General features: G+C 59.2%; 100 protein-coding genes, 3 tRNA genes, 1 other RNA gene, 4 pseudogenes and 1 riboswitch (1 of these 109 running past the window's edge). Of the genes and pseudogenes, 40 read left to right on the forward strand and 68 right to left on the reverse strand.

Annotated features, from left to right (window positions below; all coding sequences use genetic code 11):
* The 5 genes from IWX87_RS20050 to IWX87_RS11430 all read left to right on the forward strand — a co-directional run.
* The coding region (locus tag IWX87_RS20050; RefSeq protein WP_370583876.1) for an IS3 family transposase at nucleotides 1-98 on the forward strand (98 nt) is incomplete at its 5' end.
* Nucleotides 99-587: 489 nt separating this feature from the next.
* Nucleotides 588-1,598 carry a zinc-binding alcohol dehydrogenase family protein gene (locus IWX87_RS11415; protein ID WP_196863649.1) on the forward strand — a complete coding sequence of 337 codons (1,011 nt, stop codon included), beginning with the start codon at nucleotides 588-590 and terminating at the stop codon, nucleotides 1,596-1,598.
* Between the two features lie 452 nt (nucleotides 1,599-2,050).
* Entirely contained in the window at nucleotides 2,051-2,740 is a 690-nt protein-coding gene (locus tag IWX87_RS11420; RefSeq protein ID WP_196863650.1) for a dihydrofolate reductase family protein, read from the forward strand.
* 143 nt (nucleotides 2,741-2,883) lie between these two features.
* Nucleotides 2,884-3,393 (forward strand): transposase, encoded by a 510-nt coding sequence (locus IWX87_RS11425; RefSeq protein WP_196863651.1) that lies wholly within the window; start codon nucleotides 2,884-2,886, stop codon nucleotides 3,391-3,393.
* Between the two features lie 218 nt (nucleotides 3,394-3,611).
* On the forward strand, nucleotides 3,612-4,262 hold the full coding sequence (locus tag IWX87_RS11430; protein WP_231374761.1) for a DUF3293 domain-containing protein: 651 nt from the start codon (nucleotides 3,612-3,614) through the stop codon (nucleotides 4,260-4,262).
* A 427-nt stretch (nucleotides 4,263-4,689) separates the two neighbouring features.
* Here the strand turns inward: IWX87_RS11430 and IWX87_RS11435 are convergent, their stop codons facing one another.
* The 18 genes from IWX87_RS11435 to uvrB all read right to left on the reverse strand — a co-directional run bounded on the left by IWX87_RS11435 (nucleotide 4,690) and on the right by uvrB (nucleotide 20,586).
* Nucleotides 4,690-5,427, reverse strand: a complete 738-nt coding sequence (locus IWX87_RS11435; RefSeq protein ID WP_348535233.1) for an ADP-ribosylglycohydrolase family protein — start codon at nucleotides 5,425-5,427, stop codon at nucleotides 4,690-4,692.
* A 163-nt stretch (nucleotides 5,428-5,590) separates the two neighbouring features.
* Nucleotides 5,591-6,745 carry a S1C family serine protease gene (locus tag IWX87_RS19950; RefSeq protein WP_196863653.1) on the reverse strand — a complete coding sequence of 385 codons (1,155 nt, stop codon included), beginning with the start codon at nucleotides 6,743-6,745 and terminating at the stop codon, nucleotides 5,591-5,593.
* Nucleotides 6,746-6,754: 9 nt separating this feature from the next.
* Complete coding sequence (locus IWX87_RS11445) at nucleotides 6,755-7,945, reverse strand: lipopolysaccharide assembly protein LapB (RefSeq protein WP_196863654.1); 1,191 nt, start codon at nucleotides 7,943-7,945, stop codon at nucleotides 6,755-6,757.
* A 161-nt stretch (nucleotides 7,946-8,106) separates the two neighbouring features.
* Entirely contained in the window at nucleotides 8,107-8,364 is a 258-nt protein-coding gene (locus IWX87_RS19700) for a hypothetical protein (RefSeq protein WP_231376542.1), read from the reverse strand.
* A gap of 8 nt (nucleotides 8,365-8,372) precedes the next feature.
* A complete protein-coding gene (locus IWX87_RS11450; RefSeq protein ID WP_196863655.1) occupies nucleotides 8,373-8,723 on the reverse strand; it encodes a hypothetical protein in 351 nt (116 codons plus the stop codon).
* A gap of 28 nt (nucleotides 8,724-8,751) precedes the next feature.
* Complete coding sequence (locus IWX87_RS11455; RefSeq protein WP_196863656.1) at nucleotides 8,752-9,378, reverse strand: hypothetical protein; 627 nt, start codon at nucleotides 9,376-9,378, stop codon at nucleotides 8,752-8,754.
* The gene (locus IWX87_RS11460) at nucleotides 9,341-10,153 is read right to left on the reverse strand and encodes a hypothetical protein (protein ID WP_196863657.1); all 813 of its coding nucleotides are present in this window, start codon (nucleotides 10,151-10,153) and stop codon (nucleotides 9,341-9,343) included. The genes IWX87_RS11455 and IWX87_RS11460 overlap by 38 nt, the downstream gene beginning before the upstream one ends.
* Nucleotides 10,154-10,480: 327 nt before the next feature.
* Nucleotides 10,481-10,585, reverse strand: a riboswitch (SAM-I-IV-variant riboswitch).
* 386 nt (nucleotides 10,586-10,971) lie between these two features.
* Nucleotides 10,972-11,259 (reverse strand): hypothetical protein, encoded by a 288-nt coding sequence (locus tag IWX87_RS11465; RefSeq protein WP_196863658.1) that lies wholly within the window; start codon nucleotides 11,257-11,259, stop codon nucleotides 10,972-10,974.
* A 581-nt stretch (nucleotides 11,260-11,840) separates the two neighbouring features.
* Nucleotides 11,841-11,915 (reverse strand) — tRNA-Val (locus IWX87_RS11470).
* A 38-nt stretch (nucleotides 11,916-11,953) separates the two neighbouring features.
* The gene (gene dnaQ / locus IWX87_RS11475; protein ID WP_196863659.1) at nucleotides 11,954-12,661 is read right to left on the reverse strand and encodes a DNA polymerase III subunit epsilon; all 708 of its coding nucleotides are present in this window, start codon (nucleotides 12,659-12,661) and stop codon (nucleotides 11,954-11,956) included.
* A gap of 26 nt (nucleotides 12,662-12,687) precedes the next feature.
* Nucleotides 12,688-13,026 carry an ISC system 2Fe-2S type ferredoxin gene (gene fdx / locus IWX87_RS11480; protein WP_196863660.1) on the reverse strand — a complete coding sequence of 113 codons (339 nt, stop codon included), beginning with the start codon at nucleotides 13,024-13,026 and terminating at the stop codon, nucleotides 12,688-12,690.
* 38 nt (nucleotides 13,027-13,064) lie between these two features.
* Nucleotides 13,065-14,924, reverse strand: a complete 1,860-nt coding sequence (gene hscA / locus IWX87_RS11485) for a Fe-S protein assembly chaperone HscA (protein WP_196863661.1) — start codon at nucleotides 14,922-14,924, stop codon at nucleotides 13,065-13,067.
* A gap of 11 nt (nucleotides 14,925-14,935) precedes the next feature.
* The gene (gene hscB, locus IWX87_RS11490; protein ID WP_196863662.1) at nucleotides 14,936-15,475 is read right to left on the reverse strand and encodes a Fe-S protein assembly co-chaperone HscB; all 540 of its coding nucleotides are present in this window, start codon (nucleotides 15,473-15,475) and stop codon (nucleotides 14,936-14,938) included.
* 94 nt (nucleotides 15,476-15,569) lie between these two features.
* Entirely contained in the window at nucleotides 15,570-15,893 is a 324-nt protein-coding gene (gene iscA / locus IWX87_RS11495) for an iron-sulfur cluster assembly protein IscA (RefSeq protein WP_036811265.1), read from the reverse strand.
* Nucleotides 15,894-15,923: 30 nt separating this feature from the next.
* A complete protein-coding gene (gene iscU / locus IWX87_RS11500; protein WP_196863663.1) occupies nucleotides 15,924-16,328 on the reverse strand; it encodes a Fe-S cluster assembly scaffold IscU in 405 nt (134 codons plus the stop codon).
* A gap of 69 nt (nucleotides 16,329-16,397) precedes the next feature.
* A complete protein-coding gene (locus tag IWX87_RS11505; RefSeq protein WP_196863664.1) occupies nucleotides 16,398-17,615 on the reverse strand; it encodes an IscS subfamily cysteine desulfurase in 1,218 nt (405 codons plus the stop codon).
* A 76-nt stretch (nucleotides 17,616-17,691) separates the two neighbouring features.
* Nucleotides 17,692-18,228, reverse strand: coding sequence for a Fe-S cluster assembly transcriptional regulator IscR (gene iscR, locus IWX87_RS11510; RefSeq protein WP_196863665.1), 537 nt, complete (start codon nucleotides 18,226-18,228; stop codon nucleotides 17,692-17,694).
* A 249-nt stretch (nucleotides 18,229-18,477) separates the two neighbouring features.
* Nucleotides 18,478-20,586 (reverse strand): excinuclease ABC subunit UvrB, encoded by a 2,109-nt coding sequence (gene uvrB, locus IWX87_RS11515; protein WP_231374760.1) that lies wholly within the window; start codon nucleotides 20,584-20,586, stop codon nucleotides 18,478-18,480.
* Nucleotides 20,587-20,757: 171 nt separating this feature from the next.
* Between uvrB and IWX87_RS11520 the strand changes: the two genes are divergently transcribed.
* Nucleotides 20,758-21,954: an amino acid aminotransferase gene (locus IWX87_RS11520; RefSeq protein ID WP_196863666.1), complete on the forward strand. Its 1,197-nt coding sequence runs from the start codon at nucleotides 20,758-20,760 to the stop codon at nucleotides 21,952-21,954.
* Nucleotides 21,955-22,117: 163 nt separating this feature from the next.
* Here IWX87_RS11520 and IWX87_RS11525 read toward each other — a convergent pair whose 3' ends face one another.
* From IWX87_RS11525 to IWX87_RS11555, 7 genes are all read right to left on the reverse strand, one after another.
* Nucleotides 22,118-22,624: a disulfide bond formation protein B gene (locus IWX87_RS11525; protein ID WP_196863667.1), complete on the reverse strand. Its 507-nt coding sequence runs from the start codon at nucleotides 22,622-22,624 to the stop codon at nucleotides 22,118-22,120.
* 276 nt (nucleotides 22,625-22,900) lie between these two features.
* Complete coding sequence (locus tag IWX87_RS11530; protein WP_196863668.1) at nucleotides 22,901-23,989, reverse strand: sulfate/molybdate ABC transporter ATP-binding protein; 1,089 nt, start codon at nucleotides 23,987-23,989, stop codon at nucleotides 22,901-22,903.
* A 22-nt stretch (nucleotides 23,990-24,011) separates the two neighbouring features.
* Complete coding sequence (cysW, locus tag IWX87_RS11535; RefSeq protein WP_370583870.1) at nucleotides 24,012-25,004, reverse strand: sulfate ABC transporter permease subunit CysW; 993 nt, start codon at nucleotides 25,002-25,004, stop codon at nucleotides 24,012-24,014.
* Nucleotides 25,001-25,894, reverse strand: a complete 894-nt coding sequence (cysT, locus tag IWX87_RS11540) for a sulfate ABC transporter permease subunit CysT (protein WP_196863669.1) — start codon at nucleotides 25,892-25,894, stop codon at nucleotides 25,001-25,003. Before cysT ends, cysW begins: the two co-directional genes overlap by 4 nt.
* A 2-nt stretch (nucleotides 25,895-25,896) precedes the next feature.
* Nucleotides 25,897-26,889 (reverse strand): sulfate ABC transporter substrate-binding protein, encoded by a 993-nt coding sequence (locus IWX87_RS11545; protein WP_196863670.1) that lies wholly within the window; start codon nucleotides 26,887-26,889, stop codon nucleotides 25,897-25,899.
* Nucleotides 26,890-26,942: 53 nt separating this feature from the next.
* Nucleotides 26,943-27,584, reverse strand: coding sequence for a peroxiredoxin (locus tag IWX87_RS11550; protein WP_196863671.1), 642 nt, complete (start codon nucleotides 27,582-27,584; stop codon nucleotides 26,943-26,945).
* A 215-nt stretch (nucleotides 27,585-27,799) separates the two neighbouring features.
* Nucleotides 27,800-28,729 carry a LysR substrate-binding domain-containing protein gene (locus tag IWX87_RS11555; RefSeq protein WP_196863672.1) on the reverse strand — a complete coding sequence of 310 codons (930 nt, stop codon included), beginning with the start codon at nucleotides 28,727-28,729 and terminating at the stop codon, nucleotides 27,800-27,802.
* Nucleotides 28,730-28,883: 154 nt separating this feature from the next.
* On the opposite strand from IWX87_RS11555, the gene IWX87_RS11560 reads away from it, so the two are divergent.
* Complete coding sequence (locus IWX87_RS11560; RefSeq protein ID WP_196863673.1) at nucleotides 28,884-29,537, forward strand: FMN-dependent NADH-azoreductase; 654 nt, start codon at nucleotides 28,884-28,886, stop codon at nucleotides 29,535-29,537.
* An 84-nt stretch (nucleotides 29,538-29,621) separates the two neighbouring features.
* On the opposite strand, the gene IWX87_RS11565 is transcribed toward IWX87_RS11560, so the two are convergent.
* A complete protein-coding gene (locus IWX87_RS11565; protein ID WP_196863674.1) occupies nucleotides 29,622-30,170 on the reverse strand; it encodes an NADPH-dependent FMN reductase in 549 nt (182 codons plus the stop codon).
* Between the two features lie 308 nt (nucleotides 30,171-30,478).
* Here IWX87_RS11565 and IWX87_RS11570 point away from each other — a divergent pair, with 308 nt between their 5' ends.
* From IWX87_RS11570 to IWX87_RS11580, 3 genes are read left to right on the forward strand one after another with little or no spacing between them, the layout of a single operon-like run.
* Nucleotides 30,479-31,723, forward strand: coding sequence for a nitronate monooxygenase (locus IWX87_RS11570; protein ID WP_196863675.1), 1,245 nt, complete (start codon nucleotides 30,479-30,481; stop codon nucleotides 31,721-31,723).
* 54 nt (nucleotides 31,724-31,777) lie between these two features.
* Complete coding sequence (locus tag IWX87_RS11575) at nucleotides 31,778-33,256, forward strand: DUF2868 domain-containing protein (RefSeq protein WP_196863676.1); 1,479 nt, start codon at nucleotides 31,778-31,780, stop codon at nucleotides 33,254-33,256.
* Nucleotides 33,253-34,728, forward strand: a complete 1,476-nt coding sequence (locus tag IWX87_RS11580) for a DUF3482 domain-containing protein (RefSeq protein ID WP_196863677.1) — start codon at nucleotides 33,253-33,255, stop codon at nucleotides 34,726-34,728. The genes IWX87_RS11575 and IWX87_RS11580 overlap by 4 nt, the downstream gene beginning before the upstream one ends.
* A 141-nt stretch (nucleotides 34,729-34,869) precedes the next feature.
* Here the strand turns inward: IWX87_RS11580 and IWX87_RS11585 are convergent, their stop codons facing one another.
* From IWX87_RS11585 to IWX87_RS11615, 7 genes are all read right to left on the reverse strand, one after another.
* A complete protein-coding gene (locus IWX87_RS11585; RefSeq protein ID WP_196863678.1) occupies nucleotides 34,870-35,571 on the reverse strand; it encodes a VIT family protein in 702 nt (233 codons plus the stop codon).
* 266 nt (nucleotides 35,572-35,837) lie between these two features.
* Nucleotides 35,838-36,311 (reverse strand): histidine phosphatase family protein, encoded by a 474-nt coding sequence (locus IWX87_RS11590; RefSeq protein ID WP_196863679.1) that lies wholly within the window; start codon nucleotides 36,309-36,311, stop codon nucleotides 35,838-35,840.
* Nucleotides 36,312-36,317: 6 nt separating this feature from the next.
* Nucleotides 36,318-38,378, reverse strand: a complete 2,061-nt coding sequence (ppk1, locus tag IWX87_RS11595) for a polyphosphate kinase 1 (protein ID WP_370583871.1) — start codon at nucleotides 38,376-38,378, stop codon at nucleotides 36,318-36,320.
* Nucleotides 38,379-38,609: 231 nt separating this feature from the next.
* Complete coding sequence (locus IWX87_RS11600; RefSeq protein ID WP_196863681.1) at nucleotides 38,610-40,304, reverse strand: thiamine pyrophosphate-binding protein; 1,695 nt, start codon at nucleotides 40,302-40,304, stop codon at nucleotides 38,610-38,612.
* A 71-nt stretch (nucleotides 40,305-40,375) separates the two neighbouring features.
* Nucleotides 40,376-40,678, reverse strand: coding sequence for a hypothetical protein (locus IWX87_RS11605; protein ID WP_196863682.1), 303 nt, complete (start codon nucleotides 40,676-40,678; stop codon nucleotides 40,376-40,378).
* Nucleotides 40,679-40,775: 97 nt separating this feature from the next.
* Complete coding sequence (locus IWX87_RS11610; protein ID WP_196863683.1) at nucleotides 40,776-43,250, reverse strand: DUF3772 domain-containing protein; 2,475 nt, start codon at nucleotides 43,248-43,250, stop codon at nucleotides 40,776-40,778.
* 91 nt (nucleotides 43,251-43,341) lie between these two features.
* Nucleotides 43,342-44,577 (reverse strand): MFS transporter, encoded by a 1,236-nt coding sequence (locus IWX87_RS11615; protein ID WP_196863684.1) that lies wholly within the window; start codon nucleotides 44,575-44,577, stop codon nucleotides 43,342-43,344.
* 162 nt (nucleotides 44,578-44,739) lie between these two features.
* Between IWX87_RS11615 and IWX87_RS11620 the strand changes: the two are divergent.
* Together IWX87_RS11620 and IWX87_RS11625 are read left to right on the forward strand one after the other, a co-directional pair.
* Nucleotides 44,740-45,015, forward strand: a pseudogene (locus IWX87_RS11620) (helix-turn-helix domain-containing protein); the annotation flags it as partial.
* A gap of 189 nt (nucleotides 45,016-45,204) precedes the next feature.
* Nucleotides 45,205-45,363, forward strand: a complete 159-nt coding sequence (locus IWX87_RS11625) for a hypothetical protein (protein ID WP_196863685.1) — start codon at nucleotides 45,205-45,207, stop codon at nucleotides 45,361-45,363.
* Nucleotides 45,364-45,472: 109 nt separating this feature from the next.
* On the opposite strand, the gene IWX87_RS11630 is transcribed toward IWX87_RS11625, so the two are convergent.
* Nucleotides 45,473-45,622 carry a hypothetical protein gene (locus tag IWX87_RS11630; RefSeq protein ID WP_196863686.1) on the reverse strand — a complete coding sequence of 50 codons (150 nt, stop codon included), beginning with the start codon at nucleotides 45,620-45,622 and terminating at the stop codon, nucleotides 45,473-45,475.
* A gap of 548 nt (nucleotides 45,623-46,170) precedes the next feature.
* Here IWX87_RS11630 and IWX87_RS11635 point away from each other — a divergent pair.
* The 10 genes from IWX87_RS11635 (at nucleotide 46,171) to IWX87_RS11685 (ending at nucleotide 58,332) form a co-directional block, all read left to right on the forward strand.
* The gene (locus IWX87_RS11635; protein WP_231374758.1) at nucleotides 46,171-46,860 is read left to right on the forward strand and encodes a response regulator transcription factor; all 690 of its coding nucleotides are present in this window, start codon (nucleotides 46,171-46,173) and stop codon (nucleotides 46,858-46,860) included.
* A gap of 1,800 nt (nucleotides 46,861-48,660) precedes the next feature.
* Entirely contained in the window at nucleotides 48,661-51,039 is a 2,379-nt protein-coding gene (locus IWX87_RS11645) for a response regulator (protein WP_196863689.1), read from the forward strand.
* Between the two features lie 199 nt (nucleotides 51,040-51,238).
* Entirely contained in the window at nucleotides 51,239-51,787 is a 549-nt protein-coding gene (locus IWX87_RS11650; RefSeq protein ID WP_231374757.1) for a CreA family protein, read from the forward strand.
* Nucleotides 51,788-51,903: 116 nt separating this feature from the next.
* Nucleotides 51,904-52,896, forward strand: a complete 993-nt coding sequence (locus tag IWX87_RS11655) for a DnaJ C-terminal domain-containing protein (protein WP_196863690.1) — start codon at nucleotides 51,904-51,906, stop codon at nucleotides 52,894-52,896.
* A complete protein-coding gene (locus IWX87_RS11660) occupies nucleotides 52,893-53,219 on the forward strand; it encodes a chaperone modulator CbpM (protein WP_196863691.1) in 327 nt (108 codons plus the stop codon). Before IWX87_RS11655 ends, IWX87_RS11660 begins: the two co-directional genes overlap by 4 nt.
* A 262-nt stretch (nucleotides 53,220-53,481) precedes the next feature.
* Nucleotides 53,482-54,558, forward strand: coding sequence for a CAP domain-containing protein (locus IWX87_RS11665; RefSeq protein WP_196863692.1), 1,077 nt, complete (start codon nucleotides 53,482-53,484; stop codon nucleotides 54,556-54,558).
* A gap of 660 nt (nucleotides 54,559-55,218) precedes the next feature.
* Nucleotides 55,219-55,905, forward strand: a complete 687-nt coding sequence (locus IWX87_RS11670) for a glycosyltransferase family 2 protein (RefSeq protein ID WP_196863792.1) — start codon at nucleotides 55,219-55,221, stop codon at nucleotides 55,903-55,905.
* On the forward strand, nucleotides 55,896-56,966 hold the full coding sequence (locus tag IWX87_RS11675; RefSeq protein WP_196863693.1) for an acyl-CoA dehydrogenase family protein: 1,071 nt from the start codon (nucleotides 55,896-55,898) through the stop codon (nucleotides 56,964-56,966). Before IWX87_RS11670 ends, IWX87_RS11675 begins: the two co-directional genes overlap by 10 nt.
* Nucleotides 56,954-57,730 (forward strand): PIG-L deacetylase family protein, encoded by a 777-nt coding sequence (locus IWX87_RS11680; protein ID WP_196863694.1) that lies wholly within the window; start codon nucleotides 56,954-56,956, stop codon nucleotides 57,728-57,730. Before IWX87_RS11675 ends, IWX87_RS11680 begins: the two co-directional genes overlap by 13 nt.
* Nucleotides 57,727-58,332, forward strand: a complete 606-nt coding sequence (locus IWX87_RS11685) for a class I SAM-dependent methyltransferase (protein WP_196863695.1) — start codon at nucleotides 57,727-57,729, stop codon at nucleotides 58,330-58,332. The genes IWX87_RS11680 and IWX87_RS11685 overlap by 4 nt, the downstream gene beginning before the upstream one ends.
* 10 nt (nucleotides 58,333-58,342) lie before the next feature.
* Here the strand turns inward: IWX87_RS11685 and IWX87_RS11690 are convergent, their stop codons facing one another.
* Entirely contained in the window at nucleotides 58,343-58,513 is a 171-nt protein-coding gene (locus IWX87_RS11690; protein ID WP_196863696.1) for a hypothetical protein, read from the reverse strand.
* On the opposite strand from IWX87_RS11690, the gene maiA reads away from it, so the two are divergent.
* Nucleotides 58,499-59,140 carry a maleylacetoacetate isomerase gene (maiA, locus tag IWX87_RS11695; protein WP_196863697.1) on the forward strand — a complete coding sequence of 214 codons (642 nt, stop codon included), beginning with the start codon at nucleotides 58,499-58,501 and terminating at the stop codon, nucleotides 59,138-59,140. The genes IWX87_RS11690 and maiA overlap by 15 nt on opposite strands.
* Nucleotides 59,141-59,251: 111 nt before the next feature.
* Here maiA and clpB read toward each other — a convergent pair whose 3' ends face one another.
* The 8 genes from clpB to IWX87_RS11735 all read right to left on the reverse strand — a co-directional run bounded on the left by clpB (nucleotide 59,252) and on the right by IWX87_RS11735 (nucleotide 68,742).
* Nucleotides 59,252-61,855: an ATP-dependent chaperone ClpB gene (clpB, locus tag IWX87_RS11700; RefSeq protein WP_196863698.1), complete on the reverse strand. Its 2,604-nt coding sequence runs from the start codon at nucleotides 61,853-61,855 to the stop codon at nucleotides 59,252-59,254.
* A gap of 138 nt (nucleotides 61,856-61,993) precedes the next feature.
* Nucleotides 61,994-62,467, reverse strand: a complete 474-nt coding sequence (gene moaE / locus IWX87_RS11705) for a molybdopterin synthase catalytic subunit MoaE (protein WP_196863699.1) — start codon at nucleotides 62,465-62,467, stop codon at nucleotides 61,994-61,996.
* A 5-nt stretch (nucleotides 62,468-62,472) separates the two neighbouring features.
* Entirely contained in the window at nucleotides 62,473-62,724 is a 252-nt protein-coding gene (locus IWX87_RS11710) for a MoaD/ThiS family protein (RefSeq protein ID WP_196863700.1), read from the reverse strand.
* A 14-nt stretch (nucleotides 62,725-62,738) separates the two neighbouring features.
* Nucleotides 62,739-63,998 (reverse strand): gephyrin-like molybdotransferase Glp, encoded by a 1,260-nt coding sequence (glp, locus tag IWX87_RS11715; protein ID WP_196863701.1) that lies wholly within the window; start codon nucleotides 63,996-63,998, stop codon nucleotides 62,739-62,741.
* A 49-nt stretch (nucleotides 63,999-64,047) separates the two neighbouring features.
* Nucleotides 64,048-64,584: a molybdopterin-guanine dinucleotide biosynthesis protein B gene (gene mobB, locus IWX87_RS11720; RefSeq protein WP_196863702.1), complete on the reverse strand. Its 537-nt coding sequence runs from the start codon at nucleotides 64,582-64,584 to the stop codon at nucleotides 64,048-64,050.
* Nucleotides 64,585-64,662: 78 nt separating this feature from the next.
* Nucleotides 64,663-66,090: a threonine synthase gene (thrC, locus tag IWX87_RS11725; RefSeq protein ID WP_196863703.1), complete on the reverse strand. Its 1,428-nt coding sequence runs from the start codon at nucleotides 66,088-66,090 to the stop codon at nucleotides 64,663-64,665.
* Nucleotides 66,090-67,412, reverse strand: a complete 1,323-nt coding sequence (locus IWX87_RS11730; protein WP_196863793.1) for a homoserine dehydrogenase — start codon at nucleotides 67,410-67,412, stop codon at nucleotides 66,090-66,092. Before IWX87_RS11730 ends, thrC begins: the two co-directional genes overlap by 1 nt.
* Before the next feature lie 106 nt (nucleotides 67,413-67,518).
* Entirely contained in the window at nucleotides 67,519-68,742 is a 1,224-nt protein-coding gene (locus IWX87_RS11735; protein WP_196863704.1) for a pyridoxal phosphate-dependent aminotransferase, read from the reverse strand.
* A 198-nt stretch (nucleotides 68,743-68,940) separates the two neighbouring features.
* On the opposite strand from IWX87_RS11735, the gene IWX87_RS11740 reads away from it, so the two are divergent.
* From IWX87_RS11740 to IWX87_RS20055, 4 genes and pseudogenes are all read left to right on the forward strand, one after another.
* Nucleotides 68,941-69,333 (forward strand): Mth938-like domain-containing protein, encoded by a 393-nt coding sequence (locus IWX87_RS11740; RefSeq protein WP_196863705.1) that lies wholly within the window; start codon nucleotides 68,941-68,943, stop codon nucleotides 69,331-69,333.
* Between the two features lie 129 nt (nucleotides 69,334-69,462).
* The gene (locus IWX87_RS11745) at nucleotides 69,463-69,939 is read left to right on the forward strand and encodes a peroxiredoxin (protein WP_196863706.1); all 477 of its coding nucleotides are present in this window, start codon (nucleotides 69,463-69,465) and stop codon (nucleotides 69,937-69,939) included.
* Between the two features lie 153 nt (nucleotides 69,940-70,092).
* Nucleotides 70,093-71,778 (forward strand): PhoH family protein, encoded by a 1,686-nt coding sequence (locus tag IWX87_RS11750; protein ID WP_196863707.1) that lies wholly within the window; start codon nucleotides 70,093-70,095, stop codon nucleotides 71,776-71,778.
* A 297-nt stretch (nucleotides 71,779-72,075) separates the two neighbouring features.
* Nucleotides 72,076-72,407 (forward strand): annotated as a pseudogene (locus tag IWX87_RS20055) (IS3 family transposase); the annotation flags it as partial.
* Nucleotides 72,408-72,524: 117 nt separating this feature from the next.
* Here IWX87_RS20055 and IWX87_RS11760 read toward each other — a convergent pair.
* From IWX87_RS11760 to ppa, 3 genes are all read right to left on the reverse strand, one after another.
* Complete coding sequence (locus IWX87_RS11760; RefSeq protein WP_196863708.1) at nucleotides 72,525-73,295, reverse strand: hypothetical protein; 771 nt, start codon at nucleotides 73,293-73,295, stop codon at nucleotides 72,525-72,527.
* A 197-nt stretch (nucleotides 73,296-73,492) separates the two neighbouring features.
* Nucleotides 73,493-77,611 carry a chemotaxis protein CheB gene (locus IWX87_RS11765; protein WP_196863709.1) on the reverse strand — a complete coding sequence of 1,373 codons (4,119 nt, stop codon included), beginning with the start codon at nucleotides 77,609-77,611 and terminating at the stop codon, nucleotides 73,493-73,495.
* A 423-nt stretch (nucleotides 77,612-78,034) separates the two neighbouring features.
* Complete coding sequence (gene ppa, locus IWX87_RS11770; RefSeq protein WP_196863710.1) at nucleotides 78,035-78,577, reverse strand: inorganic diphosphatase; 543 nt, start codon at nucleotides 78,575-78,577, stop codon at nucleotides 78,035-78,037.
* Between the two features lie 295 nt (nucleotides 78,578-78,872).
* On the opposite strand from ppa, the gene IWX87_RS11775 reads away from it, so the two are divergent.
* Nucleotides 78,873-81,059 (forward strand): sodium-translocating pyrophosphatase, encoded by a 2,187-nt coding sequence (locus IWX87_RS11775; RefSeq protein WP_196863711.1) that lies wholly within the window; start codon nucleotides 78,873-78,875, stop codon nucleotides 81,057-81,059.
* Nucleotides 81,060-81,213: 154 nt separating this feature from the next.
* On the opposite strand, the gene IWX87_RS11780 is transcribed toward IWX87_RS11775, so the two are convergent.
* On the reverse strand, nucleotides 81,214-81,918 hold the full coding sequence (locus tag IWX87_RS11780; protein ID WP_196863712.1) for a GntR family transcriptional regulator: 705 nt from the start codon (nucleotides 81,916-81,918) through the stop codon (nucleotides 81,214-81,216).
* 108 nt (nucleotides 81,919-82,026) lie between these two features.
* Here IWX87_RS11780 and araD point away from each other — a divergent pair, with 108 nt between their 5' ends.
* The 8 genes from araD (at nucleotide 82,027) to glp (IWX87_RS11820) (ending at nucleotide 91,545) form a co-directional block, all read left to right on the forward strand.
* Nucleotides 82,027-83,766 carry an L-arabinonate dehydratase gene (gene araD / locus IWX87_RS11785; protein ID WP_196863713.1) on the forward strand — a complete coding sequence of 580 codons (1,740 nt, stop codon included), beginning with the start codon at nucleotides 82,027-82,029 and terminating at the stop codon, nucleotides 83,764-83,766.
* Between the two features lie 17 nt (nucleotides 83,767-83,783).
* Nucleotides 83,784-84,500, forward strand: a complete 717-nt coding sequence (locus IWX87_RS11790; protein ID WP_196863714.1) for a ribonuclease activity regulator RraA — start codon at nucleotides 83,784-83,786, stop codon at nucleotides 84,498-84,500.
* Nucleotides 84,501-84,564: 64 nt separating this feature from the next.
* The gene (locus tag IWX87_RS11795) at nucleotides 84,565-85,548 is read left to right on the forward strand and encodes a tripartite tricarboxylate transporter substrate binding protein (RefSeq protein ID WP_196863715.1); all 984 of its coding nucleotides are present in this window, start codon (nucleotides 84,565-84,567) and stop codon (nucleotides 85,546-85,548) included.
* Nucleotides 85,549-85,698: 150 nt separating this feature from the next.
* The gene (locus IWX87_RS11800) at nucleotides 85,699-87,132 is read left to right on the forward strand and encodes an aldehyde dehydrogenase family protein (RefSeq protein WP_196863716.1); all 1,434 of its coding nucleotides are present in this window, start codon (nucleotides 85,699-85,701) and stop codon (nucleotides 87,130-87,132) included.
* 258 nt (nucleotides 87,133-87,390) lie between these two features.
* Nucleotides 87,391-88,152, forward strand: a complete 762-nt coding sequence (locus IWX87_RS11805) for an SDR family oxidoreductase (RefSeq protein ID WP_196863717.1) — start codon at nucleotides 87,391-87,393, stop codon at nucleotides 88,150-88,152.
* Nucleotides 88,153-88,274: 122 nt separating this feature from the next.
* A complete protein-coding gene (moaA, locus tag IWX87_RS11810) occupies nucleotides 88,275-89,405 on the forward strand; it encodes a GTP 3',8-cyclase MoaA (RefSeq protein ID WP_196863718.1) in 1,131 nt (376 codons plus the stop codon).
* A 158-nt stretch (nucleotides 89,406-89,563) separates the two neighbouring features.
* Complete coding sequence (gene mobA / locus IWX87_RS11815; protein WP_196863719.1) at nucleotides 89,564-90,208, forward strand: molybdenum cofactor guanylyltransferase MobA; 645 nt, start codon at nucleotides 89,564-89,566, stop codon at nucleotides 90,206-90,208.
* Nucleotides 90,205-91,545, forward strand: a complete 1,341-nt coding sequence (gene glp / locus IWX87_RS11820; protein ID WP_196863720.1) for a gephyrin-like molybdotransferase Glp — start codon at nucleotides 90,205-90,207, stop codon at nucleotides 91,543-91,545. Before mobA ends, glp (IWX87_RS11820) begins: the two co-directional genes overlap by 4 nt.
* A 20-nt stretch (nucleotides 91,546-91,565) precedes the next feature.
* On the opposite strand, the gene IWX87_RS11825 is transcribed toward glp (IWX87_RS11820), so the two are convergent.
* From IWX87_RS11825 to IWX87_RS11840, 4 genes are all read right to left on the reverse strand, one after another.
* Entirely contained in the window at nucleotides 91,566-94,736 is a 3,171-nt protein-coding gene (locus tag IWX87_RS11825; protein WP_196863721.1) for an efflux RND transporter permease subunit, read from the reverse strand.
* Nucleotides 94,733-96,355 (reverse strand): efflux RND transporter periplasmic adaptor subunit, encoded by a 1,623-nt coding sequence (locus IWX87_RS11830; protein ID WP_196863722.1) that lies wholly within the window; start codon nucleotides 96,353-96,355, stop codon nucleotides 94,733-94,735. Before IWX87_RS11830 ends, IWX87_RS11825 begins: the two co-directional genes overlap by 4 nt.
* 22 nt (nucleotides 96,356-96,377) lie before the next feature.
* Nucleotides 96,378-97,649: a TolC family protein gene (locus tag IWX87_RS11835; protein ID WP_231374756.1), complete on the reverse strand. Its 1,272-nt coding sequence runs from the start codon at nucleotides 97,647-97,649 to the stop codon at nucleotides 96,378-96,380.
* Nucleotides 97,650-97,739: 90 nt separating this feature from the next.
* On the reverse strand, nucleotides 97,740-98,147 hold the full coding sequence (locus IWX87_RS11840) for a hypothetical protein (protein WP_196863724.1): 408 nt from the start codon (nucleotides 98,145-98,147) through the stop codon (nucleotides 97,740-97,742).
* Between the two features lie 232 nt (nucleotides 98,148-98,379).
* Here IWX87_RS11840 and IWX87_RS11845 point away from each other — a divergent pair, with 232 nt between their 5' ends.
* A complete protein-coding gene (locus tag IWX87_RS11845; RefSeq protein WP_196863725.1) occupies nucleotides 98,380-98,595 on the forward strand; it encodes a hypothetical protein in 216 nt (71 codons plus the stop codon).
* Here the strand turns inward: IWX87_RS11845 and IWX87_RS11850 are convergent.
* The 4 genes and pseudogenes from IWX87_RS11850 to IWX87_RS11865 form a co-directional block, all read right to left on the reverse strand.
* On the reverse strand, nucleotides 98,556-98,933 hold the full coding sequence (locus IWX87_RS11850; protein WP_196863726.1) for a hypothetical protein: 378 nt from the start codon (nucleotides 98,931-98,933) through the stop codon (nucleotides 98,556-98,558). The two genes, IWX87_RS11845 and IWX87_RS11850, sit on opposite strands and share 40 nt — an antisense overlap.
* Before the next feature lie 251 nt (nucleotides 98,934-99,184).
* A pseudogene (locus IWX87_RS11855) lies at nucleotides 99,185-101,334 on the reverse strand (efflux RND transporter permease subunit).
* A gap of 364 nt (nucleotides 101,335-101,698) precedes the next feature.
* Complete coding sequence (gene rnhA, locus IWX87_RS11860; RefSeq protein WP_196863727.1) at nucleotides 101,699-102,181, reverse strand: ribonuclease HI; 483 nt, start codon at nucleotides 102,179-102,181, stop codon at nucleotides 101,699-101,701.
* Nucleotides 102,182-102,233: 52 nt separating this feature from the next.
* Nucleotides 102,234-103,070, reverse strand: coding sequence for a class I SAM-dependent methyltransferase (locus IWX87_RS11865; RefSeq protein ID WP_196863728.1), 837 nt, complete (start codon nucleotides 103,068-103,070; stop codon nucleotides 102,234-102,236).
* Between the two features lie 161 nt (nucleotides 103,071-103,231).
* Here IWX87_RS11865 and IWX87_RS19705 point away from each other — a divergent pair.
* Nucleotides 103,232-103,487, forward strand: a pseudogene (locus IWX87_RS19705) (hydroxyacylglutathione hydrolase C-terminal domain-containing protein).
* Between the two features lie 89 nt (nucleotides 103,488-103,576).
* The gene (locus tag IWX87_RS11880) at nucleotides 103,577-105,061 is read left to right on the forward strand and encodes a transglycosylase SLT domain-containing protein (RefSeq protein ID WP_196863731.1); all 1,485 of its coding nucleotides are present in this window, start codon (nucleotides 103,577-103,579) and stop codon (nucleotides 105,059-105,061) included.
* A 36-nt stretch (nucleotides 105,062-105,097) separates the two neighbouring features.
* On the opposite strand, the gene IWX87_RS11885 is transcribed toward IWX87_RS11880, so the two are convergent.
* From IWX87_RS11885 to IWX87_RS11915, 7 genes are all read right to left on the reverse strand, one after another.
* Nucleotides 105,098-105,250, reverse strand: a complete 153-nt coding sequence (locus tag IWX87_RS11885) for a DUF3096 domain-containing protein (RefSeq protein WP_196863732.1) — start codon at nucleotides 105,248-105,250, stop codon at nucleotides 105,098-105,100.
* Nucleotides 105,251-105,431: 181 nt separating this feature from the next.
* A complete protein-coding gene (locus tag IWX87_RS11890; protein ID WP_196863733.1) occupies nucleotides 105,432-106,481 on the reverse strand; it encodes an ABC transporter substrate-binding protein in 1,050 nt (349 codons plus the stop codon).
* A 138-nt stretch (nucleotides 106,482-106,619) separates the two neighbouring features.
* Nucleotides 106,620-107,033: an MAPEG family protein gene (locus tag IWX87_RS11895; RefSeq protein WP_196863734.1), complete on the reverse strand. Its 414-nt coding sequence runs from the start codon at nucleotides 107,031-107,033 to the stop codon at nucleotides 106,620-106,622.
* A 49-nt stretch (nucleotides 107,034-107,082) separates the two neighbouring features.
* Entirely contained in the window at nucleotides 107,083-107,706 is a 624-nt protein-coding gene (gene recR, locus IWX87_RS11900) for a recombination mediator RecR (RefSeq protein ID WP_196863735.1), read from the reverse strand.
* Between the two features lie 87 nt (nucleotides 107,707-107,793).
* Nucleotides 107,794-108,126 (reverse strand): YbaB/EbfC family nucleoid-associated protein, encoded by a 333-nt coding sequence (locus tag IWX87_RS11905; RefSeq protein WP_196863736.1) that lies wholly within the window; start codon nucleotides 108,124-108,126, stop codon nucleotides 107,794-107,796.
* Nucleotides 108,127-108,200: 74 nt separating this feature from the next.
* Nucleotides 108,201-110,048, reverse strand: coding sequence for a DNA polymerase III subunit gamma/tau (gene dnaX, locus IWX87_RS11910; RefSeq protein WP_196863737.1), 1,848 nt, complete (start codon nucleotides 110,046-110,048; stop codon nucleotides 108,201-108,203).
* A gap of 93 nt (nucleotides 110,049-110,141) precedes the next feature.
* Entirely contained in the window at nucleotides 110,142-110,909 is a 768-nt protein-coding gene (locus IWX87_RS11915; protein WP_196863738.1) for a ParA family protein, read from the reverse strand.
* 238 nt (nucleotides 110,910-111,147) lie between these two features.
* Between IWX87_RS11915 and ffs the strand changes: the two genes are divergently transcribed.
* Nucleotides 111,148-111,244, forward strand: an RNA gene (ffs, locus tag IWX87_RS11920) — signal recognition particle sRNA small type.
* Between the two features lie 77 nt (nucleotides 111,245-111,321).
* Here the strand turns inward: ffs and IWX87_RS11925 are convergent.
* The 6 genes from IWX87_RS11925 to IWX87_RS11950 all read right to left on the reverse strand — a co-directional run.
* Entirely contained in the window at nucleotides 111,322-111,603 is a 282-nt protein-coding gene (locus tag IWX87_RS11925; protein ID WP_196863739.1) for a hypothetical protein, read from the reverse strand.
* A 750-nt stretch (nucleotides 111,604-112,353) separates the two neighbouring features.
* A tRNA-His gene (locus IWX87_RS11930) sits at nucleotides 112,354-112,429 on the reverse strand.
* Between the two features lie 36 nt (nucleotides 112,430-112,465).
* Nucleotides 112,466-114,400 (reverse strand): SurA N-terminal domain-containing protein, encoded by a 1,935-nt coding sequence (locus IWX87_RS11935; RefSeq protein ID WP_196863740.1) that lies wholly within the window; start codon nucleotides 114,398-114,400, stop codon nucleotides 112,466-112,468.
* 78 nt (nucleotides 114,401-114,478) lie between these two features.
* Nucleotides 114,479-114,554: transfer RNA gene (locus IWX87_RS11940), tRNA-Val, on the reverse strand.
* Nucleotides 114,555-114,572: 18 nt separating this feature from the next.
* On the reverse strand, nucleotides 114,573-114,845 hold the full coding sequence (locus tag IWX87_RS11945) for an HU family DNA-binding protein (protein ID WP_011801034.1): 273 nt from the start codon (nucleotides 114,843-114,845) through the stop codon (nucleotides 114,573-114,575).
* A 246-nt stretch (nucleotides 114,846-115,091) separates the two neighbouring features.
* A protein-coding gene (locus IWX87_RS11950; RefSeq protein ID WP_196863741.1) for a tartrate dehydrogenase crosses the window boundary here: on the reverse strand, nucleotides 115,092-115,343 show its 3' portion. The gene runs 843 nt beyond the window's last position; the window shows 252 of its 1,095 coding nt (coding positions 844-1,095); its start codon lies beyond the right edge, outside the window — the gene reads right to left on this strand; the stop codon is at nucleotides 115,092-115,094.

The following is a 115,343-nucleotide window of genomic DNA, read 5'->3' on the forward strand; positions in this document are numbered from 1 at the left end:
CTATCGCGTGGCTGCTCTGGTACAACAAAGTCCGGCTTCATTCAACGCTGGCATATGTCAGCCCGATGCAATTCGAAAGCGAATGGCTTGCCAGGTAAGCCAACTCATGAGCTCGGTTATGGGATACGGAATCCAGGGGCAAGGTCAGTTCGCGTACATTTTCTGTGACGACCCCTCTTTGGTTCATGTCAGGAATAGATGGATGAAAACCTGGGTACCGTTTTATGTGATTCCGGAGTAGTTCAAAGCATCCTCAGCCGCGCATTGAGAAAAGACTGACGATAAGAGGGCGTAAAATTTACGAAATCAGCGACTGCTCAAGCGACAGCGTCAGGGGGATGGGGTCGCTCAAGTGACCGGCGTGCCCAATTCTGGCAATTTCCACTCTCTTCACGGTAAGGGTACGGAAAACGAACAGCAGGTCTTCACGGCGGTGTCGTGCAGGTACGCATCTTTACCACGCCCAGTAATCGTCTTGATTCCACGGCATCCGCGAAGTGCGGTGTTGCTCCTATCCTCACAGGTGCTGCAAGCGAAGCTTACAGCGGTGGTCTGATAATTTCCTAACCCTTTAGAGGATTCTATACATGAAAGCCGTCGGTTATCGCCAACCCCTGCCCATTGATCATCCCGACGCGCTTGAAGACCTGGAGCTGCCTGCGCCGCTACCGGGGGCACGCGACCTTTTAGTACGCGTCCGGGCAATCTCGGTTAATCCAGTCGACACCAAGGTACGCAATAGCGGCGTGCCCGTGCCCGGCCAAGCCCGGGTACTGGGCTGGGACGCGGTCGGCACGGTCGAGGCGATAGGCGCAGATGTCACCGGCTTCAGGCCCGGCGAGCGCGTCTGGTATGCCGGCTCCATTACCCGCCCAGGCGCTAACAGCGAGCTGCACGCAGTGGACGAGCGCATTGTCTCGCACGCACCGGCTTCTCTCAGCGATGCGCAAGCCGCTGCCCTACCGCTGACCTCAATCACTGCATATGAGTTGCTGTTCGACCGGCTCGGGGTACCTGCTGGCGGCGGCGCGGGTCAGACGCTGCTAGTAGTCGGCGGTGCCGGCGGCGTAGGCTCCATCTTGATCCAGCTAGCGCGCCAGCTCACGCAGCTGCGTGTGGTGGCCACAGCCTCGCGGCCTCAGACACGCCAGTGGTGCATGGATCTAGGCGCGCACGGCGTGATCGACCACAGCCAGCCACTGGCCGCCGAGCTGCAAGCCGGCGGCTTCGGCCAAGTGGACTGGGTAGCCGCGCTTACGCAGACGCAGCACCACTACGCGCAGATCATTGAGAGCCTCAAGCCACAAGGCGCGCTGGCGGTGATCGACGACGCGCCTTCTCTCGACGCCGTACCGCTCAAGCAAAAGTCGCTGTCCCTCCACTGGGAGCTGATGTTCACGCGCTCGATGTTCGAAACGCCCGACATGGCCGCACAAGGCCGGCTGCTGGCCGAGGTGGCCGGGCTGGTCGATGCCGGCCGGCTGCGCACCACGCTCAATGCCAACTTCGGCCGCATCGACGCGGCCAACCTATGCCGGGCGCATGCGCTCATCGAAAGCGGCAAGGCGCAGGGAAAAGTGGTACTCGAAGGCTTCTAAAGCAGCGCGGCGCAGTTGAGATCTGTTCGTGCGGCTCCAGGTAGTGTCAGTGATCGGTTGTCAAGTGGGCGGTAGAACGAGCAGTCGTATCTGCAACGGCCATTTATGGCGGGAAATCTTGAAAAGGACAATTTCAGCCATCAAACCTATCAAACTCGATTTTCGTACAGCTTTTGTGTAGTTATGAATGGGATTAATGGTCAACCCAATTAATCAGTGTCTGGCCAACCACGCTTAACGTGCATACCATCGCCGCGGTGCTTTAGCCGTTCTCCACCAAGCGACCACAGCCTCTTGCTTGAAACCGTTGAATCTGCCAAATTGTCAGATGCAATGGTGCCTTTGCTGAAAATCAGGTGTAGTAGTAGTATCAATTTAATGGAATTGCTTGCTTATAGGCGAACCGAAATGGTCAAAAGTTATTAACCATCAACGATGTCGGAAAGTTTTCAATGAAACCCTATGTTGTCTGCCACATGATGTCCTCTATCGATGGACACGCGCTCACGGATGGCTGGGCCCGCCCCTTCAAGAAGGACGCCGGGGATCTGTACGAGAAGCTTGCTAAGCAGTTTAAGTTCGATGCCTGGATCTGCGGCAGGGTCACCATGCAGGAAATCGCGCACGGCGATGACTATCCAAGGGGATTGGCCAAAGCGCCGGTTCCACGCATTCATTATTTTGCCAAGCGTGATGCGGACTGCTACGCCGTCTCAATTGATCCCCATGGAAAAGTGGCTTGGACATGCAACGAAGCGCTCAATTCGCACGTCGTTTCAGTGGTGTCAGAAGCGGTGTCGGACGACTACCTGGCCTATCTGAAATCCATTGACGTGTCTTACATTTTTGGTGGCAAGACAGAGATTGATTTGGGCCAAGTTATTGCAATCCTTGTGGATGAACTCGGTACAAAGCGTCTCATCGTTGAAGGCGGCCCCACTGTAAGCGGATCATTTGTAAATGCCGGACTTGTCGATGAGGTAAGTGTTCTCATTTTACCGGTGATCGACGGGCGTGGAGACCATCCTGCATCGTTTGAGATTCCCAAAGATGCTTGGACCAAGCCGACCTACCTTACCTTGACTTCGGCAGATATCCAGCAGGGCGGCGGGGTGTGGCTGCGGTACACGAACCCCCGCTGAGGGTGCCGAATGTGAAAGTGCTGCATACGAAGATCCAGATTGTTGGCGCCAACACGGTTTTGTCCGCACCCCATAGCCCCAGCTGTCAGACTAGTTGACGCCTCCGATTTCTCGCGGGTTAACCGCAATCAGAGGGACATCTCATGCCCAGAACACTTCATTCCCTTCACTCCCCCGAATTCAAGGAGCAGGCACTGCTCAAAGCCCGAGGTCGCGGAGCGCGTTCACTTGCCAGCGTTGCTGGCGATCTGAACATGTCCCATGGCACTTTGAAGAACTGGCTTAAGGCTGCTGGTCCGGCAGGTCCTGCAGGTCCGCAGGCACAGGCAACGCACCCGTTACTGGAGGGCCCGGTGGCCTCCTGGTCGTCTGCACAGCGCATGGGCGCCTTGCACGAAAGCTACTCGCTCAGCGGTGAAGCCCTGGCAGGATGGTGCCGCGAGCACGGCTTGTTCGAGCATCAGTTGCGCCAGTGGCACGACGACTTCTGCGCTGCAGGCGTGTCCGCTGTACGCGAAGCACCGGGCGCGTTTCGGGAACTGCAGCGCCAGCACGATCTTCTCCAGCGCAAGGAAAAGGCACTGGCCGAGGTGGCTGCGCTGCTGGTGTTGCAAAAAAACTTCCAGGCGTTGCTGGAGGGCGCGGACAAATGACGTCCGTCCTGCAGCGCCAAAAGTTGCTCGGTTTGATTCAAAAAGCGTGTGCTGACGGGGCACGCCTGCGCGTGGCATGTCACCAGATTGGCCTGTCGTGCCGCACGGTTCAGCGCTGGCAGTGCACGGATGCACTCGACGGAGATAGGCGTCCCTCGGGCCGACGGCGCTACGTGTGCCCGCCTAACAAGCTGGGCGAGGCAGAACGCCAGGTTGTGATGGCCACCCTCAACAGCGAGGCATTCAAGGATCTGGCACCCAGCCAGATCGTGCCGCGCCTGGCTGACAGCGGCATCTATCTGGCGTCCGAGTCGACCATGTACCGATTGCTGCTGCAGTACGGCCAGCGCACCCACCGGCGCCTGGAGCGTGCCGCGCAGCAGCGCAGCAAGCCACGCGCCCTGGCAGCGACCGGACCCGATCAGGTCTTTTGCTGGGACATCACATACCTGCCCACTCAGGTGCGTGCCCAGCACCTAGACTACCTGGATACGGATTACGGTGTTTACACCGTGCCCCCATTCGTCATCAAGGTTGGAGTGCCCAGCGAGCCGCTGCGTCAGCTCTATTCGCAATACCGGTCAGACTGCGCGGCCTACATAACCGCCTGCAATCCTTTGGGCCGCAGCCTGAGTGATGCAGAAAATACGGCTCGCCAAGCCGCACTTCTAAACGAATTAACAGCTCGCAGTCTGAAGTTTATTAACGGCGTCGGGCTCGATAGCAAGAGCAAGTGGCCTGGTGAGGCGAGCTTCCTGGTCATGAATCTTTCACTTGAAGCAACCCGGGTACTGGCGAGCAAGTATGAACAAAATGCCGTAGTGTGGTGCGACAAGGATGCCGTGGCACAACTGATTTTGTTGCGATGATTTGTCGATCGATGGCATGTCTCGTTTGGCGAAAATGCATAGGTGACCTGGTCCACAGCGCCACCTAATACCCCTTCCAACTCAGCCAGCAGCAGGACCGCTTGGCGGCCAACACAACCGATCCTAGCGCGTCCAGCGCCCCTTCGCACCTCATGTGCCGGATGAGTTACAAAGATGGTCAAGGGAGCACCAAAAAATGAGTCTGCCAGTACCCCATGCCTATCGGCTTGAAGAGATCGGGCCCATGTACAGCATCATCCTGGGTCTCCCGCTTCGGGGCGGATTTCAGACGAATACCGCCAGCAGGCCGTGCATTTGTGTGCAGCCATTTTCGCCTCGTTCACGTTCAGCAGGGCAGAAGGTTATTTACGGGGACAGCGCGAAGACAGCCTGGTGTTCCAGGTCGCCACCCGGGAACCAGAAAAGTTCAAGGGTTTGGCCGCGCAACTGGCCACCGTCTTTGATCAGGACGGCATAGGCATTGTTTATCCATCGGCGCAGGATTCGCATGCGGCCGTCTACAGCCGCGTGTTGCCCCATCGAACAGGATCGCCCAGCTAAATTCCCCGCAGGTGGTGGATGTGATCGGGCTCAGGCACCGAGAGAATTTTCCTGCGCATAAAGCGCCGTCAATACCTGGCGCATGTCGCGCGGCAGGTCGGACCAGGCCTTGGCCGCGATCTCGTGCGGAATGCCAAAGCGCGCCTCGGCTACCGATGGAGACGACATTGCGCAGGGCGTCCTCGTAGCTCATGGCCTCCAGGGCGCAAACCAGCGCCTGAGGCACCGAGTCGGCGCTGGCCTCGGTGAAGCGGTAGCCCGGCCGGATCCCGTCGACCGTGCGGTCCAGGTCGTAGCCGAAACATGCCATCAGTTCCTGCCGGATGTCGGCGGCCGACGTGCGCTGGCGGGCCAGCCAGATGGCCACGCTCGTTTCCGCAGCGCCCTTGATGCCCTCGTGGTGGTTGTGCGTGATGACCGTTACTCGCTTGGAAAGCTCCAGGGCGTGGTCGAGCGATGTCGCCAGCAGGACTGCCGCGTTGACCCGCATGGACGCGCCGTTGTCCCAGGAGTTGTAGGGCTGCGGGTCGTCATCGGCCAGCCACAGGTTGAAGTGCTGCCCCCAGCCACCGTTGCTCCAGTAGCGCCGGCCCCAGTCCTGCAGCGCCTAGGCAGGAGGTCGTCCGTGAACTTGGCGCCCTGGTGGAACAACGGCTGGAAGTCCTTGGACTTGAAGTTCCTGAATTCTCACCACGAGCCCACGATGTCGCATGCGATGGCTCCGAGCATGAAGTGCTTTCCAAAAAATACCAGTTACCTGGTGGTGACTACAGGGTTTTACGGCTTTGCCTGGAGACGTTGCCCGCGCCCCGCTGCAGGGTAAGCTGGCTCGTATATCTATGGTCTGATACAAATTGCCGGACTGGCGTGACGCTGACATAGTCGTCATTGCCAATGGCCACGAAGTAGTTCCCGGGGCACAGGCTGCTAAAACTCACCCGGCCTCCCTGGCTCGGTCGGGTTTTGACGACACGGGAGGCGCCGAGCGCGCCGCTTCGCAATTCGACGGACACATGCTCGCCAAACGTTTGCAGCTCAATGTCGTAATCGATATTGCAAGCTGAAGCCGGCCAAGGCTGACTGCTCGGGGCTGGCGTTTGCCGGGCGCTTGGGGGGTATGCAGGGATCGGTAAAACGGCTGGCGTTGCCGGCGATGGCGATGGATCAGGCGCAGGCGCAGGCGCTGCAATCAGATGACGATAAAGCTCCACGGGCATGGCGAAGTTCAGGTTTTGCGATTCGGTGAGAAAAATTGTCGTGATGCCAATGACTCGCCCGAACTCGTCAAACAGCCCGCCGCCGCTCGATCCCGGTGAAATGGGCGCCGTCGTCTGAATGATCGGCAAAGGCATGCCTGGTATTGACCGAAGCGCAGACACCATTCCTTCGGCGAACGTCAACTCCAAGCCACGCGGAGATCCCAGCGAATACACACGCTGCCCAGGGGCCACGTCACCCAGAGGCCCCATCGGCGCCGGCGCCGCTGGCAAGCCCGCCACTTTGACGATGCAATAGTCCATTTTTTCTTCATCGCCTGCCACCACCACGGCGGCGTATTGTGTTTTACGGTAATAAACCGCGACGGGTCCTCGCTGGGTGACATGGCAGTTGGTCAGCACAATCCCTGGCGCCACCACGACACCGCTACCAGAGCCTTCCGGGGTCTTGAGCATGACGATTGAATTAGACGCCTGCTTGTAGATCTGCTCGGAGCTCAGTGGAGGCCCCTTGGGACTGATGTTGAGCAAGCCCACCAGGGCGCTTGCCGCAGAAAACGCTATTCCCTGCGGTGCGTTCTCGGGGGAGGCTGCATTTTCCAGACCTGGGCGGCTGATGTTCTTGTCAGCGAAGACAGAAACCGGAAAGAAACCAAGACCCAGGGCCGAGTTGGCCATGGACACCAGATCGGTATCGTTGCCCAACGCAAAGCGCTAGGCGATGCCATCGCGTTCAGTGAACAGCAATCCCAGTTTGTTTTCGGCAGCCTTGTAGAGCACTCCCCGAGCGCCGCCAGCTAGTTCCACGGCAACACCCTCCCCTTCGACCTGCGGCTGCGATTTCATGCCCGCGATGAGACCCACGATACAGGCCTGCACGCGGCAATCCTTGTCCGAGCCCAGCCAGACGGCGTACTCGGCGGCGTCTGCCTTGAGGGGGAAGCCGGCGTTGTTCAGCGCATGCACTCGCACGATCTTCTCCGGCGCGTCACCGATCCGGGGGATTTTCGAAGGCAAGAGCGCAGAAAAAGGAAACGAAGAAAGCGCGCCGAGCTGGCCGCGCAGCGCCGGATCGACCAGCTCTGTGTAATGGCTGGCCAATGCACTTCCTGCCGCTGAGCGCATGACGGGCGAGGCATCTTCTTGGTAAAGGGCGACAAGCTGGCGGCGGGCGCGGCTGGGCGACGTGGCATACCGAAGACTCAGGCCAAAGGCAGCAGCGGCCTGGACCGGTTCACCCCCCTGGACATACACGCCGGCCAGGTTGCCCCAGGCAGTCGCCCTGCGCGGCCCGGCGACCAGCGACTGAAGCAACGCACGCGTGGCAAGCTCGGTTTTTCCATCCTTGAAAAGCGCGTAGCCCAGGTTTTCAGCGACCTCGGCATCAGAGGCGTCAATTTGATAAGCCGCCAGGAACTGATCGGCGGCGAGCCGAAAATCGGACGCCTTGATGGCCGCCAATCCTTTGGCATTGTGCGCACGCGCGGCGGTGCGTTGTTGCGCGGCAATGACCGTTCGGCGGGGTTGAAGTCGAACGAGCTGGGACATCGAAAGCATGGTTGAAGCCGTGTCCGAGTTGGCGGCCGATTGCATCACTGCGTTGAATGCAGTCCTCCACTCTGGCGATGGTTCTGCAATAGCAGCCCAAGGCGATGTCAACACAGGTGAGGCATTGGGAGCCTGCAGGGGAACGGAGGGCGTGGGCGAAAGCAGAGGTTTTTGGTTGTCTGATGAGATGAACCACAGCGACGCCAGCACGACGGCACCGATCAGCATCATCGGCCCCGCACCGATCCATGGCTTCGAAGCTTTCATCCCGGGTGCATAGACCATTCGATGGTCCGGCGTCAGTGTCATTTGTTCTGAACTGGCCGTAGTGAATCGCTCGGGTTCGGGAGTTTTCATGGTTTGTTTTTTTTTATTATTTGTCAGTCTATGACATCAGAATTTCTCTGAACTTGCAGTTGGAAGGCCGAGGCAAAAATATTGAATTCTTCCAATCTTCTATTTCCTCGGACGGCGCGACATCGCTAATTTCCGATCTGTCCATGATCAACAATTCCGTTTTACGCGCTTGGGCGTCTGATACCACGCGCAGCTTGCGCACGTTCCATCATGTCGGCCTGAAGGGTTTCCTCAGGGGGCAGCCTCAGGCCTATCCTCAGGCAGGCAGACATCAGGCGCAAGGCGGCATCGGAATCGAGCTCTGCAAACCAGAGCGGTATCGGCCCGAGGTGGCTCTCGTAATCCCCGATCGCAGCGCTGACGCGTTGCCTGAGTCGTCGGGCCTGCAAACTTGCGGGTTGTGTCGGCTTGGATTTCATGGTTGTTCCTACGGATACCGAAGCGCATTCTTCGCTGGCCAGTGCCGCCGGTCTTGTTGCATCGGCGCCGCCGCAGGGACTGCATCTGCCAGCTGCTGGGACAGGGTGTCGTAATGCCTGCCAAAGTCATCCAGCAGCTTGACCAGTTCGTCTGTTGGCAGCCGGTTGTGCGACAGCCGGCAGTCCTGCAGTTGCCAGAGCCCGTCCATCAGCCCCAGCCCATGGCGGCTCTCGCAGGGCTTGCCCTGGACCAGTTCGAGCGTGGCGCAGCGCAGGCCGTTCTTTCGGACGGAGAAGAACCGGCTGGGCTCAGTGCTTTTGTTGCAGAACCGGCGGATTTTGTACAGGCAACTTGACATAGCCTGCCCCTCATCCCACAGGTCGATGTCATTGACCAGGGGGATGATGTCGTAGCACTTCCCAGTGCAAAGTCCCGCAGGCAAAGTCCCAGCACGGGGGCGCTTGGGCGCTGGCATGGTTTGTCCTGGCCTGCTCAACGACCGCCTGCTGGCGCCGGTGCCACTCGTCGGCCCGGCGTAGCACGGCGCGCCACGTCATGCGGGTCGTGACCGAGCTGTGACCCCAGGTCAGCCATTCATAGACACGCCGAAGCTGCGCCCTGGAGACGCCGCCGCAGCGTGTTGCCAGGCGCAGCAGGGTCATCTCGTCGGCTTCATGCGGCACGCCGGGCATGCGGTCAAAAAAGAGATAACTCGACTGGATGAAGTAGTCGAGGAATTTGGGATCCGGGGCGAGCTGAAAACCGTGCTCGACCAGGCTCTGGGCGTAGTGGACCAAGCTGTCAAAAGCCAGGCGCCGGTTGCGCAGGATGGGGATGAAGCTGTCCCGGCTACTGCGGCACAGCAATCGCCAGGCGGCCGGGGTGAACCGGCCCTTGATGGCATGGGCCGTCACCTCGCTGGCATCGAGCTTGACCTGGCAGCGCCTGGCGTAGCGCAGCAGCCAATCCAGGCGTTTACCCGCCGCTGGCGATGGGGGAAAAAGTTCCCTCATACGCCGGTCTTCTTGTAGAGTCCGACGACAGTACTCGCAGCAGGGTCCGCCGCAGCGCCTTCGCCCTCTGCTCGAAACCGAAACGCCAAGCCCAGTGCCTGGGCGGCCTGGTTGGCGCTGGCGATCTCGTTGCGCAATTCAGCCGCGTAGTAGCTGCTGCCGGGATGCTCGCCCTCGATGATCTCCACGCCCAGCGCATCAAGTACCTTGGCGTCCAGATCGGAAAAAAACCCAAGGCAGCACTTTGCCCACTCCAGCCGCTGTCAAACCACTCGGCTTCGCCCCAGTCAACATCTTCGTCCAGCCAGTCCTGGATGATCTCCTTGAAGTTGGCCAGGCCCGCATCGCCTTCGTGCTCCACCCAGTCGCGCCAGCCCGTATCCGGGTCATCCTGCAGCGCAGCAGCTAAAAATGCAAGGCGGCGACGCTCGACAAAACCGAGTGCGTCGTCATCGGCGTCGAGTTCGTCTTCAATGTCAGACAAATGATCGGCCGCCAGGATCGAGAAATGGCTGGCGAGCGGGGAGCAACCCTCAACCTCGGAAACGAGGTCATCCGTGGAGTGAATAAACGCCGGTGAAACGCAGTGGAACACCTCGGCCCGCAGCTTGAGCGCCGGCACACTGGGGTCTGAAACGGTACCGTACTCGGCGACCTCGTAAAAGAACAAAGGCCCGGGCAGGGGGACCACGCGGGACGATGATTTGCGCGAGGATTTCATGCTGCGGCCCTCGTTTGTTCTCCTGGCTGGCTGCAGCGCGGCGATGGCCAGCAAAAGCTGCCCTCGTCATGAAGCACGCCAGCGCACCGCAAAGGCGCTCGGACCTGAACCAGCGCATCGGCTGGGGGATAGAACAAAAAACGTTCCGAGGTCGCAAGGAACCGCTGAACGATGGTGGGCGGGTCAGCCCTGAAAATAGTGACCGGGGTCGTCTCGAATGCAGCCATGTGGCGCTCCTGGTTTAGCCGCTTCGACAAAGATGTCTGGGGCGGCAATCAGTCAAAGCCCCCAAGCGGTGGACCCCGCGAAGGGCCGGCCGGCCAGGCCATGATCAATATCCAAAACGATTCGCGTGGGCAAAAAAAAAGCCCACCATTGGTGAGCTGCCGGCTTGGTTGCGCCCGAAGGCACCACATCGCGCTTGGCGGCCACCTTGCCCCGGAAAGCAGGTTGGCGTGGGCGTTGGCCCAACTCTTAATGTCAAGCTTATTATGCAGGCCAATGGACTAGCAGGTCAATTATTTATGGAGCTCAACGCCTAAAACTACAGTCCGGTTGCCATGCGTATCCGCGCCATCAGTGAACTGAACAATCAGGCCAGCCTCGGCCTGTAGGCAGCTGACATGCCCAGCGCAGGCTTGAAGCCGGCAAAGTCAACCGGCATGGCGTCGACGTTTACTCGGGCCGGGAGCGTTTGAGAGTGCGGCCCTCGCGACCAGGCCCTTGATACGGCCGACGTGTCCCTGCCAATAGCCCAAGTCCTCCTCGGACTCTTATTGGCTCTTGAACTGGTTGCGCGTCGGTGCCGGCAGTTACCGGTTGCCCATCCCTTGAGAGGCTTCGCTGGATGCTGCTGTCATCCATTTACCTAATCATCTATTTATCCAGTCATGCAGTTGCTGCACGTCCGGCGCCCTTCCGTGCTCTTGGCTGTACTCCTCGATTGCCTGCGCCTCGATGGCCTCCACCTCGATCGCCTCTGCTTCAATCACCTCCGCCTCGGACTTTTTCGGCGACGATCGCGCGCGCCCGATCACGAGCCCGTTCGACTCTTCCATAAACTTCTTGCCCAGCTCCGGGTCGTAGCCCTTGAATGTGCCCTTCATACGAATCCTTTTCTGCCAGTTCTGATTGTGCGCCGCCAAAAATGACGGTTGCATCGGAGTCCAGGCCGTCGATGTCGTGGTTGATTTTGCCTGACAACTCCTCGGTTGTCATGTTCGTGAAGTTCAGGGCATCAATGTTGTTGCTGGATGCTGAGACCCACGGCTACGGACTCGATGGCTGTCAGGATCTGGTTGGCGTACTTGTCGGACCTGACCAACTGCTTGAGCCACACCAAGGCTGTTGCTGGAGCCGGCGCGCTTGTCGACCAGCGCTACCGAGTCCTGGTCCCAGAGCCATGCCGATGGCCGTTTGCAGGGCGTACGCCTGTGTTAAGGAAACCTGCGCGGTTAGGTACTCGGTGATCAGGTTCGAGTTGACTAAGCTAGCAAAGCCGGCCATTGCGCCCGTTTTGCCGACGGGTCGCCCATCATGTCAGGACGCCGTCCTTGACCTTTTAAGTGATGGCAGTGCGGTCCTTTACAAACCTAGCACTAAGGCGTTTCACGCTATTTCTTCGAATCAACGACGAGACAAATAGTGCGCAAAGCAGATATGGCTTTTCCGTACTATTTCCGTACAGACATAAATAAAGGACTTAGCCGCAAAGCTAAGTCCTTTATTTTATTATTTATTGTGGTGGGCGGTGCAAGTTTCGAACTTGCGACCCCTGCAGTGTGAATGCAGTGCTCTACCCCTGAGCTAACCGCCCTATTGATTAGCTCTAGATTATATGCTGCTTTTCAGAAATTATTGAGTACGCTCAGATCGCCAGACAGTTTTTCCACGACTAGCCTTGTCGAGCATTACCAAGAATTTTTGATGTGCATCCATTTCCGTGGCATTGGCCGAAACCACAGGAAGATCAAAAATGCATAGGTCGATGATAGGTTCGTCTTGGTCCGCCTCTACAGGGCCAGCAATGTCCATCATCAGGCTGTTCTGGCCGCGTGTCAGGTTGATGTACACATCTGCCAGCAATTCAGCATCCAATAATGCTCCGTGCAGGGTTCGTCCCGAATTGTCGACTTCAAGCCGATCGCACAAGGCATTGAGAGAATTTCGTTTGCCCGGAAACATTTCCTTGGCCATTATCAAGCTGTCGGTGACCTTGTCCACCCAACGCATTACAGGTTCCCTGCCAATCAGTTCAAGTTCCTTGTTCAGGAAACTCACATCAAACGGTGCGTTGTGAATGATGACCTCGGCACCTTGCAGGTAGTCGAGCAGTTCGTCCACTACGGCTGAAAACCTTGGCTTGTCTTTTAGGAATTCATTGCTGATGCCGTGAACCTTCAGTGCATCTTCATGGCTATCACGACCTGGATTGAGATAGAAGTGCTTATTTCTTCCGGTCAACTTGCGCGCGACAAGTTCTACGCATCCGATTTCGATGATGCGGTCGCCGTTTTCGGCAGAAAGACCTGTTGTCTCGGTGTCCAGAAAAATTTGGCGCATGTTCAGAATTTCCGACCAAGGCACATTTAATGATTTTCCTTGGCGTGGTTGATGGAGTATTTTGGAATTTCTACGGTGACATCTGCCTGTGCCAGAAAGGCTTGGCAACTGAGGCGCGAATTGGGCTCCAGACCCCAGGCACGGTCGAGCAAATCCTCCTCGCTTTCGTCCATCTCGTTGAGTGACCTGAACCCCTCACGAACGACGACATGGCACGTTGTACAAGCGCAGCTCAGGTCACAGGCATGCTCGATATTTATTTTGTTGTCGAGCAACGCTTCGCAGATGGAGGTACCTGCAGGGGCCGATATTTCGGCACCTTGTGGGCAGTATTCAGGATGGGGAAGAATCTTGATGATGGGCATGGTGTCGAACTGTAGGTAATATAAATGCGGAGAGATGTTCAGACCGACTCGATGTTTTTTCCGGCCAGTGCTTTTTGAATTCCACGGTTCATGCGCTGGGCTGCAAAGGCCTCCGTGCCTTTGGCAAGCGCCTGCGTTGCAGCTTCGATGGAAACAGTATTGCCCTTGGTACGCGCATCAACCAGCTCAGCCATCAAGCCGTCAGTCGACACACGTTCGCTTGAACTGAGAAGGTCGGCATCAGCTTCCAGCGCACTTCGAATTGCCAGAATCATGCGATCCGCGTCCACCTGCGCCTCCACCAATGCACGCGATTGCATGTCTTGATGGGCAGTTGCAAAACTATCCTGCAGCATGCGGGCGATTTCGTCATCCGAAAGACCATAAGAAGGCTTGACGTCAATTTGGGTTTCGACCCCGCTGATCTGTTCTTTGGCATTGACGCTGAGGAGGCCATCGGCATCTACAGTGAACGTCACACGAATGCGCGCAGCGCCAGCGACCATCGGCGGAATTCCGCGCAACTCGAAACGCGCCAAGCTGCGGCAGTCAGCCACCAGGTCACGCTCGCCCTGCACCACATGCAGCGCCAGTGCAGTTTGGCCATCCTGATAAGTGGTGAAGTCCTGAGCCATGGCCGTGGGAATGGTCTGGTTGCGCGGGACGATACGCTCTACCAGCCCACCCATGGTTTCCACACCCAGCGACAGCGGAATCACATCAAGCAGCAACAGGTCGTCACCGGTATTGTTTCCTGCCAGTTGATTGGCAGAAATGGCCGCCCCCAGCGCCACCACTTCGTCAGGATTGAGATTGACCAGCGGTTCACGTCCGAAAAAAGTTGCAACAGCCTTGCGTACCTGCGGCATGCGCGTTGAACCACCCACCATGACCACACCATCAATCTCTTCATGTTTGAGCCCAGCGTCACGCAGAGCCTTGCGCGCAGCAGTCAGCGTACGCTGGGTAAGATTCGCCGAAGCGGCGTCAAAATCTGCTGCCGTCACCTCAAAAGCAATGTAGGCGTTGGACAAGTTAACAGAAAATGGCACCGATGACGCCTCAGACAGAGCCTCTTTGCAAGCGCGTGCAGTTTTTTGTAAATTAGCTTTGTCCGATGCGCTGAGCTTGTCCGGTGTTACCCCGCACTTGGTCAGTATCCAGTCAACCAGTGCGCGATCATAATCATCGCCGCCGAGGGCAGAATCTCCACCTGTGGAGACCACTTCAAACACACCTTGCGACAAGCGCAGGATCGAAATATCAAATGTTCCGCCTCCAAGGTCATAGACAGCAAAAACACCTTCGCTGGCATTGTCCAGTCCATAGGCAATGGCTGCTGCAGTGGGTTCGTTAATTAACCGCAGCACATTCAGCCTGGCCAGTTGCGCGGCATCCTTGGTTGCCTGGCGCTGGGCATCGTCAAAATAAGCAGGCACGGTAATCACGGCGCCATAGATATCGTCATCAAAGGTATCTTCGGCACGCTGTCGTAGTGACGCCAGAATTTCAGCACTGATTTCGACCGGACTTTTTTCACCGGCTACAGTTTGCAGTGTGACCATACCCGGTTTGTCGATGAAGCGATAAGGCATTTGCTGACGGTTGCCAATGTCGTCGATACCCCGCCCCATCAGCCGTTTGACCGAAGAAATCGTGTTGTACGGATCATCGACCTGGGCCGCAAGGGCATCAAAGCCGATTTTTGTTCCGCCTGCGAGATAACGCACGACACTTGGCAGCAACACCCGTCCTTCGTCATCAGGCAGGCATTCAGACAACCCGTTGCGTACGCTGGCCACCAGCGAATGGGTGGTGCCGAGGTCAATGCCAATGGCGATGCGCCGCTGGTGCGGATCTGGCGTCTGGCCGGGTTCGGATAATTGCAAAAGTGCCATGTCGCGGTTCTTTACTGAGTTTCTTGGGTGTTTTGTTGTTCCAGCAGATCAATGCGGGCATCGACCTCACGGGCAAAGCGTTCAATGAACATGAGGCTTCTGACCTGTTGTGCGGCTTCAGGGAAATTTTTTTTCTGATCCAGTGTTTGCTCAATTTTTAATAGCTGTTCATGCCCGTCCACCTTGGCCAGAAGAGAAATTTCATTCAAACTATTAATACTTTGGGCATCTTCCAATGCTTCACGCCATTCCATTTGCTGCATCAGGAAGTCGGATGGCATGGCCGTATTGTTTTCGGCATTGATCGGCGCATCATGCAATTCGCACAAATAACTCGCGCGCTTAAGTGGATCTTTTAACCGCTGATAGGCCTCATTAATCCGGACAGACCATTGCATGGCCAAACGCTGAGCGGCTTGCCCCTGCGCGGCAAACTTGTCTGGATGGGCTTCGCGCTGTAATTCTTTCCAGCGCGCGTCGAGTTGCGGCTTGTCCTGGGCGAACTGCACAGGAACGCCAAAAAGCTCAAAATCGTTGGATTGAAGATTCATGAAATGAAAAAGCCGCCGGCACGGTTAGTGAAGGCGGCATTTGAAAAAATCGATACGCAATATTGCGCCGTACAAAATATCGCCTGCCTGCCGCTCAAACGCGAAAGCTCTCCCCGCAACCACAGCGGTCACGTTCATTGGGATTGATGAACTTGAAGCCTTCATTCAAGCCTTCGCGTACAAAATCAAGCTGGGTGCCGTCAATGTAGGCCATGCTTTTGGGATCGACCAGCACCTTCACGCCGTTGTCTTCAAACACGACATCTTCAGGCGCGATTTCATCGGCGTATTCCAGCTTGTAAGCCAGTCCTGAGCAGCCGGTGGTCTTGACGCCCAGGCGGACACCCACACCCCGGCCACGCTTGCTCATATAGCGGGTCACGTGGCGGGCGGCAGCGTCGGTAAGGGTAACGGACATATCAATCGCTCGAAGTAAACAGATGGTTGGTCAATGTGCAGTTGCAGCGGCAGTCAGATGCTTTTTCTTGTAATCGTTCACTGCTGCCTTAATGGCATCTTCTGCCAAGATAGAGCAATGAATTTTTACTGGGGGCAACGCCAGTTCCTCGGCAATAGCACTGTTTTTGATGCTAGCCGCCTGGTCCAGCGTCTTGCCCTTTACCCATTCAGTCACAAGTGAACTGGAGGCAATGGCCGAGCCGCAGCCGTAAGTCTTGAAGCGAGCATCCTCAATCACGCCAGTAAGCGGATTTACCTTGATCTGCAGCTTCATCACGTCGCCGCAAGCCGGCGCACCGACCATACCGGTGCCCACGGTTTCGTCGCCCTTTTCAAAAGAACCGACATTCCGGGGATTTTCATAGTGGTCGACCACTTTTTGACTGTAAGCCATTAAATTAACTCCTTGAATTCTGGTTATAGGGCAGATGACTGGTTCAAAGTCACCTGAATGCCTGTTTGATTAATGCTCTGCCCACTGGATGGTAGACAGATCAACACCATCCTTGAACATTTCCCAAAGAGGTGACAAGTCGCGCAGTTTGGCCACGTTTTCCTTGATGGTGGCCACGGCGTAGTCAATTTCTTCTTCGGTGGTCCAGCGGCCAATCGTCATGCGAAGGCTGCTGTGCGCCAGTTCGTCGCTGCGGCCCAAGGCACGCAGCACATAGCTGGGTTCCAGGCTTGCCGAAGTACAGGCTGAACCACTCGACACCGCCAAACCTTTGATGCCCATGATCAACGACTCGCCTTCGACGAAATTGAAGCTCATGTTCAGGTTGTGCGGCACGCGCTTTTCAGCATGGCCATTGAGAAAGACTTCTTCCACGTCCTTCAGACCATTGAGCATGCGCTCATGCAACATTCGGATGCGCTTGTTCTCTTCATGCATCTCGGCCTTGGCGATGCGATAAGCCTCGCCCATGCCAGCGATTTGATGGGTCGGCAAAGTACCCGAACGCATGCCGCGCTCGTGGCCACCACCGTGCATTTGCGCTTCAAGGCGAACGCGCGGCTTGCGGCGTACATACAGTGCGCCAATACCTTTGGGACCATAAGTCTTGTGCGAGGTCAGGCTCATCAAATCGATCGGCAAAGTTGCCAAGTCGATGTCAACTCGACCAGTGGCCTGCGCTGCATCAGAGTGGAAAATAATGCCTTTCTCGCGGCATATCTCACCAATGGCAACCATGTCCTGAATCACGCCAATTTCGTTGTTGACGAACATGACGCTCACAATGATGGTGTCCGGGCGAATCGCTGCCTTTAGAACCTCAAGGTCCAGCATACCATCGGCCTGAACATCCAGATAGGTGACATCGAAGCCCTGACGCTCCAATTCGCGGCAGGTATCGAGCACCGCTTTGTGCTCGGTCTTGACCGTGATGAGGTGCTTGCCCTTGGTCTTGTAGAAATGGGCTGCGCCTTTCAAAGCCAGGTTGTTTGACTCGGTGGCGCCACTGGTCCAGACGATCTCGCGCGGGTCGGCACCGATCAATGCAGCCACCTGTTCGCGGGATTTCTCCACCACGGCCTCCGCTTCCCAGCCCCATGCATGGCTGCGGGATGCAGGATTGCCGAAATGCTCGCGCAACCACGGGATCATTGCGTCCACTACCCGCGGATCGCAAGGGTTGGTGGAACTGTAGTCCATGTAAATCGGGAAGTGTGGGGTTTCCATTGGGAAGGCTCTCTTGTTTTTAGTGGCGGACGACTTGATAAATAATTGCGTTGCGGCGATGGGTTTCGAAAACCCGTCAAGATTTGGAAAAAGCGTTGCCGAGTGCAAAAACCGAATTGGGTGCATTCACACGCATCGGCTTGACGATGGGGGATGCAAAAACAGCTTTTTTAACCTGCGGCGTACTTTCAACCATCACGCCTTTGGCCAGTTGATCATCGACCAGCTTTTGCAAACTGACCGAGTCAAGAAACTCGACCATTCGGGTATTTAAAGAAGACCAGAGGTCATGTGTCATGCACCGCGTGCCGTCATCCTGGCAATTTTCCTTGCCACCGCACTGAGTGGCATCGATGGGCTCGTCTACCGAGACAATGATGTCGGCAACGGTAATTTCAGACGCCTTGCGACCCAGCGTGTAACCGCCACCGGGCCCACGGGTCGACTCGACCAGTTCATGGCGACGCAGCTTGCCAAACAACTGCTCTAGATAGGAAAGGGAAATTTGCTGGCGCTGGCTGATCGCTGCCAGCGTGACCGGGCCGTTGTTCTGGCGTAACCCCAGATCAATCATCGCGGTGACCGCAAAGCGGCCTTTGGTTGTAAGACGCATAACAAGCTCCTTCAAGTGTGCTTGACTGTCGTTTGACCCCGAAAGCTTGTGACTATCAGGGAACTTTTTCTCGGTTTTCTGATTAGCATCAATGTTGCTAGCAGGAGTTTTCTAATATTGCAAGGTTCTTGACTAATTTCGTCAAGTATAGCACGCGAGGTCATTTTTAGCATGTCAGCGTTCTGTGAAGCAGGGCAATAACCCCAATCAAAACAACATCCCGAAGGCTGGCGGCAACCAAAGTCACAGTCAGGCCGCCGATGAAATTGGCACCACATTGTCGCTACCGGGCGCGCCAAAAGCCTGCTCCTTCAGTACATGCAACTGGTCGCGCACCCGGGCTGCCTTTTCAAACTCCAGGTTTTTCGCATGCTCGACCATCTGCTTTTCGAGGCGCTTGATTTCACGCGAGACATCTTTTTCGCTCATGTCCTCGACCAGCGCTTTTTGCAATTCCAGCTTTTGCGCATCCTTGCCGGATTTTTCGCTGTACACCCCATCAATCAGGTCCTTGATGCGCTTGACGATGCTGCGCGGCGTGATGCCATGCAGGGTGTTGAAGTCCAGCTGCTTGTTTCGCCGACGTTCCGTTTCGCCCATCGCTTTTTTCATCGAATCGGTGATCCGGTCGGCATACAAGATGGCGCGGCCATTGATGTTGCGGGCAGCGCGGCCAATCGTCTGGATCAGGCTGCGCTCGGACCGCAGGAAACCCTCCTTGTCGGCATCCAGAATCGCCACCAATGACACCTCCGGAATGTCCAGCCCTTCGCGCAACAGGTTGATGCCGACCAGCACATCGAAAGCGCCCAGTCGCAAATCACGCAAAATCTCGACCCGCTCGACGGTTTCCACGTCACTGTGCAGGTAGCGCACCTTCACGCCGTTTTCGCTCAGGTAATCGGTCAGCTGCTCGGCCATGCGCTTGGTCAGCGTGGTGATCAAGACCCGTTCGTTGATATTGACGCGAATGCGGATTTCCTGCAGCACATCATCAACCTGATGCGTGGCAGGCCGCACCTCGACCTGCGGATCGACCAGCCCGGTCGGCCGCACGACTTGTTCGACCACTTGTCCCGCATGCTCATTCTCGTAAGCCGCCGGCGTGGCGGAGACGAAAATCGCCTGGCGCATCTTGGTTTCAAACTCCTCGAATTTCAGTGGCCTGTTGTCCAGCGCGCTGGGCAGCCGAAAGCCGTATTCAACCAGCGTCGTCTTGCGTGCCCGGTCGCCGTTGTACATGGCGTTGAGCTGGCCGATCATGACATGGCTCTCGTCCAGGAACATCACCGAGTCCTTCGGCAAATAATCGCACAGCGTGGACGGCGCCGAACCGGGTGGCGCGCCGCTCAGGTGGCGGGTGTAGTTCTCGATGCCCTTGCAGTGGCCGATCTCACCCAGCATTTCGAGGTCAAACCGGGTGCGTTGCTCAATGCGCTGGGCTTCAATCAGCTTGCCGTCGGCGATGAACTGCCCTACCCGCTCGGACAATTCAAGTTTGATGGTTTCCACTGCCGTCATCACCTTGTCGCGTGGTGTGACGTAATGGCTTTTCGGATACACCACGAAACGCGGGATTTTCTGCCGGATACGTCCTGTCAGCGGGTCAAACAGCGAAAGCGTCTCGATCTCGTCGTCAAAGAGTTCGATGCGTATGGCCAGTTCCGAATGCTCGGCTGGAAATACATCAATCACGTCGCCACGCACCCGGAAAGTGCCGCGTGCAAAGTCGGCATCATTGCGGCTGTACTGCATGCGGATGAGTCGCGCAATCACATCGCGCTGGCCCATCTTGTCGCCAATCCGGGCAATGAACCGCATCTGGGTGTAGTCCTCCGGGGCGCCAATGCCGTAGATCGCACTCACGGTCGCCACGATGATCGTGTCGCGCCGCTCCAGCACGCTTTTTGTCGCCGACAGCCGCATCTGCTCGATGTGCTCGTTGATGGCCGAGTCCTTTTCAATGAACAGGTCGCGTTGCGGCACATAGGCTTCAGGCTGGTAGTAGTCGTAGTAGCTGACAAAATACTCGACCGCATTTTTCGGAAAAAACTCCCGGAATTCGCTGTACAGCTGCGCAGCAAGCGTTTTGTTCGGCGCAAACACGATGGCGGGCCGGCCCAGCCGGGCAATCACATTGGCCATGGTGAAGGTTTTGCCCGAGCCGGTCACGCCGAGCAGGGTTTGAAAGACTTCACCGTCCCTGACCCCTTCGACCAGCTTGTCGATAGCTTGCGGCTGGTCGCCCGCTGGCAGGTAGGGCTGAAACAGCTCAAAAGGCGAATCCGGATAACGGACAAACTGGCCGACGCCGGCGGAATCCGTCGCATCGGCCGTCACTTCCATGATTTCTGGCATAAAAACCCTATTCAAGCCCCGTTAAAATCCAGGGCAACTAAACACACTATGACATTCGGGCGAAGGCGTAAATTGCAATCCCCGCCGTCCGTTGATCAGACCTTTTGCCGGGACATAACCCGGCGCCATCCGCCTTGCCCAAGGCAAATTTTTCACTTCTAAGGATATTCCATGTCTTTGTTTACCGCCGTCGAAATGGCCCCGCGTGACCCGATCCTGGGCCTGAACGAACAATTTGGCGCCGACACCAATGCCGCCAAGGTCAATCTCGGCGTAGGCGTCTACTACGATGACAACGGCAAGCTGCCTTTGCTCGAATGCGTGCAGATTGCTGAAAAACACATGATGGAAACGCCCAAGGCACGCGGCTATCTGCCCATCGACGGGATTGCCGCCTACGACTCGGCCGTCAAGGGGCTGGTGTTTGGCGCCGACAGCGAACCCGTCACCTCGGGCCGGGTTGCCACGGTGCAGTGCATCGGCGGCACCGGCGGGCTGAAAGTTGGGGCCGACTTTTTGAAGCGCCTGAACCCCAATGCCAAGGTGCTGATCAGCGACCCGAGCTGGGAAAACCACCGTGCCCTGTTCACCAACGCGGGCTTTACCGTCGAAAGCTACCCTTACTACGACGCGGCAACCCGCGGCATCAATTTCGACGGCATGCTGGCCGAGCTGAATGCCGCGCCAGCCGGCACTGTCGTCGTGCTGCACGCCTGCTGCCATAACCCAACCGGCTATGACATCACCGCTGCCCAGTGGGACCAAGTCGTTGCCGCCGTCAAGGCCAACAAGCTGGTGGCGTTTCTGGACATGGCCTATCAGGGTTTTGGCTACGGTCTTGAAGAAGACGGCGCTGCCATTGGCAAGTTTGTCGCTGCCGGCCTGGACTTTTTTGTTTCCACCTCTTTTTCCAAGAGCTTCAGCCTGTACGGCGAACGCGTTGGCGGTCTGAGCGTGGTGTGTGAGAGCAAGGAAGAAGCCGGACGCGTGTTGAGCCAGCTCAAGATCGTCATCCGCACCAACTACAGCACCCCGCCGATCCATGGCGGCACGGTGGTCGCCACGGTGCTGAACACGCCCGAGCTGCGTACGTTGTGGGAAAAAGAACTAGGCGAGATGCGCGTGCGCATCAAGGCCATGCGCCAAAAGCTGGTCGATGGCCTGAAGGCCGCTGGCGTGAAAGAGGACATGGGCTTCATCACGAAGCAGATCGGCATGTTCAGCTACTCAGGTCTTTCCAAAGACCAGATGGTTCGCCTGCGCAATGAATTCGGCGTCTATGGCACTGACACCGGCCGCATGTGCGTGGCAGCGCTGAACAGCAAGAACATCGATTATGTTTGCGCATCGATTGCCAAGGTGATCTAAAGCCATCGCGGGCGGGCCGAAAAGACGCCGCTTCAAACCCATGCCAGTCAGCACTGCGCTGACTGGCATTTTTTTCATCAAATCAGCCTTTCGCGCTTGCCTCATATTCAGTTACAGCTATATTTTCAATAGCAATTAAAGCAAATGGCAGCGCTTGACCGAATCATCGCTGACGGGACTGCCTGACAACCAGTGTCAACGCCATCACAGCAATCAGCGCAAAGCAGACAAAAGACCAGTTGGCAATCGAGCCGCCCAGAAAGGTCCAGTCAATCGCGGTGCAGTCGCCGCCGCCCTTGAAAATCATGGGAATCGCTCGCTTGAGCGGAAAAGTTTCGATCATTCCGTAGAAGTCACGGCCGCACGAGACGATTTCCGGCGGATACCACTGTAAAAAACTCTGCCGTGCCGCCACAAAGGCGCCAAAGCCCGACAGCAACAAAAGCAAGCTGGCACCGGTGATCAGGAAATTTCGCCGGGCGCTCAAGGCGCTGACGCCTGCAACGATGGCGACCAGCACCAGGGCATAGCGCTGCACGATGCACATGGGGCAAGGCTCGAGCCCCACCACATGCTGCAAATAAAGACCAAAAGCCAGCAGCGCAACACACACTGCGGCTGTCAATGCCAGCAAGCGGCGCGGCATGGTGTCGAAATACGTCAAAAACATTCAATTCCCTCTTGGTTGATCAATTTAAGGATTGTCCGATGGTTCGTTGAAACCGCCCCGGATTAGTTCCTGCAAAAATCGACTTGGTCGCGCTTTAGAAGGCCTGCAAGGGTAAGAGCGCAACCCGCGTGACCGGAAACGACTACCAATAAGAATCAGCATTTTTGCTACTGAAAAAATAGCATCAAGCGCTTAACCAGCCTGCGCATGAGACCCTTTTCAGCAACAAAACACTATTTTTTTGTCAGAACTGACGCGCGTTAGCCGTGCTTGTCGTCAAATTCCCTCGCCTGCCTCAACGAAGACACGTGCCTTGCGGGGCGTGACCACCAGCTTTTCGCCTTCCTTCAGACCCATGTCCCTGAACTGGTGCGACGGCATTTGCACTTCGATCAGGGATTCCGCCGACGGTTTGTCAGAATCGACCGGAACCAGTTCCAGCCGGGCAATCGGGCCGATGACAATTGCGCGGTCCAGCATCGCGACAATGCCGTCGGCGCCAGGCGCATAACGCGCCACCTCAAAATCGTGCGGACGCACATAGGCAAAGGCCTTGGCGTTTTGCGCGCCGCTGTGCTCGGGCGAGTCCAGCTTCATGCCATCCAGATGCACCTCGCCTTCATGGGCGCGGCCATGGAACAGGTTCACGTCGCCGAGGAAGCCATACACAAACGGGCTCGCAGGATGGTCCCAGACCTGTTGCGGCGAGCCAATCTGCTCAACCTTGCCCTGGTTCATCAACACCACGCGGTCGGCGACTTCCAGCGCTTCTTCCTGATCGTGCGTGACGAAAATGCTGGTGACATGCAGGTCGTCATGCAGGCGCCGCAGCCAGCGGCGCAATTCCTTGCGCACTTTGGCGTCGAGCGCACCGAAGGGCTCGTCGAGCAATAGCACCTTGGGCTCGACCGCCAGCGCGCGCGCCAGGGCAATGCGCTGACGCTGCCCGCCGGACAGCTGCGACGGAAAGCGGTCGGCCAGCCAGTCGAGTTGCACCAAACCGAGCAGTGAATGGACTTTCTCCTTGATCTGCGCTTCGCTCGGCCGCTGGCCACGCGGCTTGACACGCAGGCCGAAGGCGACGTTCTCGAACACCGTCATGTGCCGGAACAACGCGTAATGCTGGAACACAAAGCCAACGCCGCGCTCGCGCACATGCACGTCGGTGGTGTCCTCGCCGCTGAAGAAAATGCTGCCCTGGTCGGGCGTTTCCAGCCCCGCGATGATGCGCAGCAGCGTGGTCTTGCCGCAGCCCGAGGGGCCGAGCAAGGCGACGAGTTCACCGGCTTCAATGTCCAGACTCACGTCTCCCAAGGCCTGGAAGTTGCCAAACTGCTTGCTGACGTTGCGTATTTCGATACCCATGATTTATTTTTCCTGCGTGTTTTCAGCGAACGGCAGCCAGCGCCTGCGGCCGCTCGGGCGGTAACTCGGCCGCAGACTTGAGTTCAGAGTCGTGTCGCCATTCGGCGACCGACTTGATGGCCAGCGTGACCAGCGCCAGGATAGCCAGAAGCGATGCCACGGCAAACGCAGCCACCGACTGGTATTCGTTGTAGAGGATTTCCACGTGCAGCGGCAAGGTGTTGGTCTGGCCGCGAATGTGGCCCGACACCACCGACACTGCGCCAAATTCACCCATGGCGCGCGCATTGCACAGAATGACGCCGTAGATCAGGCCCCACTTGATGTTGGGCAGCGTGACGCGCCAAAACGTTTGCCAGCCGGTGGCGCCCAATACGATGGCGGCCTGCTCTTCGTCGTTGCCCTGCGCCTGCATCAGCGGAATCAGCTCCCGCGCGATGAAGGGAAAGGTGACAAACACGGTCGCCAGCACGATGCCCGGCACGGCAAAGATGATCTTGATGTCATGCGCCTGCAGCCAGGGCCCAAACCAGCCTTGCGCGCCGAACAGCAGCACGTACATCAGCCCAGCCACGACCGGCGACACCGAGAACGGCAGATCGACCAGCGTCGTCAAAAACGACTTGCCGCGAAACTCGTACTTGGCAATCGCCCAGGCGGCGGCTACGCCAAACACCAGGTTCAACGGCACGGAAATCGCCGCAGCGATCAGGGTGAGCTGGATGGCCGACCAGGCGTCGGGCTCTTTAAGCGCTTCCAGATAGGCGCCAAAACCCTTGCGCAGCGCCTCGGTGAACACGGCCGCCAGCGGCAAAATCAGAAACAGCAGCACGAACAGCAGCGCCACCGTGATGAGCAGGTAGCGGACCCACGGCGCTTCGGTCGTGCCAGCCCTGGCGCGGCGAATAAGTTGCGAAGACGTGTGCAGCGACGGGCCGCCCCTAGCAAGCACCGCCCCCTCGGGGGGCAGCGCAGTACGCGAAGCGACAAGCATGGGGGCTTTTTTATCGCTCATGACGAGGCTCCGGTGTTTTTTCGCTGCCAGGTCTGCAGCGCATTGATGACCAGCAGCAGGACGAACGAGATGACCAGCATCACCACCGCCACGGCTGTGGCACCGGCATAGTCGTATTGCTCCAGCTTGCCGATGATGATCAGCGGCGTGATCTCGGAAATCATCGGCATGTTGCCGGCAATGAAGATCACCGAGCCGTATTCGCCAATCGCCCGCGCAAACGCCATGGCAAAGCCAGTCATCAGGGCCGGGGCGATATGCGGGAAGATCACCTTGGTGAAAATCTGCAAGCGGTTGGCACCTAGCGCGGTCGCGGCTTCTTCAAGCTCTTTTTCGGCGTCTTCGAGCACCGGCTGCACCGTGCGCACCACAAACGGCATGCCGACGAAAATCAGCGCAATCACCACGCCTGCAGGCGTGAAAGCCAGCTTGATGCCCATGGGTTCAAGGTACTGGCCAAGCCAGCCATTGCCGGCCAGCAGCGCTGTCAGGGAAATGCCGGCGACTGCCGTGGGCAGCGCAAACGGCAAATCCACCAGCGCATCGACGATTTTCTTGCCCGGAAACTTGTAGCGCACCAGCACCCAGGCCAGCAGCAGGCCAAACACCAGGTTCACCAGCGCGGCAATCAGCGACGCGCCAAAGGTCAGCCGGTAAGACGCCATGACGCGCGGCGACGTGACGGCGAAGATGAATTGCTCCCAAGTCAGCGTGAAGGTCTTGAAGAACAGCGCGGTGATCGGAATCAGCACGATCAGGCTGAGGTATAGGATCGTGTAACCCAGCGTCAGCCTGAAGCCCGGCAACACCCGCTGCGGGGTTCTTTTGGGGCCGGAACGAAGAGGGGGCGCCACCCCAGCGGATGACGCCCCGGAAGTCAAGGCACGCATGCTTACCGGACGGTGTAGAGCTTGTCGAACTGGCCACCGTCATTAAAGTGGACTTTTTGCGCTTCGCTCAGTGAGCCGAACATTTCCTGCACCGTGAAAAGCTGGATTGGCTTGAAGGTGTCGCTATACTTTTTGAGGATGGCTTGCGAATACGGACGCATGGCGTGCTTGGCTGCAATTTCCTGGCCTTCGTCCGAATACAGGTAGTCAAGGTAAGCCTTGGCCAGAACCGCCGTGCCTTTCTTGGCCACGGTGCGTTCCACCACTGCCACCGGGTTTTCAGCCAGGATGCTGATGGACGGGTATACCGCGTCCGCCTTGCCTGCGCCAAACTCCTTGTTCACCGACACCACCTCCGATTCGAACGTTACCAGCACGTCGCCAATGTTGCGCTGCAAGAAGGCCGTGGTCGCATCGCGTCCGCCCTTGCCCAGCACGGGCACGTTCTTGTACAGCTTGCCAACAAACTCGGCAGCCTGCGCGTCGGTGGCGCCCTTTTTCTTGGCGTAGCCCCAGGCCGCCAGGTAGGTGTAGCGGCCGTTGCCTCCAGTTTTTGGGTTAACCACAATCACTTGAATGCCCGGCTTGGTCAGGTCGTCCCAGTCCTTGATGCCCTTGGGGTTGCCGTTGCGCACCAGAAACAGCATGGTCGAGGTGGTGGGCGAGGCATTGCCGGGGAAGCGCTTGGCCCAGTCCTTGGCCACCACGCCGGCATTCGCCAGAAACTCGACATCGGTCGAGGTGTTCATGGTCACGACATCGGCGTCCAGTCCGTCGGCCACCGATCGCGCCACGGCGCTGGATCCGGCATGCGACTGGTCGATCTTCACGTCCTTGCCGGTGGTTTTCTTGTAATGGGCGATGAACGCTGCGTTGTAGTCCTTGTAGAACTCACGTGCCACGTCGTACGAGCCATTCAGCAGGGTCTGGCTTGAAGCGATACCGCTGGCGGCCAGGGCCAGGGTTGCCAGGGCAATCTTGAGTTTAAAAGTCATGCGGGGTCCAGAAAAGCAAAGGGAAAAATCGGAAATGATAGCTGATGCAATGCTTACTTGTTGGGCTGGGGCGTCATGCGCAGATAAGGACGCACGGCGGTGAAGCCCTTGGGAAAGCGCTGCGCCAGCTCGGCCGGGTCCTGAATACTGGGAACGATGACCACGTCGTCGCCGTCTTTCCAGTTCGCCGGCGTTGCCACCTTGTGGCTGTCGGTCAGTTGCAGCGAGTCGATCACGCGCAGGATTTCATCAAAATTGCGGCCGGTGCTGGCCGGATAGGTGAAGGAGGTGCGAATGATTTTTTTCGGGTCGATGATGAACACGCTGCGCACCGTGGCGGTGGTCGAGGCGTTCGGGTGAATCATGTCATACAGGTTGGCCACGGTCTTGTCGGCATCGGCCAGGATCGGGAAGTTCACCGTCGTGTTCTGGGTTGCATTGATGTCGCTGACCCACTTGCCATGCGAGTCAAGCGGGTCGATGCTGATGGCAATCGGCTTGACATGGCGCTTGGCAAATTCGCTGGAGAGTGCAGCGGTTTTGCCGAGTTCGGTGGTGCACACCGGTGTGAAGTCGGCCGGGTGTGAAAACAGCACCACCCACGCATCGCCCGCCCAGGCATGAAATGCAATAGGGCCTTCGGTCGAGTCCTGGGTGAAGTCAGGTGCCGTGTCGCCGAGTCTCAAAGTGGTCATGGTGTGCTCCCGGGATTATTCAAAAAAATCATTGTGGACACAAAAACTTAAAACTCAAAAGAATACATTCTTCTTAATTTATTAATTAAATCGAATAAGACAAGCCTATTGAAAAATTGAAAAATGGCTTCTCAATGTCGATTACTCATTTTTTAATAGCATTCTGCGCATGTATCTATTGCGCAAAATGTCAATTCAATATGAGGAATTCTCCTTCAACCAGCGTCTTGCAGGACCGTTCCGATGACTTGATCGCCCTGCATGTGCTGACCCAGAAAATCAAGAAAACTGCGTACAGCGGGTATCTGGCCACGCCGTGAAGGAAACACGGCATGCACCATGCCGGGCTTGGGCACCCATCCGGGCAATACCGGCACCAGCAATTGCGCCTGCAATTCGGCCTGGCTGATGCTGTCCGGCAAAAAACTGACGCCTGTGCCGGCAAGCACCGCGAGCTTGAGTGTTTGCAGGTCGTCGGCCACATAGCGTGGCTGGTGATGAAAGGTAAATTCCTGCCCTTCCGGCCCCATCAGCACCCAGGCGCTTTTGCCGTCTGCCGAAGACATGGCAAGCGTGTCCAGCCCGGCCAGGTCTGCTGGCGTAGCCGGCATACCCTGGCGGCGCAACTGCACCGGGCTGGCCAGCAGGTGCCCGGAAGTCGCACCAAGCTGCTTGACGACCAGGCTGCCGCTGTCGTCCAGCGTTGGCCTGACGCGCAATGCGACGTCAACGCCCTCCTCCACCAGATCAACCACCCGGTTGGTCACTCGCAGGTCCAGTTTGACGCGCGGAAACATCGCCAGGTAACGGGGAATCAAATAGCCCAGCGTGCTTTGGGCCAGTGTCACCGGACAGGTCACGCGCAGCAGGCCGCGCGGCTCGACCTGCAACTGCGCCACGGCATCGGCGGCGGCGATGGCTTCGTCGCGCATGGCGCTGCAGTGCCGCAAGTAGATGTCGCCCACTTCGGTCAGCGAGAGCTTGCGCGTGGTGCGCTGCAACAGGCGAACGCCCAGGCGCGCCTCCAGTTCGGCGACCCGGCGCGACAGCCGGGACTTGGGCACGCCAAGCGCCCGCCCGGCAGCGGCAAAACCGCCCCGCTCGGCCACTTCGGCAAAGTACAACATGTCGTTCAGGTCTTCCATGCGGGTTCCTCCGTACCGACCATTGTCCTGCATGCAGAACAATCTATCGCGATTTTGCCGTCTTATCAAGGCATTGGCCTAGCTGGACAATCTATCCATGGTCAACACCAGACTGTCACCTTCACAAACTCTTCAAAACCGGGGATTTTTTATCATGACCAAGCTTCTTCACATCGACTCCAGCATCCTTGGAACCAACTCCGTTTCGCGCCTGTTGACGGCGCAAATCGTGGCCTCTTGGCGTGCCGCCAACCCGGCCACCGAGATCAGCTACCTTGACCTGGCGGTCGATACGCCGGGCCACTTCTCAGCCGATGCCATGGGTTTTCGCCTGCCGCCCAGTTCAGCCACGTTGAGCGATGTGCAAAAGAATGAAAACGCATTATCTGAAGCCCTGGTGGCGCAGTTTCTGGAAACTGACGTGCTGGTGATTGGCGCGCCGCTCTACAACTTCTCCATTCCCACCCAGCTCAAGGCCTGGATTGACCGCATTGCGCAGGTTGGCCGTACCTTCAAGTACACCGAAAAAGGCCCGGTCGGCCTGGCAGGCGGCAAGACGGTGATTGTGGCGTCCACCCGCGGCGGCATCTACTCCACCAGCGATGCCGGCATTGCAATGGAGCACCAGGAAAGCTATCTGAAGACAGTGTTCGGCTTTCTCGGTGTGACCGATGTACGCATCGTGCGCGCCGAGGGCCTGGCCATGGGAGAAGCCGCCAAGTCGGCTGCACTGGCCTCCGCCGGGCTTGACATCCTGGCCCAAACCCGCCTTGCCGACAACCAGCCCCAGGCAGTCCTGGTGGCTTGAAACGGTTACAGGCCTGGCCGGCCTTTCGGCCTGGATGCAAAAAACCCGCAGGCGCGGGTTTTTTGCATTGGTGAAGGCAAGGCTTCAGGCGTGTCGCTTAACCCAGGCCACGTACGCATCCACCCAGCTCTGCATGAATTTCTGGCTGGCTTCGGCGATGTTGCCGTCGGCGTCATACAACCCTTCCTTGTTGTGGATGAAGGCTTCAGGCTGGCCAAGCGTGGGCATGTTCAGATAAGCCAGGATATTGCGCAGGTGCTGCTGCGCCATGGCCGTGCCGATCGGGCCGACCGACGCGCCCATGATGGCGGCTGGCTTGCCGTTCCAGCTGCTTTTGCCATACGGACGCGAGGCATGGTCAATCGCGTTTTTCAGCACGCCGGGGATGGAACGGTTGTATTCTGGCGTGAAAAACAGCACGCCCTGCGCGGCCGCAATCTCGCCCTTGAGGCGCGTCACCTGCGCGCAGGGATGGCTGTCGTCGTCCTGGTTGTAGAGCGGCAAGTCGTCAATGCGGACCTGGATGAAACTGAAATCTGCCGGAAACAGCTTTTCCAGTGCCCCGGCGAGTTTCCTGTTGAACGAGTCTTTGCGAAGACTGCCGACCACGACGGCGATTTGGTATTGAGCCATGAAATACCTCCAGAAAACCCACCGGCAATCCGGCAAGACGGTTTATAAAAAAAGGCGGCACGAGCAGCCTATTATGCAAAGTTCTGCCAAATTTTTTGGCCGGCCGACCTGCATCCCGGCCACGCAATGCACGGACATTGATCCAAATCCTGTTGCCCGTGACGGTTTACTGCACTGCTGACCCAACTCGGGCCGGCCAAGGCATTAACATTATGGGTATTGACAAGTGCATTCCTCCAGGGACGTAAATCGTCAGGAAATGCCGAAGCGCAGGAAAGCGCCGTCACTCCCTAGCTACAAGGATTCCGATGAAAAGAGTTGATGATTTCCGCCTGAAATTCGGCCAAAAGGAACTGGTGCCGATCATGATTGGCGGAATGGGGGTTGATATATCCACTGCCGAGTTGGCACTGGAAGCGGCGCGCCTGGGCGGCATTGGCCATATCTCCGACGCGCTGGTGCATGACGTGTCCGACCGGCGTTTTGACACCTCGTTTGTCAAAGGCAAGACCAAGTTCTACAAGAGCAACATCACCAATTCAGACAAGAGCAGCGTCCAGTTCGACCTGGGCGAACTGGCAGAGGCCACCCGGCTGCATGTCGGCAAGACCATGGAAGCCAAGCGCGGCGACGGCATGGTGTTCGTCAACGTGATGGAAAAGCTGACCATGAATTCGCCGCGCGACACGCTGCAGGTTCGGCTCAATTCGGCGTTGGACGCAGGCATTGACGGCATTACCCTGAGCGCCGGACTGCATTTAGGCTCGTTCGGCCTGATGGCCGAGCACCCGCGCTTTCGCGAAGCCAAGATGGGCATCATCGTGTCGTCGGTGCGTGCCTTGCAGTTGTTCCTGCGCAAGACCGCCCGCCTGGGCCGGCTGCCGGATTATGTGATCGTTGAAGGTCCGCTGGCCGGCGGCCACCTGGGCTTTGGCATGGACTGGGAAAAATATGACCTGGCCACCATTGTGAGTGAGATTTCGGCTTTCCTGAAAATCGAGCAGCTTGACATTCCCCTGATTGCCGCCGGCGGCATTTTCACCGGAAGTGACGCGGTCGGGTTCCTTGAAAACGGCGCGGCGGGTGTGCAGGTGGCCACGCGCTTCACCGTGTCCAACGAATGCGGCCTGCCGCCCGAAGACAAGCAGGAATACTTTCGCGCCAGCGAAGCGGACATCACGGTCAACACCATTTCGCCGACCGGCTACCCGATGCGCATGCTGAAAAGCTCGCCAGCCATTGGCTCGGGTATCCGGCCGAATTGCGAGTCCTACGGCTACCTGCTCGACGGCAACGGCAACTGCGCTTACATCACGGCCTACAACGAGCAGATTGCCCTGCATCCGGACGGCAAGAACATCGTGGTCATGGACAAGACCTGCCTGTGCACCCACATGCGCAACTACAACGTCTGGACCTGTGGCAGCAGCACCTACCGCCTGAAGGACACAACACACCTTCAGTCCGACGGCACCTACCTGGGCCTGAGCGCTGAACACATCTTCCGGGACTACCAGTTCAGCGTGGACCACCAGGTGATGCTGCCCGCCTAAGCGCCCAAATGCCGCCGCCCACTTCAGCCATGCCGCACGCCACGGAAGAAATGCATGAATGAACAGGCGGCCCGGGACGTGGTTCTGGTTCGCGCCATTGAAACGGCTGACCACGCGCGCGAAATTTTGAGTGAGGACGACCGCCGCCATGCAAGCCGCAGCGCCACGGAACTGGCGCAGTGGCAGGCGTCCCACGCGGGCTTGCCCGTGACGGCAGACACCTTTTTGCAGCAGCGCGCCGGACAGATTCTCCAGCGCCTGTCCGAGCGGCATGCGGCGTTCGGCGCCATGCTTCGTCGGTCCGGGGCTCTGAAGCTGTTCTGGACCGGGCTACCGGTCGTGGCCCTGCTGGCCGGAATTTTCATGGACCGGATCACTGACGCGCACCGGGTTGACCTGCTGTCGCCGCCATTGCTGCTGATCATCGGCTGGAACCTGGCGGTCTACGCAAGCCTGCTGGTCTGGCGCTGGCTGCCATTTGGCAAGCTGAAGAATTCCGAATCGACTTTGGTGCGCCTGCTCAGCATGGGCCGCACGCGTCTGCCGCGCAAGCTGCCGCCCGTGCTGGCAAATGCCTTGCTGGCCTTCTTGGCCGAGTGGGGCCAGCTCAGCCGGCGGCTGACGCTGGACCGGCTGGCCCGCACCCTGCACCTGGGTTCGGCCCTGTTTGCCATCGGTGCGGTGCTGTCGCTGTATGCGCGCGGTTATGTCGCGCAGTATTCGGCAGGCTGGGAAAGCACTTTTCTGGATGCGGGCCAGGTTCATGCCTTGCTGTCGGCGCTGTTCATGCCCGCCATGGCGATTTTTCCGCTGCAGGGATTTTCGCTGGCCGACATTGAAGCCCTTCACTTTGGACAGACGCCTTCGTCTTCATTGGGTGGCGCGCGCTGGGTGCATCTGTATGCCGCCACGCTCTTCTTGCTGGTTGTGCTGCCGCGTGTGCTGCTGGCCGGCGCTGCCCAATGGCGCGTCAATAAAGAAACCCGGAATTTTCCGCTGAACCTGGAGCAGCCCTATTTTCGCAAGCTGCTGAAAGCACTTGGCGGTGCGCCCGGCATGCTGCGGGTGCTGCCCTACAGTTTTGCGGTGGATGAAGCGCGAGACAAGGGTTTGAGCCAGCTGGCGGTCCGACTGCTGGGCGAGCATGCGCGGCTCATGCTTCGTCCATCAGTGGCCTATGGCGACGAACCGCACGATGCGCTGCGCGAGTTCAAGCTGAACAACAGCGAAGCCACCGTCACGGCGGTCCTGTTCAGCCTGGCAGCCACGCCTGAAAAGGAAAACCATGGCGCCCTGCTCGACCACTTGGTGCGGGCATCGGCGCGCGGCATTGCGGTGCTGATTGATGAATCAGGCTACCTGGAACGGGTCGGCACGCAAGCCGGTGGCAAGGAAAGAATGGCTGAACGCATTGACCTGTGGCGCCAGTTCTGCCGCTTTCACCAGGCACCCGCCACCTTTGTCAACCTGCTCCATCCCGATGCCCATACGCTGGACGACGGCGCTGGCCTTGCCTTGTCGGCAACCACATGACCGACGCCCCGGTCCAGATCCAGCTGGCGCTGGTGTCGCACACCAACAATGGCAAGACCACGCTGGCCCGGACGCTGCTGGGCGCCGATGTCGGCGAAGTGCGCGACGCCGCCCATGTCACCCTGACATCCGAAGCGCATCCGCTGCTGACGACAGGCATTGGCGATGCCCTGCTGTTGTGGGACACGCCCGGCTTTGGCGATTCGGTGCGGCTGCTCAAGCGGCTCGGTATGGCCGACAACCCGATTGGCTGGTTTTTGCGGGAAGTGCTGGACCGCTACAGTGACCGGCCGTTCTGGCTCAGCCAGCAGGCATTGCGCACCGCCCGCGATGCGGCCGATGTGGTGCTGTACCTGGTCAATTCGGCCGAGCATCCGGGCGACGCCGGCTATCTGGCGGCTGAGATGAATATTTTGCAGTGGCTGGGCAAGCCGGTGATGGTGCTGCTCAACCAGACAGGACCGCCGCGTCCGGCGCCCGAAGAGCAGGCAGAACTGATGCGCTGGAGCCGTCACCTGGAAGCCTTTCCCATCGTGCGCAAGGTGCTGGCGCTCGACGCCTTTGCCCGCTGCTGGGTGCATGAACGGGTGTTTTATGAAGCCGTCGGCCAGTGGGTCGAACCTGACAAGGCCGCCGGTTATGCCCGCCTGCTGGCAGCCTGGGACGCGAGCCATGAAGCACGCTTTCAGGCGTCAATGCAGCTGGCGGCGCAACAACTGGCGACGGCAGCGCAGGACCGCCAGGCGGTCGATCCCGAGAGCCGGTCGTTGCTTAATTCAGCATTACAGGCAACCGGCTTGCGTAAGAGCTTCAAGCTCAAACGCGAAGACCAGGCCATGGGCATTCTGGTCGAGCGGCTCAACGACAGCATTGCCGAAACCACACGCAAGCTGCTGACCCTGCACCGGATCGACCCCGGCGAGGCGACGCGCATCAACCAGCGGGTGCGCGAGAATTTTGCCGTTCGTGCGCCTATTGACAAGGCGCAGGCGGGCATGCTCGGCGCAGTGCTGTCGGGCGCGGCAACCGGCTTGTCGGCGGACCTCATGGCGGGTGGCCTCACCCTGGGTGCCGGTGCCCTGCTGGGCAGCGTGGTCGGTGCCTTGGGATTTGCCGGTGCGGCCTGGGGTTTCAATTCAAGCACCGACCGCGAACAGACCACGGTGCAATTTACTGATGAATTCATGCGCACGCTGCTGGTGACCAGCGTGTTGCGCTACCTGACCGTGGCGCACTTTGGGCGCGGGCGTGGCCATTTTGCACAAAGCGAAGCCCCGGCTTTCTGGCAAACTGAAGTTGAACGGGCCGTCGCCACCGAAGAAGCTGCCGTGGGCCGCTTGTGGCAGACACTGCGGCAACCGGCCTCATCTGCAGACACATCGGTCAGTTCTGCGCAGGCGCTGCTGATGCGCATCAACTCGTCCGTGCTGCGTCAGCTGTATCCGGACGCTGCATTCCCGCATCGCGCTTAGCGCGTACGGATTTCAGTTCAAACAAACTTTAGACATGAAAAATGGCTTTTGCGCTTATCTGTCTTGCTTTATCAGCTATTTATTCGATAGCAAAATCGCCATAGACGGATTCGACACGGGGAAAGCCGCTCTGCTTTCGCGCTAAACCACAGCCCCGAACAGCGCGCCCACCCCAGCGGTGATCGCCATGGCCAGCGCGCCCCAGAAAGTCACGCGCCAGGCGCCGCCCAGGATTCCGGCACCGCCCGCACGCGCCGCTGTGCCCCCGAGCAAGGCCAAAAATCCAAGTGAAGTGACGGGCACCCAGGCGCTCAAGGCATTGACAGGCGCCAAAGCCGTGACCGCCAAAGGCAGCGCCGCCCCTACGGCAAAGCTCGCCGCCGATGCGATGGCGGCCTGGATTGGGTTGGCAAGCAAGGCGGTGGAAATACCCAGTTCATCGCGCACATGCGCGCCCAATGCGTCATGTTTCATCAGTTGACCGGCCACCTGGTCCGCCAGTTCAGGCGTAAGGCCGCGCTTGACGTAAATGCCCGCCAGTTCGGCATGTTCGGCCTCGGGATGCAGCTCGATTTCCCGGCGTTCGCGTTCCAGTTCGGCCTTTTCGGTGTCGGCCTGCGAATGCACCGAGACATACTCCCCCGCCGCCATCGACATGGCCCCGGCCATCAGCCCCGCCATGCCAGCCACCAAAACAGCCTGCGGGGTGGCTCCGGCGGCCGCCACGCCCAGCACCAGGCTGGCGGTGGAAACAATGCCGTCATTGGCGCCCAGCACTGCGGCGCGCAGCCAGCCGATGCGGTCGGTCCGGTGGCGCTCCTGGTGGCGATTCAATGGTTTCATGGAATCAACACTCCGGTAATAGGTAAAGTCATTTCTGATTTGGTGCCCAATTATTGAGCGCTTTACCAGGGTGAAGCATTTGAGTCATTCAAGCAGTCTCTTTTTGAGCTCGCCTGGCATTCGCAAAAAGTTTTAGAAAGTTTTTGCATTTTGCAACCCGTTTTTTTCATCCTTTTTCCCGCGACATCCACGCCGGTCATGGAAGTTGACACCACTACCGGGAAGCGGCATTCTCAGCGGAGTTCAGTTGAGAATTGAAAATGAAATCAAAGCATCTCGGGGGACTGAACGGTCACCACAACGGTCTGTATCTGGCCCTCGCGTTCCCGGGTACGCAGCCACCAAACCGCCCCTTTTTTGATGGCACAGTCGCTTTCATGCAAGCCCAGCAACCTGGCAATTGTTTGGCCCAGCGTGGGCTGGTGCCCTATCACCAGAATGAGCGACTTGCTGTGAGGCCATTGCACCAGTTCCAGCAAGGCATCGGGCATGGCGCCGGGCACCAGCTCGGACCGGATTTTGAACTTTCGTCCCAGCGCCAGGGCCGTTTGCTCGCAGCGCCGCGCCGGACTCGACACGATGCGGGCGCTGCCGGGCAGTTGCCGGTCCAGCCATTCGGCCATCTTGGCCGCCTGCTTGTCGCCGCGCGCAGTCAGTTTACGTTCCAGGTCACTGCGCGCATCGGATGTGCCCTCGGGCAGCGCGTGTGCTTCTGCATGACGCCACAGGATCAGGTCCATGCTTGACTACCTTTCGCGGGGTTTCAAGGCCGAGTAGCGCGCCATCAGCGCGGCTTGCGCGCCATGGCGCTTTTCAGGGTCTGCCGGGTTCACCAGCACATACGTGCCATCGGCCTGCAAATCCCACGCATCGCATCCGTCGTGAAGGTAAGCGACCAGGCATTCGTCGATGATGCGCTGGCGAATCACCGGGTCGTTCACCGGCCACGCCAGTTCCACGCGGCGCAGCATGTTGCGGTTCATCCAGTCGGCGCTTGACAGCAACAAGGTTTCTTCGTCGCCAGAGCGGAAGTAAAACACCCGGGTGTGCTCCAGAAAGCGGCCAATCACCGAGCGAACCCGGATGTTGTCGGTCACGCCCTTTACCTGCGCTGGCAGCATGCAGGCACCGCGAACGATCAGGTCGATCTTCACCCCGCACTGCCCGGCCTTGACCAGCGCGCGCATCAGGTCCTCGTCGGTCAGCGCATTGGTCTTGACGACGATGCGCGCGTCCTTGCCAGCCTGCGCTGCCTGGGCAAGCGCAGCGATTTTCTCCAGCAGCTTGCGCTGCAACTGGAATGGCGCCAGCAGCAGATGGTGCAGTTTGGGCAGGCGGCTGTGGCTCGCCAGGTGCACGAACACATGGTCGATGTCGGCCGTCAGCAACGGGTCGGCCGTGAGGTAGCTGATGTCGGTGTACAGGCGCGCTGTGCCGGGGTTGTAGTTGCCGGTGGACAGGTGGGCATAACGCACCAGACGCCGCCCTTCGCGCCGGGTGACGAGCAGCATCTTGGCATGTGTCTTCAGGCCCATCACGCCATACACCACTTGCGCACCGATGGATTCGAGCATCTCGGCCCAGTTGATGTTGGCCTCTTCGTCGAAGCGCGCCTTCAGCTCGACCACCACCATGACTTCCTTGCCGCGCCGCACCGCTTCGCGCAACAGCAGCATCAGCTCTGAATCAGGACCGGTTCGGTAAATGGTTTGCCGGATCGCCAGCACCGACGGGTCGTTGACCGCCTCGCGCAAGAAGGCCAGCACGCCGTCAAAGCTTTCAAAAGGCTGGTGGATCGACACGTCGCCCAGGCGAAGCCGATCGAAAAACGACTGGCCTGGTACCAGTTGCTTCGGATAACAGGCCTTGTAGCGTGGAAACAGCAGTTGGGGGTCATTGACCAGATCGACCAGTTGCGTCAGCCGCACCAGGTTGACCGGGCCATGCACGCGGTACAACGCCTGCGTTGGCAGGCTGAATTGTCCAAGCAAAAAGCTCGACAGATACTCCGAGCAACCGGCTGACACTTCGAGCCGGACCGCCTGGCCGTAGTGACGCTGCTCCAGCCCCAGGCGCAGCGCAGTGCGCAGGTTCTTGACATCGTCCTCATCAACTTCCAGGTCGGAATGGCGGGTCACACGGAATTGCGAGAACTCGCCGACTTTGCGGCCGGGAAACAGATCGGCCAGATGCGCGCGAATCACGCTGGACAGCGACAGGAACAGCTTGTTGCCCTTTTCAGCCCCCCGGCTCGGCATGTGGATGAGGCGCGGCAGCACACGCGGCACCTTGACAATGGCGATTTCATTTTCGCGGCCAAAGGCGTCGCTTCCGCCCAGCCGGACGATGAAGTTCAGCGACTTGTTGGCCACCTGCGGAAACGGGTGCGACGGATCAAGCCCGACCGGCACCAGCAACGGCCGCACTGCGCGTTCAAAATAAGTTCTCACCCAGCGCCGCTGCACTGCATTGCGCTCGCCATGCGAGACGATGCGGATGCGGTGCCGGGCAAACGCTGGCAGCAGCTCGTCGTTATAAAGCGCATATTGGCGTGCCACCATGTCGTGCGCCATGGCAGAAAGCGTCTTGTACGACGCGACCGAACAAGTGCCTTTCAACTCGTTGTTGCGAGCCGCTGTCAGGTGCGCCACCGCGCGAACTTCAAAAAATTCGTCCAGATTGGACGAGACGATGCACAAAAACCGCAAGCGCTCGAGCAAGGGCACGTCGGGGCGCCGCGCCCAGTCCAGCACCCGCTCGTTGAAGGCGAGGATGCTGTGGTCGCGGTCAAGAAACTTGACGGGCACGGCGACAGAGACCGGAGATAAGGTCGAGGCTGAAGGTAACAAGACAGGTCTTTGTGGTCAAAAAAATAGCCCCTAGTGTTGTCTGCTTTGATGACAGCCTTGTGACAGCTGGCAGCCTTTATGGAGCGACTGTCATCGCCGCCTGACAAATTGAAAAGTCTGATTTCACATCATTTCTTAAGAAAAAAAAGCCGTTTGCGCAATACCCACGGGCGCAAGCAGCTATCATTTTCACAATCCCTTTTGCAGTGCGGCCTGCGTGATCGATGACAGCGTGGCGCGCGTGGTGATGACTTCGGGGTCGAGCATGACCTCGATCAGCGTGCCTTCGGGCCGGGCCAGCGCAGCCAGCAGTTCGGCCTCGAATTCGCCGGTGCGGGTGATGCGCACGCCGGCATAGCCGTAGGCGCGGGCCAGGGCAGCAAAGTCCGGGTTGTTCAGACGCGAGCCGCTTTCGTGCTGCGGATAGGTTTTTTCCTGGTGCATGCGGATGGTGCCGAACATGCCGTTGTTCAGCAGCACGATGATGCTTTTGGCGCCATGCTGCACGGCCGTGGCCAGTTCCTGGCCGTTCATCAGGAAGTCGCCGTCGCCGGCAATCGTGAACGCCACGCGTCCGGTCGTGATGGCTGCGGCAATGCCGGCCGGAACGCCATAGCCCATCGCGCCAACGGTGGGCGCGAGTTGCGTCTTGTGGCCCTTGACCAGCCCGTGGTGCTTGAAGAAGCGGTGAATCCAGCTGGCGAAATTGCCTGCGCCGTTGGTCAGCACCGCGTCTGCCGGCAAATGCTGCTGCAGCAGGCCGACGATGGCCGGCATGTCGATGTCGCCGGGCAAAGCTTGCGGCACCAGGTTGGCCAGATAGTCTTCGTTGGCCGAAGCAGTCCAAGCTTCCCATGGCACGTTAACCGGCGCGGTCAGCACTTCGAGCGAACGCGCGGCGGCATTCATCGTGGCATTGATCGCTAGGTCGGCCTGGAACACGCGGTTCAGTTCCTCGGCACTGGCGTGGATGTGCACCAGCTTTTGCTTGGGGCACGGCGCTTCGATCAGCGTGTAGTTGCCGGTCGTCATTTCACCCAGGCGCGGGCCGATGGCGATGATCAGGTCGCTGGCCTTGACGCGCGCGGCCAGTTTCGGGCTCAGGCCAATGCCGACATCGCCGGCATACAGCGGGTGGTGGTTGTCAAAGGTGTCCTGAAAACGAAAGGCGTTGCCGACCGGCAGCTTCCAGTTCTCGGCAAAGCGCTGCAAGGCCTGCGCCGACTGCGGCGTCCAGCCGCCGCCGCCTGCAATGATGAGCGGCTGCTTCGACGCCAGCAGCATCTCGCGCAAAGTGCGCAAAGCGCCGGGGTCGCTCCAGGCTTGCGTCGCCTCCACACGCGGCAAGGGCTGGGCAGCGGTCATGCGCGTCAGCATGTCTTCGGGCAGCACCAGCACCACCGGGCCGGGACGGCCGTTCATGGCCGTGGCAAAGGCGCGCGCGACGTATTCCGGAATGCGGTCGGCGTCGTCGATGCGCTCGACGCGCTTGGCGAAGCCCTTCGTGCTTGGGCCGAAAAAGCTGGAATAGTCCACTTCCTGGAAAGCTTCGCGGTCGCGGCAATCGCTGGCCACGTCGCCGACCAGCAGCACCATGGGCGTCGAATCCTGGAACGCCGTGTGCACGCCAATCGAAGCGTTGGTGGCGCCCGGCCCGCGCGTGACCATGCACACGCCGGGACGGCCGGTGAGCTTGCCATGCGCTTCGGCCATGAAAGAAGCGCCGCCTTCCTGGCGACAGGTGATGAAACGGATCCGGTCCTGGCGCGCATGCAAGCCGTCGAGCACGGCAAGGTAGCTTTCTCCGGGAACGCCGAATGCATGGGTGACGCCCTGGGCCAGAAGGCAGTCGACAAGAAGGTGGCCGGCAAGTTGTTGGGTCATGCGCTTTATTGTGCCTTGGCGAATGCGGCACCAAACCGCCGCGGCCGTCTCGAAACGCGGCGGCGCCCGGCTTATTCCGGCGTGGCCGGGTCGGCGTCTGCGCCACCGCTTTCCAGCGCCTGGCGGTCCAGTTCCTCGTCACTCAGCGGTGGCGCGTCTTCCAGCGCGGCGAGCTCTTCGAGCAGCGCTTCGTCAGGCGGCTCGTGGCCAAGCAGCACTTCCTCGATGCGCTGGGTATAGGTTTCGGCGTGAAGCGCATCAAGCCCGCTGGTGGCGGGCGGAAATTTGTCGCCGAGGTCGGCCATGACAGTGTCTGATTTTTCTTCTACCCAGCGGACAAAGTCGTTAGCGGGAGGGGTCTGTGAAGCTGTCATTAAATTCTCCTGAAGTTAGGCCATGGTAGCAGTCGCGTGGTCAGAAAATGCCAATGTACGCCAGCAACTCCGCCCGCGCAACCGTAAGCGTTTCGCCTCAAGCCAGCGGTGGCGGCAAAGGCTGATCGAGTGCCTTGTCCTGCGCTTCACGCAGCACCAGTCCGGCCGGCTTGACCAGTGAAATATCGGCCTCGCGCAGCCGCCTGAGCACGTCGAACAGCAAGGCGCTGCGAACACCGTAAGCCATGCGCGGCGAGTCGACGAAGGCGGTCGCGTTGAACACCATGCCGGCGCTGTCGATGGCATCGAGTTGCACGCTGGGCTCGGGCGTCTTCAGCACGTCGGCATGCGCTGCAAACAGCTCCAGGATCAGGCTGCGAACCTGGTCAGCGTCGGCGTCCAGCGGCACCGGCAGCAGGATCTTGACCAGCCCGAGCGGATTGGCGTGGGTGACGTTGCGCACGGTCTTGGTGATGAACTCCGAATTCGGCACTATCACTGTCGAGCGGTCACCCATCTGGATTTCAGTGGCCCGCACATTGATGCGGCGGATGTCGCCCTCAATACCGCCCAGCGACACCCAGTCGCCGACCTTGACCGGCTTTTCGGCCAGCATGATGATGCCCGAGACAAAGTTCTGCACCACCGCCTGCAAGCCAAAGCCGATGCCCACCGACAAGGCGCTGGCCACCCACGCAATGCGTTCCAGTCCGATGCCGACGGCCGCCATTCCCATCGACAGCGCCAGCAGGTTGCCGGCATAGGCAAACAGCGTGGACGTCCAGACCTGCATGCCGGCATCGAGCGACGTGGTTGGCAGGAATTCTTCCTTCAGCCAGCGCCTGAGGATACGCACCACGACCAGGCACAAGATGATGACCAGCGCGGCCTGCAGCACCGCCACCGGCAAGATTTGAAATTCGCCAATCGAAATCCCCTGGTGCAGCTTGTCGGCGCGTTCAAACAGCTCGGACGGTCCTTCGCCAAACGGCGCCAGCAGCAGCAGCACGGCCAGCGCCACCACCAGCAGCCGGCCCACACCGGACAGCAGCACGGCGGCTTGCGCCCGCATCTTGAGAAAGCGTGATGCCGGCATGTCGGCGGCTGCAGCGGCGTCTGCCGTTGAGCTGGCATTGCTGGCGTCGCTGGCCGGGCTGGTCTTCGGTCCCAGCAGCGCCATGAAACCATCATCGACAAGCACCGCCAGCAAATAGGCAGAGCCCAGCACCACCGCCATCCAGGCCATCTGGTGCACCACAAAGCTGCCCAGTGCCACGTAGCCAAGCAGCAGCGCCATCAGGCTGCCCGCCACGCCCACACAAGCCAGCCCGAACACCGTTGTCAGCCACAGCGGACTTGGCGGCCAGCTCGCAGCCGTGTTCGGGTCGCGCAGGGCGCGGCGGCGCGCCAGGTCAGTCAACAGCAAGCCCAGACCCATCGCCAGGCCCATTGCCAGCGCGACAATGCAGTCGGCCGCCACTGTGGTCACCAGGCTGGCATTGATCTGCGCGGTCAGTTGCATGAGCGCCCAGGTCAACACCATCAGCAGCGCCAGGACCGCCGGCAGCCACCGCAATCTGAGGGCCACCACATCGGGCAATGGCAGCAGCCGCCATGACGACCGGACCGGCAGCAGCAGCGCGTGGCCCAGGCCGACGACGTAGCCGCCAAAACAGATCACACCGGCCAGCCGGCCCATCAGCGGCGCCAGCGACTCGGGCAGCGGCGCGACCCAGACCAGCCCCAGGTAAACCGCCTCGGCCATCAGACCGGCCGTAATGGCAGGCAACAGCACCCCTGTCCAGGCATACAGCGACCGGCGCAGACGGCCGGGTGGCACGCGCGTGGTGGTCAGCCTCAGCAACGCACGCCCCACCCAGACATACAAGCCCAGCAGCACCAGCAGCGCCACGCCCACACTGACCCAAACCGCCGTGCCACTGGCGCGCGCGGCAAAGGCCAGCGCGTCGGCTTGGCGGCGTGCACGCAGCAGGTCGCCAGGAATTTCCATTCGCAGTTCGGCCCAGAACAGGCTGCTCAGGATCGACGAGGTGCGCTCGCCCAGCCGGGCCTGGAATTCGGAGCGCCGCAGCGCCGAGATTTCACCGGCCGTCTGCTCGCTTTCCACCGACAGCAGCTTGGCCCGCTTGAACTGGGCGTCAAGTTCGGCGCGCACCTTGTTCAGCTGGGTACGCAGCACCGCCACGTCGGGCGCCTCGGGCTGCCCCGGCGTGAGCGGGCCGAGTTCAGCCAGTCGCGCCTGGACGCTCGCCAGCTGCGGCTCCAGCAATGCGGCCGCCGCGTCAGCCTGGGTGCCAGCGGCCAGCACGCCAGCGCGCAACGGCAGCAGGTCGGCAGCTTCTTTCGGCGGACTGTCGAGGACTTTGCGCGCCTGGTCAATCTGCGCGCGCGCAGCGTCCAGCGATGGGTCGATGTTGTCCGGCTGCGCCTGCGCGCTCAACGCCGCCAGCACCAGCATGCCAACGGCCAGCAGACGCAGCCAGCGGAGTCCGGTCCAGGCACCGGCCCGGTGAGAAGGAAAGTCGGAATGGGGCGACAAAACTAGGCGCATCACAAGGCTGCAACGCGGGCACGTGGCAGGCAGGAGTCAAGAAGACCGCCATCATAGAGGGGCTGGCGGCACTGGTCCGACCGGCGCTGCTTCAGGCTGCGACCAGCACGGTGCGACGCACCCGCCGCACATTGAAGGCGCTGGCAATCAGCACACCCTGGGTGAGCGCCAGCCCCAGCAGCACGCCACGGTACTGGCCATGGTCCATCATGACGCCAAAGATCAGCGGCGCTACCGCCTGGCCGATGTCCAGCCCCGCATAGACCACGCCATAGACGCGGCCGGTCGCGTTTTCAGGTGTCGAACGCTTGACCAGCAAATCACGCGACGGCCCCGCCATGCCCGAGGCAAAACCCATCATGCCGAACAGCACCGGCACCACACCCGGAGGCAAGCTGCCCAGGGCCAGCACCAGCGCCACGGCCGCTGCCATGCCATAGCCAATGCCGACGATGCGCTCGCACCACGTCGGATCGGCTGCCAGAAACCCGCCCAGCACCATGCCGCCAGCAGCGCACACCATGTACACCGTCAGGCACACAGCCACCAATGTCAGCGGCATGCCGTGCAGCTGGCGCGCCGCCTCGGGCGCAAAGGCCTGCACCACGCTGAGCACGACCGCATTCCAGAAGAAAAAGGAAAAGCACATCCAGACGGCAGGAATCTTCAAAAAATCCAGATTGCCACCGGCCGCTGTGGCATTGGCGGTCGGCTCGGCCGGCTGGAGCGCCAGCTTGTCACGCTGAAGCAGCAGGACCAGCAGCACGCCAAACACCAGCACTCCGGCAGTCGTCAGCGCGATGCGCCAGGAAAAGGCAAACGTCAGGGACACCACCAGCGCCGGCGCCAGCGCCCAGCCCAGGCTGCCGGTGATGCCGTGCACGCTGTAGGCATGGCCCAGCCGGGACGCGCTGACCTTGCGGTTCAGCAATGTGTAGTCAGCCGGGTGGAACACGCCGTTGCCAATGCCGCCGACCACCGCAAAGCAAGCCAGCATGCCGTAGCTGGTGCTGATGGCGTAACCCAGCGCCGCTAGACCCAGCAGCGCCAGGCCGCCGAACAAAATGGGACGCGGGCCGAAGCGGTCCACGACAAAGCCAGACAGCGCCTGCACCGCGCACGACACGACGAAGAAAATCGTCATCAAAAACCCGAGCTGCGCATAACTGACGTCAAACGCATCCTTTAACCAGGGAAACAGCGGCGCCAGCAGCAACTGGCTGAAGTGACTGGTCATGTGGCCCAGCCCGACCAGTCCAATCACGCCGGCGTCGGTGCGCAAGGAAGAAGCGCCAGCGGGCGGCTGAAGGGTGCTTGAAGTGCTCATGGCTGCATCGTAATACTGGCTCCAGAATTCTGAAATGCGACAAATCGTCATGTTTCATCGAATACCGGACAAACCTGCCCCGCCGTTGTTTCCATTCACATGCGTAGCAACACCGGCCTTCTGCCCTTTCCCGTCGGCGACAGCGGCCTGTTCACGCCCCGCTGGGCGGCAGATGTGGGCGCCAGCGAACGCTCGGTGACGCGGCTGTTTCGCGAGCAGCCAGGACTTGGCTAACAGCAATGGCGCCAGCAGGCCATCCTGGCGCATGCGCTGCCGATGCTGGCGCGTGGCGAGTCGGTAGGCAATGCCGCCACTGCCAGCGGCTACGCCAGCGAAAGCGCTTTTTCAGCGATGTTCAAGGCCACCATGGGCCAGCCACCTAGCCAGTTCCATGACACGCGGGTGCGGCGTAAAAACTTGGCCTGGTTTGCGCTTTAAGTCCCATACCAATCCCGAGAGACAAAAAACCAAAGCCAGCGATCTGAGTGAGAGCGGCATTGGCTTTCGGTGGAGGTTTGGAAATGTTGTCTCAGCAAATCATTGCCCGGCCCCAGCCGTACGATTTCGACCGGTTGGCCCGCAAGGAACCCGTTGGACGCCGCAGACTGCGCCCGATTGCGTTTGGACATGGTTTGGATTTCGGCCCGTGCCGTCAGTCCCTGCGTCGATTCGGTGGAACAAGCCAAATTCAAAAAGGCCCTGAGCGAGGCCGAGCTCGACCCGGCCGAGCAGATGCGGCAACAATGGCGCGAGAGACACCCGGCCAACCGCTGCTACGACGGGTAGGAGCAGATTGTGGATGCCTGCTGCGACGCCTGGAATGCCTTCACGCAAATCCCTGGCGCCATCCGTTCCCTATGCTCCCGAAGCTGCGCAATACGGCCTTCGGCTTCGGTTATCTCATGACACGAGGGGTCAGCATGCCAGGCACTCCTCCAAAACTCATGGTGTTCATGCCCTCCTGGCTGAGTTGATCCTGCAGGCCCGTGGCCAGGCCATCGAGCCTCATCTCGCGCAGCTGCGCCACTGTCGTGTTCATCATCATCGGGTTTGTCTGGCCTCTTTTCTAATCTGCGCGGAGCTGCACTAGAGATCATTTTGGGCAGGTCGCGGCAATCTCAACAATAAACTGAGGCGCAGGACTACAAGCGTAAGTAACCTGCAAGGTTACAAATGGAACTGTCCTTCACATTCGTTTTCCCTGCTTCACAAATTGCCTCATTTTTTTCAAAGCTGCACCAGCCAGCTTTCGCGCAAAGCTGACATGTTGGTTCTGCGTGGCAGTAAGTACGCCAAGCTCCATGCCGACGCATGGCCCGGTCTGGTGTCGGTCTGATGCAAGCGCGCATCGGCAGTCACACCGTCCATCGCACTGGAATGGCGCTTAATGCTCGCAAAAGCACACAGAAGAGGCACATGGCAGGGCAACTCACTACATCGAACTTATAAGGAGCCTGTCCTGTGTCAGTTAGTCCATTTGCAATCCACGAATTGCAGCTTTTAAACAACTCCACAATGGAACCAGAGTTTTTGACAAAAAGCGCTTTCCCGTCAGCCGAACTTTCTCGGGTTGAGCACCCTGGCCTACCTTCGATGTGGCCGGGCTTCCTCACCGGCCAGGCCGAGCAACCAGTGCGGGTGCTGCTGGTCGATGACGATGCGAACATGCGCCGCGTGATTGCGCACGAATTGCTGGCCGACCTGCGCATCGACCTGGTGGAACAGGGCGCCAGTGCACGCGAAGGGCGCCGGCTGATCAGCCAGCGTGAATTTGACGTCATGCTGGTTGACCTGAACCTGGGCGACGGCACGGGCTTTGAGCTGATCGAACACATGAAGTCGGTGCGCCCCACAGCCGAGGCCATTGTCATTTCGGCTATGGAAGATGCGCAGCACGCGATGCATGCGTTCAAACTCGGCGCCACGGGCTACCTGGTGAAGAACTCCTGGTTCGGCAACTTTGCCCAAGCCGTGCTGCAGGTAGTTAATGGGGGAGCCTCCATCACGCCCGGGCTGGCGCGCATGCTTTTGGGCAAATTCGAACCTCAAAATACGAGAGGCGCTGGCACGCCGGACAGTGAAAAAGTCAGGGAAAAACTCTCCGAGCGTGAAAAAGGCGTCCTGCAGTTGGTGGCGTTAGGCCATACGAGCACGGTCATTGGCACGCGCCTGAATATCAGCGGACAGACCGTCAACACGCATATAAAAAACATCTACCGCAAGTTCAACGTGCGCAATCGCGCGCAGGCGGTGAGCTTTGCAGCAGCCCACGGCGTTTTTTAACGCAGTCGTTCAACGCCAGCGTGCGGGATTGCTGCATCAGCAATTTGCAGTTTGGTGAGCTGGATTATTTGTATGAAAGGTTAAGGTTGCCTACCCGGTCTGCACCATGACGAAGAAAATCGCCCTGCCGTCTTCCAGGCATTGGGCAAGGCCACAAGTTGATGGGAAAAAGTTGTCAAAAGCGGCCTGCTCGCGCAGACGTTTCTGGGCCCGACATGGATGTGCATGACCAGAGGCTTGATGCCCGCCACACGCTGCGCGGCATAGCGGGCGCGCTGCTTGTGCGGGTAAATGTCCACCTCGCAGGCCAGCGTTAGCGTTCCGTTCACCGCTTCGTAATGGATTTTTTGCATGCTATTGCGGCTCTCATGCCAATTCCTCGGCGATTTATCTTTCAAAGTGCAGATCCGGTTTCCTCTGGTGTCACTTTCAGCACAAACTTGACGGTAAAGAGTTCGGTAAGCCAGCCACCGAGCGGCTTTGATGACATGGGTGCCGTTTCTTGCGGGTAAGCCGCTGCTGGGCTCTATCTGTCAATAGCGCTATCTTCGCGTGCCGGGCAGGTGTGCGACGCAGGAAACGGCGGCTGATGCGGGCAGGCAATTGTTCTGCTTTTATTCAGCAAACAATGACAAGCGCATGGGGCAATCAGGCGAGTCGTCAGCTCACCTGAAGGGCTGTTTGCACCGTTGAGCGGCAAGCCCTTCAGGAGCGCTTTTTAGGGAGATGGACAGGTTAAGGATCGCCGTTAGCACCGTGTGATTGCACTTCACTGTTTCCCCTAGCGACGCCAAGCCGCACAAACTTCGCATGGCTGCAGCCCTGCTTCGCCTTAACGCAGACAAAAAAACGTCGTGCCAGCGGCTATGTCCCGGTTCCACAGGCTGACGCTCAAAAAGCGCACCGTCGGAAGGTACTGCCTGGCCTTGGATTGGTTTATTTTTGATGCTCAAGTCGGCTGAACGAACTTGTTTATCCACCCAGCAACACCGACACCCATAAATTTGAGAAATTTGAAAAAATCTGATCATTTGCTCAGCAATACTAAGTAACATTAATACAAATTTAGCTTTTTTAAGAAACAACAAGTCATGCGTAGCTTGCTCCATTCATACGCCTTCATCCAAGTGCGCAGCCTCCGACACAAACCGGTTCAATGCGATTTTCGAGGGGCTTGGCCGCGTGCTTGGGTGAACGCCTGCCAGCTATGGGTCAGGGTCGCAGCATCAGCCGTCGTTAACGGAAATACTGTTTTCTCCCTGACCGGGAATTTTGACGGGAATGGCACGGCGTTCGGCCTGTTGCGTGCCGGCGCAACTTGGCGCTGGTGTCTCAAGACCGTTCCTGCGCAAGGCCGCCTTGCACGTGACCAGGGAATTGCCGATGAATGGCACGATGGTCAATGGAGCTGGAAAGACCAACGCCACCAGCCAAAAGCGCAAGGCTTCGAAAATTCACGAGGACCCGGGCCATGCTCCAAACCAGTAGCCCCTTGATCCTGTGGCTGGCCGCTTGCGTCCTGCTGCCGGGCCAGCTGGAGGGCTGGGCCGCCCCCTCGCACCAGAATGCTCAGGGCGTTGCCAGGGCGCTGCCGGTACAGGCGCCGCTTCTCCCGGCAGCGGTGCAAATGACAGCGCTTGGGATTTCGGAATTAGGCCGACGCAGCGTAGTGACCATAGGCTTTGACAAACTGCCGCTAGAGCTTCAATGTGCTCAAAAAGCGACTTCGGAGTCGAAAAGCCCTGAGCCCTGCAAAGAAGCCAATACGACCACAGCACAATAGTACGGGAGGGAATTTTTTTGATCACTGCCACTCCCGTTAACCTCTTGCTTGTCGACAATGAGCCCGACAGCCTGGAGTTGCTTCAGGCGTTTCTGGCTGCACCCGGGGTCGACTTCACACTGGCCAGTTCAGGGTTGCAGGCATTGGACAACATTGAAACTCTTGATTTTGCCGTCATCGTGCTTGACCTGCATATGCATGGAATCAGCGGGTTCGAGCTGGCCCAGCGCATTCGCAACTGCGAGCGCTCCAAATCCACACCCATCATTTTCGTGACCGGCGCGGATCCCCGTGCGTTTCCGATCGAGCAAGCCTATGCGCTTGGAGCCGTGGACTACCTGATCAAACCGGTCAATCCCATCATCTTGCGCGCCAAGGTGGCGGTGTTTATCGAACTGTATCGCCTCATGGTGCATAAGCACCTTGAGATCGAGCGCGAGCACCTGCTCAAAGATGTGCAGGCGGCCAACCAACGGCTGGCCGACGTCTTCAGGCAAGCCCCTGCATTCATGGCCGTCCTGCGCGGACCCGAGCATGTGTTTGAGATGATCAACAATTGCTTCCTCGCGTTGGTGGGCAACCGCACGCTGATCGGCCTGCCAGTCCGGCAGGCGCTGCCCGATCTGGCTGGCCAAGGTTTTTACGAGCGGATGGACCGGGTGTTTGCAACCGGCGAGCCGTTTGTCGGAGTCGATCTGGCGATAGTGCTGCAACCCCACGTTAATGGACCGACCGAAACACGATCGGTCGATTTTGTCTATACGGCGCTGCGCGATACCAATGGCGCCATAAGCGCTGTGCTCGTGCATGGTGTGGACCAGACGCAGCGCAAGCAAGCCGAGGCGGCGTTGCGCGCGAGCGAAGCGCGTTACCGCATGCTGTTCGAATCCATGGGCCAGGGTTTCAGCATGGTTCAGATGTTGGACGGCGCGGAAGGCGCGCCTACCGACTTTCGGATCCTGGAGGTCAACGCCATGGCGTACCAGCATACCGGTCTGTCTGGGGCGGTAGGCAAAACTCTGCGTGAGCTCGCACCCGATGGCGAAAGCCGCTGGCTCGAGCGCATTGCCCAGGTGGCGTTCACGGGGCAGTCGGTGCATTTTGAGGACTTCAGCAAGGTCTTGAATCGCTGGCTTGAGGTATTCGTGCATCCTGTCGACGAACCCGACAACAATAAAGTAGCGCTGCTGTTCAGCGACATCACAGCGCGAAAGCAGTCAGAAGAAGCACTGCAGCAACTCGCCTCTAGCCTACTCGTGGCAGACCGGCGCAAGACCGAGTTCCTGGCCACGCTGGCGCACGAGTTGAGAAACCCGCTGGCGCCCATCACGGCCGGCCTGACCATTGTGCGCTTGCAGACCGATCCGGCGCAGGCCCGCCAGACGCTGGACATGGTGGAGCGCCAAGTCAGCCAGATGGTCATTTTGGTCGATGACCTGCTTGACATTGCACGGATCGGTGGCGGCAAGCTCGAGCTCAAAAAGGAGCTGGTGGAACTCAAGGCAATTGTGTCCGTGGCTATTGAGACCAGCCAGCCGCATATTCAGGATAAGGACCATGCGCTGCGAGTCCAGATGCCAGAAGAAACGCTGGTGCTTGAGGCAGACCCGACGCGCATTGCACAGGTCATCGCCAATTTGTTGAACAATGCCGCTAAGTACACCCCTGGCGGAGGCCGAATCGAACTGTCGGTGCACCGTGACAATGGCCAAGACGGTGAGAACGCAGACGCTGTCATTTCAGTCTCGGACAATGGCATAGGGCTTGCGCAAAAAAGTCTGGACACGATCTTCGAGATGTTCAGTCAGGGCGATTTGAGAGCGGACCGCACGCATGGCGGCTTGGGCATTGGATTGTCACTGGTGCGCCAGCTGGTTCAGATGCATGGCGGAGCTGTGACAGCAGCCAGTGCAGGGCTGGGCCAGGGAAGCACTTTCACCGTCAGGCTGCCCCTGGCGAGTCGCACAGCACTTCCGGCGCTGGACCACAAACGGTTGGGCAGCAAGCCGCCTGCCAGCATCAAACAGCTGCGCATCCTGGTGGTCGATGACCATGTTGATGCGGCAAATGCCTTGGCCACCGTTCTAGCGTTCAAGGGCCATGTGACCGAAATGGCCCACAGCGGCTTGAGCGCCCTGGGCATGGCTGTTGAGTTCAGGCCCGACGTTGCTTTTCTTGACATCGGCATGCCAGGAATGGATGGCTTTGAGACGGCGCGAGCAATGCGCAAGATCGCAGGGCTCGAGTCCATGCGGTTGATCGCGCTAACTGGCTGGGGCTCCCAGTTGGATCGGGCGCGATCGGCAAAAGCAGGCTTTGACCATCACCTCACCAAGCCGGCAGCGCTTGACGCGGTTGATACATTGCTGGCCATGATTGCTGATACCTTGCATTAAGGAGCGGCAGTTGCGCCGACCCATAATCATCGCTGCACCGTCTCATGGTTCAAGCTTAAAACTGGTTGGCCCGATTTCCACGGATAGGATGCGCTTGCCTATCGCATATAGCGCCGAAAAGGCGTTGGAGTTGACCCGTTTCCACGGACAACTTATGGTTCACGATGCTGTTCGGCCTTCCTTCAAGGAGTTTCCCCCAATGCGCACTTCCAACTTTTCTACAGCTTCTACCGCTCCCATCGCTTGCCTGCCCTTCTCCATTTCGCGCCATTGGCGGCGCGCTGCCCTGGCCGCGGCCCTGGTCCTGAGCGGCTGCGGCCTGTCCAGCGCCGAGGAAGTCGGCGCCGTCGACACCGTTTTCAAGTTCATCGGCCCCGACCACAAGATCGTCGTCGATGCCTACGACGACCCCAAGGTCAGCGGCGTGACCTGCTACTTGTCGCGCGCCAAGACGGGTGGCATCAAAGGCGCCTTCGGCCTGGCCGAGGACAAGTCCGATGCGTCGATTGCCTGCCGCCAGACCGGCGTCATCAGCTTTCCTACCGGCAAGCCGTTCGACAAGCAGGAGGAAATGTTCAGCGAACGTATTTCACTGGTCTTCAAGCGGCTGCGCGTGGTGCGCATGGTGGACGCCAAGCGCAACACGCTGGTTTACCTGACCTATTCCGACAGGTTGATCGAAGGCTCGCCGCAAAACAGCGTGACCGCTGTTTCGGTGCCGGTCACGACACCGATTCCGGTGAAATAGCCGGACGAGCCCATGGCTTACACAGCGGCCTGATACAGGACAGTGAAACCGGCGCGTTTTTGCGCTAAGGTGGCTGATGGCCCGCCATGGGTCGCATCTGCACTAAGAAGGCCTTCATGGAATTCAAGGATTACTACACCGTCATGGGCCTGGCCCGTGATGCCGCGCCTGACGAGATCAAACGCGCCTACCGCAAGCTGTCACGCAAATACCATCCCGATGTCAGCAAGGAAAAAGACGCCGACGCACGCTTCAAGCAGCTGGGCGAAGCCTACGAGGTGCTGAAAGACCCGGAAAAACGTACCGCCTACGACCAGCTGGGCCAACACTGGAAAGAAGGCCAGGACTTTCGTCCACCGCCCGGCTGGAACGCCGGCGCCGAACATGCCGGCCGCAGTGCGCCGCGGGATTTTCCGGAGGGCAACGGCGACTACAGCGACTTTTTCGAGTCGCTGTTCCGCCAGGGGTTTGCCACCGACGGCAACCCCGGAAGTTCACGCGCGGGCGCCGGCGGCCAGCGCGCCCGCTACAGCGCCGCTGGCGAAGACCGCCATGCCAAGATCCTCATTGACCTGGAAGACGCCTACAGCGGCGCCACCCGAACCATCAGCCTGCGCGTGCCCGAGATGGACGATCAGGGCCATGTCGTTCCGCGTGAGCACCAGATCAGCTTCAGCGTGCCCAAGGGCATTCGCGCCGGGCAGCATATCCGCCTGAGCGGCCAGGGCGCGCCCGGCGTTGGCGGCGGCAGTGCGGGCGACCTGTACCTTGACGTGGAATTCAACCCACACCCGCTGTTCCGCGTGGAACTGCGCGATGTTTACCTGGACCTGCCCGTGGCGCCATGGGAAGCCGCACTGGGTGCCGATGTGCAAGCGCCCACGCCCACCGGGCGCGTCGAGGTCACGGTGCCGCCCGGCTCGGCGGCCGGACGCAAACTGCGCGTCAAGGGACGCGGCCTGCCGGGCAGCACGCCGGGCGATTTTTACTTCGTACTGCAAATTTCCGTGCCGGCCGCAGACAGCGACAGCAGCAAGGCCTTTTACGAAAGCATGGCCAGGCAGTTCAACACCTTCAAACCCAGAGCCAAACTGCAAGGCCAGCCATGACCACCGACTTCCAACTTGTACACGTCACCGGACTGATCCTCGAAGACCAGACCGAATTGAGCCTGAATGAGCTGTGCCGCGCCTGCGCCGCGCAGACCGAGCGCATTGTCGAACTGGTGGACGAAGGTTTGCTGACGCCGGCCCACAACGCGCCCGGCGAATGGCGCTTCACCGGCGTGCACGTGCAGCGCGCCCGCGTGGCGCTGCGGCTTGAAAGCGACCTGGGCGTGAACCTGGCCGGTGCGGCGCTGGCGCTGGAACTGCTGGAAGAACTGGACACGCTGCGCGCCCGCGTGCTGCGGCTCGAAGCCAGCGGCCGCTGACCGGCAGCGCGGGATTCACCAGATAAATGCCTGTCGCTCTCAGCCCGGACACCCGGAATCAATCGAACCAGCCCGATATGGCATGACACTTTTTATGTAAAAAAGTCCATTCGCGCTTATTGGAAAAGCAGTTTTAGCTATTAAATTTATAGCAGAAAGAGACAAACGCTTACAGCGCGTGGACCAATTCACGCTTATCGTGTCGAATCACTGCCGATGATGCTTTTTTTCTTCGTCGTTGTTTGTTACTTATCCGGAATTTATGAATACACACTTTTTCAATTTCGGATCGCCATGCATCGCCACCTCTGCCCGGCTGGCGCCTGTGCTCGCACTGGCGGCATTGCTATCGGCCTGTGGGGGTGGCAGCGACGGCAATACAACATTGCCGCCACCCGCCGCGCAACCTGCGTCGCCCAATCCCTCCATCGTGTCCACGGTGGCCACGCCGACCAACTATCCGCCAAACAGCGAGGAGTTGTCGGCCTATCAGTTGCTTAATGCCGAGCGGGAGCGCTGCGGTTTCGGGCTGCTGGCGTCCAACATATCGCTCGACAGGGCAGCGCGCGCGCATGCCGACTACCTGATCATCAACAGCCTGAATTCGCACCTGGAAGACGCCAACCGGTTTCCGGAAGGCTTCACCGGCACCGACCCGGCCGCCCGCGTGCGGGCGCAGGGCTACACCGACCTGGGTGGCGTGACCGACGAATTCGCTTTTTTCACTTCCAGCAACGCATCGTTGCCCAAGCGCGGCATCGGCGTGCTGGGAATTCGCGCGCTGTTGAATGCGCCCTACCACCTCAACGGGCTGATGAGCGGCTACCGCGATGTCGGCGTGGCGGTGCGTTCCAGGGACGACACCGGCAAGGGCCAACCCGGTGTTTTTGTGCAGATCAACGCTGCCTACACCGCCAGCGCCGGCCAGCAAAGACTGGGCAGCAATGACGTGCAAACCTATCCCTGCGAAGGCACGGGCAGCGTGAACCCGCAGCTGAGCAATGAAACCCCCAATCCGGTACCAGGCCGCGACCTGCGCACGAAACCGCTGGGCTCTACCGTGTACATCGCGGTGCGGGAAGGAAATCGACTGGCCATTACCAGCGCAGCCATGTTCCGGGCGGCCACTGGCGAGGCCGTGGCATTGAGGGCTCCAATCACTTCAGCCAACGACCCGTACGGGCCATGCTTGACTGGCTGCTTCGGGCCACACCAGGCCTATGTCGTACCGGACGCGCCCTTGCTATCGGAAACGGGTTATACCGTGATGCTCAGTGGCACCAACAATGGCACGTCTTTCAGTCGAAATTTCACCTTTTCAACCGGCAGTGGCGGCTGAAGCCCCTGGCCTGCATTGCCATGGCAGGCATTGCCATAAAAACGACTTTTCAGGGAATACAGGCTTGGGCTGGAGGCTGTCCAAATTTGACTGCGCCTGAATTTCGGGTCTGGTCCCTATTCAAACGGACGAAATACCGGGTGCACAGCGGCCTCCAGGCAACAGACTGAAAAGCCCGGGTTTTCAATCTGCTGCTGGTTGACACACGGGCGAGCACAGCCACCGCTTTTAAGATTTCACTTGGCAGCATGACGCACTGTCAGGCACACCCGTGTTTGCTGATTTTCTAGCTCCAAAACCGCACTTGAATGTAATTCTTCATTGGCCAAGCCATTGACAGTTATTCAGTAGAACCGTCCTCACCCTGGCGGCAAGACCTACTCCGGCTAGCCCAAACCCTCAGCAGCTTCGTTGCAGGCGCTTACCGCCAGAAATGGTGGATTCTTACCTGCCCACACAAACCGGCACATTAGTCTTGAAGGCAATTTTCAACGTTCCCTGCTTTAGTTTTTATAAGTTTTTCTACCCGGACAACTTGATGATTCACCTTCTTGCCTCTGGCCTGGATGGAAAGCGGCTGCACCCGGCAGCCCGCATTCATCCGATTCATAACGATTTAATGTTCCATTGCAACGCCACGCTTGATCGTGCATGCCGGTCATGCTGGGCATAGTCATACCCGTTCACAACGAAGAGGCGTGGCTGACCAGTTGCTTGCAGGCTGTCGCTGCTGCGGCGGCGTCGCCCAAACTTCACAGCGAAATCGTGCATACCCTGGTCGTGCTCGACAGTTGCACCGATGGCAGCGCAAATATTGCCGCCGCCCATGGTGTTCAAACACTCCACGTGCAGGCGCGCAACGTTGGCATTGCCCGCGCAACTGGCGCACAACGCTGCCTGGACATGGGCGCGCGCTGGCTGGCATTCACCGACGCGGACACACTGGTTTCGCCCGATTGGCTGGCGGATCAACTTGAGCAGTGCAGCGATGCAGTTTGCGGCACGGTAGCCGTCAACGACTGGAGCGGGCATTCGCCGCAACTGGCGATGCATTTCAAGACCACTTACAACGATGCGCATGGTCACCGGCATATCCACGGGGCCAATCTGGGCGTCAGCGCCCAGGCTTACCGCGATGCAGGCGGCTTTCCGCCACTGGCCTGCAGCGAAGACGTGGCACTGGTGCATGCGCTGCAAGCCTGCGGCGCCCTGATTGCCTGGTCGGCCGCGCCACGCGTCGTGACCAGCGCCCGCAAAGATTTTCGCGCAGTTGGCGGATTTGGCGCCACTTTGCTCAACGTTTTTCCTGAATCCGGCTTGGGCGGCGAGGCGGCTGCATGCCTCTAAGCGACAGCCCTGAGCACGCTCTTTCCATCAGTGCGGCTGTGCCAGTTCCGTCGCATGAACTCGAGGTTGCCCAAAGTCTGCAAGAACTTGTGGCTACCGGCCTGGCCGACTTGCCTGCTCCAGGCAGCGGTCGCACGCTGGAGCGTTGGCAGGCGCTGGCACGGGTGGGTTCGCAGGACTTGTCGCTGGCCAAGTTGTTCGAGGGCCATACCGATGCGCTGGCCATCATGCGCGAACTGGGGGCACCACCAGTTCCGCCCGGTTCAAGCTGGGGCATGTGGGCCGCCGAGCCGCCCGATGCCAAGGTGGTTTTCCTGCCGATTGGCAACGACGCTGAAAAGTCAGACGCTGATGACGGCGCGCACGGCATCTGGCTTGAGGGCCGCAAGGCCTGGTGCTCCGGCGCCAGATCGGTCTCGCATGGCCTGCTCACCGTGTGGCGCAGCGACGGCAGCGGGCCGTTTCTGGCCAGCGTAGCCATGCGCCAGCCCGGCGTGGAGGTGTCCAAAGAAGTCTGGCCAGCCATTGGCATGGCGGCCAGCGCAAGCGTCGACGTGGTTTTTTCCTCCGCCCGCGCGCAACTGATTGGCCAGGCTGGCGCTTACCTGGAGCGCCCCGGTTTCTGGCACGGCGGCGCAGGCATTGCAGCCTGCTGGCTGGGCGGCGCGCATTCACTGGCGCATGCGCTGTGGCAAGCCACGTCGCAAGTCGGCCAAAGTGACAAACACCTGCTGCGCCATATCGCCCTGGGCAAAGTTGACCTGGCGCTCCAGCACACCGCTGCATTGCTGCGCGAGGCAGCGGCCTGGATTGACGCGCATCCTGCGGCCGACGCCAGCGCGCTGGCGTTGCGGGTGCGACTGAGTGCTGAAGCCAGCGCCGAACTAGTGCTGACGCAAACCGGCCGGGCGCTGGGCGCCTCCCCTTTTTGCAAGGATGCCCGCTTTGCACGCATGGCCTGCGACTTGCCGGTGTATCTGCGCCAAAGTCATGCTGAACGCGATTTTGCGGCCCTGGGCGAACGCGCTGCCGCGGCAGAACTACAGTCATGGGCGCTGTAGTGTTCGACCGCCAGATCGCAGGCGAAGGCACGCCTGAAATCCAATGGCAGGCGTGGTCCGGCCTGGGCCAGCTGCCCTTGGTGACACTGGACGACCTGGTGCCCCCGGCTTGCCGCGCCATGGTGCTTGCGCCGCATCCGGACGATGAAGTGATTGGCTTTGGCGGCCTGCTGTCGATGCTGGCTGCGCGCGGCAGCCCCGTTCTGGTGATTGCGCTGACCGACGGCGAAGCCAGCCATCCGGGCTCACGGCAGTGGCCGCCTGCGAAGCTGGCCGAGGCCCGCATCAGCGAAAGCCTGGCGGGTCTGCGCCAGCTGGGGCTGCCACCATGCAGCCAAAACCGCCTGGCATTGCCGGATGGCAAGCTGGCCGTTTCGGAGGATTTTCTGGCGCAGCGACTCGCCGAATTGCTCCAGCCCCGCGATGTGGTGTTTTCCACGTGGCAACTGGACGGCCATCCCGACCATGAAGCCGCTGGCCAGGTTGCCGCGCGGGTTTGCAGCCAAAGGGGCTGCCGCCATTGGCAGGCCCCGGTGTGGATGTGGCATTGGGCACGGCCTGGCGATACGCGTGTGCCGTGGCCACACCTGCGCCGGTTGGCATTGCCTGCCAACAGCTTGCGCAACAAAGCCTTGGCTCTAGCCGCCCACCGAACCCAATTGGTGCCGCAAGACACCGGCGCGCCTGCTGTGCTGCCCGGCTTTGCCTTGGCGCGAATGCAGCGTGGCTTTGAATACTTCATGCCAGTCGAGGCCACGTTGTGAACCCGGACAGAAAAGAATTCACCCAGCTGTTTGAGCGCGCAGACGATCCGTGGGGCTTCAAGACCCGCTGGTATGAGGCTCGCAAGCGCGACCTGACAGTGGCGAGCTTGCCGCGTCAGCGCTACCGGCGCGCTTACGAACCCGGTTGCGCCAACGGCGAACTGGCCGCTGCGCTGGCACCGCGCTGTGCTGAATTGCTGGTATCCGATGGCGTGCCGGCCGCGCTCGAACGCGCACGCCAGCGGCTGGAAGGCTCGGCGAATATCCGTTTTTTGCAGGGCTGGGTGCCTGACAACTGGCCAACGGGCAGTTTTGACCTGATCGTGTTCAGCGAGATCGGCTTTTACCTCGACCATGGACAACTGGCCAAACTGATTGACCAGATGAAAGCGGCACTGGAGCCTGACGGCACCTTGCTGGCCTGTCACTGGCGTCATCCCGTTGAAGGCTACGCGCTGAACGGTGACGACGTGCACCGCGCCTTGGCAGCGCAACTGGGCTGGCTCCGTCTGGCGCGGCACGAGGAAGCCGACTTTTTGTTGGAAGTGTGGTCGCCCGACCCGCGCTCGGTGGCGCAACTGGAAGGGTTTGTGGACAGTTAGGCACACCAAATCACCGGCTGCAGGCATTGCCCTTTTTGTAGAAGGCATGCATTTGAATGACGAGTCGTGGCTGGCGCAAAGCCAAGGCTGCAACATAATCCGGCCAGCGCTGCGCCGGACATGGCGCTTTCGCCTCAAACCACACCTTCATTTCACAGGAGCCTTCATGCTCATTCTTCATGGTTACTGGCTGTCACTGGCCGCCTACCGCGTGCGCGCAGCCCTCAAGCTCAAGGGCGTGGCCTTTGAAGAACGCATGCACGACCTGTCAGCGAGCCACCACAACCTGCCAGCGTTTCGCGCCCTGAATCCGGCCGGCGCAGTGCCTGCGCTCGAAGGGGGCACGCCCGAGCCGCTGACGCAAAGCCTGGCGATCCTGGAGTGGCTGGAAGAAACCTACCCCGCCACACCGCTGCTGCCGCCCGATGCAGCCGGGCGGGCGCGTGTCCGGTCAATGTTTTTATTGGCTGCAGCCGACACCCATCCTCTGGCAGTACCACGCGTGCAAAAGCGCCTGGCCGCGCAGTTTGGCGCTGACGCCGCAGCAGGCCGCGAATGGGCTGCGCACTGGTATCGCGAAGGTTTGAGCGCTTACGAAGGGCTGCTGCACGACGGCGCCACACGCTGCCACAACGAAACGCTCAGCCTGGCCGACCTGGCGCTGGCCAGCCACCTGATCGGTGCGGAACGCTTTGGAGTCGATGTGTCGGCGTTTCCCCGCGTGGCGGCTGTAGGAACATCGCTGTTTAAGTTGCCCGAGTTTGAATCGTCGCATCCACAGTATCAGGAAGGTGCCGTCGCGCCCTGAAAGTCAAGGCTCGAAAAGAGCCTGGCAGCTGCTAAATCTTATTAAAAACTGCCTCTGACGCCTGCAGGAAAAGCGCGAGCTGCTATTTATTAAATAGCAGCTCGCGCTTGTTCATAGTTCTGCCGCCGCCGCGAACTTGAAGACACCCGGCTCGTGGATCGGGTCCACATCCACAGGAATCGTGCTTTTGGGTGGAAAGCGGCCTTCAAGCAGCAGTTTGGACAGCGGGTTTTCAATCCGCTGCTGAATCGCACGCTTGAGCGGCCGGGCGCCAAACACCGGGTCAAACCCCACCTTGGCCAGTTCGGCAATCGCCGCTTCCGACACCTCCAGCGTCAGGTCCATCTTTTCAAGCCGCGCCATCAGCACCTTGAGCTGGATGCGGGCAATCGATTCGATGTTGCTGGCGTCGAGCGCGTGGAACACCACCGTCTCGTCAATCCGGTTCAGGAACTCGGGCCGAAAATAGTTTTTCAACTCGTCCGTCACCGCGTCCTTGATCTCTTCATACGGCTGGCCGACCATCGACTGGATGATGGGCGAACCGATGTTGCTGGTCATGACGATCACCGTGTTCTTGAAGTCCACCGTGCGCCCTTGGCCATCGGTCAGCCGGCCATCGTCCAGCACCTGCAGCAAAACGTTGAACACGTCCGGATGCGCTTTTTCCACCTCGTCGAGCAGCAGCACACTGTAGGGCTTGCGGCGCACCGCCTCGGTCAGGTGGCCTCCTTCCTCGTAACCGACATAGCCCGGCGGCGCGCCGATCAGGCGGGCGACCGAATGCTTTTCCATGAACTCGCTCATGTCGACCCGGATCAGGTGGTCTTCGCTGTCGAACAAAAAGCCGGCCAGCGCCTTGCACAATTCGGTCTTGCCGACGCCCGTGGGGCCGAGGAATAGAAAACTGCCGGTGGGGCGGTTCGGGTCCGACAGGCCCGAGCGCGAGCGGCGAATGGCGTTGGCGACGGCACCGATGGCTTCTTCCTGACCGACGACGCGCTCATGCAGCTTGTCTTCCATCTGCAGCAGCTTGTCTTTTTCGCCCTGCATCATCTTGGCGACCGGAATCCCGGTGGCGCGGCTGACGACCTCGGCAATTTCCTCGGCGCCCACCTGGGTGCGCAAGAGCCGGGGCTTGTTGTCGACACTCTTGTTTTCTTCGGTATCCTGCGCCTGTTTCAGGCGTTTTTTCAATTCGGGCAGCTTGCCGTATTGCAGTTCGGCCACCTTGTTGAAGTCGCCCTTGCGGGTGAATTCATCAATCTGGGTGTTGATGCTGTCGATTTCCTCCATCACGTCCTTGGAGCCGAGTGCCTGGGCTTTCTCGGCCTGCCAGATTTCGTCCATGTCGGAAATTTCTTTTTGCAGCTTTTCAATTTCCTCCTCGATCAGGCCAAAGCGCTTTTGCGAGGCTTCATCCTTTTCGCGGCGAACCGCTTCGCGCTCGATCTGCAGCTGGATCAGCCGGCGGTCCAGCCGGTCCATGACTTCGGGCTTGGAATCAATCTCGATCTTGACCTTGGCGGCAGCCTCGTCAATCAGGTCAATCGCCTTGTCGGGCAAGAACCGGTCGGTGATGTAGCGGTGGCTCAGCTCGGCCGCCGCAACGATGGCCGGATCGGTGATCTGCACCCCGTGGTGGGTTTCGTACTTTTCCTGCAGGCCGCGCAGGATGGCAATGGTGGCTTCCACGGTCGGCTCGCCCACCAGGATTTTCTGGAAACGGCGTTCCAGCGCAGCGTCTTTTTCAATGTACTTGCGGTATTCATCGAGCGTGGTGGCGCCGACGCAGTGCAACTCGCCGCGCGCCAGCGCGGGTTTGAGCATATTGCCCGCGTCCATCGCGCCCTCGCCCTTGCCGGCGCCGACCATGGTATGCAACTCATCAATGAAAACAATGGTCTGACCTTCGTCCTTGGCCAGCTCGCTGAGCACGGTTTTCAGTCGCTCCTCAAACTCGCCGCGAAACTTGGCACCCGCCAGCAACGCAGCCATGTCGAGCGACAGCACGCGCTTGCCCTTGAGCGAATCGGGCACCTCGCCCGCCACGATGCGCTGTGCCAGGCCTTCGACAATGGCGGTCTTGCCGACGCCGGGCTCACCGATCAGCACCGGGTTGTTCTTGGTGCGGCGCTGCAGCACCTGAATGGCGCGGCGAATCTCGTCATCGCGGCCAATCACCGGGTCGAGCTTGCCCATCCGGGCGCGCTCGGTCAGGTCCATGCAGTATTTCTTCAGGGCTTCGCGCTGGCCTTCGGCGTCCGCGCTGTTGACGTTCTGCCCGCCGCGCACCGCGTCAATCGCCGCTTCAAGCGCCTTGCGGGTCAGGCCGTTTTCGCGGGCGATCTTTCCTGCGTCGGCCTTGCTGTCGGTCAGGGCCAGCAAAAAGAGCTCTCCGGCAATGAACTGGTCGTTGCGCTTGATGGACTCCTTTTCGGTCGCCTGCAGGAGCCGGGCCAGTTCCTGGCCAACCTGGACCTGATCCTGACCCTGCACCTGCGGCAGCTTCTTGACGGCAGCGTCGGCAGCCTGCATCAGGCCTTTGACATTGACGCCGGCCCGCTCCAGCAAAGCGCGCGGCCCGTCGTCCTGGCGCAGCATGGCAGCCAGCAGGTGGGCGGGCTCGATGTAGTTGTTGTCGTTGGTCAAGGCCAGGGTCTGGGCTTCGCTGAGCGCTTCCTGGAACTTGGTGGTGAGTTTGTCTTGTCGCATGAAATCTCCGATAGAACTTTAAAAGGTCTGACCCGGCGAATCTTGGGGCTTTTGCGCAGCTTTGCAAGCCGCCGTGGTGCCGTCAGGCTATCGGCATGACGGGAAGTTTGACAAAGGTCAAGCTTGGGCGCTGCAGGCTCAGGCGTTGGTCGCGCCGATGCCCCACTTGGCCAGTGCCGCATCGTCGCTGACACGGGCATCGACCCAACGCGCGCCTTCGGGCGTCTGCTCTTTTTTCCAGAACGGCGCCTGGGTTTTCAGGTAATCCATCAAAAACTCGCAGGCCTTGAAACTCTCGCCCCGGTGCGCCGACGTGACGGCAACCATCACCACCTGATCAAGCGGCTGCAACAGGCCGATCCGGTGAATGATGCGGGCGGAAAAAATATCGAAACGGCTGACGGCTTCGTCAATCATCGCCTCAATGGCTTTTTCGGTCATGCCGGGGTAGTGCTCCAACTCCATGGAACTGACATTCAGGCCGTCGTTGCGGTCGCGCACCGTGCCGGTAAAAGTGCAGACGGCGCCAACGCGCGTGTCATTTTTACGCAGCGCGTCGACCTCGTCGGTCAGATTGAAGTCGTCGGTTTGGACTGTGACGCGGGCTGCCATGCTGCTCAGCCTCCAGTGACCGGTGGGAAAAAAGCAATTTCGCAGCCGTCGGTCAGCAGCGCAGCTTCGCCCGCCATGACCTGGTTCAGGGCCATGCGAACCGCTGTGCCGCGCGCCAGGCTCGCGGCATGCGCCGGGCTGGCGGCCAGCAGTTCGTCGCGCAGGCCGGCCAGCGTCAGGGCGGACGTCTGGCGTGTCTCGCTGCCCTGCCCGATGGCTTCGCGGATCGATGCAAAGTACCTGATGGTAACGTTCATGGGTCAACAGTCCTTCAAGACAGCAATGCTGAAAACGGGATGAAGCGCACCGTGTCGCCGTGCGCAATGGTCTGGCCGGCGGGGTTGTCCACCAGCCCGTCGCCCCAGACCGCCGAGGTCAAGACGCCAGAACTCTGGTTGTCGAACAGGTCCAGCCCGCCTGCCGGATTCAGCCTGACACGCAGGAATTCACGCCGTTTATCGGCTTTTGGCCAATCGAAATGGGCGTGTATCGCGATGGATTCAGGCGTAATTTCAGTCGCTCCCTGCAGCTTCAGGATAAAGGGCCGCACCAGCAACAAAAAGGTCACAAAGCTCGACACCGGGTTGCCCGGCAATCCGATGAAATGGGCGGCGTCAATCTTTCCGTAGGCAAACGGCTTGCCGGGCTTAATGGCGATCTGCCACAGGTTGAGGGTTCCCAGCGCCTGCACGGCAGGCTTGATGTGGTCTTCCTCGCCAACCGACACGCCGCCACTCGTCAGGATCAGGTCATGCTTCAAGCTGGCGCCTTGCAACGCGCCAATGGTCGCGTCGAGCCGGTCGGGCACGATGCCCAGGTCGGTCACGGTGCAGCCCAGCCGCAGCAGCAAGGCTTTCAGGAAAAAGCGGTTGGAGTTGTAGATTGCGCCGGGCTTCATGTCGGCAGGTGCCACATCGCCGGGCATGACCAGTTCGTCACCGGTGGAAAACAGCGCCACCCGCACACGCGGTGCGACCTGCAACCGGTCAAAGCCAATGCTGGCCGCCAGTCCGAGCGACGCCGGTGAAAGGCGTGTTCCATGCCCCAGCACAACAGCACCGGCAGCCACATCTTCGCCACGGCGCCGAATCCACTGGCCGGGCCGGGGCTGCGCGGCGATGCGGATGACGCCCTCCACAGCATGGCAGTCTTCCTGCATCACCACCGCATCGGCACCCGGCGGCACCGGCGCGCCGGTAAAGATTCGCGCAACGCTTGCCAGCGCCAGCGCATGCCCGTTGCTGCCAGCCGGTATACGCTGGCTGACGGGCAGCGGCGTTTCAGCACCCAGCCAGTCAGCGCAGCGCACTGCGTAGCCGTCCATCGAGCTGTTGTCGTGTGCCGGCACATCCAGGGCGGACACCAGGTCTTGCGCCAGAACGCGGCCATCAGCCTCGAAGGTCGAGACGCTTTCGGCGGGCGCCAGCGGCGCGGCGAAGCCCACCAGTTCATCCAGCGCCAAATCGAGCGGCTTCATGGGCGGACGCTCGGGCCGTGCAGGCGCCTGCGGGGATGAGGGAACTGAAGGCATGGCGGGTATCCGGAACGGTGAAAACGATGGAAACAGATGAAAGAGCTGCTCAGGCTGGCCGGTCTTCAAACGAATAGTCAAAGCGGTTTTGATTGTTGACCAGAAAATCAGCCACGGCTTCGGCATCGTTCAAATCCAGCACCGGACGCAAGGTTGCCGTGGGTAACTGGCCGGGGGAATCGGTGGCAATGGCCACCACGTAATCGTCATCGGCGTAGCGCGTCGGCTTGCCGGACGAAGCCCGCCACACCTCGATCTTGGTCAAATCGCTGTGCTTGAAGCCTTCGACCAGCACCCAGTCCACGCCTTCGTACAACTCGGCAATCAGCTGGTGCACGGTGAGTTCGGCGGGCTGCTCGAACTCGCGGATCAGCGCCAACCGGTTTTGCGAAGCCACGACCACCTCAAAGGCACCTGCCTGCCGGTGGCGAAAGGTGTCCTTGCCGGGGTGGTCGATGTCAAACTTGTGGTGCGCATGCTTGACGACAGACACCCGCAGGCCGCGCAGCTTGAGCACGGGAATCAGCTTTTCAACCAGGGTGGTCTTGCCAGAACCCGAGTAGCCGGCAAATCCGACAACTTTCATCAGGCAAGCTCCCTACAATTTAGATTGCTATTAAAAAAATAGCTGCTTGCGCCCGCTGAATATGCGCAAACTGCCGATTTAATGCACATTTTCAGCAATGTACTGCTTGATCGCCGTTGCGTCGGCCGGCAGCAGCTTGACCCGCTTGGGCAGCGCTTCAATCCCTTCGAAGCCCGCAGGCCGCACCGGCGGCTGGCCCAGCGCCTCTTCAATCGTGGCGGCAAACTTGATTGGCAAGGCGGTTTCCAGCACGATCATCGGAATGCCGGGCTGCAGATGCTCACGCGCCACCTTCACGCCGTCGGCGGTGTGGGTGTCGATCATGGTGTCAAAGCGCTTCCATGTGTCCCGAATCGTTGCCAGCCGGTCAGCATGCGTGCTTTTGCCACTGACAAAACCGTAACGTCCGGCCGCCATGGCAAACGCCGGGTCGGCGCCCAGCTCGAAACTGCCCTGGCTGGCAATCTGGTCATGAAACAGGGAACGCACCCGGCCACCGTCACGGCCAAGCAGGTCGAACACAAAGCGCTCGAAGTTCGACGCCTTGGAAATGTCCATCGACGGGCTGGAGGTTTCATGCGTGTCGGCACTGGTCCGAACGCGGTAGATGCCGGTGCGAAAAAACTCGTCGAGCACATCGTTCTCATTGGTGGCGACCACCAGTTTGTCAATTGGCAGGCCCATGCTGCGCGCCACATGGCCGGCGCAGACATTGCCGAAATTGCCGGACGGCACGGCGAAGCTGACTTTTTCAGCGTTCGATTTGGTGGCTTGGAAGTAACCGGCGAAGTAATACACCACCTGCGCCATCAGCCGTGCCCAGTTGATCGAGTTGACCGTACCAATCTTGTACTGTCGCTTGAACGCCAGGTCGTTTGACACGGCTTTAACGATGTCCTGGCAATCGTCGAACACGCCGTCGATGGCAATGTTGTGGATATTCTCGTCCTGCAGACTGAACATTTGCGCTTGCTGGAACGGGCTCATGCGGCCGTTGGGCGACGTCATGAAGACGCGAACGCCCTTCTTGCCGCGCATGGCGTATTCGGCCGCGCTGCCGGTGTCGCCGCTGGTGGCGCCCAGAATGTTCAGTTCTTCGCCGCGCCGGGCCAGTTCATATTCGAACAGGTTGCCCAGCAGTTGCATGGCCATGTCCTTGAAGGCCAGCGTCGGGCCGTTGGACAGCGCTTCGAGGTACAGGCCGGCACCCAGGGGACGAAGCGGCACGATTTCCTTGCTGCCAAAGACTTTTTCTGTGTAGGTCTTGATGCAAATCGCCTTCAGGTCAGCGGCGGGAATGTCGTCGATGTACAGCGACAGCACCTCGAACGCCAGTTCGGCGTAGCTCAGGCCGCGCCACTTGGCAAGCGTGGCGCCATCGACCTGAGGATAGTATTCGGGCAAATAGAGCCCGCCGTCGGGCGCCAGGCCTTCGAGCAGGATTTCGCAAAAGCGCTTGCGTTCGAGGGGGTTGCTAGATGAGGCGCGCGTGGAGATGTAATGCATCAGGCCAGTTCCTCCTTGCGGATGCGGACAATGGACGCCAGCACGGTGGGCAGCGCCTGCATTTGCACCATGGCTTTGTTCATTTTGGCTTCAACGCAGTCGTGCGTCAGGATGATCAGGTCGGTCTGGGTCGAACCTTCGCCACCCACTTCGTCGGCTTCGCGCTGCAATACCGCGTCGATGCTGATGCCGAATGAGGCCAGGATGCCGGTGACATTGGCCAGCACGCCGGCTTCGTCGGCCACGTTCAGGCGCAGGTAGTAGCTGGTGACGATTTCGGACATCGGCACGATAGCCAGATCACTCATTTCGTCGGGCTGGAACGCCAGGTGCGGCACGCGGTGCTCAGGGTCGGCGGTGTGCAGCCGCGCAATGTCAACCAGGTCAGCAATCACCGCGCTGGCGGTCGGCTCGCTGCCAGCGCCCTTGCCGTAGTACAGCGTAGTGCCGACGGCATCGCCATTCACCACAACGGCGTTCATCGCGCCTTCAACATTGGCCAGCAGGCGTTTGGCCGGAATCAGGCTCGGGTGAACACGCAACTCGATGCCACCCGATACGCGCTTGGTGATGCCCAGCAGCTTGATGCGGTAGCCGAGCTGCTCGGCGTAGCGGATGTCCTGCGGCGCCAGGCTCGTGATGCCCTCGACATAGGCTTTGTCAAACTGCACCGGAATGCCAAAGGCAATGGCGCTCATCAACGTCGCCTTGTGCGCGGCGTCCACGCCTTCGATGTCAAAGGTCGGGTCGGCTTCGGCATAACCCAGGCGCTGCGCTTCCTTGAGCACCACACCGAAGTCCAGGCCCTTGTCGCGCATTTCTGACAGGATGAAGTTGGTCGTGCCGTTGATGATGCCGGCAATCCACTGGATCGAGTTGGCCGTCAGGCCTTCGCGCAGCGCCTTGATGATCGGGATACCGCCGGCGACTGCCGCCTCGAAAGCCACCATCACACCCTTGCGGTGTGCTGCGGCAAAAATCTCGGTGCCATGCACGGCCAGCAGCGCCTTATTGGCAGTCACGACGTGCTTGCCCGACTCAATGGCTTCAAGCACCAGCGCCTTGGCAATGCCGTAGCCACCAATGAGTTCGATCACGATGTCGATGTCAGGGCTGGCCACCACCTTGCGTGCATCGTTCACCACCAGCACGCCGTCGCCGACCAATGCTTGGGCACGCGCCACGTCCAGGTCGGCGACCATGGTGATCTGGATGCCTCGTCCGGCACGGCGGCGAATTTCTTCCTGGTTGCGCTGAAGCACATTGAAAGTTCCGCTGCCCACGGTTCCAATACCCAGAAGGCCTACCCGGATGGGGCTCAGATTCGTCGTCGTTTTTAGGTTCACCTGGTGTCCTGCATGTCTTGGTTGGGCAAACTGGCCGTTGAAAGGGCGCAGCGGGAAATAGGAAAAAGGGGGAAAAGGAAACTCAGATCAGCTTGTTGCGGTATTTTTCAAGAAACTGGGCAATGCGTTTGATTGCTTCGCGCAGATCTTCCTCGTGCGGCAGAAAAACAATTCGGAAGTGGTCGGGCGCGGCCCAGTTGAAACCGGTGCCCTGCACCAGCATGACCTTGGTTTCCTTGAGCAGCTCAAGGAAAAACTGCCGATCGTCGGTAATCGGATAGACCTCTGGATCAAGCTTGGGAAACATGTACAACGCGGCGCTGGGCTTGACGCAACTCACGCCCGGAATGGCGGTGATCAGCTCGTACGCCAGGTCGCGCTGGCGCCGCAGCCGGCCGCCCGGGCAGGTCAGGTCATTGATGCTCTGGTAGCCGCCCAGCGCCGTCTGGATCGCCCACTGGCCCGGCACGTTGGAGCACAGTTTCATGTTGGCCAGCATGTTCAGGCCCTCGATGTAATCGAGTGCCCTTTTCTTGGCGCCGGACACGACCAGCCAGCCTGCGCGGTAGCCGCAGGAGCGGTAACTCTTGGACAAGGAATTGAAGGTCAGCGTCAACACGTCGGATGACAGGCTGGCCAGCGCGGTGTGCCGGACGTCGTCGTACAGCACTTTGTCATACACCTCGTCGGCCAGAATCACCAGGTCGTGTTCGCGAGCGATCTCGACAATACTTTTAAGCAATGCGTCCGAATACAGCGCGCCGGTGGGGTTGTTGGGGTTGATGACGACAATGCCCTTGGTCCGGGGCGTGATCTTGGCACGGATGTCTTCGAGGCTGGGCATCCAGCCATTGCTTTCGTCGCACATGTAATGCACCGGCGTACCACCGGCCAGGCTCACGGAAGCGGTCCACAGCGGATAGTCGGGCGAAGGCAGCAGCAACTCGTCGCCGTTGTCGAGCAAGGCGTTGGTGGCCATCGAGATCAATTCGCTGGCACCGTTGCCAAGGTAAATGTCCTCCAGCGTCACGCCCTTGATGCCCTGCTTTTGCGTCTCATGCATCACCGCCTTGCGCGCTGCAAAAATGCCCTTGCTGTCAGAGTAGCCCGCTGACGCGGGCAGGTTGCGGATCATGTCCTGCTGAACTTCTTCTGGCGCATCGAAACCGAACACTGCGAGATTGCCGATGTTGAGCTTGATCAGCTTTTGGCCCTCTTCTTCCATCTGCTTGGCCGCGTCCATGATCGGTCCACGGATGTCGTAAAGCACGTTGGCCAGTTTTGCAGACTTGGTGATCGGTTTCATGTCGCTTCTGATGAAAGGTTGGGCAAGGCCGCTTCGCCCATGCGATGCGCCGAAAGAGAAAACCGGTGCAGCCACCTGAGTTTTGGACGGAATCTATAATTTGACCACATAAAACGCTGATTTTTACCTTCCACTCAGCCGCTTGGCGGCAGTGGCCGACCCAGCCGTTCAGGCAAATGCCACAACCTTCAATACCGTATGAAACTTCAACCAGATCGTCTTGATGTCCAGTCCATTCTTGCCTATGGCGCCGGATGGGTCGGCCTGGGCAACAACGGCGTTGCTGAAAAAATCGATTACAGCATCGTGATCGGCTCACGTGGAGAAAAACTGCCGTGGAAATGCCAAAGCTTTGAGCAACTGACTGCAGAGCACTTTGCGATGCTCGCAGACATGAAGCCGGAACTGGTGATTTTTGGCAGCGGTTCAAGACTGCGGTTTCCACCCCCGGCCTTTTTGCGTGGCCTGATGGAGCACCGGATCGGCCTGGAAACCATGGACACGCTGGCAGCCTGCCGCACCTACAACATCCTGGCAGGTGAAGGGCGTCATGTGGTTGCAGCCCTTTTGATAGATCCCGATACAGTCTGAGGGACAGACGAAGCCCCAATCAGAGTAAAATATAGGGTTGCACTTGGCACCGCACCCAGTGAAGGATATCTGTCTTCACTGGCAAAAGCCGCGGCTAATTACAACTACTTTCGTCAGGGTACCCTTAGTATGGCAGTCGTCGTCAATAAACTTCTTCCCGAATTTGAAGCACTCGCCACCGGCGGCCTCAAAGTTTCAAACCAAACGCACCTGGGCAAAGTGGTCGTGCTGTTTTTCTACCCGAAAGATAACACGCCGGGCTGCACCACCGAAGCGATGCAGTTTCGTGACCATCACAAGGATTTCCTCAAGGCCGGCGCCACTGTTTTTGGCGTCTCGCGCGACAACATGAAATCCCATGATGAGTTCAAGTCCAAGCTGGAACTTCCGTTTGAACTGATCGCCGACACTGAAGAAAAAATGTGCCATATGTTTGGCGTGGTCAAAAACAAGATCATGTACGGCAAAAAGGTCAAGGGTATCGAGCGCAGCACTTTTCTGGTGGGCGCGGACGGACTGTTGAAAGAAGAGTGGCGCGGCCTGAAAGTTCCTGGCCATGTCGAAGAAGTGCTCAAGGCTGTCAAAGGCCTCAAGAAAGAGGCCTGAAACATGTTTAGCGCGTGTTGCGATGGCGGTCATTTGAGTTGTGCATAATGACTTCATGCAATTGACCCCAGCAACCGCATTCAAAAAAAGCCGCCCCGGCCCCGAGGCGGCTTTTTTTATTTCTGAAACTTCATGTAAAGAGTTTTAAGCACCATGCCCATGCCACCCGCTCCTACCAAACGTGCTGCCTTGCTTTCACCAGATGTGCTCAATGCGCCGGCGCGCGCGTTGGCTAAAGTACCGAGAAAATCTTCCAAGCCAGTTGAGTTAACGAGTCAGCCTGCAGCCATGCGGTTGATGGACAGCCTTGATGTCACAGAACGCGAACAACCCATTGTGTATGCAGAAAAAAAGACTGCTCCTGCAATGGATGTGCGGGTGATCAGCTCTAAAAAAGAGAGCGTGCCACGTGTCCTGGCCGCTTTCAGGCCTAAAAAGACCCAACCGTCGGCCCAGCCGAAGCTCTTCGTACTTGATACGAATGTCCTGATGCACGACCCAATGTGTCTGTTCCGTTTCGAAGAACACGATATTTTCCTGCCGATGATCGTGCTGGAAGAACTTGACGGGCACAAAAAAGGCATGACAGAAGTGGCCCGCAATGCGCGTCAAACCAGCCGTACGCTCGATGGTTTGGCCGGAGCGAAAGGAGCTGACATCGGCAAGGGTCTGAAGCTGAACACCACCGGCCATTCTGAAGCCAATGGCTGCCTGTTTTTCCAGACCAAAGTGCTTGACTACACTTTACCGATGAGCCTGCCTCAGGGCAAGGCAGACAATCAGATCCTGGGCGTGGTTGAGGCTCTGCGCAAGGAGTATGCACCGCGCGAAGTTGTGCTTGTCTCCAAGGACATCAACATGCGCGTCAAGGCGCGTGCCTTGGGTCTCAATACCGACGACTATCAGAACGACAAGGTTCTTGAAGACGGCGACTTGCTGTATGCAGGTTCGCTGGCGCTGCCGCCCGACTTCTGGACGCGACAGAGCAAAACCATCGAAAGCTGGCAGCAAGGCATTCACACGTTCTACCGCATCGGCGGTCCGATCGTGCCGAGTCTGATGATCAACCAGTTCGTGTTTTTCGAATCTCCTGGCGAACCACCGCTGTATGCCAGGGTCACTGAAATCCAGGGAAAAACAGCGGTACTGAAAACCCTGAAGGATTTCACTCACCTGAAAAATTCGGTCTGGGGCGTCACCATGCGCAACCGCGAACAAAATTTTGCCATGAACCTGCTAATGGACCCAGAAGTGGACTTTGTCACTTTGGCAGGTACAGCAGGCACCGGCAAGACGCTGATGGCTTTGGCCAGCGGGTTGACGCAAGTGCTTGATGACAGGCGTTATACCGAAATCATCATGACCCGCGCGACAGTATCGGTTGGCGAAGACATCGGCTTCCTTCCCGGTACCGAAGAAGAAAAAATGGGGCCCTGGATGGGCGCGCTGGACGACAACCTGGAAGTTCTTGGCAAGACCGACGGTGGCGCAGGTGAATGGGGCCGCGCTGCTACAAACGAGCTGATCCGCTCGCGCATCAAGGTCAAGAGCATGAACTTCATGCGCGGCCGGACCTTTATGAACAAATACGTCATCATTGACGAAGCGCAGAATCTGACGCCCAAGCAGATGAAAACACTCATAACCCGCGCCGGGCCTGGCACCAAGATCGTCTGCATGGGCAATCTGGCGCAAATCGACACGCCTTATCTGACGGAAGGATCTTCTGGCATGACATTTGCCGTTGACCGTTTCAAGGGCTGGCCCCATGGCGGGCACATTACGCTTGCACGTGGAGAGCGGTCGCGTCTAGCCGATTTCGCCAGTGAAGTACTTTGATCATGTTTATCCAAAATTCCTGTGCGCCGCCGCGGGTTTTCAGGAGGCTTGTATCTCTGACAGGATTGAGCCATGAAGAAGTCAAACAAGTTTTTTCCTGCGTTGAGCGAACCCTCAGTACGCATGGTGCATGAACACCTGGGCGAGTTCCCTTCGCGGCGGTGAGCCATTGATTCCATCGCCCCGAAGATCGGCTGCGTGCCGCAGACACTGAACGAATGGTTCAAGCGCGACGAAGTCGATACTGGGGCCAGGGCCGGCACCACAAAGCCGAACGCGAAAGCGTGAAGGCTACCGGATGCGCTGGAGCAGGCGCTGTACACAAGACAGCCCGAGCGTGATGGCACACTGAATCACCACTCGGAAAGGGAGTCGCCATACACGGACATCGGCTACAGCCAGAGACCGGCCGAGGCCGGGATTACCCTCTCGGTGGGCAGCAAGGGCGACAGCTACGACAACGCCCTGGCCGAGACGATCAACAGCCCGTACTAGTCCGAGCTGATTCATCGCCGTGCACCTGGGGAAATCGCAGAATCGGTGGGGCTGGCAACCCTGGAATGGGTGGCCTGTTTCAACCATCACCGATCGCTTGGGCCTGTCGGGTATGCCCGCCTGCAGAAACTTAGGCGAAATACTGTCGGCAACTCGCCAGTCAGGCTTCCATAGCTGAAGCCTGATTTAAATCAACAGGCTTCTACAAAACCCGGGGCGGTTCAACATTGGGCTTGCTTGGTTTTAGGCTTTTAAAGAACTGACGTCTGCGCGATGGCAAAGCGAAGGGTAACTTGTCGACCCTGACGGTACAAACCGACATGCTCTGCCAGCGCTAACGCCTGAACATCGGCCCACACCAGTTTTCGGTAACCATCGTCATAACGATCCAGATGACCGTCTTCAATTAAATCGGCTTGCAAAATGACCGTGACTTCTGACCCACTGGCCTGGGCATGGATCGTCACGGTGGCAGGATCGTCAATGGTGTCGGTCAATTCAAACAAAGCAGCGCTCAGCACCATGCGCAAGGAATCGCGCATGACTTTATATGGCAGGTCTTCAACCTCATTGACAAGCCGGAAACCACAAAAATGCAGCATGGTGGCCATCAGACCGACGCATTCAAGCACGCCCGATTCGACATCGGTCACGACGCCCGGCTCAGGTGCCAGCCAGGTGCCCATGTCCATGCACTCATCTAGCGCCGCCTTGGCAAAAGCATTGATCTTTTCGGCCTCTTCACGAACCGACTGCAAATCGGGCTGGGCTGCCGAGAGCTTGTGGTGCATGACCCCGTAAATCAGACCAATGGGCTGCAGCGGCCGAACCATATGGTGGCGCAAGCAAGGCGCCAGACGCCTGAGGACCGCATAGCGGGCGGACTCGACCTGCTGGGCTGTCACTTCAGCGGGCAAGCCTGAAGCAATTGAGGCCTGAGGCGGTTTCTGAATGGTCATTGGTGCTGCTCTCCAGGAAAAATGAGTTGGCTTTCTTGTGTGGGGCTTTTTAAGCCAACCCAAGGCATCGCGTTAAAAGCAGGGGCTGCAAGAGGCAAGTTTTCTGAAAAATCAGCTGAACTGTTTGTACCAAAAAAAATACGCTTAAGTACCTTCAAAAATCTGAATTTGTAACGAGCGGCTGCTGATCCGGTGTTTTGCTCACATCGGTTCAAGTCGCAAACCATCCACCAGCGTACGACCATCTCTAGCGGCATGAATCAAAGCGGGTCGTTTGGAACCAGCTGGGCGATGCTCTGGCAGATGTGCGCCACCGTAGCGGGTTTAGAAAGGTGAGCATTGAAGCCGCTTTGCAAAGCTCTTACCGTGTCCACCTGTCGGCCATAGCCGCTGAGCGCAATTGCCTTGAGATTTCGCCAGTCAGGGCGCTTGCGAATCTTGCGGATCAGCTCGTAACCATCCATGTAGGGCATGCCAAGGTCTGAAATCAGCAGGTCGTAGCTGTTTTTCTCCAGCATTTCCAGCGCCTGCTGGCCGCTGCAGGCCATGTCCACATCAGCACCCTCCAGACGAAGCAGTGCCGAGAAAGGCTCCAGCAAGTCAATCATGTCATCGACCGCCAGAATCCTGAGCCCTTTGAGGTTTGCACTGGATTGGCTGGCTTTTTTGTCCTGCATCCTGGTTTGCGCCAGTGGCAGCCAGATGGTGAAGCAGGTGCCCTTGCCCAGGCCTTCCGAATCGGCCAGCACCCTGCCACCCTGCGCCACGGTCAGGTCGCGCACCAGCGTCAGGCCCACGCCCAAACCGGTGTTGGTGTTGTAGATTATTTGTTCAGGCGCCTGGACAAACATGCCAAAGATATGGGGCAGGAATGCCGGATCAATACCCTGCCCAGTGTCGGTCACGCTCATGGTGGCAAATGTGCTGTCGCGGCCGAGTCGCACGGTGACAGTTCCGCCCGCAGGCGTGAACTTGATGGCGTTGTTGATGAGGTTCCACAGAATCTGCTCTGTGCGGACGCGGTCGCACAGGGCCACCAGTTCTTTTTCGGTGTATTCGTAAGACAGCGTCAGGCCTTTCTTGCTCGCATCATCGCGCGCAGCACCGGCAATCGAGGTCGCCATTTCAGCCAGGTCGACCGGTGCCAGCCGCAGCGTCAGTTTACCGGTACGGGCACGCGACAGGTCCAGCAAGTCATCAATGATCTTCGTCTGGCTGACCACGGCGCTGCGAATGGTTTCGCCGGCCCGGGCCACTTCGGGAAGCGCGCGCACCTCGGGGTGACTCAGCAGCAATTCGGTGTTGACCTGAATCAGGTTCAGCGGGTGCTTGAGTTCATGCGACATCACAGCCAGAAACTGGTCCTTGAGTTCGTTAGCGTGTTTTTCCATGGCCAGCAACTCGTCGCGGCTCACCTGCTGCGACCGGCTTTCGGTCATGTCCTTGGCAATCTTGGCATAACCGCCGGCCTTGCCTTCGAGCCGGGTGACCACGCCGCTGCAAAAAAAAGTGCTGCCGTCCTTGCGCAGGTGCCAGCGCTCGTCCACGCTGCGGCCGTCTTCGTGTGCGCCGCGCAACTCGCCTTCCGGTGCCCCGGCGGCACGGTCTTCGGGGGTGAAAATGATGGAAAACGGCTGGCCCACAATCTCTTGCGGCGTATAGCCAAAATTGCGCTGGGCACCCACGTTCCAGCTGGTGATGATGCCTTCCTCATCGATGGTCAAGATTGCGTAATCTTTGGTGGTTTCAGCCGCAATGCGAAGCCGTTCCTCGCCAGCGCGAAGCCTTTCCTCGGCCTTGCGCAATTCGGTGACGTCCACAAACGTCAGGACGACGCCGTCGATGTGGTCATCCATCGTGCGGTAGGGACCAATGCGGGCCAGATAATGCCTGCCGTCGCTGCTGCTGACCGGCCGCTTGATCGGGTTCAAGGTTTTGAGCATGCCAGCGGCATCTTTACCCAGCGACTCATAGTCAAGCTTGTGGGTGATATCCATCAAGGGGCGATTGATGTCGGACTCAATCAGGTTGAAGATGCGGGTTGCCTGCGGAGTGAAGCGTTTGATCTTCAAGCTGCGATCAACGAATACCGTGGCGATGTCCGACGATGTGATCAGGTTTTGCAGGTCGTCGTTCATCATGCTGGTTTCATCGACCTTGACTTTTAATTCAAAGTTGACGGTGGTCAGTTCCTCATTGATCGACTGAAGTTCCTCCTTGCTGGTTTCCAGTTCCTCGGTGGCCGAGCGAAGTTCTTCATTGACGGCTTGCTGATCCTCATTGGAAGACTTGAGTTCTTCGGTCGAGACTTCAGTCTGCTCGATGATTTGCTGCAGATTTTCCTTGAGCTGCCTGATCTCGGCTTCCAGTTGTTCGACCACCACTTGGTGCGCCTGCCCGGTACTGCTGGACTCCAGGAGCGGCTTTTCCGGCACCTCTTCGAACATCACCAGCGCCAACGCTGATTCAGTGCTGACTTCTCCGAAGAAGTGCACGCTCATTTGCACAAGAATCGTGCTGCTTCCGCGCCTAAGCGGGACAGCATGTGTCTTGACCTGCTTGCCGGTGTGCATGGCCTGGTAAAGTGCCGTGCGCAATTCGGTGCGCAACTCGGCCTGTGTGTTGTCCAGAAGATTGACCGACGGCGCGCCGCTACCCGGCAACAGGAATTTGCCAACATTCTCCGACAGATGCAGGATGTTGTGCTGGCTGTCAATCAGCACACTGGGCAGGACGACCTGCTCGATCAGCGAGCGATGCAGCTCTGCAGACGAAGCCGGCTTGGGCGCGCGCCGGTCGGGCCCACGGCGATTGAAAACCGGGCTGTCACTGGGCGGCTCCTTGGCGAGCAGCAAATGGCGGGTGGAAGTGCCACTCGGATTGACCTTGAAAAACCGGTTTTTTTTGTCCACCACGGTGTAGAGCTTGTGCGCGGCCTCCACAGCTTCCGAACTGCCCAGGAACAAAAACCCTTCAGGCTTGAGCGCAAAGCGAAAGGTTGACAGCACACCGGCCTGGGCCGCCTTGTCCAGATAAATCAGCAGGTTGCGGCAGCAAATCAGGTCGATGCGCGAAAAAGGCGGATCGCGCAGGACATTGTGGTTGGCAAAAAGCACTTTTTCACGCATTTGCTTGAGCACCCTGAACTGCTCTTTTTCGAAAGTAAAAAAACTTTTAAGCCGGGCGGGCGACACATCGGTTGCGATCGATGCCGGATACAAACCATTGCGGCCAAAGTTGACGGCCCTTTCATCAATGTCCGTGGCAAAAATCTGCAGTTCGGACGTGCAGTGGTGCAACTCCATCTGCTCCTTGAGCAAGATGGCGACTGAATAAACTTCCTCTCCGGTGGCGCATCCCGCCACCCAGACGCGAACCGACTCGTCTGGCGAGCGGTTGGCCAGTAGCGCTGGAAGCACATCGTTTTCAAGTGCCTCAAAGGCTGCCGGATCGCGAAAGAAATTTGTGACGCTGATCAGCATGTCCTGAAGCAGCAGCTTGAGCTCTTGAGGGTGCACACGCAAAAAGTCGCGATAGGCCGGCAGGTCATGAACGCCATTGACCTGCAACCGGCGTGCAATGCGGCGCAAGACAGTGGCGCGCTTGTATTGGCGAAAATCATTTTTTGAATAAATGCGCAGCGCAGACATGATGTCGCGCAGCGCCTCTTCGGCAAGCCGGGCGGACTCGTCGCTGTCCGCAATGTCAGCCCGGAGCGACAAGCCATCCTTACGGGGCAGACTGATGCGGGAGGCATTGGCCCAGAGTTCCTGCAGCCGCCTTGGCATATCTGACGCCGTCGCGACGAAATCAACCATGCCGGTGGCAATGGCGGCTTTGGGCATGTCGTCATATTCGGCATCCTCGGGTTGCTGCACCAAGGTGACGCCGCCCTCTTCCTTGACCCGCGCCAGGCCGGAGGCGCCGTCGTGGCCGGTTCCCGACATCACGACGGCAACGGCCCTTTCCTGGTGAACCTCGGCCAAAGTGCGAAAAAACAGGTCGATGGCCAGGTGGGCACCCCGAATACGCGAATGGCTTGCCAACTGCAGGTGCCCGTCGTTCATTTCCAGGTCGTGCGTGGGCGGTATCACATACACATGGTTGGCTTCAATGGCGGTCAGTTCCGTCACCTGCATGACCGGCATGCGGGCAATACGCTGCAGTATCTCGGCCACATTGCTTTCATGGTCTGGCGACAGATGAAGAATGACGACAAAGGCCATGCCGTTGGCAGCGGGCATGCGCTCGAAGAACCGCAGCAGGGCCTGCAGTCCACCCGCCGATGCACCAATGCCGACTACAGGAAATTTGAGCGGACTTTTAATCAAGTCGTCGCTGTTTTCAGGGTTCAGGGAAGCGTCGCGCGGATCTGCCATGCTGATGAACCAGTCGGGGTAAATGGAATCTGATATTACCTTTGCATGCTGACACAAAAGCCTTCCAGGCTGACGCCGCATCGCATATGACATTATTCATCCGGAGCAGCTTAAATAATCAGATTCCGGAACCTGTTTTCAGGGAAATTGACAAAAAACCTGAATTTACATTGTTTAACGCTTGCGTCCGATATAAGGCGGGTATTGCTCGAAGGGCTTGGCTTCCAGCAGCTCCTCACAGCCGCTGCGGAGAATCATCACATTGCATCGCGCACTCCAAATAGGCAAAAAGCGCTGCCTGACTGAACTGGAAGCGCTTTTTTGCAGAAAATACCGATTTTGTTTTTGCTACTATTTTTATAGCTGACTATGCATATGGGATATGCGCAAAGCCGATAAAAAGCTTCAAACTTATGGAAGAAATCACGCCTCCTGCTGTTCCTTGGCGTAATTGGCGATGCCGTCGGTGATTTCCTTTTTGGCGGCTTCCGGACCTTCCCAGCCTGATATCTTGACCCATTTGCCTTCTTCCAGGTCTTTGTAATGCTCAAAGAAATGGGCGATGGTTTTCAGGCGCAGCGGATTCATGTCCTCGGGCTTTTGCCAGTGGCTGTACAGCGAGCATTTCTTGTCAACGGGCACAGCCAGAATCTTGCCGTCTTCACCGGCTTCGTCGGTCATCTTCAGGATGCCGATGACGCGGCAGGTCACCACCACGCCGGAAATCAAGGGCACCGGTGTGATCACCAGCACATCGACCGGGTCGCCGTCACCGCTCAGGGTCTGGGGAACATAGCCATAGTTGCACGGGTAGTGCATCGCGGTGCTCATGAAGCGGTCCACGAAGATGGCGCCGGACTCCTTGTCGACCTCGTACTTCACCGGATCGGAGTTCATCGGGATTTCGATGATCACGTTGAAGGCGTCGGGAGCATTTTTGCCGGGAGTAACTTTATCTAGGGACATGGTCGCTTTGAAGTTGATGAAAACACGTTGATGAAAAAACGGCCTGCCGGGCCGCTGCGTTCAGGTTGCCCGACAGTCGCTGGTTGCGGGTCGGGATTTGCAGGCCGACAGAAGATTAATTGCCCGCATTTTACTGATGCCGACCTTACGGGTTGCCAACGGCAGGTGTTTTCGCGTTTAATTTCCCTGAGTTGGCCAATCGTCCTGTCGCCCACCGAGCGAGCCACGAGGAAGCAACGCAGCGGGGGTCCGCTTGCGTGGCACCCATCAAAGCAAAAAAACGTCGGAGGTATTTATGACAGGTCACTCAGCCGCGCTCATTCTTGCGCTGGTTTGCGGGCTCATTGCCGTGGGATACGGTTTTTGGGCACGCCACTGGATTCTTTCCCAGGACGCGGGCAACGCCCGAATGCAGGAAATATCGGCCGCCATCCAGACCGGCGCTGCCGCTTATCTGGCCCGGCAGTACACCACCATTGCCATCGTTGGCGTCATTCTGGCGGTGCTGATCGGGGTGTTTCTGGACAGCAAGACCGCCATTGGCTTCGTGGTCGGGGCGCTGTTGTCAGGGGCCTGCGGCTTCATCGGCATGAATGTGTCGGTGCGCGCCAATGTGCGGACCGCGCAGGCGGCCACGCGCGGCATTGGCCCGGCGCTTGACGTGGCCTTTCGCGGCGGCGCCATCACCGGCATGCTGGTGGTGGGCCTGGGGCTGCTGGGTGTGACCGGATTTTTCTGGTTCCTGGTTGGCAATGGCAACTATTTGCCCACCAGCAAACTGGCCGACCTGCTTAATCCGCTGATCGGCTTTGCCTTTGGCTCGTCGCTGATTTCGATCTTTGCCCGACTCGGCGGCGGCATCTTCACCAAGGGCGCCGATGTGGGCGCTGACCTGGTCGGCAAGGTCGAGGTCGGGATTCCCGAAGACGACCCGCGAAACCCGGCCGTGATTGCCGACAACGTGGGCGACAACGTGGGCGACTGCGCCGGCATGGCGGCCGATTTGTTCGAGACTTATGCAGTGACGCTGATTGCCACCATGGTGCTGGGCGCGCTGCTGGTGGCCGCCGCGCCGGTCAACGCCGTGCTGTACCCGCTGGCGCTGGGCGCCGTTTCGATCATCGCGTCGATCATTGGCTGCTTTTTTGTCAAGGCCTCGCCCGGCATGACCAATGTCATGCCGGCGCTGTACAAGGGCCTGGCCGTGGCGGGTTTGCTTTCGCTGGCCGCGTTTTACTTCGTCACGATCTGGCTCATGCCTGACGACGCCATTTACGTCACGGGCAGCCAGATGAAGCTGTTCGGCGCCTGTGCCGTCGGCCTGGTGCTGACCGCCTGCCTGGTCTGGGTGACCGAGTACTACACCGGCACGCAGTACGCACCGGTCAAGCACATTGCGCAGGCGTCAACCACCGGCCACGGTACCAACATCATTGCCGGCCTGGGCGTGTCGATGCGTTCGACCGCCTGGCCAGTGATTTTTGTCTGCATTGCCATTTTGGTGTCCTACAACCTGGCCGGGCTGTACGGCATTGCCATTGCGGCAACGTCCATGCTCAGCATGGCTGGCATCGTGGTGGCGCTTGACGCCTACGGCCCGATCACCGACAACGCCGGCGGCATTGCCGAAATGGCCGACATGCCGCCCGAAGTGCGCGCCGTGACCGACCCGCTGGACGCCGTGGGCAACACCACCAAAGCCGTCACCAAGGGCTACGCGATTGGCTCGGCAGGGCTGGCCGCGCTGGTGCTGTTTGCCGACTACACCCACAAGCTGGAGAGCTATGGCCGCGCCATCAGCTTTGACTTGAGTGACCCGATGGTCATCGTCGGGCTGTTCATCGGCGGCCTGATTCCCTACCTGTTCGGCGCCATGGCGATGGAAGCCGTGGGCCGTGCTGCGGGTGCCGTGGTGGTGGAAGTGCGCCGCCAGTTCAAGGAAATTCCCGGCATCATGGAAGGCACGGCCAAGCCTGAATACGGCCGCGCCGTTGACATGCTGACGACGGCGGCGATCAAGGAAATGATCATTCCTTCACTGCTGCCTGTCATCGTGCCGATCGTGGTCGGCCTGCTGCTCGGCCCCAAGGCGCTGGGCGGCCTGCTGATGGGCACGATCGTCACCGGCCTGTTCGTGGCGATTTCGATGTGCACCGGCGGCGGCGCCTGGGACAACGCCAAGAAATACATTGAAGACGGCCACCACGGCGGCAAGGGAAGCGAAGCGCACAAGGCGGCCGTCACCGGAGACACCGTGGGCGACCCGTACAAGGACACCGCCGGCCCGGCCATCAACCCGCTGATCAAGATCATCAACATCGTGGCGCTGCTGATCGTGCCGCTGATGATGAAGTTCCATGGCGGCGAGGTGCAAGCCGCGCCAGTTGCTCCACTGCAGGCGCCAACGGCGTTCAGCGGCCCGGCCGCACCGGTGATGACGCCGATGGCGCCAGGCATGCCGGCACCGGCCGCTTCTCGATAGGGTGCGAATCGGCCTTGCCACCACTTGCTTGGGCGGGTGGTGGCTTGGTTCTTTCTTGTCGCTTACCGCTATCCACGGCTTTGGCAGCGATTGCGTTGATCACGACAACACACAGAAACACTGCGTTGAAGCACCCTGCGCGTCCGTTCGCAGGCTAAACAATCCAGTCCGGAAATCGCTGCTTGATGCTGTCCACAAAAGCCAGTGTTCCGGCCAGGTGCTGGCGCAAGGCCTGTTGTGCCCCTGGCGCGTCCTTGCGCGCGAGAGCTTCGACGACGACCCGATGGTCCCGCACGATCGACTGGGGCTTGCCTTCTTCGGGCATGTTCAGGCGGCGCAGCCGGTCCACATGACCGCTTTGTCTGCGCACCAGCGTCCACAGTGGCCCCACACTGGCCGCTGCGTACAGTTCCTGATGGAATGCAAGATCGGCCAGGGCCAGTTTTGGAATGTCCAGCGGGTTGAGCGCAGCCTCCTGCACGGCCAAGCTCGCGTTCAACCGCCGCACCAAATCGCCGTGTTCCGCTTGCGGCAATACACACAGGACAGTCAAAATTTCCAGTTCAATCGCCCGACGCAGGAAATGCGACTGCAGCGCCGCCGACAAATCGATGCGGCTGACCACCGTGGCGTGTTGCGGAAAAATATCGACCAGTTGCTCTTCGCCCAGACGCAACAGGGCATCGCGAATTGGCGTCTGGCTGATGCCGAAGTGATCCGCCAATTCGGCGCGCTGCAACACCGTTCCGGGCTCCAGCTGCACCGAAACGATCAGTTCCCGCAAAACTTCAAACACTTGCGGCGCCGACTGGCGGGTACGGTCCAGTTTGAGCGGCGCAATATTCGCGAGAGCAGTCATGCGGTCTTTACGGTTGGTAAGGGTGGCGGTCAGGGTAAATCATAGCATTGACACACTAATATATTAGTGCTTTAATTTTCCCACTATTTTGAACCACAAGCCCTTCTGATGAAACACAAGACCTATGAAGAATTGCGCAGCGCGCGCTGGTTTGCGCCGGACGATGTGCGGTCTTTCGGCCACCGCTCGCGGGTGATGCAGCTGGGCTACGGCCCCGAGGACTGGGAAGGCAAGCCGGTCATCGCCATCCTGAACACCTGGAGCGACATCGGTACCTGCCACGGCCACTTCAAGCAGCGCGTCGAAGACGTGAAACGCGGCGTACTGCAGGCCGGCGGCTTTCCGCTGGAGCTGCCTGCGCTGTCGCTGTCCGAATCGCTGGTCAAGCCGACCACCATGCTGTACCGCAACCTGCTGGCGATGGACGTCGAGGAACTGCTGCGCAGCCACCCGATTGACGGCGCGGTGCTGATGGGCGGCTGCGACAAGACCACGCCCGGCCTGGTGCTAGGGGCGCTCAGCGCCGGCATGCCCTTCATCTTCATGCCGGCCGGCCCGATGCTGCGCGGCAACGTCAAGGGCAAGGTGCTGGGTTCGGGTTCGGACACGTGGAAATACTGGGACGAACGCCGCGCGGGCAAGATCAACAAGGCGCAGTGGCTGGAAGTCGAAGGCGGCATTGCGCGCAGCCATGGCCACTGCATGACGATGGGAACGGCCAGCACCATGACCGGCATTGCCGAGGCGATGGGCCTGACGCTCCCCGGCGCGTCGTCGATTCCGGCCGTGGATTCGAACCACATCCGCATGGCCACCGAATGCGGCCGCCGCATTGTCAGCATGGTCTGGGAAGACCTGACACCGGCCAAACTGCTGTCGCGCGCCTCGTTCGAGAACGCCATCACCGTCGCCATGGCGATGGGCTGCTCGACCAACGCCATCATTCACCTCGTCGCCATGTCACGCCGTGCCGGCGAGCATTGCGCCGTCGGACTGGACGACTTTGACGCCGCCAGCCGCAAGGTGCCGGTGATCGCCAACATCCGGCCGAGCGGCGACACCTACCTGATGGAAGATTTTTACTACGCCGGCGGCATGCTCGGCATGATGAGCGTGCTGAAAGACCACCTCAAGCTCGATGCGCTGACCGTCACCGGCAAGCCGCTGGGCGACAACCTGGTCGGCGCCGAGGTTTACAACCACGACGTGATCCGGCCGCTGGACAACCCGATCTATGCCGAAGGCGCGCTGGCCGTGCTGCGCGGCAACCTGGCGCCGGATGGTTGCGTCATCAAGCCCAGCGCCTGCGCGCCGCGCTATTTTCAGCACACCGGCCCGGCGCTGGTGTTCGACGACTACCCGTCGATGAAAGCCGCCGTCGACGACGAAAACCTCGACGTGACGGCCGACCACATCATGATTTTGCGCAACGCCGGACCGCAGGGTGGCCCCGGCATGCCCGAGTGGGGCATGCTGCCGATCCCGCTCAAGCTGGTCAAGCAGGGCGTCAAGGACATGCTGCGCATCTCGGACGCGCGCATGAGCGGCACCAGCTACGGCGCCTGCATCCTTCACGTCGCGCCCGAGGCCTATATCGGCGGCCCGCTGGCACTGGTCAAGACCGGCGACCTGATCAGCGTCGATGTGCCGGCCCGGCGCATTCACCTTGAAGTCAGCGACGACGAACTGGCCCGGCGCCGCGCCGCCTGGACGCCGCCGCCCAAGCGCTTCGAGCGCGGCTACGGCTGGATGAGCGCCCGGCACATCCAGCAGGCCGACACCGGCTGCGATTTTGATTTTCTTGAAACCTCGTTCGGCGCGCCCATCGGCGAGCCCGACATTTACTGAAAGCGAAAGACCCTCCAATGGCACTCAATCCCGCGACGCGTGACAAGCTCAAGACCGTCAGCACCGCCACGCTGTGCACTGCCCTGTTCAAGCGCGGCCTGCGCAACCAGTTCATCCAGGAGGTGCGTCCCATCAACCCCAGCCTGCCGACCATGGTGGGCGAAGCCTTCACGCTGCGCTATATTCCAGCGCGCGAAGACCTGAACCCGATCAGCGTGTTCCAGGACCCCAAGCACCCGCAGCGCGTCGCCGTCGAGCAGTGCCCCGAAGGCGCGGTCCTGGTGATCGACAGCCGCAAGGACGCCCGCGCCGCCTCGGCCGGCTCGATTTTGATCACGCGGCTGATGGTGCGCGGCGCCGCCGGCATCGTCACCGACGGCGGCTTTCGCGATTCGCCCGAGCTCGCCGTGCTGCCCTTCCCCACCTACCACCAGCGCCCGTCGGCCCCGACCAACCTGACATTGCACCAGGCGCTGGACATCAACGTGCCGATTGGCTGCGGCGACGTGGCGGTGTTTCCGGGCGACGTGATCGTCGGCGACCAGGAAGGCGTGTTCGTGATTCCGGCGCACCTGGCCGACGAGGTTGCCGACGAGGCGGTGGAAATGACGGCCTTCGAGGATTTCGTGACCGAAGAAGTGCTCAAGGGCCGCGCCATCATCGGCCTGTACCCGCCCACGCAGCAGCAATCCAAGGACGATTTTGCAGTCTGGCGTCAAGCCAAGGGGCGCTGAATCGCCGTCCATTGGCGCGCTGCGCCCTGCCACACGCCAACCTACTTCATCAGGAGATAAATTTATGTCAAAAAGACGTCTTGCGCTTATCACCATTGCATTTTCAGCTATTGTTTTCATAGCATCAACGGGCGCAGCCCTGGCCCAGTCCGACTACCCCAACAAACCGGTGAAGATCATCGTTCCCTTCCCCGCCGGTGGCACCAGCGACGTGATGGGCCGGCTGGTTGCCGAGGAACTGGGCAAGATCCTCAAGCAACCCTTCATCGTCGAGAACATCGGCGGTGCCGGCGGCGTGATCGGCACCGAGCGCGGTGCCAAGGCCACGCCCGACGGGTACACCCTGATCCAGACTGGCGTCGGTCAAAACGCCGTGGCCCACGGCCTGGAGCCTTTCCCGAAATACGACTCCAACACCGATTTCATGCACATCTCGCAGGTGCATTCCGGCCCGAATGTGCTGGTGGTGCATCCCAGCACCCCATTCAAGACGGTGAAGGAACTGGTCGACTACGCCAAGGCCAACCCCGGCAAGCTGGACTACGGCTACACGCCAGCCGCCTCCGGCCATATGGCGATGGAGCAGTTCAAGCAGACCGCCGGCATCTTCATGCTGGGCATTCCCTACCGTGGTGGCGGCCCGATGATGACCGACATCCTGGGTGGCACGATCAAGATGATGTTCATCAACCAGGACGTGGCGCTGCAGCACGTCAAGGCCGGCAAATTGCGCCCGCTGGCGGTATCGAGCGCCCAGCGCAATGCGCTGTACCCCGATGTGCCAACTGTGGCCGAGTCCGGCTACAAGGGGTTTGAAGCGCTGTCATGGTCGGGCATTTCCGCACCCAGGGGCACACCCCAGCCGATCGTCGACAAGCTCGAAGCGGCACTGGTGCAGGCCATGGAGTCGCCTGCCGTCAAGCAGCGCCTGGAATCGCAGGGTTTTGTCGTGCCGGTGCAAGGCGCCAAACACTACGCCGGGTTCGTCAAGAGCGAAGAAGCGCGCTGGACACGGGTCATCAAGACTGCAGGCATCAAGACGCCCTGAACCGGTCAAGGGCTACGGCGCGGTCCGTTCCATAACTGTTGCTGGCAGCAGTCGGGCTTGCGTCGCTTCAAGCGGCGGGGCGGGGCTGTCGTGCTGAAGCTTTCGGCGAAGAGGTAGCCTTGTACGCCACATTCACGCAAAATCATGTCCATGCAACTCAACTACATTGCCAACACCCGCGTCCCGTCCCTCTCCGGAAAGACCATTGCGGTCATTGATCCTTCCGATGGTCAGGTTTTCGACAACATCCAGCGCAGCACGGCGCATGACATCGACGTGGCGGTGCGCAGCGCCAGAGACTGCCTGGAACTGGTCTGGTGCCGGCTCAGCGGCACCGAGCGCGGACGGCTTTTGATGCGCCTGTCGGTCAAGGTGGCCGAACATGCCGATGAACTGGCCCTCATCGAGCAGCGCGACTGCGGCAAACCGACCCGGCAGGCCAAGGCCGACGCCCTGGCGCTGGCCCGCTACTTCGAGTTTTATGCCGGCGCCTGCGACAAGCTGCATGGCGACACGATCCCCTACCTGGAGGGCTACAGCGTGATGACCTGGCGCGAGCCGCACGGTGTGACCGGCCACATCATTCCGTGGAACTACCCGATGCAGATTTTTGGCCGCAGCGTTGGCGGCGCGCTGGCGGCGGGCAATGTCTGCGTCGTCAAACCCAGCGAAGACGCCTGCCTGTCGTTGCTGCGCGTGGCCGAACTGGCCGCCGAGGTGGGCTTTCCGGCCGGCGCCCTGAATATCGTCACAGGCTATGGGCATGAAGTGGGCGACGCGCTGGCCCGCCACGCCGGCATCGACCACATCAGCTTCACCGGCAGCCCCAACATAGGAACGCTGATTCAGCAGGTGGCGGCCGAGCGGCACTGCCCGGTCACGCTGGAACTGGGCGGCAAAAGCCCGCAGATCGTGTTCGCCGACGCCGACCTGGACGCGGCCATCCCCGCCATCATCAACGGCATCGTGCAAAACGCCGGGCAGACCTGCTCGGCGGGCTCGCGCCTGCTGATTGCACAGGCCATCTACGATCCCTTGCTGGCGCGACTGGGGCAGGCGTTTGAAGCTCTGCGCGTCGGCCCGGCCGCCATGGACCTGGACGTCGGCCCATTGATTCGCCAGAGCCAGCAGCAGCGCGTGTGGGACTTTTTGAGCGATGCCCATGTCGCCGGCATTCCGATGGTGGCGCAGGGCCAGATCGTCGATGAAGCGCCGGACAGCGGCTTTTACCAGGCGCCTACGCTGCTGTGCGACGTGCCGGCCGACCACCGCCTGATGCAGGAAGAAGTCTTTGGGCCCGTGCTGTGCGCGCTGCAGTTTAAGGATGAGGACGAGGCCGTCGAACTGGCCAACGCCACCCGCTTCGGGCTGGCCGCCGGCATCTGGACCGCCGACGGCGCGCGCCAGTTCCGCATGTCCAGACGCATCAGGAGCGGCCAGGTGTTCATCAACAACTACGGTGCTGGCGGCGGTGTCGAGCTGCCCTTCGGCGGCGTGAAGTCGTCAGGCTATGGCCGGGAAAAGGGCTTCGAGGCGCTGTATGGGTTCACCACGCTGAAGACGGTAGCCGTGCGGCATGGCTAGACAGCCGCGCGACTTGCGCCGCAGCCTGTTGTCGGGTTCAGGCTTGCCCAGCCCCACCGTCCTGCGATGAATTGCAGACTGTGCGGGCCCGACTTGCGCACCACTGATGGCATCGAATGGCGCATAAGCCATGGAGTGGCCGAGACTTGACAACAGGCTTCACAAAAGACAAATAACGATTAAAAAAGGCTTCCAGCCCACAGCTGGCAAGCGCTGACAGCTATCAAATAAATAGTAACCAACCCGGAGACAACACCCATGCGCGTCAAGAACAAATCCATCATCGTCACCGGTTCCGGTGGCGGCATCGGCGAAGGCATCGCCCGGCGGCTGGCGGCCCAAGGCGCCCAGGTCATCGTCAACGACATCCATGCCGAACTGGGCGAAAAGGTGGTCGCCGCCATCGTCAAGGCTGGCGGCACCGCGTCATTCTTTGCCGCCGATGTCACCAAATCGGATGAAGTCAAGGCACTGGTCAACGCTGCCGTCCAGCGTTACGGCCGGCTTGACGTGATGGTCAACAATGCCGGCTGGACGCACCGCAACCAGCCGGCGCTGGATGTGAGCGAGGACGATTTTGACAAGTGCTACGCCATCAACGTCAAGAGCATCTATTTGGCGACCATCCATGCGACGCCGGTGTTCAGAAGCCAGGGCGGCGGCAGCTTCATCAACATTGCCTCCACCGCCGGCGTGCGGCCCCGCCCCGGCCTGACCTGGTACAACGGCTCCAAGGGCGCAGTCATCACCACCTCAAAGTCGCTGGCGGCCGAACTGGGGCCGGACAACATCCGGGTCAATTGCGTGAACCCGGTGTTCAACCCCGACACCGGCCTGTCAGCCGACTTTGCCGGCGGCCCGCTCGATGAAACGCGCAAGGCACGCTTTCGGGCGAGCATTCCGCTGGGGCGGTTTTCGACCGCGCTGGACGTGGCCAATGCGGTGCTCTATTTGGCCAGCGACGAGGCCGACTTCATCAGTGGCGTGTGCCTGGAGGTGGATGGCGCCCGTTGTGTCTGAGGAAAAAAGACGCGAGCCCTTGACCTGGGCCGCACCGATCACGCATATCTTCCGTGGGTAAAGCAGGCGGCGCGGGGGCGGGACAGACCGATGGGGTAAATTCTCCCCTAAGGCCCATCACCATGACAGACACACCACGCAAGATCATTCCCCTGGCAGACCTGCGTTATGCCAGCCGCATTCCCGCCGTCCCGGCCCACCTGACAGCGCCAAGCGGCCTGCTCAGCGATACACTGGGCCGGCCGCTGCGCGATTTGCGCATCAGCGTGACGGACCGCTGCAACTTTCGCTGCAACTACTGCATGCCGAGCGAGACTTTCGACAAGGACTATGCGTTTTTGCCACAAAGCTCGCTGCTGAGCTTTGAGGAAATCACCCGTCTGGCGACGATTTTCGTCGCCCACGGCGTCGAAAAAATCAGGCTTACTGGCGGTGAACCCTTGCTGCGCAAGAACCTGGAAGTGCTGGTCGGCATGCTGGCAAAGCTGCAAACCCCTGGGGGCAAGCCGCTGGACATCACGCTGACGACCAATGGATCACTGCTGGCCCGAAAAGCCCAGTCGCTGAAGGACGCCGGTCTGCAGCGCGTCACCGTCAGTCTCGATGCGCTGGACGACGCGATTTTTCGCGGCATGAACGACGTTGACTTTCCGGTCGCCGACGTGCTCCGGGGTATCGAGGTGGCGCACCAGGTCGGCCTGGCGCCGGTCAAGGTCAACATGGTCGTCAAGCGCGGTACCAACGACCACCAGATTCTGCCGCTGGCTCGGCATTTCCGGCATTCCGGCGCGGTGCTGCGGTTTATCGAATTCATGGACGTGGGCGCGACCAACGGCTGGCGCATGGACGAGGTGTTGCCCTCCCGCCAAGTGATTGATCGCTTGCACGCCGAATTCCCCTTGACGGCCATCGACCCCAACTACAGCGGCGAAACCGCCGAACGCTGGCGCTATCTTGACGGCGCGGGGGAAATTGGCGTGATCAGCAGTGTGACCCAGGCGTTTTGCGGCGAATGCAACCGCGCGCGGCTGTCCACAGAAGGCAAGCTGTTTTTATGCCTGTTCGCCAGCCAGGGCCACGACCTGCGCGCCTTGCTGCGCGGAAATCTGGCCGACGAGCAGATCGCCGCTGCCATTGGGCCGATCTGGCAGGCGCGTTCGGACCGCTATTCGGAATTGCGCGCCGGGTTGCCGCCCGATGCCAGTCCGGCAGGCGATGCCAAGCGCATTGAAATGAGTTACATCGGCGGGTGAGTGTGGCCCCCACGCTCCCCACTGCGTGTGGTTCGCTGCCCCCCGAGGGGGCCGCTGCGCCTGCGGCCTGGCGAAGCCAGTTCCGCGGCCCCTGCTGGGGAAGAGGTGACGCCACTGCGCTTGTCGCTTCGCATAATGCACATTTTTAGGAACACTGGATGACCATGAACATGAAGACACCTTTGCATGCCGAAGCCATCACGGGCGTGATCCTGGCGGGCGGACGCGGCTCGCGCATGGGGGGCGCGGACAAGGGGCTGCAAAACTTCAACGGCGTGCCGCTGGCATTGCACACCTTGATGCGGCTGTCGCCGCAGGTGGGCGAAATCATGATCAATGCCAACCGCAACCTGTCTGCCTACGAATCCTTTGGCGTTCCGATCTGGCCTGACACCACTTCGCTGGGCGACTATGCGGGGCCGCTGGCCGGTTTCATTACAGGCCTGGAACGGTGCGAAACACCTTATCTGCTCACCGTGCCGTGCGACACGCCGCTGTTTCCCACCGATCTGGTCGCGCGCATGGCCGACGCGATGGCGCGGGAAGGCGCTGACTTTGCCGTGGCCGCCGCGCGTGAAGAAGTTGGCCAGTTGCGGCCGCAGCCGGTGTTTTGCCTGATGGGCGTGGACATGCTTGAAAGCCTGGCGCGTTTCACCCAGGCCGGCGGCCGCAAGATCGACGCCTGGACGGCGCAGCACCACACCGTCATCGTGCCGTTTGACCAGCCCGGCGATGCGCCGCATGCCTTTTTCAACGCCAACACGCTGGCCGAACTGCATCAGCTCGAAGCCAGGCAGCCGTGAACGCCATCGACGCCATTGCCGCCCAGTTGCAGGGCTATGACCCGCAGGCCATGACGGCCGACGGCGTGCGCGATTTTCTGGCCCGGCTGGTGACGCCGGTTCAGGACACGGTCGAGACGCCCTTGTTTGAAGCGCTTGGCCGGGTTCTCGCAGCCGATGTGGTTTCGCCCTTCGACGTGCCGCCGCATGACAACTCGGCCATGGACGGTTTTGCATTTTCAGGTGCTGAACTGGCGTCAAATGCTGCGCTGGAGTTGCACGTTGCTGGCACGGCGCTGGCCGGCAAGGCCTGGCAGGGCAGCGTCCATCCCGGCCAGTGCGTGAAGATCATGACCGGGGCCATCATGCCGGCCGGTCTGGACACGGTGGTTCCGCAGGAATTCGTCCAGTTGCGCCGAACCGGTGAGCAGGAAACCGTCACGATTCCGGCGGGCCTGCTGTGTCTGGGGGACAACCGCCGCCTGCGCGGGGAAGACCTGGCGCAGGGCCAGCCAGCGCTGCAAAAAGGCGAGCTTCTCACGCCCGCCCGGCTTGGGCTGGCAGCCTCTTTGGGTCTTAAAACACTGTTAACCTGGCGGCCCCTGCGCGTGGCCTACTTTTCCACCGGCGACGAAATCCTGTCGCTGGGCGAAGCGCCGCGCGAAGGCGCCGTGTACGACAGCAACCGCTACACCGTCTTCGGCCTGCTCAGCCGACTGGGTTGCCAGGTTATCGACCTGGGCGTGGTGCGCGACGAACCCGCACTGCTCGAAGCTGCGTTCACCAACGCCGCCCGGCAGGCGGACGCCATCATCACTTCCGGCGGCGTCAGCGTCGGCGAGGCGGACTACACCAAGGCGATGATGAAAAAGCTCGGTGACGTGGCGTTTTGGCGCATCGCCATGCGGCCGGGCCGGCCCATGGCGGTGGGACGTATCTCAAACATCAAATTGGCACCTGGCGCAAGTGGAACGGGCACTAACAGCTATCAAAATGAAAGCAAAGGCGCGGTGTTGTTTGGCCTGCCCGGCAACCCGGTGGCGGTGATGGTGACCTTCCTGGCGTTTGTGCGCCCTGCCCTGCTGCAAATGATGGGCGCAACACCCGAGCCGCTGCTGCTGCTCAAGGCCCACAGCCGCGAAGCCCTTCGCAAGAAACCGGGCCGCACCGAGTACCAGCGCGGCTGGGTTTCAACCGCGCCGGATGGTTCGCTGCAGGTCAAGACCACCGGCAGTCAGGGCTCGGGCGTGCTGCGCTCGATGGCCGAGGCCAACGGGCTCATCGTGCTGCACCACCACCAGGGCAACATCGCCGTAGGCGATGAGGTCGATGTGATGATGTTCGACGGCGCCATATAGCGCCATGACAGGTCAGGAGGTCAGGCGGGCGCCTGGCGGCCTTTCCAGAACTGCCAACGAGACGACGTTTTCAGCCGTGGTCTGCGCATCAGCAGGTAAACAGCCGGAATCACGAACATTGACAGCAGCGGCGCGGTGATCATGCCGCCCACCATGGGCGCGGCGATGCGCTGCATTACCTCCGAGCCAGTGCCCGCACCCCACATGATCGGAACCAGGCCGCCCAGGATCACCGCCACCGTCATGGCCTTGGGCCGGACTCGCAGCACGGCACCGTCCCGAATGGCATCCAGCAGATCGTCGGCAGTGGCCTTGCCGCCCTCGATGCGGTCGTTCCACGCACTTTTCAAGTACAAAAGCATGATCACGCCGAATTCCGCAGACACCCCTGCCAGCGCAATGAACCCGACAGCGCCCGCCACCGAGAAGTTGTAGTTGAGCAAATACAGCAGCCAGATCCCCCCCACCATGGCGAAAGGCAGTGTCGCCATGATCAGCAACGCTTCTCCGAAGGAGCCAAAGCACAGGTAGAGCAGCACAAAGATAATGAGCAGCGTGAACGGCACCACCACCTTGAGCTTGGCCGTGGCACGCTCCAGAAACTCGAACTGGCCTGACCAGGAAATCGAATAGCCTGGCGGCAAATTAACCTGTTTGGCCACAGCCTGCTGCATGTCCTTCACGGCAGAGCGCAAGTCCCGGTCACGAATATCCACGTAAACGTAGCCTGTCAGCCGGGCGTTTTCGCTGCGAAGCATGGGGGGGCCGTCTGTGACTTTTACATCCGACACGTCGGACAGCACCAGACGCTGGCCACGCTTGGTGATGATGGGCAGATTTCGAAGTTTCTCCAAAGAATCCCGCATCTCTCGGGGGTAGCGCATATTGATCGGGAAACGCTGCAGTCCCTCGACGGTTTCCCCGATATTTTCACCCCCGATAGCAGACGAGATGACCGACTGCACGTCTGAGATATTCAGCCCGTAGCGCGCGGCGTCGTCGCGCCGGATGTCGATGTCCACGTAACGCCCGCCCGTCAGGCGTTCGGCAAGCGCGCTGCTCACACCCGGGACATCTTTGAGCGCCAGCTCGATCTCGCCGGTAATCCGGTCAATCGTGGCAAGGTCGGCACCCGCCACTTTCACCCCCACCGGGCTCTTGATGCCGGTGGCCAGCATGTCAATGCGGTTGCGGATCGGCGGCACCCAGATGTTGGACAGGCCCGGCACCTTGACGATGCGGTCCAGTTCCTCGACCAGCTTGTCGGCGGTCATGCCGGCGCGCCACTGGTCCTTGGGCTTGAACTGGATGGTGGTTTCAAACATTTCCATCGGTGCCGGGTCCGTGGCGGTTTCAGCGCGGCCCGCCTTGCCATAGACGCTGGCCACCTCGGGAACGGTTTTGATCAGGCGATCGGTCTGCTGCAGCAGTTCGGCCGCCTTGCCCGCCGAGAGACCCGGCAAGGCCGTGGGCATGTAAAGCAGATCGCCTTCGTCAAGTCGGGGCATGAATTCGCTGCCGATGTGCTGCAAGGGCCAAAGGCTGAGCACCAAAGCCACGCCAGCTACCACCAGCGTCATCTTGGGCGCACGCAGGACCACTTCCAGCAAGGGGCGATAGACAGCGATGAGCAAGCGATTCAGCGGATTGCTCTTTTCATCGGGAATACGGCCCCGGATCAGGTAGCCCATCAGCACCGGAATCAAGGTGATCGACAAGCCGGCGGCGGCGGCCATGGCATAGGTCTTGGTGAAGGCCAGCGGCGAGAACAAGCGCCCCTCCTGGCCCTCCAGTGTGAACACCGGAATGAACGACAGCGTGATGATCAACAGCGAGAAAAACAGCGCCGGGCCCACCTCGGCAGCCGCCTCGCCAATGACGTGCCAGCGGGCAGGCCCTTCGAGTTTTTCGTCCGGGTGCTTGTGGTTCCAGTTTTCCAGGTGTTTGTGCGCGTTCTCGATCATCACCACTGCCGCATCGACCATGGCGCCAATGGCAATCGCAATGCCGCCCAGCGACATGATGTTGGCGTTGACGCCCTGGTAGCGCATCACGATGAATGCCGTCAGGATGCCCAGTGGCAGCGAGATGATCGCAACCAGGGCCGAGCGCATGTGAAACAGGAAAATAAAACACACCACCGCGACCACCAAAAACTCTTCCAGCAGCTTGTACGTCAGGTTCTCCACCGCACGCTCGATCAGGCCCGAACGGTCGTACACCGGCACGATTTCCACGCCCTGGGGCAGGCTGGCCTGCAGGGTCTTGAGTTTTTTCTTGACCGCTGCAATGGTCTCCAGCGCATTTTTTCCGGAACGCATCACGATGACGCCGCCGGTGGCTTCGCCTTCACCGTCAAGCTCGCCGATGCCGCGCCGCATTTCAGGCCCTATCTGGATACGTGCCACGTCGCCCAGGCGTACAGATACACCGGCGTCGGTCGTCATGAGCGGTATTTTCCGGAAGTCGTCCAGGCCTTGCAGATAGCCTGATGCCCGGACCATGTATTCAGCTTCACCCATTTCGAGCACCGAACCGCCGGCTTCCTGATTGGCGTTTTGTACGGCTTCTACCACCTTGGTGTGCGGGATGCCGTAAGCGGCCAGCTTGTCAGGGTCGAGCACGATCTGGTACTGGCGCACCATGCCGCCCACCGAGGCGACCTCGGCCACATTGGGGATGGTTTTCAATTCATACTTCAAAAACCAGTCCTGCAAGGCCCTGAGCTGGCCGGCATCCTGCGTCCCGCTGCGGTCGACCAGCGCATACTGGTAAATCCAGCCGACACCCGTTGCATCCGGCCCAAGCGTGGCCTTGGCGCCTGCGGGCAAGCGCGACTGCACCTGGTTCAGGTACTCCAGCACCCGCGAGCGCGCCCAGTAAAGGTCGGTGCCATCCTCGAACAGCACATAAACGTAGGAATCGCCGAAGAACGAGTAGCCCCGCACCGTCTTGGCGCCGGGCACCGAGAGCATCGTCGTCGTCATCGGGTAGGTGATCTGGTTCTCGACAATGCGCGGCGCCTGGCCCGGGTAGGTGGTCCGGATGATCACCTGGACATCGGACAGGTCCGGCAAGGCATCAAGGGGGGTTTTAAGCACCGAATACACGCCCCAGGCGCCCAGCATCACGGTCGCCAGCAGCACCAGAAAGCGGTTGACGATTGACCAGCGAATGAGTTGGGCAATCACTTGGCGCCTCCGGCGGCTTGAGGCATAGGTGCCAGCGGGGATACGCGGGTGAGTTGCGGCAATCCCTCGGCATCCATGTAAAACTCAAAACTCACCCGGTCGCCAGCTTGCAGATTGGGCGGCAGCTTCTCAGCGGGCGGACGCTTGAAATCCATGGTCATCGCGCCCCACTTCAGCGCCGGGATGGGGCCATGGGACAGGGTGAGTGCATCAGGACCCATGGCATCGAGCTTCGCTTCACTTTCATACCGCAGCGCTGCGCTGGCAACCGCTGGCTTGGGCGCCTCATTGAGACGTGCCTCGACCCCTTTAAGGCTGGCCTCGGAATCGATCAGGAATTGCGAAGACACCACCACGCGTTGACCGGCCAACAGGCCGCGCTTGATCTCGGTCTGTCCGCCGCTTTCGATCCCGGCCTGCACATTGACCGGGCGAAACCTGCCATTGTCCTCGGCCAGTATCACCACCATGCGCTTGCCGGTCTGGATCACTGCTTCGGTCGGAATCAGCAGGGCTTTTTCGTTACGCGTGTCCGTGAACTGCATCTCAACGAACATGCCGGGAACCAGGCGATCGCCAGGATTGGCCAGTTCAAGCCGGGCTTTCAGTGTCCGGGTGGCCGCGTTCACCTCCGGCAAGATAGCCTGCACCTTGCCCTCAAACGTCATTCCCGGCACGGCCGGACTGCTGGCCTGCACCTTGGCCCCCACGCGTACCAACGCGGCCTGGCCCTCGGGCACCTCGGCATTGGCCCAGACCGTGGACAAGCCGTTGATGCGGAACAAGGTGGCCCCTGGCATCACGGTCATGCCCTCGCGGGCCATCAATTCCACCAGCACCCCGGCGATGGGGGCCACGACGGTGATGCGCGCCTGGATTTTTTCAGAGGTTTCCACCCCCCGAATCTGCGCGTCGCTCATGCCGGCCTGGCGCATGCGCTGGCGGGCACCGTCGACCAGCACGGCCAGATCGGTGCCTTGCATGCGACGCACCGAAAGAAATTCCTCCTGAGCGGCCACCCAGTCCGGCACATAGAGTTCGGCCAGTGGCTGGCCCTTGGCGACCCGATCCAGCGTGGCACGCACATACAGGCGTTCCACATAACCGGTTGCACGTGCCTGGACGATGGCCTGGTCGCGCTCGTTGAAGGCTATGCTGCCGACAGCAGACATTTTTGGCGACAGTGTGCCTTCGGTTACCTGTGCGGTGCGCACCCCCAGGTTTTGCTGGACGCGGGCACTCACGGTCACCTTTCCCTGGTCACCATCGCCGCCGGCATAGACGGGCACCAGCATCATGTCCATGAAGGGAGATTTGGCCGGGTTGTCGAACTTGTTGCCAGGCACCATCGGGTCCTGGTAATACAGGACCTTCTTGCCAGCGACAGGGTCCATATCGCCCGCCTTGATGCCAGAGCTGATATGCCGGCGGGTGGCATCTTCGCCTTCGGCGATGCTTTGCGGAACCGTACCGGTCGCGGCATTGGGGCCTTGAGGGATGGAAACGGCAGCTGGGGCCATGCCCATGCCGCGCTGCATGCCGACCATGTACACGCCGTAGCCGGCGACACTGAGAAGGCTGGCCATGACCAAGCCAATGATGAGGGGTTTGAGTTTCATGTTCTTTTTTTTGGTTGTAGGTTCATGGGTGTGCGTTGAAAGCCATGTCTTTCGCCGCAGGAATCAGATAGTTGATCTGGGCCCACAGGCGCGCAGTGTCCATCTCCAGGCGGAGTCTTTCCATTTGCATATCGACTTCCCCACGCCGCGCCTCCAGCACGGCAGTGAGCGACCCCGCCGCACCGCGATAGGCCGCGATGGCAGCGCGCGTTCGTTCTGAGGTCAGCGGCAACAGCGAGGCGTCATAGCGGCCCAGGCGTTCACGGTTGCTGCGCCACTCCTGCAACATTGCCAGCGTCTGCGCGACTTGCATGCGCGTGCCTTCTTCGCGTTCGGCGCGCACCTGCTCCAGCAAAGCCAGCCTGGCCCCAAGCTCCCGGTCTTGGCGGTTTTTTTGATTCCATTGCAGCGGAATCGACATATTTATCGAAACCATGTTGGAGAAAGCCGGTCCACGCTGGGAATACATCAGCTCGACGCTGACATCGGATTTTTTGTTTGCCAGCGCCAACTCGACATCGGCTTGTGCCGTGGCCTCCTTGCGCATCAAAACATCAATTTCTGGCTGGTTTGCAAGCTGAGATTCGAGATTTCCCGAATGCAGGCTGACCCTATCAAGGGCAGGCGGCGCACCCAGTGGCTTTGCGGCTTCGGCACCTACCCAGCGGGCCAGTTGGGTGGTTGCGGTTTCAATTTGCCGATCGGCCAACGCCAGTCGGTCGTCAAGTTGCGCCACCGCAGAGCGCGCCGCAAAGAGGTCAGCCTGCGATCCGCGACCACCCCGGTAGAGGGCATCTGCCGCTTCGATCTGCAGCTTGGCTTCGTCCCGCTGGGTGCGCAGTAACCCGCGCATTCGTTCCTGGTAAAAACGGTCGAGCCAGGCAATGGCTGTCTCGCGCTGCAAGCTGGCAAGCGCCACCCGGCGCCCCGCTTCGGCCGTTTCGGCTTCTCGCTCAAGACGGGCAGACCGCGCCTGTCGCTTGTCACTGCGGGTAATTTCCTGCATGACGCCCACAGAGCGCATCGTCATGAAGTCGCGCGTCAGGCTGAATTGGTCCGGGCCATCGGCCGGCAGGTTGGTCACGCCGAGTTTGAGGACCGGATCGGGCAACTGGCCGGCCGACACCGCCATTTCCCGCGCCGCTTTCGCGCTGGCATCCTGGGCCAGCAATTGCTGGGACCGGGCGGCAGCCAGCTGCTGTGCTTGCGGCAAAGACAAGGGTTCGGCCGCCCAAAGCGGCATTGTGGCGTTAGCCAGCAGCGCAGCCGCTGCGACCCGTCGAATGAGACCCATGGAACAAAGAGAAAACATAAAACCTCCAGACAACAAAACAAGCTGCCGGCACGCATGGCGTGCTCAGGCAGTGGCTAGGAGCTGGAGGATTTAAATACGAAAGCAGCAGTTGCGCACGGTCAAAGGCGGCACGGTGGTGCGCCTGAGAAGCGGTGCTTGCAGCGCCGCACCCATGGGTGTGGGGACAACGCGGGGCAGCGGGAAGTCGGTTCCCAGATCAGCCAGAGTTGCGATTCCAGGCACCTGGTATTTGTCGGTACTCTGCTGGCTGGCCTGGCAATGCGCATGGCACAGGCTGGGTTGCTCGTCATCCATGGTGAACGCCATGGATTCGGCGCAAGGCATGTCAACCTGCGTCGTGATGGTGATCTCCGCCGCCTTGATGCCCATCGCCAGACCGCCAGGGCAAGAATAGGCGGCCACGGCGAAATGCATGAACAACAGACTCGCCAACGCAAACACTACCGTGGCAAAACGGTTGCGACGGTTTGAGGTCATAGGGCCTGATGGGCAGGCGTGGCGAACAAGGGGATGCATGGCATTGGAGATGGCGGTGAGGCAGTGTAATTCCATTTCCGAAGCAAACAGGCAGGCCCTTGCTTGACCTTGCAGCAGCGAAGTTTGTTTTACAACTTTGCGAATGATTGCACTGATTTGAAAAAAATAACTGCATCAAGTCAATTTTTCAAACCCTTGTCGTTTGAAATTTCGACTCTGAAAAAATTGATTCTTGTTGGTGAAAATCAGCCGGCCTCTACATAAGAGCCAGTTGATCGACATGGGCATGGTGCGCGGCAAACTACACCAAGGCGATTATGAAGTAGCCTGGCAACGCGGCGTTCCGGCGCATCGCTACCTGTCCTTTCAAATCAATGGCAGCTGGCGCCATTTGAAACCGGTATTGCTTCAGGCCGCCGGGCGGGAATTGCGCGCCGACAGAATATGAAAGCCGCCGGCCAACACCAGCATTAGCACCAGCACCACTCCCCAGATGACCCAGACCAGCGGCGACAGCCAGCCCAGCATTGGCACGATCCAGCTGGTGGCCGTGACCACGGAATCCATCAGTTCGCTGATACTGGCCTTCAGCGGCTCAATGACGCCGGGCGGCATCCACGCGGCCAGCCAGTCGGGCAAGGGCCACTGCGCCATGGCCTGAGCGCCGCGAATTGCCGGATCAGCGGACGAGGCGGCCAGCCAGTTGAGAGCAGCCGCCAGCATGGAAGCGGCACCGGTCCACAACAACGCAAAAAAACCGGTCACGCCCCAGATCAGCAGTTTCATTATTTTCACCCTCTTGTTTTAACGCCAAGCCAGCGCAAGATTGCGCCGTGGATGTATTTGAGCAAAAGCAGTGCTTCACCACTGTACGCAGGCCCAAAAGTCCAGAAGAAAATCGGGGTCAACCGTTTGAGTGCCTCGGGTGATATTGGCAAACACTTGAGCGCTTCAGTCCGTGTGGCTGGCTTCCCGCCAATGCGGGAACGAATGACGGGAAATCATTACTTTTGACATCTTTATTTGCCAGCCAGCGGCTATTGCCCGGCAGGCGCCTCCCGCACCTCGGCAGTTTTCGCGCCGGGCACCGAAGAACGGGCAAACAGCGCATACATCGTTGGCACCACAAACACGGTCAGCAGCGTGCCCAGCGACATGCCCCCCACGATGACCCAGCCAATCTGGGTACGGCTTTCAGCCCCGGCGCCTGAAGCCAGCGCCAGCGGCAATGCGCCCAGCACCATGGCGCCGGTGGTCATCAAGATGGGGCGCAACCGCTGCGAAGATGCTTTCACCAGCGCATCGATCATCTCCATGCCCTGCATGCGCAGCAGGTTTGTGAACTCGACAATCAAGATGCCGTGCTTCGTGATGAGGCCAACCAGCGTGATCAACCCGATCGGCGAATAGACATTGAGCGAGCCGCCGCTCCACTTGAGCGCCAGCAATGCGCCAATCATCGACAGTGGCACCGACAGCATGATCACCAGCGGATCGACTAAGCTCTCGAACTGTGCGGCCAGCAACAGGAAAATGAATACTAGCGCCAGCACGAACACAATCACCAGGGCCCCTTGCGAATTCCTGAATTCCCTTGACGTGCCGTTCAGGTCGGTGCTGTATCCGGACTTCAAAACTTTGGCGGCCGTCTGGTCCATGAATACAAGCGCTTCACCCGGCGAAGAATCAGCCGCCAAACTGGCAGTGATGGACACTGAACGGCGTTGGTCAAAATGGTTCAGCTCGCGCGGCGACACGCTTTCGGTTACCTTGACCAGGCTGGAAAGCGGGATCATGGCGTCATTGCGGCCGCGCACGTAAATACGGTCAATGTCTTCGGGTGTGGTGCGGCCGCTGGCGGCTGTTTGCACCACCACGTCGTATTGCTCGGCACCGCGCTTGTAGCGGGTCATGTTGCGACCGCCAAGCAGCGTTTCAATAGCCTTGGCCACGACTTCAACACTCACCCCCAGGTCGGCTGCCTTGTCGCGCTCCACATCGATGCGCAGTTCAGGCTTGTTCAGCCGCAGGTCCACGTCGGGCGAGACGATGCCGGGGTTTTTGGCAAGCCGGCGGAAAACGGGTCCATGCCCTCCTCGATATGGCGAAAGATGTTTTCCAGCATCACAATGGCGTCATTGACCACCAGGCCGATGGCCAGCGCCAGCGCGACCAGCAGGACGGCCTCGAAGATGGTCTGGTACACGTTCTTGACCGAGCGATCGATGAACACCGAGTTGTCGTTGGCAATGTCGATCAGCACATCGGGCGGCAGGACTGCCTTGAGCTGGGGAATGGCGGCCTTCACGCCTTTGGACGAATCAAGCGGATTGGCCGTGGCCTGGCGGATCACGCCCACGCCGACGGCCGGGCGGCCATTCAGCCGGACGACGGTGCGTTCGTCAGCCGCGCCTTCCTCGACCCGCGCCACATCGCGAACCCTGACTGAAAACCCGTTCACGGTCTTGATCACGATCGCGCCAAACTGCACCGGCTTGAGCAGGCTGGTTTGCGATGTCACGCTGAATTCACGCTGTTGCGACTCAATGCGGCCTGCGGGCAGTTCCAGGTTGCTGCGGCGAATCGCGTACTCGACATCCTGCGTCGTCAGTCGGTAGGAGGCCAGCTTGTCGGTGTCCAGCCAGATGCGCATGGCGTACTTGCGTTCGCCGAAAATACGCACGTCGGCCACGCCAGTGACGGTTTGCAGGCGCGGCTTGACGATGCGGTTGACCAGGTCGTTGATTTGCAGCGGCGTCAGGGATTCGCTGGAAAACGCCAGCTGGATGACCGGAAACGCGTCGGCTTCGACCTTGGCGATTACTGGCTCTTCAATCGCCTGCGGGAGCTTGTTGCGCACCCCGGAGGTGCGGTCGCGCACCTCGGCGGCAGCCGAATCGGCGTCTTTCTCCAACCGGAAGCGCTCACTGATCTGCCCTTGGTCAGCGCGGCGGAACGAGGTGATGACATCCACGCCGTCGATGCCGGCAATCGAGTCTTCCAGCGGCTTGGTCACTTGCGACTCGATGACTTCGGCCGAGGCGCCGGCATAGCGAACACTCACGGTGACGACCGGCTCGTCGATCTTGGGATATTTACGCACCGTCAGCCGGTTGAAGCTGACCGCACCGACCAGCACAATGAGCAGCGACAGCACGGTGGCGAACACCGGGCGGCGGATGGATATTTCAGCGAGTTACATGCGGCAGTCCGGCGTTGGTCACGAAAACTCGGGCAAAAGCCAGGACTCAGCCCGGATTGCGGATGGCAGTGGTGGCTGGTTTATGCACGGCAGGAGATATGCCTGAAGTCGGCATGATGCTGCCTGCAACGGCAATCACGGTATAAATTGCTTTTGATGCCATGGTGGGAGGGAGTAGAAAGTTAACCTGACAGAAAAGAAATCGCAAATGTATGTAGCAGGAAGGATGGAAAAACGCAGGGTACACGCTGGAATTAACCGAGCTTGAAACCGCCGCTCACCAACGCTCTGGCCCAAAGGCGAATTTTTTGCAAAGCCAGACGCGTCAGGGCTCTGGCGCCGGGCTGCATCAAATGCGTCCTAGTGCGCGTTCCACGCCCTTGTTGGCCAGCGCATCAGCGCGTTCGTTGCCCGGATCGCCGTTGTGACCCCTGACCCAACGCCAATCAATGGTGTGCCCACTGGACACCATCAGCGCATCCAGCCGCTGCCACAAATCGACATTCTTGACGGGTGCCTTTGCCGCCGTGCGCCAGCCCCGGGCTTTCCAGCCATGAATCCACTCGGTGATGCCCTTGAGTACATACTGGCTGTCAAGGTAAAGGGTCACATTGCAAGGTCTTTTCAGGGCCGCAAGGGCCTCGATGACAGCGGTCATCTCCATGCGGTTGTTGGTCGTTTCCATCTCGCCACCGAAAATTTCTTTCTCGGTACCGCTTCCTGACAGCAAGGCACCCCAGCCACCAGGCCCGGGGTTGCCCTTGCAGGCACCGTCGGTGTAAATCACGATGTGTTGACTGGGAACGTGTGGCTCTGCTGCTAAATCGGTCATGGACTACTTGTGGTGCCAGGAATGCCTGGTGGGTTTAAAAATTGGGAAAATCTCAGTCGCTTATTTTGACCCAGCCGGCGGGCTTCCTGCTGGCCACGATGGCAGGAGCAGACACTGGTGATTTGCGTGTTTTCCAGTCAGGCTCCAACAAGCGCATGCCGCGCACACGCTTGACGGCCACCAGAAAATAGACCGCCCCAAAGATCGGCCACCAGCGTTTTCCGGCGCGGTCCATCCAGTTAAACCGGTCCAGCCAATGCTGACTTTTCAGCGCAGGGCGATAGCAACCAAACTGAGCCGATTCCACCTCGAAGTCGAGCAGCCTGAGCCAATCGCGAAGCCGCCAATAGCCAATGTATTCGCCAGCATCCGGCAAAAAAAGTCCCTCGTATCCAAAACGCTGGTAAAAGTGACCACGTTGCTGGCGCAACCCCCAGAGACTGGCCGGATTGAAGCCGCTTATGACCACCCGCCCATCAGGTACGAGAACGCGCGCCACCTCGCGCAAGGTGGAATGCGGGTCAATGCCAAGCTCCAGTGTGTGCGGCAGAACCACCAAATCCAGGCTGCTTTCGGGAAACGGCAGCGCTGCCGAATCGGCATACAAGGCAGCGCGTGGGGAACTAATCGACTCAGGCCCTGTCCGATTATTCGGTCTGCTTTTTGAAGGAAGGGGTAAGGTCTGTTTTTCGAAGGCATCTAGGGCCACCCATTTGTGCGGCATGCGGTTGGCTTGCAACGCATCAAGCTCAGGAAACCCCAGTTGCAGAGCATGGTAGCCAAAAATATCACTCACAGCCAGATCAAAGAGGGAACGTTCCCAAGCGAGCAAATAGGCCCCCGGCGGGGTATCAAGCCACTCTGTCAATCCTGTAATTTCTGAATTCATCGAAACCGCTGCATGTTTTTGATTCCTGTTTCCGCATTTGTCGACAATTTTTTCAGCGAGTTACGTCTATCTGTTTAAAGCAGCTCCAGCGCATATGCTGGCATCGATGACAAGCTTGGTGCATTGCCGGCGAAACACGTGTCTGCTGCGCACACAAGTACATGGTAGCCAACTTGCGTTTTGAGCTTGCCTTTGAGCCTGATAATGCGGAATTGGATACTTGTGAAAAGCATTGCCGCCAGTTGCGCAAACAGAGCAAGCCTGCCCTGTACCATCAGACTGGAAGTCCTGATCAATACTTTTTTACGAACGCGCGAAACCGACACCATGACCGCCGTTCACCACCTTGATGCGTCAACCCATGACGACAGCACTGTATTTTCTGCCCTGCGGCAATGGAAAAACCAATTCAAATGACATCTGTCCCTCGAACCGCCCAGCTTTCCTTTTTTGCTTCATCCTGTTTTTCCTTCCAGCGCTTTCGGCTGGTTTCACTTGCGTTCCTGATGGCATTGGTTGTTCTGGCAGGTTGCGCCACGCAGCCGCCAGGCCTGCCGGACGACCCGGTGCTGTCTACCGGGCCCGGAACCATCCCGGGCCAGAGGATTCCAACCGGCCCATTGCGCGCCATCACACCCGGCCAGGTAAATTCCTTCCCTATTGCCTCCACCGAGCCGCCCAAGGAACTATGGGACCGGATTCGCAAAGGATTTGCAATGCCCGACTTGCAAAACGAACTGGTGACAGACCGCGAGCAGTGGTACGCCAGCCGCCCTGATTACATCCAGCGCATGACCGAGCGCTCCAGCAAATACCTGTTTCACATCGTCGAAGAACTGGAGCGCCGGCAAATGCCGACCGAGTTGGCCCTGCTTCCCTTCATTGAAAGCGCCTTTAATCCGCAGGCGGTATCCAGCGCCAAGGCAGCTGGCATGTGGCAATTCATGCCCGCTACCGGAAAATATTTCGACCTCAAACAAAATAATTTCAGAGATGACCGTCGCGACGTGCTGGCATCGACGCGCGCAGCGCTCGACTATCTGCAAAAACTCCATGGCATGTTTGGCGACTGGCACTTGGCATTGGCCGCTTACAACTGGGGCGAAGGAAGCGTCGGCCGGGCCATTGCAAAAAATCAGAAAGCAGGGCTGGGAACAACTTACGACGAGCTCAACATGCCGGCAGAAACACGCCTTTATGTACCCAAGCTTCAAGCGGTAAAAAATATTGTTGCCAATCCACAGGCGTTCAATACAGAACTGCCGCTGATTGAGAACCACCCGTATTTTCAGCAGGTGCAGATCACGCGAGATATTGACGTCGCCCTGGCGGCACGGCTGGCCGATGTTGAAATCGATGTTTTCAAAGCGCTCAACCCTTCTGCCCGCCGCCCTGTCATCCTGGCATCGGGAACGCCGCAAATCTTGCTGCCTTGGGACAACGCATTGGTATTTCAGCGCAACTTCGACGCCTACACCCAAGGCCAATATGCCAGCTGGACCGCTTGGACAGCGCCCAGCACCATGAACGTTACGGAAGCGGCACGGCACACCGGAATGAACGAATCCGATCTGCGCAGCATGAACAATATTCCGCCTCGCATGCTTATCAAGGCAGGCTCGACGCTGCTCGTGCCGCGCCCTGCCCGGATGGACAACGACGTCAGCAGCCAGGTGGCGGACAATGCCCAAGTTTCGCTGGCGCCTGAAATCACCACGCGCCGTACGACGGTCAGGGCTCGCAAAGGCGAGTCTGTTACGAGCATTGCCAGTCGGTATAACGTGGCTGAATCCAGCGTTGCCAGCTGGAACAATGTCAATATTCAGACAGCCTTCAAGCGGGGCCAGCAAATAGTTCTGCATCTGCCCATCACCGCACGCGGACTGGCCAAAAATGCGGTTGGCAAGCCTAGCGGATCAAGGTCAAAAACTGCGGTTCAGGCCGTCAGGCGCGACACTGGCAAGGCAGTGGTCAAGTCAAAAAGAAAGTAAATCACCGATGATTGAGGGGCAGCCAGTCTGGCCATGTCAAATCCGCAACGAGCCGGTTCCAAACAGGCCAATCAGACCAATGACAATCAGGTAGACGGCGACGATATAGTTCAGAAGACGTGGGATCAGCAGGATCAAAATACCTGCTATCAGCGCCACGATCGGACCAATGTTCATGTGAAGATTCATGGATACTCTCTTGATATTTATGGATTGAAGGTTCCGTATCGGCCTGAAGCGGGAATGTACGAACAACTCAATCGCTACGCTAGACAATCAAGTTGATGCAAGTTGCAGGACGACATGTATTGATTGCAAGCGTGCTGGCAAACCGTTTGTACACGATCCATTATTCTCACAGGGTTTGGATTCAAGCCTTGAAACGCTCTTTGGCCCGCTGTGCAAATGAGTTGGTGTACGTCTTCGACAAGTCAACTTTGCTGGCTCTAATGCTCGCGTCAAAACCGGCAATCGCCTTTAATGCAGTGCGCGGTGCTTCGTCGGCAAGGATGCCATCCAGGGAAATGGATTCTCGTACCTTGTTGAAAGAGGCGATGTACAGCCCACGGTCACCCAGCAAGTAGTTTTCGGGAACGGTTTTGATGATATCTCCCGGTCCAGCCGTCTGAAGCCACTTCAGGCCATGCACCATGCCATTGGCCAGTGCCTGGCATGTATTGGGATTTTTCCGGATGAAGTCATGTTGCGCAAACAGGCAGGCCGCTGGCATGGGGCCGCCAAACAATTCAGCTGTACCCTTGAGGGTGCGGGCGTCGCTGATGATCCGGACCTCCCCTTTTTGCTCCAGAATGGTCATGAGCGGGTCAGTGTGGCTAATGGCATCCACTTGACCAGAGCGCAGCGCAGCCAATGCGCCTTCCAACTCGCCAACTTCCAAAAAGCTGACATCACTGGCGCTCAAACCGCCTTGGGCTAACACCATGGAAGCCATCAGGGTACTTGCGCTTTTCAATGCGATAACGCCTATTTTCCTGCCCTTCAATTCCGCAATTGATTTGTAACGCGAAAGACTTCGTGTCGAAATCCCAAAGGCAATCTGAGATGCCCTGCCGAGCAGCACAATCGACTGAACCATCTGCTGAGCTGCCTGCAGGTGAATAATGTGCTCGAAACCTGCCAAACAGATATCAGCCGATTTTCCTGTCAGCGCATGCACTGCTTGGGCTCCGCTTTCATAGTTGTTAATTTCAACGACAAGGCCTTCAACCCGAAAGTAACCAAGATGCTCGGAAATGGTCAGGGGCAGGCTGGACAAAGCGGCCTTGTTGTCCACCGAGATTGTGATTTTTCTAATTTCAGGCTGACCTTGTGCATGTAGTGCAGGCCAACAAAGTGTTGCCGCCGCCAGCACGCTGGTGCCAGTAAATAGCCGACGGGAGATGCGAGGGAAACGTTCCATTCCAAATTTCTTTCTGCTCTGTAACCATGCGTTTCAGCATATCGAGCCCGAAAGAATTCCGCATCAGGATCATCCCGTGTATGAATGTAACAAAAAACTATTTATGTTGTAAAAAGTGAATCAGAAAGTTCAAACGAGTCAGCGAAAACCAGAAAAAAGAATGCCTATGTTAATGAAAAAGGACAGCGCCCAAATGATGGAGCGCGCATTGGCCTTGTTGCCGACATAAAGCGCGATGTAGACGACACGCAGTGCAACATACAGTACGGCAAGACTGTTGAGCAGAACCTGGCTGGCCTGCAGCTGTTGGGCAATGATGACTGCGGCAAAAAAGAAAGGGTTAGCCTCAAAGGTGTTGGCCTGTGCTGCATTGGCCCGTGCCCGCCAGTCCGTCTGACTTGCCAGCCAGGACCGGGGATTGTTGTTGTCGTAGCCGCCTTTTTCAGGAGCGGTTCGCATCAATCCATATTTGGCAATGCCGGCGCAGATGATAGGCAGCAAGGACGCCACCAGAATGCACCAGTAAGCGATCGTGAAATATTCGAGCGTCATGAAAAACCTTATTTTTTCTTCCTGACAACGGTTCAGGCTGTCCGCAAGCTCATCGCCGATCGGTCAATGCGTGGGCAATTGTTCCCAAGTCTACATATTCCAGTTCGCTGCCCACCGGTACGCCGCGCGCCAAACGTGTGACTTGCATGCCGCGGCTTTTAAGCGCCTGGCCAATTACATGCGCTGTGGCTTCCCCTTCGGCAGTGAAATTGGTCGCCAAAATAACTTCCTGAACTTCACGGTCAGCAGTCGGCAAAAGTTCTCCGTTGTCATTTCGGGGCGCCACACGATCAAATAATTTTTGCAGGCCGATGTCGTTCGGGCCTATGCCGTCCAGCGGGCTAAGCTTGCCCATCAGCACAAAATACAGGCCCCGATAGGCAAGCGTTCGCTCAAGCGCCGCTTGATCGGCCGGTGTTTCCACAACGCAAAGCTTGGAGCGGTCGCGCTGCGTATCAGCGCAGGTCACACAAACCTCCTGCTCGGTCAGGGTGTTGCACAACGCGCAGTGCCCAATGCTTTGAACTGCGTGGTCCAGTGCGCGCGCAATCTGCAAAGCGCCAGACTTGTCGTGCTGCAGCAGGTGAAAGGCCATGCGTGCTGCCGACTTGGCACCTACGCCTGGAAGTTTGCGCAATGCCTGGGACAGGCCGTCAAGGGCGTTTATGTTCATTTACTGCATTCGTCAATACGGGTATAAATCAGCAGGGGATAGAGAGACAAAAAGACATGCGCCTGCGTCGGACTGCCCTCCAATAAATTAAAAAGGAAACTTCATGCCGCCTGGCAGCGCTGGCATGCCCGCCGTGAGCTTGCCCATTTTTTCCTGGCTGACTTCCTCGGCCTTGCGAACGGCAGCATTGAAGGCGGCGGCCACCAGGTCTTCAAGCATGTCCTTGTCTTCTGCCAGCAGGCTGGGATCGATCTCGATACGCTTGACGTCATGCTTGCACGTCATGGTGACTTTCACCAGTCCGGCGCCGGCGTCGGCCGTGACTTCGACAAACGCCAGGTCGTCCTGGGCTTTTTTCAGGTTGTCCTGCATGGCCTGTGCCTGCTTCATGAGGCCTGCGAGTTGTCCTTTGTTGAACATGTTTTTTCCTTTGGATAGGGTTGCTGAAACTGTCGTTGATCATATCGGCTGAAGGTGTCAAAGCGCAGACCGGCTCAGGACAAAACGCTCTTGATACTGCCAGGAACAATCCGGGCGCCCCATTCGCGGATCATGTCCTGCACAAAGGGGTCGTTTTGAATCAACAGCTCTGCAGTACGCTGACGCCCGGCCAACGCTGCACTGTTCCGGCGCGCCGGCGTGTCGTTCACTTCGCCCAATTCGACGGCCAACTGGAGCGCAGGATCGGCCAATATCGTCTGAAGCGCAACCTTCAGCTTTTCACGCGCCGCCGCCTGGTTCAATGACTCGCGTTCGACGCGCAGCGTCCAGAGGCTTTCCCGGCGGCTGCACAACTGCGACTGCAACGCCAGTTCACGCGTCAGGGCTGCAATAGATTCCGCTGACACCAACTGATTGACGATCTGTTCCCATACATCGTCAAGGGAAGCGCCTTCTGTTGCAATATTTTCCGGTGGCTGCTTGGGTGTTGGCGCAGCCTCAGCGAACGGTTTACTATTCATAGCGCTCGGCGCACTGTCTATATGCGCAGACGCTATATTTTGCTCATAAGCCGACGTCAGCGCCAGTGCTGGTGCCTCTCGGGTGGGCAAGGCCTGATACGGGTCTGCCAGTTGCACTACGGGCTCCGCCTCGACTTGTACCGCATGAAAGTCGCTGACAGCAGGCGCCGCGACTTGATCAGGCAGCGACTTTTTTACCGGCTCGACGGCACTCCCCGGTGCAATCCTGATGGCGGCAGACTGCGCCCCGGCAGTCGCCTGAACAACAGAGCCTGACGGTTTAAAAGCCAACAGGCGAAGCAGCACCATCGTCAGCCCCGCATATTCATCAGGCGCCAGACCCAGTTCACCGCGTCCATGCAGGCACAGGCTGTAGAGCAGCTGGGTTTCGTCGGCAGGCATGGCATGGGCCAGCCGGGCGGTTTCAACAATCTCAGGATCGGTGTCGTCATCGCCAGCACCGATGCCGGGAACAGACTGCAGCACCGCCATGCGCTGCAGCACAGTGGCCATTTCTTCAAGCGTCGAGGCCGCGCTCAGGCCATTCAGGCGCAGTACTTCGGAAGTTTCAACCACCGTGCGTCCATCGTTACGCGCCAGCGCATCGAGCAGGCGAAACACATAGCTACGGTCGACGCTGCCCAGCATGACACGCACGCTGGCCTCGTCAAGCCGACCCGAGCCAAATGCAATCGCCTGGTCGGTCAGCGACAGTGCATCGCGCATCGAGCCGCGCGCGGCGCGCGACAACAGGCGCAGAGCTTGCGGCTCGGCAGGAACATTTTCAATGGCCAGCACATGCACCAGATGCTCGAGTACCGTCTCAGGCGCCATTGGCCGCAAATTAAACTGCAGGCAGCGCGACAGCACCGTAGCAGGTACTTTTTGTGGATCGGTCGTGGCCAGTACGAACTTGAGGTAGTCGGGCGGCTCTTCCAGCGTCTTGAGCATGGCATTGAAGGCCGTGTTTGTCAGCATGTGGACCTCGTCGATCATGAAGACCTTGAAACGGCCGACCACCGGTTTGTACACTGCCTGTTCAAGCAGTTGTGCAATTTCATCGACACCGCGATTGGACGCGGCGTCGAGTTCGGTGTAGTCGACGAAGCGTCCACTGTCGATGTCAAGGCAGGCATTGCACACACCACAGGGTTCGGCAGTAATGCCGCCTTGCCCGTCAACACCGGTGCAATTCAGCGACTTGGCCAGGATGCGCGACACCGTGGTCTTGCCGACGCCCCGTGTGCCTGTAAACATATAGGCATGGTGTAAACGCCCGGTGCCCAGCGCATTGCCAAGAGCCTGCACGACGTGCGACTGACCCACCATTTCAGAAAAATTCTTGGGCCGGTATTTGCGGGCGAGCACTAGATAGGACATGAACTCATTCTAAATTGGCTAGGCAGTGCCTGAACCGCAGCTTGCTTGCGGGGGATTAGGTGGGCGACCCCTGTTTTCTGGAAGACTGAAAGCTCAGGGTTCAAGCGCGGCATGCAGCTCCACCAGCGCCTGGGTCAGCTTATGGCTGGGGTCCATGTAGATCATCGGCAGCGATTGTTCGTGCGACTCGCGAATTCTGATGGAAGCCGGCAGGTAAGGATGCAACACAGGCAATCCCTCCTCTATCAGTTCATTGACAATTCGTTGCGGCAAATTGGCGCGAGGCTGGAACTGGTTGACCACAATGCCTTCCACCACCAGCCCGGCGTTGTGATCCGCCTGGATTTCCTGGACATTTTCAAGCAAGGTATACAAGGCCTTGCGTGAGAAGTCGTCGCAGTCAAAGGGAATCAGGCAGGTGCGAGCCGCGATGAGCGCCGAACGGGTGTAAAAATTGAGCGCTGGCGGTGTGTCAATGTAAATCCGGTCGTAGTTGCCGGACAGTTGCTGCAGTGCCTCACGCAGCTTGAAGATTTTGTGCCGGGACTCCAGCTTAGCTTGCAATTCGTCAAGCTTTGGGCTGGAGGGCATCAAGTCCAGCCTTTCATGCGGAGTGGCAACTATGAATTCGGCCGGCGAAACGGTACGCAAACTGAAGCTCAGGGTATTTTCAAAAAATCCGCCCACGTCCGGTAGATCACCAGTGGCCGTTTTACCCATCAGATAAGCACTGGAGTTGCCCTGCGGGTCCAGATCGACAACAAGCGTGCGTAAACCCTGGCTCGCGCTGATGGCGGCCAGATTGCAGGTGATGGTGGACTTGCCAACACCCCCTTTTTGATTGAAAACGACGCGTGGCATGAAGGCTTCCTTGTGCGGCAATAGTGAATGATCGATTGTGCCTGCGATGCCTTGGGCTTGAAGGAGTGGTGCTTGCACAGGCAGCAATTCAAGTCGAAGGTCTGCCAAATGCAAAAAGGCATTCTGCAGCTTTTCCCGGGACTAATGCATGAGGAATAGACGAAGCTGCAGGTACGTTTTTTCTGAAAATTCTCCGCGTGTGCCAAAGGGCCAAGCCCTCGCCCCTATAATCAAAGACGACGGGCCTTCCCGCATGGTAAAGCGGCCAACCGGGTCAGATGGGGAACCAAGCAGCCCTAACTGCGGAGCCAGTGCCGGGGTCAAGGTCCGTCACCTAATTTCTTCGGCGCATTGCTTTTAAAAGCAAGCCATACACACTGTATCGACAGTTCGCGCAACGGCCGCAATAGCCTTACTCACTGACCTCTTCGATCGCAAGCGTTGTCTGCAGCGCATGGCTGGCAATCTGCTCGGACATCAACGCCAATGACGCTAGCGCATAAGTTCCACTGATGATTCCCTTGTAGGCTATTTCGGCAGCCACTGCCTCTTGGTCAAGACCTTCTGTCGCAGCGACGATACAGTCCTCCACAGAACCGAGGCCCACATCTGAGTACAGCATTTCCCCTTCGTAGCTAACACTGTATTCATACAGGTCTTGTTCCATCGGATCGATATGAAAACGAACGATCATGTAATACCTTTGTCTTTTTTATGTCAATCACGATAGCTGACAACGCATGTGGATATTAATCGAGGATAAAAAATACAGATTAACGTAGCTTTTACAACCCACTAGTTCAACAATCCGTTTCATATGCTGCAGCCTCTAAAGTGGACCCCAGATTCAAGACAGCCGTTTGAACAGGACGCTCGCGCAATCCATGCGCAAGACGAAGACCTATGACATAGGCAGGGGGATGGCTTAGCATGCCCAGATCAGCGGCAATACAGGCATTTCCGTGGGTTTTTATGACCCACACAGTTCTTGGCAAAGACGCAGCAACGAGACCATCGATGTTTAGGTCGCCAGTTCCTGCCCAAAGCAATGGACTTGTCAAGCTACAGCCAGGAGCAGTTCGATGGGATTGCCGAGCTAATGAATGGGCGTCCCTGAAAAACGCTCGACTGGTGCGCGCCGCATGGGGCTAACAGCGCCTGGCTGGCCAGTTTTGAGAACTGCGAACCGATTTTCCAATAAACTGTCGCCGTGTTGCACTTGGACTTGAGAGCGCCGTCTAATGAAAAGTAGCAACGCGCTATGAAAAGCTGGATAACCGCTTTGTCATCATCGTCTAATTGGCTGGCGCCATGGAATGGCTCCATAGCTTAAATAACTGGCACTTGAACTTGATTCCAACAATCGTTTTACGTCCGCTCTTACATCGTATAAGCAAGAAAAAACCATGCTATATTTTCAATAGCATGGTTTCATTATAAATACTGGGGTGGCTGATGGGGCTCGAACCCACGACAACAGGAATCACAATCCTGGACTCTACCAACTGAGCTACAGCCACCGGAGAAACAGATTATAGCGGCAAAGACAGCTTGAATTACCTGCTTGCAGCAGCTTCCGGATTTTGTAGTCCAAGTGCGGGCTTGGTAACCAATATTTCTGCTTTGAATCGATCTTTCAGACCGTTGTAGTAAGCCAGCGTTTCAGCAGAAGCCCATTGCTGGCCATACTGATTGCGTTCCTGCAAGGCTGCAGTTTCAGCCGGTCGGTCACGCGGCACGACCTTGTTGATTTTGACGATTGCATAGCCCTGAACTCCCGAGTCAACGCCTACAAAAGAGGGTAAAACGCTCGTATCCGCACGCATCGCCGCATCAACAAGCGGTGCAGGCAACTGCTGGCTCTGCTCACGCGACACAAATATCGGCGAGGCCAGTGTGGCGGCAGCGGGTGACGCCTTCCAGGCCGCAAGCTTGGCAATCCCATCTTTGCGCGCTTCTTCTGCCCCATGCTGTGCAAGCCAGCGCTGACGCACACTGCCTTTTACTTCTGCCAAGGGCAAGGTTCGTGCCGGGGTGTACTGGACGATGCGTCCTGACACCAACTGGTTGGAGCCCACCTCAACAGCTTCAGTATTGCGTTTTTTCTCGATTGCATCAGGTGAGAAAAGCGCATTGAGAAACTTCGCATTGCCCAACGGACCGCTTACGCCTGAAGCGGGTTGGCGCAATACAGTTGCCGCAGTTTTGATCTCGAGTTTTAAACGATCAGCTACCGGTTTCAAGCTGTCTGACTGCTCATACACGGCGTTTGAGAAAGCTTCAGCGGTTTCGGAAAACTTCTTTTGTGCCTGCTGCTTTTTCAGGTCGGCTTCAAGCATCGGCTTCATTTCTTCGAAACTGCGTTGCTTGGGGACTTTGATATCGGTCAGCTTGATGATGTGGTACCCAAAATCAGATGCAACCACATCGCTGATGTCACCCTTTTGCATCGAAAAAGCAGCGTCTTCAAATGGCTTGACCATGGCGCCCTTGCCAAAGAAGTCGAGATCGCCACCGCCAGCCGCAGAGCCTGGATCCTGCGAGTTTTTTCGAGCCACTTCGGCAAAGGTATCAGGGGCTTTTCGAATAGCTGCGAGCAAAGCCTCAGCTTTTGCTTTTGCTTCTTCGCGCTGAGCTGCTGACGCGGTAACGGGAGCGGTAATCAAGATGTGGCTGGCACGGCGTTCTTCTGTACTACTCAACTGCTTGGCGTTCTGCTCGTAATATGTCTTGAGGTCAGCGTCATTGACGGCTATTCCCTTGGTCACCGTGTCCAAGTCAAGCACAACATACTCAATACTGGCTTGTTCGGGCGCTTGAAAAAGTTTTTCATTGGCTTTGTAGAACTGCTCGATATCCGCGTCTGAAGGGCTGAGCTTTGAAGCGTAATCAGCTGCGTTGAATCGGGCAAGCTGGATCTCTCGCTTTTCGAAAAAGGCGTTCAATGCAAGGTCAGCCGCCACGCTGGAAGTCAGGCCGCTGCCCGATACACCGGCCAGTACCTGTCGCCGGGACAAGTCGGACCTGACGTTGGCTTCAAACATCTCAGGGCTTAAACCCTGGGCGCCGAGCAACTGACGATAACGCTCCATGTCAAGCGAGCCGTCGGCACGACGCAAGGCAGCGATCTCTGGACTGCTTTGCAATTCCCGTGCAAGATGCTGGTTGCTGGTGGAAAGTTTGAGCTTTTCAGCTGCTACGGCAACAACACGGTCACGAACCATTCGTTCTAGCGTGGCATAGCGTGCTTCAGGTGTATCCAGCAGCTTGGCATCAAGTGTCGGCATTGAAGCACGCAAACGGTCAACTTCGCTGAGATGCGCCCGATCCCATTCAGGCTGGGTAATCTCGGTTCCATCTACCTTGGCCACCACACGTCCTTTTTCAGCAGAATGGTTGCTGTTCATGCCAACCAATATGAACGAAGGCACGATCAATAAAAACAGCAATGCCATTGTCCATTTGGTGTGCTTGCGAATGAAATCAAACATCTTCGAATTTCCTGTGTGATGGCCCAAACGGGCTCAACAAAAAAAAAGGCGAACTCTGGTTCGCCTTTTTTTAGTGGGTGGTGGGTGCTGACGGACTCGAACCGCCGACCTACGCCGTGTAAAGGCGCTGCTCTACCAACTGAGCTAAGCACCCCACTTTGAAAATATTACATCAGTTCAACGCATCTTTGAGCGCTTTGCCTGGACGGAATTTTGGAACCTTGGCTGCCTTGATTTTAATCGCATCGCCAGTCCGGGGATTGCGACCCGTCCGGGCTGCGCGTTTGCCGACGGCAAAAGTACCAAAACCCACCAGAGACACCGAGCCTCCTTTTTTAAGGGTTGCCTTTACCGCACTAATAGTTGACTCCAAAGCACGGGTGGCCGCAGCCTTGGAAATGTCGGCATTCTGCGCAATGTGCTCAATCAATTCAGTCTTGTTCACAAAAAGCACCTCATTATTTGATCGGTTGGTCTGGTTGGCTTGATACCTGTTTTCGCAACCCGCGGTAATGCGGTGTTGGGGACAACAGGACAATTTGGTTTATTAGTCCATTAAAACCATGGACATCCAAGCTGTCAACTTGAGGCAAGTATTTAAGCTCTGGAGCGGAATTCTAGCTTTGTTTTGATAACTTCTGATTGTCTTGCGAAGCAAGCGCTTTAATTTCCACGCTTGACAAAATCCGATTTAGCCTTTGGCTAAAACTTGCGCGATGGCTTTGCCGACATCCGTCGTACTGGCCTGTCCCCCCAGATCGGGTGTACGTGGTGCCCCGCTCTGGGTACCAAGAACCTGTTCAATGGCGGAAAGAATGCCGTCATGCGCGTCCTTGTGTCCCAGGAATTCCAGCATCATGGCGCCGCACCAGATCTGACCGATCGGATTGGCGATACCGCGCCCGGCAATGTCTGGCGCCGAGCCATGGACCGGCTCGAACAA

This window comes from Polaromonas sp. CG_9.7 (assembly GCF_015752205.1).
Taxonomy (GTDB): domain Bacteria; phylum Pseudomonadota; class Gammaproteobacteria; order Burkholderiales; family Burkholderiaceae_C; genus Polaromonas.

Bases quoted from the DNA above. Each gene is read 5' to 3' on its own strand.
- mobB (WP_196863702.1), bottom strand. From the start codon at position 64,584: ATGAAAGTTGTCGGATTTGCCGGCTACTCGGGTTCTGGCAAGACCACC.
- moaA (WP_196863718.1), top strand. From the start codon at position 88,275: ATGACAGACACACCACGCAAGATCATTCCCCTGGCAGACCTGCGTTAT.
- IWX87_RS11585 (WP_196863678.1), bottom strand. From the start codon at position 35,571: ATGAAACCATTGAATCGCCACCAGGAGCGCCACCGGACCGACCGCATC.
- IWX87_RS11765 (WP_196863709.1), bottom strand. From the start codon at position 77,611: ATGGCAGATCCGCGCGACGCTTCCCTGAACCCTGAAAACAGCGACGAC.
- IWX87_RS11905 (WP_196863736.1), bottom strand. From the start codon at position 108,126: ATGTTCAACAAAGGACAACTCGCAGGCCTCATGAAGCAGGCACAGGCC.
- IWX87_RS11745 (WP_196863706.1), top strand. From the start codon at position 69,463: ATGGCAGTCGTCGTCAATAAACTTCTTCCCGAATTTGAAGCACTCGCC.
- IWX87_RS11605 (WP_196863682.1), bottom strand. From the start codon at position 40,678: ATGACAGCTTCACAGACCCCTCCCGCTAACGACTTTGTCCGCTGGGTA.
- IWX87_RS11455 (WP_196863656.1), bottom strand. From the start codon at position 9,378: ATGAGGGAACTTTTTCCCCCATCGCCAGCGGCGGGTAAACGCCTGGAT.
- dnaQ (WP_196863659.1), bottom strand. From the start codon at position 12,661: ATGCGCCAAATTTTTCTGGACACCGAGACAACAGGTCTTTCTGCCGAA.
- IWX87_RS11655 (WP_196863690.1), top strand. From the start codon at position 51,904: ATGGAATTCAAGGATTACTACACCGTCATGGGCCTGGCCCGTGATGCC.
- IWX87_RS11735 (WP_196863704.1), bottom strand. From the start codon at position 68,742: ATGAAACCGATCACCAAGTCTGCAAAACTGGCCAACGTGCTTTACGAC.
- hscB (WP_196863662.1), bottom strand. From the start codon at position 15,475: ATGAATCTTCAATCCAACGATTTTGAGCTTTTTGGCGTTCCTGTGCAG.
- IWX87_RS11430 (WP_231374761.1), top strand. From the start codon at position 3,612: ATGGCCACCCTCAACAGCGAGGCATTCAAGGATCTGGCACCCAGCCAG.
- IWX87_RS11420 (WP_196863650.1), top strand. From the start codon at position 2,051: ATGAAACCCTATGTTGTCTGCCACATGATGTCCTCTATCGATGGACAC.
- IWX87_RS11790 (WP_196863714.1), top strand. From the start codon at position 83,784: ATGGCACTCAATCCCGCGACGCGTGACAAGCTCAAGACCGTCAGCACC.
- thrC (WP_196863703.1), bottom strand. From the start codon at position 66,090: ATGCATTACATCTCCACGCGCGCCTCATCTAGCAACCCCCTCGAACGC.
- IWX87_RS11550 (WP_196863671.1), bottom strand. From the start codon at position 27,584: ATGACCACTTTGAGACTCGGCGACACGGCACCTGACTTCACCCAGGAC.
- IWX87_RS11665 (WP_196863692.1), top strand. From the start codon at position 53,482: ATGAATACACACTTTTTCAATTTCGGATCGCCATGCATCGCCACCTCT.
- IWX87_RS11800 (WP_196863716.1), top strand. From the start codon at position 85,699: ATGCAACTCAACTACATTGCCAACACCCGCGTCCCGTCCCTCTCCGGA.
- IWX87_RS11890 (WP_196863733.1), bottom strand. From the start codon at position 106,481: ATGGAACGTTTCCCTCGCATCTCCCGTCGGCTATTTACTGGCACCAGC.
- moaE (WP_196863699.1), bottom strand. From the start codon at position 62,467: ATGGCAGCCCGCGTCACAGTCCAAACCGACGACTTCAATCTGACCGAC.
- IWX87_RS11560 (WP_196863673.1), top strand. From the start codon at position 28,884: ATGACCAAGCTTCTTCACATCGACTCCAGCATCCTTGGAACCAACTCC.
- iscR (WP_196863665.1), bottom strand. From the start codon at position 18,228: ATGCGTCTTACAACCAAAGGCCGCTTTGCGGTCACCGCGATGATTGAT.
- hscA (WP_196863661.1), bottom strand. From the start codon at position 14,924: ATGGCACTTTTGCAATTATCCGAACCCGGCCAGACGCCAGATCCGCAC.
- cysT (WP_196863669.1), bottom strand. From the start codon at position 25,894: ATGCGTGCCTTGACTTCCGGGGCGTCATCCGCTGGGGTGGCGCCCCCT.
- IWX87_RS11590 (WP_196863679.1), bottom strand. From the start codon at position 36,311: ATGGACCTGATCCTGTGGCGTCATGCAGAAGCACACGCGCTGCCCGAG.
- IWX87_RS19700 (WP_231376542.1), bottom strand. From the start codon at position 8,364: ATGAAATCCAAGCCGACACAACCCGCAAGTTTGCAGGCCCGACGACTC.
- maiA (WP_196863697.1), top strand. From the start codon at position 58,499: ATGCTCATTCTTCATGGTTACTGGCTGTCACTGGCCGCCTACCGCGTG.
- IWX87_RS11795 (WP_196863715.1), top strand. From the start codon at position 84,565: ATGTCAAAAAGACGTCTTGCGCTTATCACCATTGCATTTTCAGCTATT.
- IWX87_RS11555 (WP_196863672.1), bottom strand. From the start codon at position 28,729: ATGGAAGACCTGAACGACATGTTGTACTTTGCCGAAGTGGCCGAGCGG.
- IWX87_RS11865 (WP_196863728.1), bottom strand. From the start codon at position 103,070: ATGAATTCAGAAATTACAGGATTGACAGAGTGGCTTGATACCCCGCCG.
- IWX87_RS11445 (WP_196863654.1), bottom strand. From the start codon at position 7,945: ATGAAAACTCCCGAACCCGAGCGATTCACTACGGCCAGTTCAGAACAA.
- IWX87_RS11775 (WP_196863711.1), top strand. From the start codon at position 78,873: ATGACAGGTCACTCAGCCGCGCTCATTCTTGCGCTGGTTTGCGGGCTC.
- IWX87_RS11525 (WP_196863667.1), bottom strand. From the start codon at position 22,624: ATGTTTTTGACGTATTTCGACACCATGCCGCGCCGCTTGCTGGCATTG.
- IWX87_RS11520 (WP_196863666.1), top strand. From the start codon at position 20,758: ATGTCTTTGTTTACCGCCGTCGAAATGGCCCCGCGTGACCCGATCCTG.
- IWX87_RS11680 (WP_196863694.1), top strand. From the start codon at position 56,954: ATGGGCGCTGTAGTGTTCGACCGCCAGATCGCAGGCGAAGGCACGCCT.
- IWX87_RS11625 (WP_196863685.1), top strand. From the start codon at position 45,205: ATGGTTTGGATTTCGGCCCGTGCCGTCAGTCCCTGCGTCGATTCGGTG.
- IWX87_RS11670 (WP_196863792.1), top strand. From the start codon at position 55,219: ATGCTGGGCATAGTCATACCCGTTCACAACGAAGAGGCGTGGCTGACC.
- IWX87_RS11830 (WP_196863722.1), bottom strand. From the start codon at position 96,355: ATGAAACTCAAACCCCTCATCATTGGCTTGGTCATGGCCAGCCTTCTC.
- IWX87_RS11805 (WP_196863717.1), top strand. From the start codon at position 87,391: ATGCGCGTCAAGAACAAATCCATCATCGTCACCGGTTCCGGTGGCGGC.
- fdx (WP_196863660.1), bottom strand. From the start codon at position 13,026: ATGCCCATCATCAAGATTCTTCCCCATCCTGAATACTGCCCACAAGGT.
- IWX87_RS11675 (WP_196863693.1), top strand. From the start codon at position 55,896: ATGCCTCTAAGCGACAGCCCTGAGCACGCTCTTTCCATCAGTGCGGCT.
- IWX87_RS11660 (WP_196863691.1), top strand. From the start codon at position 52,893: ATGACCACCGACTTCCAACTTGTACACGTCACCGGACTGATCCTCGAA.
- glp (WP_196863701.1), bottom strand. From the start codon at position 63,998: ATGCCTTCAGTTCCCTCATCCCCGCAGGCGCCTGCACGGCCCGAGCGT.
- ppa (WP_196863710.1), bottom strand. From the start codon at position 78,577: ATGTCCCTAGATAAAGTTACTCCCGGCAAAAATGCTCCCGACGCCTTC.
- araD (WP_196863713.1), top strand. From the start codon at position 82,027: ATGAAACACAAGACCTATGAAGAATTGCGCAGCGCGCGCTGGTTTGCG.
- IWX87_RS11565 (WP_196863674.1), bottom strand. From the start codon at position 30,170: ATGGCTCAATACCAAATCGCCGTCGTGGTCGGCAGTCTTCGCAAAGAC.
- IWX87_RS11915 (WP_196863738.1), bottom strand. From the start codon at position 110,909: ATGCCACGCGTCGTTTTCAATCAAAAAGGGGGTGTTGGCAAGTCCACC.
- IWX87_RS11880 (WP_196863731.1), top strand. From the start codon at position 103,577: ATGGCATTGGTTGTTCTGGCAGGTTGCGCCACGCAGCCGCCAGGCCTG.
- IWX87_RS11850 (WP_196863726.1), bottom strand. From the start codon at position 98,933: ATGAAACTGCTGATCTGGGGCGTGACCGGTTTTTTTGCGTTGTTGTGG.
- cysW (WP_370583870.1), bottom strand. From the start codon at position 25,004: ATGAGCGATAAAAAAGCCCCCATGCTTGTCGCTTCGCGTACTGCGCTG.
- IWX87_RS11835 (WP_231374756.1), bottom strand. From the start codon at position 97,649: ATGGGTCTCATTCGACGGGTCGCAGCGGCTGCGCTGCTGGCTAACGCC.
- IWX87_RS11600 (WP_196863681.1), bottom strand. From the start codon at position 40,304: ATGACCCAACAACTTGCCGGCCACCTTCTTGTCGACTGCCTTCTGGCC.
- iscU (WP_196863663.1), bottom strand. From the start codon at position 16,328: ATGGCTTACAGTCAAAAAGTGGTCGACCACTATGAAAATCCCCGGAAT.
- IWX87_RS11840 (WP_196863724.1), bottom strand. From the start codon at position 98,147: ATGACCTCAAACCGTCGCAACCGTTTTGCCACGGTAGTGTTTGCGTTG.
- IWX87_RS11530 (WP_196863668.1), bottom strand. From the start codon at position 23,989: ATGGGTATCGAAATACGCAACGTCAGCAAGCAGTTTGGCAACTTCCAG.
- IWX87_RS11630 (WP_196863686.1), bottom strand. From the start codon at position 45,622: ATGATGATGAACACGACAGTGGCGCAGCTGCGCGAGATGAGGCTCGAT.
- recR (WP_196863735.1), bottom strand. From the start codon at position 107,706: ATGAACATAAACGCCCTTGACGGCCTGTCCCAGGCATTGCGCAAACTT.
- IWX87_RS11650 (WP_231374757.1), top strand. From the start codon at position 51,239: ATGCGCACTTCCAACTTTTCTACAGCTTCTACCGCTCCCATCGCTTGC.
- IWX87_RS11575 (WP_196863676.1), top strand. From the start codon at position 31,778: ATGAATGAACAGGCGGCCCGGGACGTGGTTCTGGTTCGCGCCATTGAA.
- IWX87_RS11925 (WP_196863739.1), bottom strand. From the start codon at position 111,603: ATGATCGTTCGTTTTCATATCGATCCGATGGAACAAGACCTGTATGAA.
- uvrB (WP_231374760.1), bottom strand. From the start codon at position 20,586: ATGCCAGAAATCATGGAAGTGACGGCCGATGCGACGGATTCCGCCGGC.
- IWX87_RS11615 (WP_196863684.1), bottom strand. From the start codon at position 44,577: ATGAGCACTTCAAGCACCCTTCAGCCGCCCGCTGGCGCTTCTTCCTTG.
- IWX87_RS11885 (WP_196863732.1), bottom strand. From the start codon at position 105,250: ATGAATCTTCACATGAACATTGGTCCGATCGTGGCGCTGATAGCAGGT.
- IWX87_RS11690 (WP_196863696.1), bottom strand. From the start codon at position 58,513: ATGAAGAATGAGCATGAAGGCTCCTGTGAAATGAAGGTGTGGTTTGAG.
- IWX87_RS11545 (WP_196863670.1), bottom strand. From the start codon at position 26,889: ATGACTTTTAAACTCAAGATTGCCCTGGCAACCCTGGCCCTGGCCGCC.
- mobA (WP_196863719.1), top strand. From the start codon at position 89,564: ATGACCATGAACATGAAGACACCTTTGCATGCCGAAGCCATCACGGGC.
- IWX87_RS11780 (WP_196863712.1), bottom strand. From the start codon at position 81,918: ATGACTGCTCTCGCGAATATTGCGCCGCTCAAACTGGACCGTACCCGC.
- IWX87_RS11935 (WP_196863740.1), bottom strand. From the start codon at position 114,400: ATGTTTGATTTCATTCGCAAGCACACCAAATGGACAATGGCATTGCTG.
- IWX87_RS11635 (WP_231374758.1), top strand. From the start codon at position 46,171: ATGTGGCCGGGCTTCCTCACCGGCCAGGCCGAGCAACCAGTGCGGGTG.
- dnaX (WP_196863737.1), bottom strand. From the start codon at position 110,048: ATGTCCTATCTAGTGCTCGCCCGCAAATACCGGCCCAAGAATTTTTCT.
- IWX87_RS11465 (WP_196863658.1), bottom strand. From the start codon at position 11,259: ATGCAACCGTCATTTTTGGCGGCGCACAATCAGAACTGGCAGAAAAGG.
- IWX87_RS11505 (WP_196863664.1), bottom strand. From the start codon at position 17,615: ATGGAAACCCCACACTTCCCGATTTACATGGACTACAGTTCCACCAAC.
- IWX87_RS11580 (WP_196863677.1), top strand. From the start codon at position 33,253: ATGACCGACGCCCCGGTCCAGATCCAGCTGGCGCTGGTGTCGCACACC.
- IWX87_RS11750 (WP_196863707.1), top strand. From the start codon at position 70,093: ATGCCCATGCCACCCGCTCCTACCAAACGTGCTGCCTTGCTTTCACCA.
- IWX87_RS11895 (WP_196863734.1), bottom strand. From the start codon at position 107,033: ATGACGCTCGAATATTTCACGATCGCTTACTGGTGCATTCTGGTGGCG.
- rnhA (WP_196863727.1), bottom strand. From the start codon at position 102,181: ATGACCGATTTAGCAGCAGAGCCACACGTTCCCAGTCAACACATCGTG.
- IWX87_RS11610 (WP_196863683.1), bottom strand. From the start codon at position 43,250: ATGCGCCTAGTTTTGTCGCCCCATTCCGACTTTCCTTCTCACCGGGCC.
- iscA (WP_036811265.1), bottom strand. From the start codon at position 15,893: ATGTCCGTTACCCTTACCGACGCTGCCGCCCGCCACGTGACCCGCTAT.
- IWX87_RS11425 (WP_196863651.1), top strand. From the start codon at position 2,884: ATGCCCAGAACACTTCATTCCCTTCACTCCCCCGAATTCAAGGAGCAG.
- IWX87_RS11570 (WP_196863675.1), top strand. From the start codon at position 30,479: ATGAAAAGAGTTGATGATTTCCGCCTGAAATTCGGCCAAAAGGAACTG.
- IWX87_RS11415 (WP_196863649.1), top strand. From the start codon at position 588: ATGAAAGCCGTCGGTTATCGCCAACCCCTGCCCATTGATCATCCCGAC.
- IWX87_RS11710 (WP_196863700.1), bottom strand. From the start codon at position 62,724: ATGAACGTTACCATCAGGTACTTTGCATCGATCCGCGAAGCCATCGGG.
- IWX87_RS11450 (WP_196863655.1), bottom strand. From the start codon at position 8,723: ATGTCAAGTTGCCTGTACAAAATCCGCCGGTTCTGCAACAAAAGCACT.
- IWX87_RS11740 (WP_196863705.1), top strand. From the start codon at position 68,941: ATGAAACTTCAACCAGATCGTCTTGATGTCCAGTCCATTCTTGCCTAT.
- clpB (WP_196863698.1), bottom strand. From the start codon at position 61,855: ATGCGACAAGACAAACTCACCACCAAGTTCCAGGAAGCGCTCAGCGAA.